113 protein-coding genes and 1 tRNA gene (2 of these 114 only partly in view) are annotated in these 112,403 nt (G+C 69.0%); 47 read left to right on the top strand and 67 right to left on the bottom strand.

Annotated elements, in window-relative coordinates:
- On the top strand, positions 1-849 hold the 3' portion of the coding sequence (locus ACIO3S_RS15975; protein WP_400465382.1) for an AI-2E family transporter. Its footprint begins 306 nt before the window's first position; the window shows 849 of its 1,155 coding nt (coding positions 307-1,155); the start codon falls outside the window, past its left edge; the stop codon is at positions 847-849.
- Positions 850-904: 55 nt separating this feature from the next.
- On the opposite strand, the gene ACIO3S_RS15970 is transcribed toward ACIO3S_RS15975, so the two are convergent.
- Positions 905-1,867, bottom strand: a complete 963-nt coding sequence (locus ACIO3S_RS15970; RefSeq protein ID WP_400465379.1) for an EamA family transporter — start codon at positions 1,865-1,867, stop codon at positions 905-907.
- Positions 1,868-1,905: 38 nt separating this feature from the next.
- On the opposite strand from ACIO3S_RS15970, the gene ACIO3S_RS15965 reads away from it, so the two are divergent.
- Positions 1,906-2,457 (top strand): CGNR zinc finger domain-containing protein, encoded by a 552-nt coding sequence (locus ACIO3S_RS15965; protein ID WP_400465376.1) that lies wholly within the window; start codon positions 1,906-1,908, stop codon positions 2,455-2,457.
- Here the strand turns inward: ACIO3S_RS15965 and ACIO3S_RS15960 are convergent.
- On the bottom strand, positions 2,439-3,725 hold the full coding sequence (locus tag ACIO3S_RS15960) for an SLC13 family permease (protein WP_400465373.1): 1,287 nt from the start codon (positions 3,723-3,725) through the stop codon (positions 2,439-2,441). The two genes, ACIO3S_RS15965 and ACIO3S_RS15960, sit on opposite strands and share 19 nt — an antisense overlap.
- A 181-nt stretch (positions 3,726-3,906) precedes the next feature.
- Here ACIO3S_RS15960 and ACIO3S_RS15955 point away from each other — a divergent pair, with 181 nt between their 5' ends.
- Genes ACIO3S_RS15955 through ACIO3S_RS15945 form a run of 3 tightly spaced genes read left to right on the top strand, consistent with a single transcriptional unit; the run spans position 3,907 to position 6,909 of the window.
- Positions 3,907-4,854, top strand: coding sequence for a HAMP domain-containing sensor histidine kinase (locus ACIO3S_RS15955; RefSeq protein WP_400465370.1), 948 nt, complete (start codon positions 3,907-3,909; stop codon positions 4,852-4,854).
- Positions 4,851-5,513, top strand: coding sequence for a response regulator transcription factor (locus ACIO3S_RS15950; protein WP_091047850.1), 663 nt, complete (start codon positions 4,851-4,853; stop codon positions 5,511-5,513). The genes ACIO3S_RS15955 and ACIO3S_RS15950 overlap by 4 nt, the downstream gene beginning before the upstream one ends.
- Positions 5,514-5,532: 19 nt before the next feature.
- Positions 5,533-6,909, top strand: a complete 1,377-nt coding sequence (locus tag ACIO3S_RS15945) for a pyridoxal phosphate-dependent decarboxylase family protein (protein WP_400465367.1) — start codon at positions 5,533-5,535, stop codon at positions 6,907-6,909.
- Positions 6,910-6,961: 52 nt separating this feature from the next.
- On the opposite strand, the gene ACIO3S_RS15940 is transcribed toward ACIO3S_RS15945, so the two are convergent.
- The 4 genes from ACIO3S_RS15940 to ACIO3S_RS15925 form a co-directional block, all read right to left on the bottom strand.
- Positions 6,962-8,653 (bottom strand): FAD-dependent oxidoreductase, encoded by a 1,692-nt coding sequence (locus ACIO3S_RS15940; RefSeq protein ID WP_400465365.1) that lies wholly within the window; start codon positions 8,651-8,653, stop codon positions 6,962-6,964.
- Positions 8,654-8,704: 51 nt separating this feature from the next.
- On the bottom strand, positions 8,705-9,484 hold the full coding sequence (locus ACIO3S_RS15935; RefSeq protein WP_400465362.1) for an alpha/beta fold hydrolase: 780 nt from the start codon (positions 9,482-9,484) through the stop codon (positions 8,705-8,707).
- A gap of 19 nt (positions 9,485-9,503) precedes the next feature.
- Positions 9,504-10,292, bottom strand: coding sequence for a hypothetical protein (locus ACIO3S_RS15930; protein ID WP_400465359.1), 789 nt, complete (start codon positions 10,290-10,292; stop codon positions 9,504-9,506).
- Positions 10,293-10,369: 77 nt separating this feature from the next.
- Entirely contained in the window at positions 10,370-12,148 is a 1,779-nt protein-coding gene (locus ACIO3S_RS15925; protein WP_350713151.1) for a 3-hydroxybutyryl-CoA dehydrogenase, read from the bottom strand.
- Between the two features lie 61 nt (positions 12,149-12,209).
- Between ACIO3S_RS15925 and ACIO3S_RS15920 the strand changes: the two genes are divergently transcribed.
- Positions 12,210-12,716: a polyketide cyclase gene (locus tag ACIO3S_RS15920; RefSeq protein WP_400465355.1), complete on the top strand. Its 507-nt coding sequence runs from the start codon at positions 12,210-12,212 to the stop codon at positions 12,714-12,716.
- A 123-nt stretch (positions 12,717-12,839) separates the two neighbouring features.
- On the opposite strand, the gene ACIO3S_RS15915 is transcribed toward ACIO3S_RS15920, so the two are convergent.
- On the bottom strand, positions 12,840-14,006 hold the full coding sequence (locus ACIO3S_RS15915) for a 3-hydroxyacyl-CoA dehydrogenase NAD-binding domain-containing protein (RefSeq protein WP_400465353.1): 1,167 nt from the start codon (positions 14,004-14,006) through the stop codon (positions 12,840-12,842).
- Between the two features lie 88 nt (positions 14,007-14,094).
- Here ACIO3S_RS15915 and nucS point away from each other — a divergent pair, with 88 nt between their 5' ends.
- Positions 14,095-14,769, top strand: coding sequence for an endonuclease NucS (gene nucS / locus ACIO3S_RS15910; RefSeq protein WP_201451249.1), 675 nt, complete (start codon positions 14,095-14,097; stop codon positions 14,767-14,769).
- A gap of 134 nt (positions 14,770-14,903) precedes the next feature.
- Entirely contained in the window at positions 14,904-15,107 is a 204-nt protein-coding gene (locus tag ACIO3S_RS15905) for a hypothetical protein (RefSeq protein ID WP_378834731.1), read from the top strand.
- A 135-nt stretch (positions 15,108-15,242) separates the two neighbouring features.
- Here ACIO3S_RS15905 and ACIO3S_RS15900 read toward each other — a convergent pair whose 3' ends face one another.
- The 6 genes from ACIO3S_RS15900 to ACIO3S_RS15875 form a co-directional block, all read right to left on the bottom strand.
- Positions 15,243-17,066 carry a bifunctional metallophosphatase/5'-nucleotidase gene (locus ACIO3S_RS15900; protein ID WP_400465349.1) on the bottom strand — a complete coding sequence of 608 codons (1,824 nt, stop codon included), beginning with the start codon at positions 17,064-17,066 and terminating at the stop codon, positions 15,243-15,245.
- 80 nt (positions 17,067-17,146) lie between these two features.
- Complete coding sequence (locus tag ACIO3S_RS15895; RefSeq protein ID WP_008362162.1) at positions 17,147-17,323, bottom strand: hypothetical protein; 177 nt, start codon at positions 17,321-17,323, stop codon at positions 17,147-17,149.
- 21 nt (positions 17,324-17,344) lie between these two features.
- A complete protein-coding gene (locus ACIO3S_RS15890; RefSeq protein WP_400465346.1) occupies positions 17,345-18,238 on the bottom strand; it encodes an NAD(P)/FAD-dependent oxidoreductase in 894 nt (297 codons plus the stop codon).
- A 56-nt stretch (positions 18,239-18,294) separates the two neighbouring features.
- A complete protein-coding gene (locus ACIO3S_RS15885; protein ID WP_400465343.1) occupies positions 18,295-18,723 on the bottom strand; it encodes a DUF6069 family protein in 429 nt (142 codons plus the stop codon).
- Between the two features lie 122 nt (positions 18,724-18,845).
- A complete protein-coding gene (locus ACIO3S_RS15880; protein ID WP_400465340.1) occupies positions 18,846-20,873 on the bottom strand; it encodes a protein meaA in 2,028 nt (675 codons plus the stop codon).
- 92 nt (positions 20,874-20,965) lie between these two features.
- Entirely contained in the window at positions 20,966-21,274 is a 309-nt protein-coding gene (locus ACIO3S_RS15875; RefSeq protein ID WP_357338650.1) for an STAS domain-containing protein, read from the bottom strand.
- 196 nt (positions 21,275-21,470) lie between these two features.
- Here ACIO3S_RS15875 and ACIO3S_RS15870 point away from each other — a divergent pair, with 196 nt between their 5' ends.
- Entirely contained in the window at positions 21,471-22,043 is a 573-nt protein-coding gene (locus tag ACIO3S_RS15870; RefSeq protein WP_350837908.1) for a cob(I)yrinic acid a,c-diamide adenosyltransferase, read from the top strand.
- On the opposite strand, the gene ACIO3S_RS15865 is transcribed toward ACIO3S_RS15870, so the two are convergent.
- Positions 22,040-23,020 carry a helix-turn-helix domain-containing protein gene (locus tag ACIO3S_RS15865; RefSeq protein ID WP_160027763.1) on the bottom strand — a complete coding sequence of 327 codons (981 nt, stop codon included), beginning with the start codon at positions 23,018-23,020 and terminating at the stop codon, positions 22,040-22,042. The genes ACIO3S_RS15870 and ACIO3S_RS15865 overlap by 4 nt on opposite strands.
- A gap of 73 nt (positions 23,021-23,093) precedes the next feature.
- Here ACIO3S_RS15865 and ACIO3S_RS15860 point away from each other — a divergent pair, with 73 nt between their 5' ends.
- Both ACIO3S_RS15860 and ACIO3S_RS15855 read left to right on the top strand, forming a co-directional pair.
- Complete coding sequence (locus ACIO3S_RS15860) at positions 23,094-23,309, top strand: hypothetical protein (protein ID WP_400465335.1); 216 nt, start codon at positions 23,094-23,096, stop codon at positions 23,307-23,309.
- Between the two features lie 88 nt (positions 23,310-23,397).
- A complete protein-coding gene (locus ACIO3S_RS15855; RefSeq protein ID WP_400465332.1) occupies positions 23,398-26,568 on the top strand; it encodes an SNF2-related protein in 3,171 nt (1,056 codons plus the stop codon).
- Between the two features lie 76 nt (positions 26,569-26,644).
- Here the strand turns inward: ACIO3S_RS15855 and ACIO3S_RS15850 are convergent, their stop codons facing one another.
- The 15 genes from ACIO3S_RS15850 to prmC form a co-directional block, all read right to left on the bottom strand.
- On the bottom strand, positions 26,645-27,802 hold the full coding sequence (locus ACIO3S_RS15850; RefSeq protein ID WP_400465329.1) for an MFS transporter: 1,158 nt from the start codon (positions 27,800-27,802) through the stop codon (positions 26,645-26,647).
- A gap of 45 nt (positions 27,803-27,847) precedes the next feature.
- On the bottom strand, positions 27,848-28,453 hold the full coding sequence (locus ACIO3S_RS15845) for a DUF1707 domain-containing protein (protein ID WP_400465326.1): 606 nt from the start codon (positions 28,451-28,453) through the stop codon (positions 27,848-27,850).
- A 102-nt stretch (positions 28,454-28,555) separates the two neighbouring features.
- Positions 28,556-28,972, bottom strand: coding sequence for a DUF2550 domain-containing protein (locus ACIO3S_RS15840; RefSeq protein ID WP_350713203.1), 417 nt, complete (start codon positions 28,970-28,972; stop codon positions 28,556-28,558).
- A gap of 51 nt (positions 28,973-29,023) precedes the next feature.
- The gene (locus ACIO3S_RS15835) at positions 29,024-29,416 is read right to left on the bottom strand and encodes a F0F1 ATP synthase subunit epsilon (protein WP_045547377.1); all 393 of its coding nucleotides are present in this window, start codon (positions 29,414-29,416) and stop codon (positions 29,024-29,026) included.
- Complete coding sequence (atpD, locus tag ACIO3S_RS15830; RefSeq protein WP_350659687.1) at positions 29,416-30,852, bottom strand: F0F1 ATP synthase subunit beta; 1,437 nt, start codon at positions 30,850-30,852, stop codon at positions 29,416-29,418. The genes ACIO3S_RS15835 and atpD overlap by 1 nt, the downstream gene beginning before the upstream one ends.
- 26 nt (positions 30,853-30,878) lie before the next feature.
- Entirely contained in the window at positions 30,879-31,805 is a 927-nt protein-coding gene (locus ACIO3S_RS15825) for a F0F1 ATP synthase subunit gamma (RefSeq protein WP_400465323.1), read from the bottom strand.
- 3 nt (positions 31,806-31,808) lie between these two features.
- Complete coding sequence (atpA, locus tag ACIO3S_RS15820) at positions 31,809-33,449, bottom strand: F0F1 ATP synthase subunit alpha (RefSeq protein ID WP_400465320.1); 1,641 nt, start codon at positions 33,447-33,449, stop codon at positions 31,809-31,811.
- A gap of 84 nt (positions 33,450-33,533) precedes the next feature.
- Positions 33,534-34,346: a F0F1 ATP synthase subunit delta gene (locus ACIO3S_RS15815; protein ID WP_400465318.1), complete on the bottom strand. Its 813-nt coding sequence runs from the start codon at positions 34,344-34,346 to the stop codon at positions 33,534-33,536.
- On the bottom strand, positions 34,346-34,882 hold the full coding sequence (locus tag ACIO3S_RS15810; RefSeq protein ID WP_350713169.1) for a F0F1 ATP synthase subunit B: 537 nt from the start codon (positions 34,880-34,882) through the stop codon (positions 34,346-34,348). Before ACIO3S_RS15810 ends, ACIO3S_RS15815 begins: the two co-directional genes overlap by 1 nt.
- A 26-nt stretch (positions 34,883-34,908) precedes the next feature.
- On the bottom strand, positions 34,909-35,115 hold the full coding sequence (locus tag ACIO3S_RS15805; protein WP_091047785.1) for an ATP synthase F0 subunit C: 207 nt from the start codon (positions 35,113-35,115) through the stop codon (positions 34,909-34,911).
- A gap of 78 nt (positions 35,116-35,193) precedes the next feature.
- Positions 35,194-36,000, bottom strand: a complete 807-nt coding sequence (atpB, locus tag ACIO3S_RS15800) for a F0F1 ATP synthase subunit A (RefSeq protein ID WP_201451248.1) — start codon at positions 35,998-36,000, stop codon at positions 35,194-35,196.
- 113 nt (positions 36,001-36,113) lie between these two features.
- Positions 36,114-36,482 carry a hypothetical protein gene (locus ACIO3S_RS15795; RefSeq protein WP_350713171.1) on the bottom strand — a complete coding sequence of 123 codons (369 nt, stop codon included), beginning with the start codon at positions 36,480-36,482 and terminating at the stop codon, positions 36,114-36,116.
- Between the two features lie 162 nt (positions 36,483-36,644).
- A complete protein-coding gene (locus ACIO3S_RS15790; RefSeq protein WP_400465313.1) occupies positions 36,645-37,820 on the bottom strand; it encodes a glycosyltransferase family 4 protein in 1,176 nt (391 codons plus the stop codon).
- A complete protein-coding gene (locus ACIO3S_RS15785; RefSeq protein ID WP_400465310.1) occupies positions 37,820-38,548 on the bottom strand; it encodes an L-threonylcarbamoyladenylate synthase in 729 nt (242 codons plus the stop codon). The genes ACIO3S_RS15790 and ACIO3S_RS15785 overlap by 1 nt, the downstream gene beginning before the upstream one ends.
- Positions 38,545-39,402: a peptide chain release factor N(5)-glutamine methyltransferase gene (gene prmC, locus ACIO3S_RS15780; protein WP_400465307.1), complete on the bottom strand. Its 858-nt coding sequence runs from the start codon at positions 39,400-39,402 to the stop codon at positions 38,545-38,547. Before prmC ends, ACIO3S_RS15785 begins: the two co-directional genes overlap by 4 nt.
- A 176-nt stretch (positions 39,403-39,578) precedes the next feature.
- On the opposite strand from prmC, the gene ACIO3S_RS15775 reads away from it, so the two are divergent.
- Positions 39,579-40,214: a hypothetical protein gene (locus ACIO3S_RS15775; protein WP_400465304.1), complete on the top strand. Its 636-nt coding sequence runs from the start codon at positions 39,579-39,581 to the stop codon at positions 40,212-40,214.
- A gap of 67 nt (positions 40,215-40,281) precedes the next feature.
- On the opposite strand, the gene prfA is transcribed toward ACIO3S_RS15775, so the two are convergent.
- The 8 genes from prfA to ACIO3S_RS15735 form a co-directional block, all read right to left on the bottom strand.
- Positions 40,282-41,361 carry a peptide chain release factor 1 gene (prfA, locus tag ACIO3S_RS15770; protein ID WP_400465301.1) on the bottom strand — a complete coding sequence of 360 codons (1,080 nt, stop codon included), beginning with the start codon at positions 41,359-41,361 and terminating at the stop codon, positions 40,282-40,284.
- A gap of 87 nt (positions 41,362-41,448) precedes the next feature.
- Entirely contained in the window at positions 41,449-41,661 is a 213-nt protein-coding gene (gene rpmE, locus ACIO3S_RS15765; RefSeq protein ID WP_008362128.1) for a 50S ribosomal protein L31, read from the bottom strand.
- Between the two features lie 132 nt (positions 41,662-41,793).
- A complete protein-coding gene (gene rho / locus ACIO3S_RS15760; RefSeq protein ID WP_400465298.1) occupies positions 41,794-43,569 on the bottom strand; it encodes a transcription termination factor Rho in 1,776 nt (591 codons plus the stop codon).
- A gap of 213 nt (positions 43,570-43,782) precedes the next feature.
- A complete protein-coding gene (gene thrB, locus ACIO3S_RS15755; protein ID WP_350837892.1) occupies positions 43,783-44,688 on the bottom strand; it encodes a homoserine kinase in 906 nt (301 codons plus the stop codon).
- A gap of 5 nt (positions 44,689-44,693) precedes the next feature.
- A complete protein-coding gene (gene thrC / locus ACIO3S_RS15750; protein ID WP_350837890.1) occupies positions 44,694-45,761 on the bottom strand; it encodes a threonine synthase in 1,068 nt (355 codons plus the stop codon).
- On the bottom strand, positions 45,761-47,074 hold the full coding sequence (locus ACIO3S_RS15745) for a homoserine dehydrogenase (protein ID WP_400465294.1): 1,314 nt from the start codon (positions 47,072-47,074) through the stop codon (positions 45,761-45,763). The genes thrC and ACIO3S_RS15745 overlap by 1 nt, the downstream gene beginning before the upstream one ends.
- 62 nt (positions 47,075-47,136) lie before the next feature.
- Entirely contained in the window at positions 47,137-48,081 is a 945-nt protein-coding gene (locus ACIO3S_RS15740; protein ID WP_400465291.1) for an alcohol dehydrogenase catalytic domain-containing protein, read from the bottom strand.
- 53 nt (positions 48,082-48,134) lie between these two features.
- Positions 48,135-48,701 (bottom strand): hypothetical protein, encoded by a 567-nt coding sequence (locus ACIO3S_RS15735; protein WP_400465288.1) that lies wholly within the window; start codon positions 48,699-48,701, stop codon positions 48,135-48,137.
- 177 nt (positions 48,702-48,878) lie between these two features.
- Here ACIO3S_RS15735 and ACIO3S_RS15730 point away from each other — a divergent pair, with 177 nt between their 5' ends.
- A complete protein-coding gene (locus ACIO3S_RS15730) occupies positions 48,879-49,451 on the top strand; it encodes a hypothetical protein (RefSeq protein ID WP_400465285.1) in 573 nt (190 codons plus the stop codon).
- A gap of 100 nt (positions 49,452-49,551) precedes the next feature.
- On the opposite strand, the gene lysA is transcribed toward ACIO3S_RS15730, so the two are convergent.
- Both lysA and argS read right to left on the bottom strand, forming a co-directional pair.
- On the bottom strand, positions 49,552-50,937 hold the full coding sequence (lysA, locus tag ACIO3S_RS15725; protein ID WP_400465282.1) for a diaminopimelate decarboxylase: 1,386 nt from the start codon (positions 50,935-50,937) through the stop codon (positions 49,552-49,554).
- Entirely contained in the window at positions 50,937-52,601 is a 1,665-nt protein-coding gene (gene argS / locus ACIO3S_RS15720; RefSeq protein ID WP_400465279.1) for an arginine--tRNA ligase, read from the bottom strand. The genes lysA and argS overlap by 1 nt, the downstream gene beginning before the upstream one ends.
- Positions 52,602-52,687: 86 nt before the next feature.
- Between argS and ACIO3S_RS15715 the strand changes: the two genes are divergently transcribed.
- Positions 52,688-52,760, top strand: a tRNA-Arg gene (locus ACIO3S_RS15715).
- A 101-nt stretch (positions 52,761-52,861) separates the two neighbouring features.
- Positions 52,862-53,149 carry a hypothetical protein gene (locus ACIO3S_RS15710; protein ID WP_400465276.1) on the top strand — a complete coding sequence of 96 codons (288 nt, stop codon included), beginning with the start codon at positions 52,862-52,864 and terminating at the stop codon, positions 53,147-53,149.
- A gap of 127 nt (positions 53,150-53,276) precedes the next feature.
- On the opposite strand, the gene ACIO3S_RS15705 is transcribed toward ACIO3S_RS15710, so the two are convergent.
- Positions 53,277-54,119 carry a methyltransferase domain-containing protein gene (locus ACIO3S_RS15705; RefSeq protein ID WP_400465273.1) on the bottom strand — a complete coding sequence of 281 codons (843 nt, stop codon included), beginning with the start codon at positions 54,117-54,119 and terminating at the stop codon, positions 53,277-53,279.
- A gap of 36 nt (positions 54,120-54,155) precedes the next feature.
- On the bottom strand, positions 54,156-54,362 hold the full coding sequence (locus tag ACIO3S_RS15700; protein WP_400465270.1) for a DUF4287 domain-containing protein: 207 nt from the start codon (positions 54,360-54,362) through the stop codon (positions 54,156-54,158).
- Between the two features lie 106 nt (positions 54,363-54,468).
- Here ACIO3S_RS15700 and ACIO3S_RS15695 point away from each other — a divergent pair, with 106 nt between their 5' ends.
- Genes ACIO3S_RS15695 through ACIO3S_RS15685 form a run of 3 tightly spaced genes read left to right on the top strand, consistent with a single transcriptional unit; the run spans position 54,469 to position 55,858 of the window.
- Positions 54,469-55,074: an acetoacetate decarboxylase family protein gene (locus tag ACIO3S_RS15695; protein WP_400465267.1), complete on the top strand. Its 606-nt coding sequence runs from the start codon at positions 54,469-54,471 to the stop codon at positions 55,072-55,074.
- 49 nt (positions 55,075-55,123) lie between these two features.
- Positions 55,124-55,471: a VOC family protein gene (locus ACIO3S_RS15690; protein ID WP_400465264.1), complete on the top strand. Its 348-nt coding sequence runs from the start codon at positions 55,124-55,126 to the stop codon at positions 55,469-55,471.
- A 54-nt stretch (positions 55,472-55,525) separates the two neighbouring features.
- Complete coding sequence (locus ACIO3S_RS15685; protein WP_160027705.1) at positions 55,526-55,858, top strand: MazG-like family protein; 333 nt, start codon at positions 55,526-55,528, stop codon at positions 55,856-55,858.
- Between the two features lie 2 nt (positions 55,859-55,860).
- On the opposite strand, the gene ACIO3S_RS15680 is transcribed toward ACIO3S_RS15685, so the two are convergent.
- Entirely contained in the window at positions 55,861-56,622 is a 762-nt protein-coding gene (locus ACIO3S_RS15680) for a lysophospholipid acyltransferase family protein (protein ID WP_400465260.1), read from the bottom strand.
- A gap of 133 nt (positions 56,623-56,755) precedes the next feature.
- Here ACIO3S_RS15680 and ACIO3S_RS15675 point away from each other — a divergent pair, with 133 nt between their 5' ends.
- Positions 56,756-57,604, top strand: coding sequence for an alpha/beta fold hydrolase (locus ACIO3S_RS15675; protein WP_400465257.1), 849 nt, complete (start codon positions 56,756-56,758; stop codon positions 57,602-57,604).
- Between the two features lie 13 nt (positions 57,605-57,617).
- Here the strand turns inward: ACIO3S_RS15675 and ACIO3S_RS15670 are convergent, their stop codons facing one another.
- Both ACIO3S_RS15670 and ACIO3S_RS15665 read right to left on the bottom strand, forming a co-directional pair.
- Positions 57,618-58,565 carry an LCP family protein gene (locus tag ACIO3S_RS15670; protein ID WP_160027699.1) on the bottom strand — a complete coding sequence of 316 codons (948 nt, stop codon included), beginning with the start codon at positions 58,563-58,565 and terminating at the stop codon, positions 57,618-57,620.
- Positions 58,562-59,215, bottom strand: a complete 654-nt coding sequence (locus tag ACIO3S_RS15665; RefSeq protein WP_400465253.1) for a hypothetical protein — start codon at positions 59,213-59,215, stop codon at positions 58,562-58,564. The genes ACIO3S_RS15670 and ACIO3S_RS15665 overlap by 4 nt, the downstream gene beginning before the upstream one ends.
- A gap of 220 nt (positions 59,216-59,435) precedes the next feature.
- Here ACIO3S_RS15665 and ACIO3S_RS15660 point away from each other — a divergent pair, with 220 nt between their 5' ends.
- Positions 59,436-63,182, top strand: coding sequence for a multifunctional oxoglutarate decarboxylase/oxoglutarate dehydrogenase thiamine pyrophosphate-binding subunit/dihydrolipoyllysine-residue succinyltransferase subunit (locus ACIO3S_RS15660; RefSeq protein ID WP_350837862.1), 3,747 nt, complete (start codon positions 59,436-59,438; stop codon positions 63,180-63,182).
- Positions 63,183-63,243: 61 nt separating this feature from the next.
- On the opposite strand, the gene ACIO3S_RS15655 is transcribed toward ACIO3S_RS15660, so the two are convergent.
- The gene (locus tag ACIO3S_RS15655; RefSeq protein ID WP_400465250.1) at positions 63,244-65,415 is read right to left on the bottom strand and encodes an MMPL family transporter; all 2,172 of its coding nucleotides are present in this window, start codon (positions 65,413-65,415) and stop codon (positions 63,244-63,246) included.
- Positions 65,416-65,501: 86 nt separating this feature from the next.
- Here ACIO3S_RS15655 and ACIO3S_RS15650 point away from each other — a divergent pair, with 86 nt between their 5' ends.
- Together ACIO3S_RS15650 and ACIO3S_RS15645 are read left to right on the top strand one after the other, a co-directional pair.
- A complete protein-coding gene (locus ACIO3S_RS15650; RefSeq protein WP_400465247.1) occupies positions 65,502-66,188 on the top strand; it encodes a TetR/AcrR family transcriptional regulator in 687 nt (228 codons plus the stop codon).
- Between the two features lie 27 nt (positions 66,189-66,215).
- The gene (locus ACIO3S_RS15645) at positions 66,216-66,392 is read left to right on the top strand and encodes a DUF6104 family protein (protein WP_183543693.1); all 177 of its coding nucleotides are present in this window, start codon (positions 66,216-66,218) and stop codon (positions 66,390-66,392) included.
- A 99-nt stretch (positions 66,393-66,491) separates the two neighbouring features.
- Here the strand turns inward: ACIO3S_RS15645 and ACIO3S_RS15640 are convergent, their stop codons facing one another.
- The 3 genes from ACIO3S_RS15640 to ACIO3S_RS15630 are packed head-to-tail and all read right to left on the bottom strand — an operon-like array spanning position 66,492 to position 68,965.
- Positions 66,492-66,725 carry a hypothetical protein gene (locus ACIO3S_RS15640; protein ID WP_400465244.1) on the bottom strand — a complete coding sequence of 78 codons (234 nt, stop codon included), beginning with the start codon at positions 66,723-66,725 and terminating at the stop codon, positions 66,492-66,494.
- On the bottom strand, positions 66,722-67,846 hold the full coding sequence (locus ACIO3S_RS15635) for a fatty acid desaturase family protein (RefSeq protein ID WP_400465241.1): 1,125 nt from the start codon (positions 67,844-67,846) through the stop codon (positions 66,722-66,724). Before ACIO3S_RS15635 ends, ACIO3S_RS15640 begins: the two co-directional genes overlap by 4 nt.
- Positions 67,847-67,870: 24 nt before the next feature.
- A complete protein-coding gene (locus tag ACIO3S_RS15630) occupies positions 67,871-68,965 on the bottom strand; it encodes an iron-sulfur cluster-binding domain-containing protein (RefSeq protein ID WP_160027685.1) in 1,095 nt (364 codons plus the stop codon).
- A 146-nt stretch (positions 68,966-69,111) separates the two neighbouring features.
- Here ACIO3S_RS15630 and ACIO3S_RS15625 point away from each other — a divergent pair, with 146 nt between their 5' ends.
- Complete coding sequence (locus tag ACIO3S_RS15625) at positions 69,112-69,747, top strand: TetR family transcriptional regulator (protein WP_160027683.1); 636 nt, start codon at positions 69,112-69,114, stop codon at positions 69,745-69,747.
- 4 nt (positions 69,748-69,751) lie between these two features.
- Here the strand turns inward: ACIO3S_RS15625 and ACIO3S_RS15620 are convergent, their stop codons facing one another.
- From ACIO3S_RS15620 to ACIO3S_RS15605, 4 genes are all read right to left on the bottom strand, one after another.
- On the bottom strand, positions 69,752-71,305 hold the full coding sequence (locus tag ACIO3S_RS15620) for an MDR family MFS transporter (RefSeq protein ID WP_400465238.1): 1,554 nt from the start codon (positions 71,303-71,305) through the stop codon (positions 69,752-69,754).
- A 199-nt stretch (positions 71,306-71,504) separates the two neighbouring features.
- Positions 71,505-72,473, bottom strand: a complete 969-nt coding sequence (locus ACIO3S_RS15615; RefSeq protein WP_400465236.1) for a zinc-binding dehydrogenase — start codon at positions 72,471-72,473, stop codon at positions 71,505-71,507.
- 94 nt (positions 72,474-72,567) lie between these two features.
- Complete coding sequence (locus ACIO3S_RS15610) at positions 72,568-73,761, bottom strand: NADP-dependent malic enzyme (protein WP_400465233.1); 1,194 nt, start codon at positions 73,759-73,761, stop codon at positions 72,568-72,570.
- 163 nt (positions 73,762-73,924) lie between these two features.
- Positions 73,925-74,299, bottom strand: coding sequence for a S24/S26 family peptidase (locus ACIO3S_RS15605; RefSeq protein ID WP_400465230.1), 375 nt, complete (start codon positions 74,297-74,299; stop codon positions 73,925-73,927).
- 54 nt (positions 74,300-74,353) lie between these two features.
- Between ACIO3S_RS15605 and sodN the strand changes: the two genes are divergently transcribed.
- From sodN to ACIO3S_RS15590, 3 genes are all read left to right on the top strand, one after another.
- Positions 74,354-74,755: a superoxide dismutase, Ni gene (gene sodN, locus ACIO3S_RS15600; RefSeq protein ID WP_160027673.1), complete on the top strand. Its 402-nt coding sequence runs from the start codon at positions 74,354-74,356 to the stop codon at positions 74,753-74,755.
- A gap of 195 nt (positions 74,756-74,950) precedes the next feature.
- A complete protein-coding gene (locus ACIO3S_RS15595; protein WP_160027671.1) occupies positions 74,951-75,331 on the top strand; it encodes an anti-sigma factor in 381 nt (126 codons plus the stop codon).
- Positions 75,332-75,380: 49 nt separating this feature from the next.
- Positions 75,381-76,130 (top strand): SigB/SigF/SigG family RNA polymerase sigma factor, encoded by a 750-nt coding sequence (locus ACIO3S_RS15590; protein WP_350844350.1) that lies wholly within the window; start codon positions 75,381-75,383, stop codon positions 76,128-76,130.
- Between the two features lies 1 nt (position 76,131).
- Here the strand turns inward: ACIO3S_RS15590 and ACIO3S_RS15585 are convergent, their stop codons facing one another.
- The gene (locus ACIO3S_RS15585) at positions 76,132-76,503 is read right to left on the bottom strand and encodes a hypothetical protein (RefSeq protein ID WP_400465226.1); all 372 of its coding nucleotides are present in this window, start codon (positions 76,501-76,503) and stop codon (positions 76,132-76,134) included.
- A gap of 293 nt (positions 76,504-76,796) precedes the next feature.
- Between ACIO3S_RS15585 and ACIO3S_RS15580 the strand changes: the two genes are divergently transcribed.
- A complete protein-coding gene (locus ACIO3S_RS15580) occupies positions 76,797-77,051 on the top strand; it encodes a WhiB family transcriptional regulator (protein WP_008362075.1) in 255 nt (84 codons plus the stop codon).
- A gap of 36 nt (positions 77,052-77,087) precedes the next feature.
- On the opposite strand, the gene ACIO3S_RS15575 is transcribed toward ACIO3S_RS15580, so the two are convergent.
- Complete coding sequence (locus ACIO3S_RS15575; protein ID WP_160027665.1) at positions 77,088-78,578, bottom strand: PAS domain-containing sensor histidine kinase; 1,491 nt, start codon at positions 78,576-78,578, stop codon at positions 77,088-77,090.
- Positions 78,579-78,661: 83 nt separating this feature from the next.
- On the opposite strand from ACIO3S_RS15575, the gene ACIO3S_RS15570 reads away from it, so the two are divergent.
- Positions 78,662-79,501: a DUF2785 domain-containing protein gene (locus ACIO3S_RS15570; RefSeq protein WP_160027663.1), complete on the top strand. Its 840-nt coding sequence runs from the start codon at positions 78,662-78,664 to the stop codon at positions 79,499-79,501.
- Between the two features lie 91 nt (positions 79,502-79,592).
- Positions 79,593-79,667, top strand: a complete 75-nt coding sequence (locus tag ACIO3S_RS15565; protein WP_370249596.1) for a 50S ribosomal protein bL37 — start codon at positions 79,593-79,595, stop codon at positions 79,665-79,667.
- A gap of 80 nt (positions 79,668-79,747) precedes the next feature.
- On the opposite strand, the gene rsrA is transcribed toward ACIO3S_RS15565, so the two are convergent.
- The 6 genes from rsrA to ACIO3S_RS15535 all read right to left on the bottom strand — a co-directional run bounded on the left by rsrA (position 79,748) and on the right by ACIO3S_RS15535 (position 85,470).
- Positions 79,748-80,011 (bottom strand): mycothiol system anti-sigma-R factor, encoded by a 264-nt coding sequence (gene rsrA / locus ACIO3S_RS15560; RefSeq protein ID WP_160027661.1) that lies wholly within the window; start codon positions 80,009-80,011, stop codon positions 79,748-79,750.
- Positions 80,008-80,655 carry a sigma-70 family RNA polymerase sigma factor gene (locus ACIO3S_RS15555; RefSeq protein WP_350659898.1) on the bottom strand — a complete coding sequence of 216 codons (648 nt, stop codon included), beginning with the start codon at positions 80,653-80,655 and terminating at the stop codon, positions 80,008-80,010. Before ACIO3S_RS15555 ends, rsrA begins: the two co-directional genes overlap by 4 nt.
- A gap of 120 nt (positions 80,656-80,775) precedes the next feature.
- Positions 80,776-82,284 (bottom strand): alpha-N-arabinofuranosidase, encoded by a 1,509-nt coding sequence (locus ACIO3S_RS15550; RefSeq protein ID WP_400465219.1) that lies wholly within the window; start codon positions 82,282-82,284, stop codon positions 80,776-80,778.
- Between the two features lie 38 nt (positions 82,285-82,322).
- Complete coding sequence (locus ACIO3S_RS15545) at positions 82,323-83,651, bottom strand: ABC transporter substrate-binding protein (protein ID WP_400465215.1); 1,329 nt, start codon at positions 83,649-83,651, stop codon at positions 82,323-82,325.
- Between the two features lie 32 nt (positions 83,652-83,683).
- Positions 83,684-84,565 carry a carbohydrate ABC transporter permease gene (locus ACIO3S_RS15540; protein ID WP_378679814.1) on the bottom strand — a complete coding sequence of 294 codons (882 nt, stop codon included), beginning with the start codon at positions 84,563-84,565 and terminating at the stop codon, positions 83,684-83,686.
- On the bottom strand, positions 84,562-85,470 hold the full coding sequence (locus tag ACIO3S_RS15535; protein WP_400465213.1) for a carbohydrate ABC transporter permease: 909 nt from the start codon (positions 85,468-85,470) through the stop codon (positions 84,562-84,564). Before ACIO3S_RS15535 ends, ACIO3S_RS15540 begins: the two co-directional genes overlap by 4 nt.
- Before the next feature lie 252 nt (positions 85,471-85,722).
- Here ACIO3S_RS15535 and ACIO3S_RS15530 point away from each other — a divergent pair, with 252 nt between their 5' ends.
- Positions 85,723-86,811 carry a LacI family DNA-binding transcriptional regulator gene (locus ACIO3S_RS15530; protein ID WP_400465210.1) on the top strand — a complete coding sequence of 363 codons (1,089 nt, stop codon included), beginning with the start codon at positions 85,723-85,725 and terminating at the stop codon, positions 86,809-86,811.
- On the opposite strand, the gene ACIO3S_RS15525 is transcribed toward ACIO3S_RS15530, so the two are convergent.
- Genes ACIO3S_RS15525 through ACIO3S_RS15505 form a run of 5 tightly spaced genes read right to left on the bottom strand, consistent with a single transcriptional unit; the run spans position 86,801 to position 91,663 of the window.
- Positions 86,801-87,670 carry a fumarylacetoacetate hydrolase family protein gene (locus tag ACIO3S_RS15525; RefSeq protein WP_400465207.1) on the bottom strand — a complete coding sequence of 290 codons (870 nt, stop codon included), beginning with the start codon at positions 87,668-87,670 and terminating at the stop codon, positions 86,801-86,803. The genes ACIO3S_RS15530 and ACIO3S_RS15525 overlap by 11 nt on opposite strands.
- A 10-nt stretch (positions 87,671-87,680) precedes the next feature.
- The gene (locus tag ACIO3S_RS15520; protein WP_400465204.1) at positions 87,681-89,462 is read right to left on the bottom strand and encodes an IlvD/Edd family dehydratase; all 1,782 of its coding nucleotides are present in this window, start codon (positions 89,460-89,462) and stop codon (positions 87,681-87,683) included.
- Positions 89,463-89,509: 47 nt separating this feature from the next.
- A complete protein-coding gene (locus tag ACIO3S_RS15515) occupies positions 89,510-90,148 on the bottom strand; it encodes an alpha/beta family hydrolase (RefSeq protein ID WP_400465202.1) in 639 nt (212 codons plus the stop codon).
- A gap of 1 nt (position 90,149) precedes the next feature.
- Entirely contained in the window at positions 90,150-90,896 is a 747-nt protein-coding gene (locus tag ACIO3S_RS15510; protein ID WP_400465199.1) for an SOS response-associated peptidase, read from the bottom strand.
- Positions 90,897-90,940: 44 nt separating this feature from the next.
- Positions 90,941-91,663, bottom strand: coding sequence for a hypothetical protein (locus ACIO3S_RS15505; RefSeq protein ID WP_400465196.1), 723 nt, complete (start codon positions 91,661-91,663; stop codon positions 90,941-90,943).
- 292 nt (positions 91,664-91,955) lie between these two features.
- Between ACIO3S_RS15505 and ACIO3S_RS15500 the strand changes: the two genes are divergently transcribed.
- The 8 genes from ACIO3S_RS15500 (at position 91,956) to ACIO3S_RS15465 (ending at position 102,141) form a co-directional block, all read left to right on the top strand.
- On the top strand, positions 91,956-94,532 hold the full coding sequence (locus ACIO3S_RS15500; protein ID WP_400465193.1) for a sigma-70 family RNA polymerase sigma factor: 2,577 nt from the start codon (positions 91,956-91,958) through the stop codon (positions 94,530-94,532).
- 57 nt (positions 94,533-94,589) lie between these two features.
- Positions 94,590-95,885: a 3-phosphoshikimate 1-carboxyvinyltransferase gene (gene aroA, locus ACIO3S_RS15495; protein WP_400465190.1), complete on the top strand. Its 1,296-nt coding sequence runs from the start codon at positions 94,590-94,592 to the stop codon at positions 95,883-95,885.
- Between the two features lie 7 nt (positions 95,886-95,892).
- A complete protein-coding gene (gene rsgA, locus ACIO3S_RS15490) occupies positions 95,893-96,903 on the top strand; it encodes a ribosome small subunit-dependent GTPase A (protein ID WP_400465187.1) in 1,011 nt (336 codons plus the stop codon).
- Positions 96,904-97,000: 97 nt separating this feature from the next.
- Entirely contained in the window at positions 97,001-97,873 is an 873-nt protein-coding gene (locus ACIO3S_RS15485; protein ID WP_160027635.1) for an inositol monophosphatase family protein, read from the top strand.
- A 56-nt stretch (positions 97,874-97,929) separates the two neighbouring features.
- The gene (locus tag ACIO3S_RS15480; protein WP_400465184.1) at positions 97,930-98,364 is read left to right on the top strand and encodes a CBS domain-containing protein; all 435 of its coding nucleotides are present in this window, start codon (positions 97,930-97,932) and stop codon (positions 98,362-98,364) included.
- 81 nt (positions 98,365-98,445) lie between these two features.
- On the top strand, positions 98,446-99,147 hold the full coding sequence (locus ACIO3S_RS15475; protein ID WP_400465182.1) for a response regulator: 702 nt from the start codon (positions 98,446-98,448) through the stop codon (positions 99,145-99,147).
- Positions 99,144-101,762, top strand: coding sequence for a DUF4153 domain-containing protein (locus tag ACIO3S_RS15470; protein WP_400465180.1), 2,619 nt, complete (start codon positions 99,144-99,146; stop codon positions 101,760-101,762). Before ACIO3S_RS15475 ends, ACIO3S_RS15470 begins: the two co-directional genes overlap by 4 nt.
- Positions 101,763-101,766: 4 nt before the next feature.
- Positions 101,767-102,141: an FKBP-type peptidyl-prolyl cis-trans isomerase gene (locus tag ACIO3S_RS15465; protein WP_141795436.1), complete on the top strand. Its 375-nt coding sequence runs from the start codon at positions 101,767-101,769 to the stop codon at positions 102,139-102,141.
- Between the two features lie 65 nt (positions 102,142-102,206).
- On the opposite strand, the gene ACIO3S_RS15460 is transcribed toward ACIO3S_RS15465, so the two are convergent.
- On the bottom strand, positions 102,207-102,458 hold the full coding sequence (locus ACIO3S_RS15460; RefSeq protein ID WP_160027629.1) for an RNA-binding S4 domain-containing protein: 252 nt from the start codon (positions 102,456-102,458) through the stop codon (positions 102,207-102,209).
- A gap of 126 nt (positions 102,459-102,584) precedes the next feature.
- A complete protein-coding gene (locus ACIO3S_RS15455; protein ID WP_400465176.1) occupies positions 102,585-103,862 on the bottom strand; it encodes a DUF445 domain-containing protein in 1,278 nt (425 codons plus the stop codon).
- 250 nt (positions 103,863-104,112) lie between these two features.
- Here ACIO3S_RS15455 and ACIO3S_RS15450 point away from each other — a divergent pair, with 250 nt between their 5' ends.
- From ACIO3S_RS15450 to ACIO3S_RS15410, 9 genes are all read left to right on the top strand, one after another.
- Complete coding sequence (locus ACIO3S_RS15450) at positions 104,113-104,412, top strand: hypothetical protein (RefSeq protein ID WP_400465173.1); 300 nt, start codon at positions 104,113-104,115, stop codon at positions 104,410-104,412.
- Positions 104,413-104,575: 163 nt separating this feature from the next.
- Positions 104,576-105,424, top strand: a complete 849-nt coding sequence (locus tag ACIO3S_RS15445) for a nitrilase-related carbon-nitrogen hydrolase (protein WP_400465170.1) — start codon at positions 104,576-104,578, stop codon at positions 105,422-105,424.
- 10 nt (positions 105,425-105,434) lie between these two features.
- On the top strand, positions 105,435-106,868 hold the full coding sequence (gene hydA / locus ACIO3S_RS15440; protein WP_400465167.1) for a dihydropyrimidinase: 1,434 nt from the start codon (positions 105,435-105,437) through the stop codon (positions 106,866-106,868).
- A gap of 4 nt (positions 106,869-106,872) precedes the next feature.
- The gene (locus ACIO3S_RS15435; RefSeq protein WP_400465164.1) at positions 106,873-107,898 is read left to right on the top strand and encodes a TIGR03842 family LLM class F420-dependent oxidoreductase; all 1,026 of its coding nucleotides are present in this window, start codon (positions 106,873-106,875) and stop codon (positions 107,896-107,898) included.
- Between the two features lie 3 nt (positions 107,899-107,901).
- Positions 107,902-108,780 carry an ABC transporter permease gene (locus ACIO3S_RS15430; protein ID WP_400465161.1) on the top strand — a complete coding sequence of 293 codons (879 nt, stop codon included), beginning with the start codon at positions 107,902-107,904 and terminating at the stop codon, positions 108,778-108,780.
- Positions 108,777-109,646 carry an ABC transporter ATP-binding protein gene (locus ACIO3S_RS15425; protein ID WP_400465158.1) on the top strand — a complete coding sequence of 290 codons (870 nt, stop codon included), beginning with the start codon at positions 108,777-108,779 and terminating at the stop codon, positions 109,644-109,646. Before ACIO3S_RS15430 ends, ACIO3S_RS15425 begins: the two co-directional genes overlap by 4 nt.
- A complete protein-coding gene (locus tag ACIO3S_RS15420; protein ID WP_400465155.1) occupies positions 109,643-110,410 on the top strand; it encodes an ABC transporter permease in 768 nt (255 codons plus the stop codon). The genes ACIO3S_RS15425 and ACIO3S_RS15420 overlap by 4 nt, the downstream gene beginning before the upstream one ends.
- Before the next feature lie 67 nt (positions 110,411-110,477).
- On the top strand, positions 110,478-111,611 hold the full coding sequence (locus tag ACIO3S_RS15415; RefSeq protein WP_400465152.1) for an ABC transporter substrate-binding protein: 1,134 nt from the start codon (positions 110,478-110,480) through the stop codon (positions 111,609-111,611).
- A gap of 231 nt (positions 111,612-111,842) precedes the next feature.
- A protein-coding gene (locus ACIO3S_RS15410; protein ID WP_400465149.1) for an aspartate aminotransferase family protein crosses the window boundary here: on the top strand, positions 111,843-112,403 show its 5' end (the start). It continues 741 nt past the right edge of the window; only the first 561 of its 1,302 coding nucleotides appear in the window; it begins with the start codon at positions 111,843-111,845; the stop codon falls past the right edge of the window.

The following is a 112,403-nucleotide window of genomic DNA, read 5'->3' as shown; positions in this document are numbered from 1 at the left end:
CCGTGGGCGGTGCTGAGTGTCATCCTCGGGGTGCTGGGCGCCCTCGTGCTCTTCTTCGTGGCGCTCGTGCCGGTGATCAGCGACCAGGTCGCCAAGATCTCGGCCAACGTCCCGGACTGGATCGAGGAGCTCCAGCGCAACCAGCGCGTCCAGCAGCTCAACGAGGAATACCAGATCCTCGACAAGGTGCAGGACTACGTCGCCAGCGGCGACTTCGTCAGCAGTGCCTTCGGCGGAGCGCTCGGGGTGGGCCTGGCGGTGATCAACGTGCTCGTCACGGGCTTCATCGTCATCGTCCTGACGCTCTACTTCATCGCCGCCTACGACCAGACGAAGAACGCCATCTACCGTCTCGCCCCGGCCTCGCGCCGCGAGCGGGTCAGCAAGCTCGGTGACCGGGTCTTCGAAGGCATCGGGGGCTATGTCTCCGGGGCGTTCGTCGTCGCGCTCTGCGCCGGTCTGTCCACCCTGGTGCTGCTCTTCGTCATCGGGATGGGCGAGTACGCCGTCGCTCTGGCCTTCGTCGTCATGATCACCGACGTGATCCCGATGATCGGGGCCACCATCGGCGCGGTCATCGTCTGCGCGATCACCTTCGCGACGACCGACCTGAAGACCGGTCTCATCGCGGTGATCTTCTACATCGCCTACCAGCAGTTCGAGAACTACGTCGTCTATCCGCGGGTCATGTCCCGCTCGGTCGACATCCCCGGCGTCATCACGGTGATCGCGGCCCTCATCGGTGCCTCGCTCCTCGGTGTCGTCGGCGCCCTGCTGGCGATCCCGACGGCGGCCGCCATCCTGATGCTGGTCCGCGAGGTCTACGTCAGGGCCCAGGACGAGCGCTAGCTCCACCCACCTGTGAAGCGCCGCACGCAGCCGATGCGTGCGGCGCTTCGCGTTGTCAGGAGGCGGTCGTCGACTGCTCTCCCTGCTGGACCGCGATGATGCCGACCAGCACGACCAGCCCGCCGACGAGCTGAATGAGGCCGGGCGCCTCGCCGAGCAGCAGCCAGGCGACGACGACGGCCGAGACGACCTCGAGAAGCCCCACGAAGGACGAGAGGCGCGACCCGAGGGTGCGGGTGGCGGCGATGCCGGCGGCGTACGCGACCGAGCAGGTCAGCACGCCGAGGCCGATCAGCGGCGCCCACCACGGCATCTCCAGGCCCGCCAGGACCACGGGCGTGGTCTCCATCGCGAACGGGATGGCTCCGACCAGGCAGAGCAGCGCGAGCAGGACCGTCGCGCCGGTCAGACCGAGCCAGGCCAGCGCGAGCGGCGGCAGCGTGGTGCTGGAGTGGGCATTGAGCACGTAGTAGCCGGCCAGGCCGACGGCGGCCGCGGAGCCCCACAGGATGCCGAACGGGTGCACGTTCGCGCCGCTGACCAGGTCGAGGACGAGCACGAGCCCGGCGATCGCGACCAGCGCGCCGACCATCGTCAGCCGCGAGGGCCGCTCGCCGTGCCGCAGCCACATCCAGGCGACGACGAGCACCACCCCCATGTACTCCAGCAGCAGCGCCGGACCGACTGCCATCCACTGCACCGCCGAGAAGAAGGCGAACTGGGGTACCACGATGGCCAGCAGGGCGTACGCCACCACGACCCGCCAGCTCGCAGCGACACCCCGCCACCGGCCGGCGAGCGCGCGCAGCGCGAAGGGGGCCAGCACCACCGCGCCGATGCCGACGCGGAAGACCAGCACGCCGCCCGTCGACCAGCCGGTGTCGAAGAGACCACGCCCCAGCGGGCCCGAGAGGCTGAACGTGACCGCCGACACGAGCGCCATGAGCAGCCCGGCCGCCACCAGCGGCGTCTTCTGCGTGCTCTGCGGCACCGCCTCGTCATTGGTCAAAGTCGTCATGACACATGACGATCCCAGCGACGCGGTAATGTGTCAACATGGTTTTCACCCATGACACCGACGTAGGCCTCCAGGCAGCCGCGGCACTGGCGAACACCCTCGCCCTCTCCCCCGGCTCGGTCGACGAGCTGGAGACCGTGGCGGCCCTCGACGAGTTCTTCGTGACGTACGACTACACGGGGCGGCACGACCGCGACCGCGCCGAGCTCGACGAGGTCCGGGTCCTCCGCGTCCGGCTCCGTGATCTGCTCACCGCGGAGCGCGACGAGGCCGTGCGGCTGACCAACGAGATGCTCGCCGAGCACCGCGCGACTCCTCAGCTGGTCCGCCACACGAACTACGACTGGCACATCCACGCCACCGAGCCCGACGCCCCGCTGGCCACGCGGATCGCGGTCGAGACGGCGATGGCCATGGTCGACGTCATCCGCGCCGGCGAGCTGTCCCGCCTCTCGATCTGCGCCGACGACAACTGTGCCGGCGTGGTCGTCGACCTCTCCCGCAACCGCTCCAAGCGCTACTGCTCACCGACCTGCACCAACCGCAACGCCGTCGCCGCCTATCGGGAGCGTCAGGCGAGCACGAAGTAGCGGAGGGCGACGTAGACCCAGGCGACGGCGAGGGTCACGATGGTGACCACGATGCCGTACCTGGTGAACTTCCAGAAGCTGATGGGGTGGCCGGCCTTGGCGGCGAGGCCGAGCACCACCACGTTGGCGCCGGCGGCGACCGCAGTCGTGTTGCCACCGAGGTCGGCACCGAAGACGAGGGCCCACCACAGCGGGCTGTCGGCGCCCGAGGACGGAGTCGCGGCGACCATCTCCTCCACGATCGGCACCATCGCCGCCGTGTAGGGGATGTTGTCGACGAACCCGCCCACGATCGCCGAGCCGATCATCAGCCCGGTCACCCCGGCGAGCTCGTTGTCGCCCATCAGATCGGCGGCGTACGTCCCGAGGGATCCGATCACACCGACCTCGACGAGCCCGCCGACCAGCACGAACAGCGCCATGAAGAAGGCCAGGGTCGACCACTCGACCTCCTCCAGGAACGCCTCCGTCTGCGTCTGGGAGACGACCACCATCGCGCCGGCACCGAGCATGGCGACCAGCGACGGGTCCAGGTGGAGCTCGGTGTGCAGCCCGAAGGCGAGCATCACCAGGGCGAGGACGGCCAGGCAGCGGTAGAGCAGCCCGCGGTCCGGGATCGCCGAGGCGGGTGGCTCGATCAGACCGTCCAGGTCGACGCGGCCACGGAAGTCACGCCGGAAGAGCACCCGGACCAGGCCGATCAGCACGACCAGGAGGATCAGGCACAGCGGCAGGGAGTGGATCAGGAAGTCGTCGAAGGTCAGGTTGGCCCTGCTGGCCACGATGATGTTGGGCGGATCGGCGATCAGGGTCGAGGTGCCGCCGACGTTGGCGGCCAGGATGAGCGAGATCAGGTAGGGCATCGGGCGCAGGCCCAGCCGCTCGCAGACCGACAGCGTCACCGGCGTGACGAGCAGCACGGTGGTCACGTTGTCGAGGATCGGCGAGAGCGCCGCGGTGACCAGGATCAGCAGCGTCGCCAGGCGCGCCGGGCGACCGCCGGAGTGCTTGACCGCCCACAGCGCGAGGAACTCGAACAGGCCCGTCTGTTTGAGGACGCCGACGATCACCATCATCCCGAAGAGCAGGAAGATGACGTCCCAGTCGACCCCGGTCTCATGGCTGAAGAAGGCCGACTCGGCGTTGATGATCCCGAGCACGACCATCGCGGCGACACCACCCAGGGCGGCGGCGACGCGGTGGACACGCTCGGTGGCGATGAGGCCGTAGGTGACGATGAAGACGGCCACCGCTGCGTACACGATCATGCGTTGAGCTCCATGCCATCGACCCTCCGTTACCGGAGACTCGATCCGAATGGGTGCTGCCACCCATAAGGCCAGGCCAGCGAGCATGTCAGGGTTGGGGCATGAGCGAGCGCCAGCGAGTGACCATAGGCCTCAGGCCGCCGCCTCCGTACGATTGCGCTTGCGCCACGGAGGCGGCGGCATGAGCCATCTACCCCTCTACTGGCGGGTCTGCCTGACCAACTGGGCCGTGTTCTGCGTCGGCACCCTGGTCCTGGCGCTGTCGCCGGCCCGGGTCTCCGAGCGCGTCCTGGCCTCGGAGGCGGTGGTGCTGGCGGTCGGCCTGGTGGTGATGGCGACGCTCAACGCGCTCCTGCTGCTGCGCAGCCTGGCGCCGATCGACCGGGTGATCCGCACCATGGACTCGGTCGACCACCTCTCCCCCGACCAGCGCCTGCCGACCCCGGGCAAGGGCGCCGGCGCGCGGCTGGTGGCCAGCTACAACGCGATGCTCGAGCGGCTGGAGACCGAGCGGAGCACCAGCAACGCCAAGGCGCTCGCCGCGCAGGAGGCGGAGCGACACCGGATCGCCCAGGAGCTCCACGACGAGGTGGGACAGTCGCTCACCGTCGTACTCCTGGGGCTGAAGGGTCTGGAGCGACAGGTGCCGGAGGAAGTACGCCCCGAGCTCGCCGCCGTCCGCGAGTCCGCGCGCACCGGCATCGACGACGTACGCCGTGTGGCCCGCCAGCTGCGGCCGGGCGTGCTCGAGGATCTCGGCCTGCACGCCGCCCTGGCCTCGCTGGCCACCGACGTCGGCGCCCTGGGCCGCACGACCGTACGCCGCACCATCGGCCGCGGGCTTCCCGAGCTGCCCCAGGACCGCGAGCTGGTGATCTACCGGGTCGCCCAGGAGGCGCTCACCAACGTCGTACGCCACGCCCACGCCACGACCGCCGAGCTCTCCCTGTGCAAGGTCGGCGACAAGGTCGTCCTCACTGTCTCCGACGACGGCCGCGGCAGCGCCGCCCTCGTGGCCGGCGCCGGGATCAGCGGTATGCGGGAGCGGGCACTGCTCGTCGGTGCCGACCTGAGCGTGACGAGCACCCCCGGCCGCGGCACCACCGTCCGCCTGGAGGTGCCGCTGTGACTCCCACGCCCGCGAAGATCCGGATCCTGCTGGCCGACGACCACACCCTCGTACGCCGCGGGGTCCGCCTCATCCTCGACGCCGAGCCGGACCTCGAGGTGGTCGCCGAGGCCGCCGACGGGGCCGAGGCCGTCGCGGCGCTGCGCGACGTCGAGGTCGACCTGGTGATCCTCGACGTCGCCATGCCGCGCATGACCGGGCTGCAGGCCGCGCGCACGATCGCCCGGATGCGTACGCCTCCGAAGATGCTGATGCTCTCGATGCACGACAACGAGCAGTACTTCTTCGAGGCGCTCAAGGTCGGCGCCAGCGGGTACGTCCTCAAGTCGGTCGCCGACGAGGACCTGGTCAAGGCCTGCCGCACCGCCATGAGCGGCCAGGCCTTCGTCTACCCCGGCGCGATGAGTGCGCTGGTCCGCGACTATCTGGACCGGCTCAACCGTGGCGAGAGCCTGCCGCGCACGGTGCTGACCGAGCGCGAGGACGAGGTGCTCAAGCTCATCGCCGAGGGCCACTCGACCCGGGAGATCGCCCGCGAGCTGACGATCTCCTACAAGACCGTCGAGCGGCACCGCGAGAACATCCTCGCCAAGCTGGGCCTCCGCGACCGCACCCAAGTCACGCGATATGCCATCAGAGCGGGTCTCATCGAGCCCTGAGAAGGCCTACCGTCGAAGGATGGACCCACGGCTCGACGCAGACCTCGCCGGGATGACCGATCTCCTCGGCGCGATCCAGGACTACGCACAAGAGATCATCGCCGGACTCGACGGCAGACCGGTGACGTCTCCGTTCCGGCCACCGTCCGCCGAGCGGCTACCGGCACGGGGCGCCGGCGGCCAGGCCGCTCTGCGTCACTTCGAGACCCGCTGGGCGCCGGGCCTCTCGGCGAGCGCCGGCCCCCGCTACCTGGGCTTCGTCACCGGCGGGGCGACCCCGGCCGCGGTCGCCGGCGACTGGCTGACCCCGGTCTTCGACCAGAACACCATCACGGTCCAGGACTCCGCCGCCAGCGACCTGGAGCGCGAGACGGTGCGCTGGGTCCTCGACCTGCTGGACCTTCCTGGTGACTTCAGCGGAGCGTTCGTCACCGGCGCGACCATGTCCAACCTCACCGGGCTGGCGCTGGCGCGCGAGTGGCTCGGCGACCGGCTCGGAGTGTCGGTCTCGGCCGAGGGCGTCGCGGCGCTCGGTCCGGTCGTCGTGCTGTCGGGCGCTGCCCACTCCACCGTCTCCAAGGCGCTCTCCGTGCTCGGCCTGGGCCGCGACAGCCTCCAGCCGGTCGCTCTCCTCTCCGACCGCGACGCGGTCGACGTCGACGCGTTGCGGACCGCGCTGCGTGAGCAGGACGGCCGGCCCGTGATCGTCGTCGCCAACGCCGGCACCGTGAACACCGGCGACTTCGACGACCTGGCCGCCATCGCCGACCTGCGCGACGAGTTCCCGTTCTGGCTGCACGTCGACGGCGCCTTCGGAGCCTTTGCTGCCCTCTCCCCCGCGCATGCCCACCTCGTCGCAGGCCTCTCTCGCGCCGACTCGATCTGCGTCGACCTGCACAAGTGGCTCAACGTCCCCTACGACTCCGCGATCCAGCTCAGCCGCCACCAGGACCTCCAGGCCCGGGTCTTCAGCAACGCCTCGGCCTACATCGGCCACCCCGGCTCCTCCCCCGACTTCGTGCATCTGACCCCGGAGAGCTCCCGGCGCCTGCGCGCCCTGCCCGCCTGGTTCACCCTGTACGCCTACGGCCGCGAAGGCCACCGCGAGATCGTCGAGCGCACCATCGCCCTGGCTCACCGCACCGCGCGGCTGCTCGCCGAGATCGACGGCGTCGAGCTGCTCGCCCCGGTCCGGCTCAACATCGTGTGCCTGAAGGTCCCCGGCGATCCCGCCGAGCTCGCCCGCCGTGTCGCCGATACCGGCGTCACCTTCGTGACCCCCACGGTCCACCACGGCATCCCCGCCCTGCGGCTGGCGTTCAGCAACTGGCGTACGTCGGAGGCGGATGCGGATCGGATCGTCGAGGTGTTCCGGCGGCTCTTGTCGGACAGCTAGGCCAGGAGGCAGCCGCGAGCCGGAACGTCGCGCCGCCCACCGTCCCAGGGGCTCAGGCGCCGAACTCCCGGGCGCGCAGCTTCGCCAGGTGGGCGTGCACCAGCGGAAGCACCGACGCACCCTCGCCGCTCGCGGAGGCGACCCGCTTCATCGACCCGGCACGCACGTCACCGACGGCGAACACACCCGGCACCGTCGTCTCCAGACTCGCGGGCGGGCTCCCGTCGACCCACCCCTCGCGGGGTACGTCGCGTCCGGTCAGCACGAACCCGTGCTCGTCGAGCGCGACCCCGTCCGCCAGCCACAAGCAGTCAGGTTCCGCTCCGAGCAGGCAGAAGAGGCCGTCGGCGGACGTCTTGGTTTCCTCACCGGTGTCCAGGTTCTCCAATCCCAGCCACTCCAGCCGACCGTCGCCACCGCCGTCGCCGACGACCGTGCGTGCCCGGACCTGGATGTTCGACGTCGCGTCGATCTCACGTACGAGATAGGCCGACATGGTCTCCGCGAGGTCGTTTCGCCGAACCAGGATCGTCACTGTGCTCGCGAACTTGGCGAGGTGGATGGCTGCCTGTCCGGCCGAGTTGCCCCCACCGACCACGAAGACGTCCCGGCCCTGCATCTCGCGCGCCATCGACGTCGCGGCGCCGTAGTACACGCCAGCGCCCACCAGGTCGTCCACCGCGGGCACCCCGAGCCGGCGATAGGTCACGCCCATCGCGAGCACGACCGTACGGGCGCAGAACTGCGCGCCACGCACGTGCACGTGCTGGTGCTCGGGCTCGTCGACCGGACCGGGCTCGATCCCGGTCACCGGACGCCCGGTGAAGAATCGCGCGCCGAACCTGCTGGCCTGGATGCGGGATCGCTGGGCGAGGCGCATGCCCGAGATGCCACGTGGGAAGCCGAGGTAGTTGCGGATCATCGAGCTCGACCCTGCCTGGCCGCCGATCGCGTCGCGCTCCACGACGACGGTCGCCAAGCCCTCCGACGCGGCGTAGACGGCCGCCGCGAGGCCCGCCGGCCCGCCACCCACGATGGCGACGTCGGCGATCACTCCCTCAGGGATCTCGTCGAACCCGCCGTAGATGGCCTCGGCGGCCGTCGCCGCCGTCGCGCCGGAGACCACGCGACCCGTGAAGGTGCGGACCAGAGGCAGCCGTGCGCCCGGGCCGGCGGCCTCGATGAGCTCCTGAGCCTCGTCGTCGTCCGGCCCGAGCAGGCGATGCGGGAAACCCATGCGTTCGAGCAGGTCGCGGATCGCCGCCGCGTCACGGTCGCCCGGATCGGCCACGACGTCGGTCACGGTCACCAGCGGCTTGCCCACCGACCATCCCCACTCCGAGAGCAGCTCGATCAGCGCGGTGTGGAACTCCTCGTCCCGCGGACCGCGCGGGATGAGCACGAAGGTGTCCATCTCGCGCTGGAGAGCCGCGGCCCGCAGGTCGTCGAGAGCACCGGCGAAGTCGTCCCACGAGACGAGCGCGACCCGGCGAGCCGTCGCCACGATCCCCGGTAGGTGGTGCAGGAACTCGATCGAGGTGCCTCCGTCGAGCACGTGCTCGACAGCGACCATCGCGATCTGCGCACCCTCGCCCACGAGCCCGCGGGTCCGGTCGAGGCCCGCGGCGAAACCCACCACCGGCTCGATCCGGTAGTCACGGTCGTACCGCGCCCGGAACTCCCGCTCGATGACGTCGGCATGCTCGCCGCCGACCAGCACGATGACGGGTCTGTCACGCTCCATGTCGCACAGCGTAGACGCCACCCGGCACAGATGCCGGTCAGTCGCCGAGGCTCAGTCGCCGAGGAACTGACGCAGGGCCGCGAGGAAGGTGTCCGGCTTCTCGGAGTGGACCCAGTGTCCGGCGCCCTTGATCGTCACCTTGCGGTAGCGCGGGAACCACTCCTTCATCGCCGGCGCGTACTCGTCGGTGACGTAGTTGGACAGCTCGCCGGCCACCCACATCACCGGCCCGTCGTACGGCTCATAGGCTTTCAGCTCCTCGGCCGGCCAGTCGCCGATGCGGTCCAGGTCGCGGCCGAGGACGGGGAGGTTCATGGACCAGCGCCAGCTGTCGCCGTCGCGGCGCAGGTTCTGCAGCAGGAAGCCGCGGACGGTCGCGTCGGGGACCGCCTCCTGCATCCCGGCGTCGGCCTCCTCACGGCGGGTGATGCGGTCCAGGTCGAGGCTCCGCATGGCGTCGACGTACGTCTTGAAGCCGCCGACGCGGTCGTAGACGACCGGCGACATGTCGGCCACGACGAGCTTCGCGACCAGCTCGGGGCGGGTGATCGCGAGCAGCATCGCCACCTTGCCGCCCATCGAGTGGCCGACCACGGTCGCGGGGTCGTCTGCCGAGAGCAGCTCGGCGACGGCCGCGGTCACCTCGAGGTAGTCGAAGGTGTCAGGCTGCGGGGAGCGGCCGTGATGCGGCAGGTCGACGAGCGTGACCCGATGCTTGTCGGCCAGCTGCTTGCCGAGGGTGTTCCAGTTGCGTCCCTGGCCGAAGAGTCCGTGCAGGAAGACGACACGACTTCCGGCGTCGCCGAGCTCGAGCGTATGAAGTGGTGGCACCGGGGAAGCGTACGTCGCTCTAGAAGTCGAAGCCGTCGAACATGTCGCCGATGCCGTCGCCGATCCCGCCGAACATGTCGCCCATGCCCTCACCGATGCCACCGATCGCGTCGCCCATGCCCTCGCCGATCTCACCGAAGGCGTCGAAGCCGCCGAAGGCGCTGAACATCAGCCCGGCGAACATCCAGTCCATCGGTGAGAAGGCGCCGAAGTAGCCGGCGGCGTAGGGCCGGTAGGCCGGGCCACCCTGCCAGTAGGGAACGCGCTCGTTGCCGACCATCACCTTGCGGGTGTCGGGCTCCGCGCCGACCTTGACGCGCTCGGCGTCGAGCGCGCAGGCGGGTACGTCACGGGTGGTGCCGCCCGGCGGCGCCCAGGCCACGTCCTCGACCGAGAGCCCGTGGCGGGGGTCGAAGAAGCACGGCGGGCGACGCTTCGGCAACGGCTCGCCGGCGACCCGCGCCTCGACGCAGGCGATGGCATAGCGGCCGTCCTCGACGATCGTCGTGATCTTCTTGACGTCGTCGGGCTCGGTCATCTTGTCGACGGTGCGCTTGGCCGTCTCGTACTCGTCCAGCGCGCGCTGGTAGTCGGCGTTGGCGCCCTCGTCGAGCTCCTTGCCGGCCATGTCCAGGTCGAGCCTCTGCAGCTCTTCACCGAACGCGGTCACGTCCTCGAAGGCGAGCTGCTTGACCGGCTCGAGGTCAGCGCGCTGCTTTTCCAGCGCTCGCGCCTGCGAACGCTTGCTGGTCACTACCACGGTCCCGATCACCGCGACGACGATGAGAAGTGCGATCAGAAGTCCCACGTCTTTCAGCGTACTGCCACGGTGGTCGGGCCGGGCGGGACCTCTTCTCAGCTGTGCATATTGCTTCGGGCTTCGCTTCAGCTGTAGTCGCGGAAGCCCTTGCCGGTCTTGCGGCCGAGGTAACCGGCGGTGACCAGGTGCTCCAGCAGCGGCGCGGGCGCGAAGCCCGGCTCGCGGAACTCCAGGTAGAGCTCGCGCTCGATGGCCAGCGAGACGTCATTGCCGACCACGTCGAGCAGCTCGAACGGACCCATCGGCAGCGCACAGCCGAGCTTCATCGCGGTGTCGATGTCGTCGGCGGTCGCGTAGTGGCCCTCGAGCATCTTGACCGCGTCGTTGAGGTAGGGGAAGAGCAGCGCGTTGACGATGAAGCCGGCCCGGTCCCCGCACGAGACCGGCGACTTGCCGACCTTCGAGCACAGCGCGCGCACGGTCTCGGCGACCTCCTCGGCGGTGGTGACGGTGGAGACGACCTCGACCAGCTTCATCACCGGCGCCGGGTTGAAGAAGTGCATCCCGACGACGTCGGACGGCCGCTTGGTCACCTTCGCCAGCTCGATGACCGGCAGGCTCGAGGTCGTGGTCGCCAGGATCGCGCCCGGCTTGCAGATGTCATCGAGGTTCTCGAAGAGCGTGGTCTTGATGGCCAGGTCCTCGGCGATCGCCTCCACGACGATGTCGACGTCGGCCAGGTCATCCAGCGAGGTCGTACCGGTGAGCCGGCCGAGGATCTCCGGCTTCGCCGACTCCTCCAGCTTGCCGCGTCCGATCGCCTTGTCGAGGCTCTTGGTGATCCGCGCGGCGACACCGTCGACCTTGTCGGCGCTGCGTCCGACGTACGTCACGTCGTAGCCGCCCTTGGCGAAGACCTCGACGATCCCTGAGGCCATCGTGCCGGTGCCGACGACGCCGATCTTCGCGATCGTGCGGCGCAGCTCGTGGGTGGCGTCGGCGCTCGGGGTCAGCGCGTCCGGGACGACGACGGGCGAGTCGGCGGCCTCGTAGGTGTAGAAGCCGCGGCCCGACTTCCGCCCGAGCATCCCGGCGGTGACCATCTGCTTGAGGATCGGCGCGGGGGCGTGCAGCCGGTCGCGACCCTGGCGGTACATCGTGTCGAGGATCTCGTAGGAGGTGTCCAGGCCGATCAGGTCCAGCAGCGCCAGCGGGCCCATCGGGTAGCCGCAGCCCAGTCGCATCGCGGTGTCGATGTCCTCGCGGGTGGCGTAGTGGCCCTCGAACATCGAGACCGCGTGGTTCAGGTAGCCGAAGAGCAGCGCGTTGGCGATGAACCCGGCCCGGTCACCGCAGACCACCGGCGACTTGCCGACCTTGCCGACGACCTCGCGCACATCCTCGAGCACGTCCGGCTCGGTCACCACAGTGCGTACGATCTCGACGAACTTCTGCACCGGGGCAGGGTTGAAGAAGTGAACGCCGACGACGCGCCCGGGGTGGTTCGAGGCGGTCGAGATCTCGGTCACCGACAGCGACGAGGTGTTGGTCGCCAGGATCGTCTCGGGAGCCACGATCTCGTCGAGGGTGGCGAGGATCGACTTCTTCAGCTCCAGCGACTCCACGACCGCCTCGACGACCATGTCGACGTCCTTGAGCGCCGTCGGGTCGGTGGCGAAGGAGATCCGGCCGAGCAGCGCCTCCTGCTCCTCCTCGCTGAGCTTGCCGCGCTTGACCGCGCGGCCCGTCGAGTGCGCCAGGTGGGCCTTGCCGCGCTCGAGGCCCTCCTCGTCACGCTCCACCCCGACCACGGTGAACCCGTTACGGGCGAACACCTCCGCGATCCCGGCACCCATGGTGCCCAGGCCGACGACTCCGACTGTCTCGATCGTGCGCTCACTCATGCCCCGCATCCTGCCACGGTGTGATGCCCGGCACGCCGGGACGCCGCTAGATTCGGGCACTGTGACCGACCAGACGCAGACCGCCGAGCGCATCGAGGCCGAACGCATCGACGCCGAGCGGATCATCCCCGCCTCCCCCACCGACATCTTCGCCGTCCTCATCGACCCCGACGGCCATGTGGCCATCGACGCCGCCGGCATGCTCCAGTCCGCGGAGGGATCGCCGGTGGGCGCGGTCGGCGACCGGTTCGTCGTCCACATGGACCGCGAGGCCCTCGGCGACTACCCACTCGGCAAGTACGACGTCACCGTGATCATCACCGGGTTCGAACCCGACCGGGCCATCGAGTGGACCATCGAAGGCACCGTCAAGCCACCCATCGGCCACCGCTTCGGCTACGAGCTGGAGCAGCTCGACTCGGGCGACACCCGCGTCACCTCGTACTGCGACTGGTCCACCGCCCTCCCCGAGTGGAAGGCGATCTTCCCGGTGATCGACCAGAAGTCGATCCGGGCCACCCTCGGAATCCTGGAACGTGCCGTACGCCGCGGCTACCCCAAGCCCTGACCGAAGCGTCACCCCCGTCGGCCGAGGCGTCACTCGCGCGAATCGAGCCGGCACCGAAGTGCCGACTCGATTCGCGTAGGTGATGCCTCGGCCGACGTACGTGACTTCTCGGCGAGGCCGGGATCAGTAGGTGTGGAAGCCCTCACCGGTCTTGCGGCCGAGCTTGCCTTCCTGGACCTTCTGGACCAGGAGGGCGGCGGGGTCGAAGCCGGGCTCGCCGAACTCGTTGCGGAGCTCGGTCTGGATGGCCAGGGAGACGTCGTTGCCGACCACGTCGAGGAGCTCGAAGGGGCCCATCGGGAAGCCCGCGGTCTCCTTGATCGCGGCGTCGATCTCGGCGATGGCGACGCCGGACTCGTGCAGCTTGACCGCGTCGTTGAGGTAGGGGAACAGCAGCGCGTTGACGATGAAGCCGGAGCGGTCGCCACAGGAGACCGGGACCTTCTTGACCGCGGTGGACAGTGCGCGCACGGTCTCGTCGACCTCGGGCGAGGTGAGGTCGGTGGTGACCACCTCGACCAGCTTCATCACCGGCGCGGGGTTGAAGAAGTGCATGCCGATGACGTCACCGGGGCGTGCGGTGACCTTGGCGAGCTCGGTGATCGGCATCGAGCTGGTGGTGGTGGCCAGGATGGCACCGGGCTTGGCGATCCGGTCGAGATCCTTGAAGAGCGCGGTCTTGACCTCGAGGTCCTCGGCGATGCCCTCGACGATCAGGTCGGCCTCGCCGAGATCCTCGCGCGACGTGCTGCCGGTGAGGCGGCCGAGCACCGCGGCCTTGGTCTCCTCGTCCGAGCGGCCCTTCGCGATGGCCTTGTCGAGCGACTTGGTGATGCCGGCGGCGACCCCGTCGAGCTTCTCCTGGGAGCGGCCGACGAAGACGACGTCGTACCCGGCCTGGGCGAAGACCTGGACGATGCCCGAGGCCATCGTGCCGGTGCCGACCACGCCGATCTTCTCGATCGTGTGGCGCAGCTCCGGAGCCTTGGCGTGGTCCCCGGCCACCGCGGCGAACGTCCCGGCCTGGCCGGCGACCTTGGTGAGCAGGTCGGCGGGCTTGTGCAGGTTGTCGCCGGTCTCCTCGAAGCGGGCGAGCAGCGCGGCGCGTACGGCGGCAGCGCCGATCTCGTCGGCCGTGGCCAGCGGCCCCTGGGGGTAGCCGCAGCCGAAGCACATGGCGTTGTCGATGTCGGTGGCGGTGGCGTAGCCCGACTCGAGCATGCGAATGGCGTGGTTGAGATAGGGCAGCACGAGCACGTCGTGGATGGAACCCTGGGTCGAAACCGTCATGCGACGGAAGACTGCCAAATTTATTACCCATGAGTAACCCCTGGTGGCGTGACGCTGCTCACATGGGGCCATGCGATACGTTCTCCCGGTGAGACTCGTCGTTGCCACCTGCCAGGTCGACTACGCGGGGCGGCTCACCGCCCACCTACCGATGGCCACGAGGGTGTTGATGCTCAAGGCCGACGGATCGGTGCTGGTCCACTCCGACGGGGGCTCCTACAAGCCCCTCAACTGGATGTCGCCGCCCTGCACCCTCTCGGAGGGCAAGTCCGACGACGGCCGCATCGAATGGACCGTCACCTCCAAGACGGACGACACCCTGCGCATCCTGATCGACGAGATCCACCACGAGACGTCCCACGACCTGGGCATCGACCCCGGCCTGCAGAAGGACGGCGTCGAGAAGCATCTCCAGGAGCTCCTCGCCGACCACCCGGCGACGCTGGGCGAGGGCCTGACCCTCGTACGCCGCGAGTACCCGACCGCGATCGGGCCCGTCGATCTGATGTGCCGCGACGCCGACGGGAAGTCGGTCGCGGTCGAGATCAAGCGACGCGGCGAGATCGACGGCGTCGAGCAGCTGACCCGCTATCTCGAGCTGCTCAACCGCGACCCGCTGCTTGCCCCGGTACGCGGCATCTTCGCTGCTCAGGCGATCAAGCCCCAGGCCCGCGTACTGGCCGAAGATCGCGGTATCACCTGCGCAATCGTGGACTACGACGCGCTCCGCGGCCTCGACGATCCGACCGAGAGACTCTTCTGACCAACAGTTGGTGCACGGTCAGGCAAGTTCACGTCGGGGAAACACCATTCCTTACCTTTGAGTAGGAACTGCGTGACAAGATTCACGCCATGTCCATGAACTACTCGGGGCATGGCGTTGGGGGCCGCCTGTCCGTGAGCGACGTCGAGGCGATCATGATCGATCTACTCACGATGCAGCAGATGCACACGGCGGAGTTCCATGCGATCAAGAACCGGATGGAGCGCACCGACGCTGCGATCGACAGCGTCAACGCGCGCCTGGACAGCGTGGAGCGGCGGCTGGACGACCTGCTGATCTCGATGAGCCAGCTGCTCAACTGGGCAAACCCCCGCTGAGACCACCCCCGTCGGTCGAGCCGGGCGAGCGCCAGCGAGTCCGTGTCGAGACCAACACATCCCGTCTTCCGCGACAGCAGACCGTGTTGGTCTCGACACGCCTCCGCCTAGCGGCTCCGGCGGCTCGACCAGCGGTTACTGCACAGTGATCGGCTCGCCGCCGGAGACGAGGCGCCAGTCGACCGAGGCGAACGCGGCCGGGTCGATGACCTGGTGGGCGGTGACCCAGTCGATGAGCAGCTGGCGGATCTCGACCTGCTGGTTGTAGACCACGGTGGCGTCGGTGACGTGCGGGAAGCCGCCGCCACCGGACTGGCGGTAGTTGTTGACCGCGAGCACGAACTCCTGCGCGTCGGTCACCGCGACGCCGTCGTAGGCGAGGTTGGTGATCCGCGAGCCGACCGCGACCGAGATGTCGATGTCGTAGGTCAGCGCCGCGTCCAGGCCCGCGATGGTGTCGAAGTTGTAGTCGGGCGTGCCGTTGGGCGCGGTGTCGGTCGGCGCGTTGGTCACGGCGTCGATCGGGAACGGGCCGGTGCCGCTGACCTGCTTGAAGTAGCGGGCGCTGAACTCGAGGTAGTCCTTGAGCTGGGCGCCGGTGATGCGCACCGCCATCAGGGTGTTGTCGTAGATGTAGAGGCCGGCCACGTCGCGTACGGTCACCTCGCCCGCGGGGAAGGCCGCGGCGCGGCTGAACGGCGCCGCGATCGAGATGACCGGCAGGTCAGCGTCGGAGCCGGTCAACGCCGCCTTGACCGCGTCGGCCTGGACGTAGTTGACGAAGTCGATGATGGGTACATCCTCGACGACCGCCCGCGCGGCCAGCATCTCCACCGCCGACGTGCCGACGACGGAGTTCACGTAGGAGACCACGACGTCGTGCTGCTCCTGCACGGCGGCCGAGACCTCCGGGTCGGGGTCGACGGTGTTGGAGTTGAGCGTCTGCGAGGTCGCCGACTGCAGGACCCAGCGGGGCCGGCCATGGCGCTTCTCGCGGCGTACGACCAGGTCCATCACGGAGACGCGCATGCCCCAGTAGAGCGGCTCGGTCAGCAGCACCTGCTTGCCGGTCTCGGTGTTGGTGACGTAGCGCTGGGTGATCTCGCGGTGAGCGTGGCCGACGAGGATCGCGTCGACGTCCGCCACCTGCTCGGCCACCAGGGTCGAGGCGTTCTCCGGGGGCAGCTCGTCGCCGTAGGAGCTGGAGGTGTCGGCGCCTGAGTGGGCGCTGATGATGACCAGGTCGCAGCCGGCCTTCTTGAGCTCGGGCACGAAGATCTTGGCCTGCTCGACCAGCCCCGGGAACTCCATCTTCCCCTCGACGTTGGCCTTGTCCCAGATCGCGATGCCGGGGTTGGTCAGCCCGAGCACACCGACGCGGAGGCGGCGGCCGCGGCCCAGGCCGTAGTCCTTGATGATGTAGGGCGGGAAGACCGGCAGCTTGGTCGACGGGTCGACCGCGTTGGCGCCGAGCATCGGGAAGTTCACCTGCTCCTCGAACTTCCGGATCGTGTCGATGCCGTAGTTGAACTCGTGGTTGCCGAGCGCGGCGGCGTCGTAGCCGACCAGGTTCATCGCCCGCGCCATCGGGTGGATCGCACCCTCGGTGATCGGGTCGATCCGGGCGTAGTAGTAGGCCAGCGGGGTGCCCTGGATCGTGTCACCGGCGTCGATGGTGAGGATCGGCTCGCCTCGACGATCCTCGCGGACGGCGTCGATCAAGGTCTTGACCTTGGCGACGCCGATCTCGTTGCCTGCGCTGTTCGAGAACTCGGCGTTCTTGTAGTAGTCCCAGTTGAAGACGTTGCCGTGCAGGTCGGTCGTACCGAGCACGGTCAGCCGGACCGTGTCGGGCTTGCCCGCGTGCGCAGGGGCAGCGGTGTAACCGGCAGCACTCAGCGCCGCGGCGCCCGTGACAGCAGCACCGGACAGGACAGAGCGGCGGGTGGCGTGAGGCATCGGTAACGTCCTTGCGCGAGTAGGTAATCGAATGCAAGGCAATTCCTACCACCTCGGACGCAACTTGGCGGCGCCTTCCGTCAAGCAGCCAGATGCTTCTTCTTGACGGGCTTGCCGTCGAGGGTGACCAGACGGCGCTTCTTGACCGTCATCCCCTCAGGCAGGGTGCCCTCCTTGAGCATGCGGATCGGACACCGCTTGCAGCGCGACTTCGACACGCAGCACTCCGTCTTGGGAGGCTTCCTCTTCTTGCCCACGCTCGAAGGGTAACAGCAGGGTTAGGCATGCCTTACTTCCACGAGTGCCGCCACCTCGGAGGCGCACCCCCAGCTCAGCGTCACCCCGGCGCCGCCGTGGCCGTAGCAGTGCACCACCCGCCCCTCGCGCTCCAGCCGAACCGAGGGCCGAGCTGGCCGGAGGCCGACCAGATGGGCCCTGACCTCGGCGTTCGCGATCCCCGGCACGGCTGCGGTGGCGTCGGCCAGGATCCGCTCGGCCGTACGCGGATCCGGGCTCTGGTCCCAGGCGTGCGGCACCGACGTACCTCCGACCACGGTGTCGCCACCGCGCGGGAAGACGTAGGAGGGGGCGTCGCCCTCGGCCTCCAGCCACTCCTCGGTGGCACCCGGCTCGAGGACGACGATCTGGCCCTGGACCGGGTAGAGGCTGGCGTCGCCGGCCAGCTCGCGCGAGCCGAGCCCGGTCGCGTTGACCACGACGTCGGCGTCCAGACTCGCCAGGTCGTCGACGGTCCCGGTCGTGATGCTCCCGCCCGCCTCGGTGATCCGCCGCTCGAGCCACGGCAGGTAGACCGGCATCTCGGCGATCGGGACGGTGAACTCGGCACGGCCCTCGGTCACGGTCAAGTCGGTGAGCGGCTCGGCCCACCACAGGTCCGCCTCGGGGTTGTGCTGAGTGCCGTGCACCATGCGTACGCCTGCCTCCGGCTCCTCCTCGGCCAGCCGGGCGAGCTCTCGGAAGGTCTCGGCCGCCCAGGCCGTCACCCGGTCGCGAGGCTCGGCGAGGTAGGGGAACCAGAACCCGCCGGCCACCGCCGAGGTGGTCCCGCTCGTCCGCTCCCGGCCGATCACGGTGACCTCGTGACCGGCCTCCAGCAGCCGCACCGCGCACGAGAGCCCGATGACTCCGGCTCCGACCACCGTTACTCGCATACGCGGCAGGCTACCGCGCGCCGCTGTAACACGTTTCGGCGCGTCGTAGGGCGACCTCAGTGCTCCTCGGCCAGGCGACGAGCCAGCACCGGGATGACGATGGCGGCGGCGACGACGTGCAGCAGCATCAGGACGACCGCACTGGCGGCGTCGAAGCCGAAGGTGACGTCGGGGACGAGCGAGAGGACGGTCAGCACGACGGTGGTGACCACGAACGTACGTCGCGGGCGGCGGGCCACGCGGGCCATCACCGCCGCCATCGCGACCCCGATGAGCGAGAAGAGGGCGGTCAGTTGGGCGTAGCCGGCGAGCGGGATCGTGCCGCTGGCGGTCTCGAAGCTCACCCCGACCGCCGAGGCGGCCGCGGCGAGGACGGTGACGACCGCGCTGGCTACGACCGTGGCGCCGAGGCCATGGAGCCAGACATGCTTGCGGGCGGCGCGGGTCGAGCGGGTGGTCTGCTGGGCGGTGGTGATCGTGGACATCTCGTACTCCCGTGAAGTGGCGGGAGGCGCTGTCCGCCTCCCTCTGCCCCTTTCACGAATGGCCACGACACAGGATCGACACGGATCCCGAAGTTTTTTCGGGAGCCGTGTCGAACTACTGCTCAGGAGAGGTCGTTGGCCTTCCGGATGACCTCGACGATGTCGGCCATGATCTCGGTGAGACTGAAGTCCTTGGGCGTGTAGACCGCCGCGACCCCCGACTCGATCAGCGTCCTGGCGTCGGACTCGGGCACGATGCCACCCACGATGACGGGAACGTCACCCAGACCCGCCTCGCGCAGCCCCTCGACCACCGACGGCACCAGCGACATGTGCGAGCCGGAGAGGATGGAGAGCCCGACGACGTGTACGTCCTCGGCGACCGCCGCGGCGACGATCTGCTCCGGGGTGAGCCGGATGCCCTGGTAGATGACCTCGAAGCCGGCGTCGCGGGCTCGGACCGCGACCTGCTCGGCACCGTTTGAGTGACCGTCCAGACCCGGCTTGCCGACGAGCATGCGCAGCTTGACGCCGAGCTCCTCGCCCGTGGCCTTGACTCGGTCGCGTACGGCCGACAGCTCGGCGCCGGCCTCCGCGGCACCGACGGCACCGGAGACGCCGGTGGGCGCCCGGAACTCGCCGAAGACCTCGCGCAGGGTGCCGGCCCACTCCCCCGTGGTCGCGCCCGCACGAGCGGCGGCCAGGGTGGCCTCCATCAGGTTGGCATCGGTCTTCGCGGCAGCGGCCAGAGCGGCCAGCGCCTCGGAGACGGCCGCCTCGTCACGCTCGGCCTTCCAGGCCTCGAGGGAGGCCTTGGCGGCCTCCTCGGCGCGGGGGTCGGCGACCATGATCGCGGCGTCCAGGTCCGCGGTCAGCGGGCTCGGCTCGGTGGTGGTGAACTTGTTGACGCCGACGATGATCTCCTCGCCGGACTCGATGGCGGCGCGACGGCGCGCGTGCGAGGAGACCAGCTCGGACTTCATGTAGCCGGTGTCGACCGCGGCGATCGCCCCGCCCATGGCCTGGACCCGGTCGATCTCCTCCTTGGCGCCCGCGACGAGCTCGGCCACCTTGGCCTCGACGACCGGGGAGCCGTCGAAGAGGTCGCCGTACTCCAGCAGATCGGACTCGTAGGCGAGCACCTGCTGCAGGCGCAGCGACCACTGCTGGTCCCACGGACGCGGCAGACCGAGCGCCTCGTTCCAGGCGGGCAGCTGCACCGCGCGCGCCCGAGCGTTCTTGGACAGCGTCACCGCGAGCATCTCCAGCACGATGCGCTGGACGTTGTTCTCCGGCTGCGCCTCGGTCAGGCCGAGGGAGTTGACCTGCACGCCGTAGCGGAACCGGCGCATCTTCGGGTCCTCGACGCCGTAGCGCTCCCGGGTGATCTCGTCCCAGAGCTCGACGAAGGCGCGCATCTTGCACATCTCCTCGACGAACCGCACGCCCGCGTTGACGAAGAACGAGATCCGGCCGACGACCTTGCCGAAGTCCTCCTCGGACACCTGACCGGAGGCCTTGACCTGGTCGAGCACCGCGATGGCGGTGCACATCGCGTACGCGATCTCCTGCACCGGCGTGGCCCCGGCCTCCTGCAGGTGGTAGCTGCAGATGTTGATCGGGTTCCACTTGGGGATCTGGTGGACCGTGTAGGCGATCATGTCGCTGATCAGCCGCAGGGAGTGCTCCGGCGGGAAGACGTACGTCCCCCGGGAGAGGTACTCCTTGATGATGTCGTTCTGGGTAGTACCGGCCAGCTTCGCGGCCACCTCAGCAGGGTCCATCCCGGGGTTCTGCTCCTCGGCGGCGACCTGATACATCGCGAGCAGCCACATGGCGGTCGCGTTGATCGTCATCGAGGTGTTCATCTCGGTGAGCGGGATCTGGTCGAAGAGCTTGCGCATCTCCCCCATGTGCATGATCGGCACGCCCACCTTGCCGACCTCGCCGCGGGCGAGGACGCTGTCGGGGTCGTAGCCGGTCTGCGTGGGCAGGTCGAAGGCGACCGAGAGACCGGTCTGGCCCTTGGCGAGGTTGGTGCGGTAGAGCTCGTTGGACGCCTCGGCGGTCGAGTGGCCGGCGTACGTGCGCATCAGCCAGGAGCGATCCTTCGCCGGGCGGCTCTGCTCGGAAGGCGTGGTGTCCGTCATAAGAGGCATGCTAGCCCCTCGGTTACCGCTCAGTAACCGGCTCCGGTGTGGAAGATGTCACTCACCGGGCCACTCCTTTACCCACCGCGCCGCTAGGCGATGAGCGGTGAGTTCTCCACCTCGAGAACACGATAGAGCCTGGAGAGGTGGAGCATCCGGCGCACCGCGGGGGTGCAGCCCTGCAGAGTGAGGCGGCGCCCCTCCGCATGGGCCTGCCTGGTCGCGACGGCGAGCAGCTTCAGCGCCGTCACATCAGCACTGCTCACGCCGGAGACGTCGAGCACGACGTCACCCTCCACCGAGTCGAGATGGTCGTAGATCACGCTGCGTGCCATCCAGGTGCTGCGTACGTCGAAATCTCCGTTCAGCACCAGCGTCGGCCCGTCGATCAAGATCTCCATGCCCTGCCTCCATCCCCCAGGAACTGGATTGCCCTACACAGAAGCTCTACGCCTACATGACGCTCCCTCTCGCCCACTATGACGCGCGGCTGCTCCGATTGGTTGCACCTCACCAGCCTCATTCGTCACTCTTGTCCCAATTTTCTGTCAATTGACCACGTTCGCCGAAAGTAGGCCCTCCGCATAGGCTCAGCGCATGGTCAACCTGACGCGCATCTACACCCGCACCGGCGACGCCGGTGAGACCCGGCTCGGCGACATGAGCCTGACCGCCAAGACCGATCTGCGGCTGGAGGCGTACGCGACGACCGACGAGGCCGGGGCGGCGATCGGTGTCGCACTGGCTCACGGCGGCATCGACGAGGACGTCGTGAAAGTGCTGACGACCGTCCAGAACGACCTCTTCGACGTGGGCGCCGACCTGTCGACCCCGGTCGTCGAGGACCCCGAGTATCCGCCGCTCCGCGTCGAGCAGGCCTACATCGACCGGCTCGAGGCCTGGTGCGACGACTACAACGAGCCGCTGGAGAAGCTGCGCTCGTTCATCCTCTCCGGCGGCACCGTGGCCGCGGCCCACCTGCACGTGGCCCGCACCGTCGTGCGCCGCGCGGAGCGGGCGGCCTGGGCTGCGTACGAGGTCCACGGCGAGACCATGAACAAGCTCGCCCTGACCTACCTCAACCGCCTCAGCGACCTGCTCTTCATCCTCGCCCGGCACGCCAACCGCGAGCAGGGCGACGTCCTGTGGGTGCCGGGCGGCGAACGCTAGAGCCAGCCGCGACGACCCGCCTCGTAGCCGAGCTGGAGGCGGGTGTCGACCTGCGCGCGGTCCATCATCTGGCGCACCCGCCGCTGGACCGTACGCAGCGACAGCCCGAGCTGCGCCCCGATGGAGGCGTCGGTCAGGCCGGCGAGCAGCAGCGAGAGCACCTTGGTGTCCAGGGGCTCGAGGCGATCGGCGGCCGTCTCGACCGTGCCCTCCGGCGTCGCGACGAGCTTGGGGGCCGAGGTCCAGATCAGGTCGAAGAGGGCGATGATCGCGTCGAGGAGGCCGCTGGGGTGGAGCAGCAGAGCGTCTTGGACCGTGTTGTGCTCACCGTTCATGAGCGGGATCAGGGCGATCTCCCGGTCGACGATGAAGGCGCGCAGCGGCACCGTCGGCACGACCCGCAGCTCGATCCCGATCTCGAGACCGGAGTCGATGGTCTCGTAGATGCCGGGGGTGTCGAAGACGGAGCGCTCCAGGACGATGTCGTGCCGGACGCCACGTTCGATCGCGGCCCGCTCGGCCTCGTCGGCGTCCTCCCGGGTGACGACCGCCGCCTGCGGCTTCTGCAGCGCCTGGATGCACTTCTTCGCCGAGTACTGCAGCTGAGCGAACCGCTGGGCGATGGCCTCGGTGCCGTGCACGACGTCGACGACGTCGGCCACGTCGCGGCGAGCGACCGAGCCCCGATAGAGCCCGGCGAGCTCGGTCATCTCGACCTGCGCTCGGCGCAGCTCGTCCTGGCGCTGGACGAGCAGCGCCCCGAGCGCCACCGCCGGCGGGGAGGCGACGTAGCGATCCTGACCGGCCGAGGCGCGGGCGACGAGGCCCTTTCCCTCCAGCGCGGACAGCACCGCCGAGACCGCGTAAGTGTCCAGGTCGGCCGCTTCGGCCAGCTCTTCGAGGTTGGCCGACGGCGCGGCGACCAGCTGGCGGTAGACCGTCTCCTCGAGATTGTCGAGACCGAGCGCATCGAGCATCCGAGATGCCTTTCCGTGGCGGGGAACGAACGACGGTCATCATGGCAGATATACGACACGTCACATTCCCGCCATGGCGGTTCGACTTGCATTCACCGGCAACTTGGCCGAAAGTATTCATCGCCACCTCGGTCCGGATCCCCCCGCTCGGATCGAGGTGGCTTTCTTTTTGCGCGACAAAGTTGTCGCGATCGGTTCGGATCCGGTTGTCCGCGACGCGATGTCGGGCGTGCGTCTATGCATGCCGATGAATGCACCGAGACTCCGTGGTGACGCACTGCTGGTCTAGACCACTGCCACCGCATCGAACGAGACGCTGCTCACCACGAGCGTCCACGAAGTCGCAGAACCCGCCTCATGCTGGAAGAATAGATCGGGTGCCCTTGCTCGAAGCTCTCACGAACGACCTGCTCCGCGAGACCTTCGACCCCCAGACCATCGAGCGTGGCGAGGCCTACGCGGCCCAGGGCCGGGTCGGTGAGCCCCGGGTCACCGAGATCGGCAGCAGTGCGCTGCGAGCGGCGGCCGAGGTCAGAGGCACCAGCCCGGCTCCCTACCGCGTGACCCTCAACCTGGACTCCAGGAACGGCGTCGTCAGAGCGACCAGCTCGTGCAGCTGCCCGGTGCACAACAACTGCAAGCACGGTGCTGCGCTCGGCCTGGTGCTCGCCGGCACGCGCGCCGCGGCGACGCCGATGGGCCCGTCGTGGGAGACGGAGCTGCGTACGCTCCTGGGCCAGCTCGCCGAGGACAACAAGCCCGAGGACGACCTGCCCGCGCTGGCGCTCGAGATCGACGTACACAGCCCACGGTCGGCCGTGGCGGGCTCCCCCACCGTCGAGCTGCGCCCGATGCGCATGGGCAATCGCGAGCGCTGGGCGAAGACCGGCGCCGACTGGGCCAACATCCCCAACGCGGTGCCCGGCAAGGACTTCCCCCGCAGCCAGCTGCTCCCCCTGCAGGAGCTGGCCCGCCAACTGCGGTCCGACCGGCTGCTCTACGCCCGAGGCTCCTCGCTCAGCCTCGCCGACTTCGGCGAGCACGCGGTCAGCCTGCTCCGCGACGCGATCCGCGGCGGTGTGACCGTCCTGCCCGGTGAGAACGTACGCGGCGTGGTGATCTTCGAGGAGCCGCTCTCGCTCGCCGGCGAGCTGCGCCGCGAGGACGGCGAGGCCGTCCTCCGCTTCGGACTGGCCCACGGTGACCGGGTCTACGCCGGCCCGACGGTGCTCCCGATCGGTCGCCCGACCCGCTCGGTGGGCGTGCTCGATGCCGGGGTGCTCCATCTCGCTGACCTGTCCGGACCGCTCTCGACCCACGCACAGCGGTTGGTGACCGCCCGGGACCCGCTGACCGTCCCCGAGGCCGAGATCGGCACGCTGAGCGCCCTGCTGGGCCCGCTGGCCCGGCTGGTGCCGCTGCGCTCGGCCGACGACTCCCTCGACATCCCGGAGCCTCCCGCGCCGCGCCTGACCCTGACGGTCACCTGGCGCAGCTCGACGCATGCCACGCTCGGCTGGACCTGGGCCTACGGCGTACGTCACTACCCGGTGGACTCCCGCGAAGACCTCGGCCTCGTCCGCAACCCGGCCGAGGAGGCCGCGCTGCGCGCGAAGGTCTCCACCGAGCTGCTCCGCAAGCAGGAGGTACGCGACGGGGACGCGCTCGCGCTCGCCATCCACGACCTGCCGGCGCTGCGTGAGATCGAGGGCGTCGAGGTCACCGAGGTCGAGCGGCCCGACTTCCGCGAGACCGACGAGGACCCCGAGATCTCCTTCGAGATCACCTCGCCCGACGGTGCCGCCGTGGCCGGGCAGGACTGGCTCGACCTGCAGGTCGTGATCCGGATCGGCGCCGAGGCCGTGCCGCTTCCCGACGTGCTCGGAGCGCTGACCCGCGGCGATGACCACCTGATCCTCCCCAGCGGCACCTACATCACCACCGACCGCCCCGAGCTCGACCGACTGCGCAACGTCGTCGAGGCCGCCGGACAGCTCCACGAGCGCACCGGCGACGGGATCGCGGTCGGCAAGCACGACCTCGGCGTCTGGGCCGAGCTCGCCGAGCTCGGCGTGGTCGACCAGCAGGCCGCCGAATGGGTCCAGCGCGCCCAGGCGCTGCGCGACCTGCGCGAGATCCCCCGGCCGGAGCCAACCGGGCTGGCGACCGAGCTTCGCCATTACCAGCTCGACGGCTTCCACTGGCTGGCGTTTCTGCACGAGCAGGGTCTCGGCGGGATCCTCGCCGACGACATGGGTCTGGGCAAGACGCTCCAGGTGCTGGCCACGATCTCCCACGCCGTGCACACCCAGCCGGAGACGCGCGTCCCCTATCTCGTGGTGGCGCCCACCAGCGTCGTACCGGCCTGGGTGCAGGAGGCCCGCCGCCACACCCCCGGCCTCCGGGTGAGCACGGTGAGCAAGCGCATCGACTCCGTCGCCGAGGCCCGCGAGGGCGCCGACGTCGTGGTCACGACGTACGCCATCCTCCGGCTCGAGCAGGACGCCTTCGCCGGGCGGCCCTGGGCCGGTCTCGTCCTCGACGAGGCCCAGCAGGTCAAGAACCACCAGTCCAAGACGTACGCAGCGGCCCGCCGCATCGATGCCCGCTGGCGTCTCGCGGTGACGGGCACGCCGTTCGAGAACCGGCTGATGGAGCTGTGGGCGCTGCTCTCGATCACCGCGCCGGGGCTCTACCCCAGCCCCCGGCTGTTCCGCGACACGGTGGTCTCTCCCGTCGAGAAGTCGGGTGACGACGCGGCGCTGCGCCGGTTCCGGACCCGGCTGCGCCCGTTCCTGCTGCGGCGTACGAAGGAGCTCGTCGCCGACGACCTGCCGCCCAAGCAGGAGCAGGTCCTCGGCGTGGACCTGAACCCGGCGCACCGCAAGATCTACGACGCCCACCTGGCCAAGGAGCGGCAGCGGATCCTGCACCTGCTCGACGACTTCAACGACAACCGGGTCGCGATCCTCAGTGCGCTGACCAGGCTGCGACAGCTCTCCCTCGACCCCGGCCTCGTCGACCCCGATGACGACGACGTCGGCTCCGCCAAGCTCGACACGCTGGTCGACCACATCGAGGAGCTCGCGGCCGAGGGCCACAAGGCGCTGGTCTTCAGCCAGTTCACCTCGTTCCTCGGCCGGGCGCGCACCCGGCTCAAGGAGGCGGGCATCGACGCCGCCTACCTCGACGGCGCCACCCGAGACCGCGGCGCGGTCATCGAGAGCTTCCGCGACGGCGACGCCCCGGTCTTCCTGATCTCCCTGAAGGCCGGTGGCGTCGGTCTGACCCTGACCGAGGCCGACTACGTCTTCGTCCTCGACCCGTGGTGGAACCCCGCCGCCGAGGCCCAGGCCGTCGACCGCGCCCACCGCATCGGCCAGACCCAGCACGTCATGGTCTACCGGCTGGTCTCGACCGACACGATCGAGGAGAAGGTCATGGAGCTCAAGGAGCGCAAGGCCGAGCTCTTCGCGAAGGTCGTCGACGGCGAAGGTGCCATGGGCTCCACCATCGGCGCCGACGACATCCGCGCCCTCTTCGAGTAGCCGAGTCGGCGCATCTGCACGCCTTGGAGCGAAGCGAAGCGAGCGAGGCGTGCGGATGCGCCGACTCGGCTCGAAATCACCTACGCCGCCTTGCGACCGTCGCCGCCAACGCCGCCGCAGGAACCATCAGGACGGCGACGACCAGGAGCGCCCTCAGGGTGCCGATCTGATCGCCCACGGCGCCCAGGATGGGCGGGAAGCCGAGGAAGGCCCCGTAGGCCAGCGTGGAGACGACCGAGACGCGAGCAGCGGCCCGGGTCTCGTCGTCGGCGGCGATACTGATCCCCAGGGGGAAGCCGAGGGCCGCGCCGAAGCCCCACAGGACGATCCCGGCCAGCGCGAGCCCGAACGAGCCGGCGAACACCGTCAGCACGATCCCGATGCCCGCCAGCGCCGCCGAGGTGATCAGGACCGGCTGCCGGCCGACCCGGTCGATCACCTTCGCGCCGGCGAAGCGGGCGAGGCTCATGCAGAAGACGAACGCCGCGTAGCACGCCACCCCGACCCGGTGGCTCACGTCGTAGCCGTCGATCATCGCCAGCGAGACCCAGTCGTTGGCGCTCCCCTCGGCGGCGGCGAAGGCGAGCACCATGAGCCCCAGCAGCAGCGTCTGGGGTGAGCGCCAGGCGGCGATCAGCTCACGCCGCGGCGAGTGCCCTTCCGGGGGCGCCTCGGCCGGGAGGAACCCCAGGGTCCCCCACCAGCAGACCGCAAGCGCGATCGCCGCGACCCCGGCGATGTGCCACACCGTCGGCAGCGTGCCCACCAGGGCGATGCCCAGCAGTCCGCCGAGCACGGTGCCGACGCTCCACATCGCGTGCAGCTGCGGCATCAGCGTCTTGCCGCCGAGCCGCTCGACCGCAGCCCCTTCGACGTTCATGGCGACGTCCCAGACCCCGTAGCCGACCCCGTACGTCACCAGGAACAGCGCCACCAGCCACGCCTGTTCCAGCCAGCTGCCGGAGATCGCCACCAGGGTCAGGGAGGCGACGCAGAGCACCGCGCAGCGGCGTACGACCCGGGCAGCGCCCCAACGCACCACCAGTCCCCCGGCGAGCGGCAGCGCGGCGACGGAGCCGATGCCCATCGCCAGCAGCATCAGGCCGACGGCCGAGTTGTTCAGGCCAAGGCTCTCGCGGAGCGCGGGGATGCGGGAGATGAAGGTCGCGGACAGCAGACCGTTGGTGGCGAACGCCACCACCGATCCGGCCTGGGCACGGCGGAGAGGCGTCACAAGTAAAGGCTAGTGCGGCCCCGGGCCGCGTCCAGGTGCGGGGGATCAGTCCCGCTTCTTCTCGTACGGCCCGCCGCGGCCGAAGATCGGCAGCACCCACGGCTGGCGCAGCGGGGCGCCGGCGAGTGCGACGACCGCGAAGGCAGCCGCGAGCACCCAGGCGATCCCGTAGAGCGCGCCGCCGAGGCCGAAGGTCACGATCGTGACTGCGAGCAGGGTGAGCTGCAGGTTGAGCGCACCGGCGGCGTGGTGCTTCACGAACTCGGAACGCTTGCCGACGGTGTAGTAGAGGATCGCCGGGCCGACGACGATCGGCACCAAGGTCGTGGCCTGGGCGAGGGCGCCCAGAAGCCGCTCCTCGGTGGTCGGCGGCGGCAGCAGGTCGCGGGCGGGCTTCGCCGGAGATGGGGCCGGCTGCGCGACCAGGTCGCGGGTGATCGGCTCCAGGGCGGCGTACGTCTTCGACTTCATGGTCAGGTCGAACCGGAGGTCGAACTCGGCCTGGTCGAGCCGGCCGTCGGCGTAGGCGGACTTGAGGACGTCGATCACGCGGTCGCGATCGGCGTCGGTGCAGCGCAGCTCGTCGCCGGGGACCTGAGTCGGCGGGGTGGGTGGGGTGGGCGGGGTCGGGATCGGGGCAGTTGAGGACATACCTCTACGATCCGCCGCGAACGCCTTCCGGACAATCAGGGAAGCCCCCGAAAGCAAACCGACCGACCCCGGTGTTGTGCCGGAGACGGTCGGAGGAAGACGTCAGAAGACGGTCCAGGTGGACCGCATGGGGCGAGACTCCAGCCAGGCCTGGAAGCCGATGAGGGTCTGCTGGTCCATGGCCAGGTCGATGTGCTCGCCCTTGACGTCGCAGGTCACGATCAGGCTCTCGGGGTAGAGGACGAGCTCCTCGATCCCCTCGGGAGAGCGGCTGGAGACATAGACGATCTCGACCCGGCGCCAGACCCGTTTGGGTTTGGGCGAGAGCGAGAAGATCCGGAACCACTCCAGCTGAGCATCACCGGAGTAGCGGCCGATGCCGATGACCCAACCGCGCCCGGGACTGGTGTCCCGGACGCGGTGGCTCAGTTCGAAGACGCCGCCGTTGCGAGCGAGCAGACGGCGGCGTACGGCGATCCCGACGCCATAGGCGAGGACAAGCAGAAGCAATGCGGCCACAACGGCCAAGAGCAGCTCCCACCATGCCATCCGGGTATCGCCCCTCTTTCCCTAGGAGGCCTTCTCGACAGCGCGGATGCGTGCCTCGGCACGACGGATGCGCTTCTCGGCGTCGTTGTTGGTGCCGAGCAGGCGACGGGCCTCCTCGAGCTCGACCTCAGCCTGGCTGAGGTCGATCTCGTGGGCCAGCAGCACGTGCTCGGACAGGATCGAGACGCGGTCGTTGGCCACCGAGAGGAAGCCACCGTCGACGGTCGCGATGACCTCGGTGCCCTCCTCCGGAGTGATCTCCACGACCGCCTCGGTGAGAGCCGACAGCACCGGCGCGTGACCGCGCAGGACGCCGACATCACCGTCGACCGTTCGGGCGATGACCATGGTGGCCCCGCCGCTCCAGACCACGCGGTCTGCAGCGACGAGTTCCACCTGAAGTGCGTCCGTCATCAGAGGCTCTTCTGGATCTCGGCCCACTTCGCCTCGACGTCGTCGAGGCCACCGCACATGAAGAACGCCTGCTCGGCGACGTGGTCGTACTCACCCTCGGCGATCTTGTTGAACGCCTCGATGGTGTCCTTGACCGGAACCGTCGAACCCTCGATGCCGGTGAACTGCTTGGCAACGTAGGTGTTCTGCGACAGGAACCGCTGGATCCGGCGAGCGCGGGAGACGATGATCTTGTCTTCCTCGGAGAGCTCGTCGACACCCAGGATCGCGATGATGTCCTGCAGCTCCTTGTTGCGCTGGAGGATCTGCTTCACGCGGACGGCGCAGTCGTAGTGGTCCTGACCGATGTACTGCGGGTCCAGGATTCGCGACGTCGAGGTCAGCGGGTCCACGGCCGGGTAGATACCCAGCGACGCGATCTCGCGGGAGAGCTCGGTGGTGGCGTCCAGGTGGGCGAACGTGGTCGCCGGAGCCGGGTCGGTGTAGTCGTCGGCCGGCACGTAGATCGCCTGCATCGAGGTGATCGAGTGACCACGCGTCGAGGTGATCCGCTCCTGGAGCTGACCCATCTCATCAGCCAGGTTGGGCTGGTAACCCACGGCCGAAGGCATCCGGCCCAGCAGGGTCGAGACCTCGGAGCCCGCCTGGGTGAAGCGGAAGATGTTGTCGATGAACAGCAGCACGTCCTGGCCCTGGACGTCGCGGAAGTACTCCGCCATCGTCAGCGCCGAGAGGGCCACGCGAAGACGCGTGCCCGGCGGCTCGTCCATCTGGCCGAAGGTCAGGGCGACCTTGTCGTAGACGCCGGCCTCCTGCATCTCGTGGATGAGGTCGTTGCCCTCACGGGTGCGCTCGCCGACACCGGCGAACACGGAGACACCACCGTGGTTCTTGGCGACTCGGGCGATCATCTCCTGGATGAGGACGGTCTTGCCGACGCCCGCACCACCGAAGAGGCCGATCTTTCCACCGGTCACATAGGGGGTGAGGAGGTCGATGACCTTGATGCCCGTCTCGAACATCTGGGTCTTGGACTCCAGCTGGTCGAAGGCCGGAGCCTTGCGGTGGATGCCCCAGCGCTCGTTGACCTCGACCGTGGCCGGGTCGACGTCGAGGATGTCACCGGTCGCGTTGAACACGTGGCCGAGGGTGACGTCACCCACGGGAACCGTGATCGGGCCGCCGGTGTCACGCACCGAAGAGCCGCGGACGACGCCGTCGGTCGGCTTCAGCGAGATCGCGCGGACCATGCCGTCACCGATGTGCTGGGCAACCTCGAGCGGCAGGGTCGTCGTCTCACCGCTGATGGTGACCTCGACCTCGAGCTTGTTGTAGATGTCCGGCATGGCGTCGACGGGGAACTCCACGTCGACGACCGGGCCGATCACGCGGGCGATACGGCCCGTCGTGGTCTTCTCGTCAACCTGTGCGGTCATTTTCTAGTCAGTCCTTCTGTGGGTTCTCAGTCGTTCGCAGCCTGGGCGTCGGCGAGCGCGTTCACGCCGCCGACGATCTCGCTGATCTCCTGGGTGATGCCTGCCTGGCGAGCCTGGTTGGCAACCCGGGTGAACTTCTTGATGAGCTCATCGGCATTGTCGGTGGCCGACTTCATCGCCTTCTGGCGCTGGGCCAGCTCGGAGGCGGCGGCCTGCAGCAGCGCGAACCAGATCCGGCTCACGACGTACTGCGGGAGCAGCGAGTCGAGCACGGCCTCGGCCGACGGCTCGAACTCGTAGAGCGGGAGGACATCGCCCTCGGCCGGAGCCTCGGTGCCCTCGACGACCTCCAGAGGCAGGAGACGTACGGCGGTGGGCTTCTGCGTCATCATGGTGATGAACCGCGTGTAGACCACGTGGACCTCGTCGACGCCGGGAGCGGCGGCCTTCTCGGCCTCGGTGCCCTCGACGAAGACCTCGATCAGCTTCTCGCCGATCTCCTTGGCCGCGTCGAAGTCCGGGCGGTCGGAGAAGCCGGTCCAGGCCTGCGCCACGGAACGACCGCGGAACTTGTAGAAGGCCTCCGCCTTGCGTCCGGTGACGTAGAGGTCGACCTCCTTGCCCTCGGCCTTGAGCTTCTCGACCAGGCCCTCGGCCTCCTTGAGCACGCTCGAGGAGTAGGAGCCCGCCAGACCACGGTCGCTGGTGACCACCAGCACGGCGGCGCGGGTGGGCGCCTCCGGCTCGGTGGTCAGCGGGTGGTCCACGTTGGAGTAGGTCGCCACCGCCGAGACGGCGCGGGTGAGCTCACGGGCGTACGGCGCGGCCGCATTGGCCCGCTGCTGCGCCTTGATGATCCGGGACGCAGCGATGAGCTCCATGGCACGCGTGATCTTCTTCATCGACTCCGTCGACTTGATCCGCGCGCGGAGTTCACGCACTGACACGGCCATGGGTCAGCCCCGCTTCTGCTTGACGATCTGCTCCTGCTCGACGTCCTCGTCAGCCAGGGCCTGCTCCTTGGCGGAACCCGGCTTGATCGAGTGGCCCTCCGAGGTCTCGAACTGGTCGAGGAACGAGTCGTAAGCCTTCTTCAGCTCGGACTCGGTGGAGTCCTCGAACTTCAGCGACTCACGGATGCCGGCGAGGATGCCGTCGTGGGAGCGACGCAGGAAGTCGAGGAACTCCCGCTCGAACTTGAGCACGTCCTCGACCGGGACGATGTCCAGGCTGCCGGAGGTGCCCAGCCACAGCGAGACGGTCATCTCGTCGATCGGGTAGGGCGAGTAGGCCGGCTGCTTGAGCAGCGCCATCAGCCGCTGACCGCGGGCGAGCTGCTGCTTCGAGGCCGCGTCCAGGTCGGAGGCGAACATCGCGAAGGCCTCCATCGCGCGGTACTGCGCGAGCTCGACCTTGAGCGAGCCGGTGACGCCCTTGAGGGCCTTGGTCATCGCGGCGCTACCGACACGGGAGACCGAGACGCCGACGTCGATCGCCGGGCGCTGGTTGGCCGCGAACAGGTCGGACTGCAGGAAGATCTGACCGTCTGTGATGGAGATGACGTTGGTCGGGATGAACGCCGAGACGTCGTTGGCCTTGGTCTCGATGATCGGCAGACCGGTCATCGAGCCCGCGCCCATCTCGTCGGAGAGCTTCGCGCAGCGCTCCAGCAGCCGGGAGTGCAGGTAGAAGACGTCACCCGGGTAGGCCTCACGGCCGGGCGGGCGGCGCAGCAGCAGCGACACGGCGCGGTAGGCCTCGGCCTGCTTGGTCAGATCGTCGAAGACGATCAGGACGTGCTTGCCCTCGTACATCCAGTGCTGGCCGATGGCCGAGCCGGTGTAGGGGGCGAGGTACTTGAAGCCGGCGGAGTCGGAGGCCGGAGCCGCGACGATCGTGGTGTACTCCAGCGCACCGGACTCCTCGAGGGCGCCACGCACGGAGGCGATGGTCGAGCCCTTCTGGCCGATGGCTACGTAGATGCAGCGAACCTGCTTGTCGGGGTCGCCCGACTCCCAGTTCTGCTTCTGGTTGATGATCGTGTCGATCGCGACCGTGGTCTTACCGGTCGAGCGGTCACCGATGATCAGCTGACGCTGGCCACGGCCGATCGGGGTCATCGCGTCGATCGCCTTGATGCCGGTGGCGAGCGGCTCGTGCACCGACTTGCGGGCCATCACGCCGGGAGCCTGGAGCTCCAGAGCGCGGCGCCCGACCGTCTCGATGTCGCCGAGGCCGTCGATCGCGTTGCCGAGCGGGTCCACGACGCGGCCGAGGTAGCCGTCACCGACGGGGACCGAGAGAACCTCGCCCGTACGTCGGACCGACTGGCCCTCCTCGATCTTGTCGAAGTCGCCCAGGACGACGACACCGATCTCGCGGGTGTCCAGGTTCAGGGCGAGACCAAGGGTGCCGTCCTCGAACTCGAGGAGCTCGTTGGTCATGGCCGAGGGCAGACCCGACACGCGGGCGATGCCGTCCGCGGTCGAAGCGACGGTGCCGACCTCCTCGGTCTTCGCCGCCTCCGGCTTGTAGTCCGCGACGTACTTTGCCAGTGCGTCCCGGATCTCGTCGGGACGGATGGAGAGCTCCGTCATCTGTGCCTTCTCTCTCAGTTCTTACAAGTCAGTCTGTGTCACACAGGGGTCGTACGGCCAGTTGAGGTCGGCCGCGGTGCCGGATCAGCCGGCCAGGGCTCGCTGCGCCCCTTCGAGGCGACTCGAGACGGTGCCGTCGATGACGTCGTCACCGATCGATACCTTGATGCCACCGACGACAGCCGGATCGACGACCACGTTGAGGTGGACCTCACGGCCGTACTTCCTCGCCAGTGCTGCCGCCAGACGGGTGGTCTCGGCCTCCGAGAGCGGGGCCGCAACGCGGATGACCGCGGTGCCCTCGTCTGCGACGGATGCCGCGACCTTCTGGTATTCACCGAGAGCGGCCGATGCGGTGCGGTAGGTGCCCGCCAGCGCCTGCTTCGTCAGGGTCACGGTCGCCGGAAGCGCCTTGCCCCCGAGCAGCGTGTCGACCAGCGCGGCCTTGTCCTCGGTCGTACGGGCCGGGTCGGAGAGCGCGTCGCGCAGCTCCGGCGTCTCCTGCACGGCCTGCTGGACCGCGAACAGCTCGTCGGCGAGGCGCTTGGCCTCGCCGCCGGCGCTGCGGACCGCGGCGATCTCGCTCAGTCGCTCGACCGCATCGCTCAGGTCACCGGCGTGCGTCCAGCGGTGCTTGACCGCCGACTCGACCACGCCGAGGCCCGTCGCGTCGACCTTCCCGCCGAACAGCTCGGCGACGAGGCCGGTCTTGGCCTCCTGCGGCACCGAGGCGTCGGTGACGAAGCGGCGCAGAGCTGCCTCGGCACGGAGGGTCTGGGAGACCTCGAAGAGGGTGTCGGCCGCCTTCGCCGCCGCCTCAGGAGAGGCGGAGACGGCGGTCTTCAGCTCCTCGGTCAGGGCGGCAACTGCGTCGGCCGACGCTCCACGGAAGTCCATCAGTGAACCCCTGCCTCGAGGTCAGCGAGGAACCGCTCGACCACACGGCTGGAACGCTCGTCGTCGTCCAGCGACTCGCCGACGATACGACCGGCGAGACCGGTGGCCAGCGAGCCGACCTCGGTCTTCAGCGACGTAGCAGCCGCCTGGCGCTCGGCCTCGATCTGCGCCTTGCCGGCGGTGATGATGCGCTCGGCCTCGGCCTGTGCCTCGGCACGAAGCTCGGCCTTGATCGCGGCGCCCTCCTCGCGAGCCTGCTCGCGGATGCGGGCAGCCTCGTGGCGGGCGTCGGCCAGCTGGGCCTCCAGCTGGGCGAGCTTGGCATCTGCCTCGGCCTGCTTGGCGTTGGCGTTCTCGATGCCACCTTCGATCGCCGCGGTTCGATCGGCGTACGCCTTCTCGAAGTTCGGAACGATGAACTTCGCAACTCCCACGAAGAGGAGGGCGATGACGATGAAACCGAGGATGATCTCCGGGACGTGCGGGACCAACGGGTTGATCTCGGTCTCCGCAGCGGTTACCTGGGTAAGGATCATGTCGGAACCTTCAGTAGTTCCCTACGTCAGCGAAGGACGAAGGCGAGAGCCAGGGAGATGATGAAGAACTGCTCACAGAGTGCGAAGCCGAGAATCGCGATCGCCTGCAGGCGGCTCTGGGCCTCCGGCTGACGGGCAACACCGGCGACGTACGCGGCGAAGATCAGACCGACACCGACACCCGGGCCGATGGCGGAGAGGCCGAGGCCGATGATTCCGAGCTGTCCCTCCATGGGGATATTCCTTTCGGTTGTGACGCGATCTGCGTCAGTTGTTGTGCGTCGACTTGGGTTGGCTGTTTAGACGAGGCGTCAGTGCTCGTCGGCGACTGCACCGGCGATGTACATCGCCGAGAGCAGGGTGAAGACATAGGCCTGCAGGAACATGATCAGCATGTCCAGGAAGGACACGAAGATGCCGAGCAGGAACGCGAAGACGCCGGCGGCGACGCCCTGCCACGCGGGAGCGTAGTCCAGGATCAGCCAGGCGCCACCGATGGAGAAGAGCGCCACCAGCAGGTGACCGGCGAACATGGTCGCGAAGAGACGGATCGCCAGCGTGAACGGGCGGACCACGATGTTGGAGAGGAACTCCAACGGGACCATCATGAGAAGGATCGGGCCGCTCACGCCGCTGGGCACGGTCTGGAGCTTGAGGTAGCCGACGAAACCGTGCTTCGCGATGCCGACGATGTTGTAGATCAGCCAGGTGATGACCGCCAGGGCCGCCGTGTAGCCGATGTGCGACATCGTGGGGAACTGGACGAACGGGATGATCCCGTAGAAGTTGTTGATGATGATGAAGATGAAGACCGTGAAGAGGTACGGCACGAACCTCATGTAGTCCTTCGACCCGATGATGTCGCGGGCGATGGAGTTGCGGACCATCCCGTAGACGTACTCACCGGCGAACTGCAGACGGCTCGGAACCACGGCGGCCTTGCGGGAGGCGGCGTAGAAGAAGCCGAAGCCGATCACGACGGACAGCAGGACCAGGAGACTCACCTTGGTCAGGGCCCAGTCGCCGGACCCGACGATCGGCGGAAGGAAGAAGTCCGCGGGCCCCGGGATATGAGGCCCCGACTCCGACGCCATAACGGTGGCGGCAAGCGACTTCACGCTGTCTCCTGTTTGTTCGAACTTACGATTCTGGGTGGCGAGCCTCTGAGGCTCGGGCATCATCCCGGCGGCCGCCCCCGACGGCCCGGACGATATCAGGCGCTACTGACGGGTCACGAGTCTGCCCCGGGCAGGTCGAAGAGCGGGATTCGCTCGCGTCGCACCAGGAACGCGAACGTGGTCGTCCAAGCGATGGTGAGCGCCATGACAGAGAAGGCTGCCGGACGTACGACAGCGTCTCCCCCGGTCTGCGAAACGACCAGCAGGACAACGAAGAGAACCATGCCTGACAGCGTGAAAACACCGACGGCGGCGGGCAACGACAGCGCGGGCGACTTCGCCGCGATCCAGAACATCGCCCAGGAACCGACCGCAAGCACGACAACGGTGGCGATCGATCCGATCGCAGCACCGGTCAGACCATCAGTCCCGGCAAGAACAAAGGCCACCGCGAGGGCCGCGAGCACAGCAACTGCGGACACTGCGGCAGAACCTCGCAGCACCTTGGACTTGCTGGTTGCGGTCGTCATCGTCGGCGGCCGTTCTCTCTGGGGGCATTTCACGTGTTCAGGAGCGTATCCCGAACGCTCGTGAAAACTATCACAAGCGTCTTTGGGCGCCCTAATTGATCGATCAAGGCACTGCTACCGGGGCTGATTCTCCAGCGGGGTGAGGTCCTCGGGGACCTCGAGGAGCTTGTCGGTGCGCTCGCCGCGGATCTTCGGGAGGACGAAGGTGAGGAGCACGATGAGGGCGGTGGCGATGATGACGCCGACGATGACGACCGGGCCGCGGTAGAGGGTCACGAAGACCGATCCGAAGGACATCAGGCCGGCCCAGAGCCACATGATCAGCACGGCACGGCGCTGGGAGTGGCCGATCTCCAGAAGGCGGTGGTGGAGGTGCTTCTTGTCCGCGGCGAAGGGTGACCGGCCGGCGCGGGTGCGGCGTACGACGGCCAGCACGAGGTCGACGAGGGGAACCACCAGGATCGTCAGGGGTAGCAGCAACGGCAGGAAGGTCACCAGGAGCGCGGTGGAGGCGTCGAAGGCGTTCACGTTCAGCCCGCCGGCGTTGTAGGAGCCCGAGAGGGTGACCGCGCTGGCGGCGAGGATCAGACCGATCAGCATCGAGCCGCTGTCCCCCATGAACAGCCGGGCGGGATGCCAGTTGTGGATGAGGAAGCCGACGCAGGCTCCGGCGAGGGCGACAGTCAGGAGAGCCGCGGTCGAGGCGCGGCCGATGTCGTTGATCCGGGTGAACTGGTAGCAGAACAGGAAGAGCGCCAGGGCGCCGATACCGACGACCCCCGCGGCCAGACCGTCGAGTCCGTCGATGAAGTTGACGGCGTTAACCACGGTGATCACGACGAGCCCGGTGAGCAGCGCGCCCTGGGCGGGGTCGATCGAGAACTGGGTGCCGTCGGGGAAGGTGATCAGGCTGTACTGCAGGTTGAAGCCCACCAGGATCGCCGTCGCCAGCACCTGACCGCCCAGCTTGGTGAGCGCGTCGAGCTCGAAGATGTCGTCGACGACGCCGACGATGCAGATCAGCGCGCCGGCGAGGATCACCACGCCGGTGTCCTGGAGCACGAAGTCCGGCGCATCGGCCAGGAACGGCAGCTCGCGGGCGACCAGGTAGGCGGCCACGAGGCCACCCAGCATCGCCACGCCACCCATGTAGGGGATCGGAACGGCGTGTACGTCGCGGTCGCGGACCTTCGCGACGGCCCCCGTACGCATCGCGAACTCGCGGGCGACGACGGTGAGCAGGTAGGTCACCACGGCGGCGACCAGGAAGAGGAGGACGTAGGCGCGCATCAGGCTTCTGTGTCGGCGTCCGTGGCGGGCAGGTCGGTGTCGGTCACGGACGGGTCCGGATCACCCGGTCGGCGGATGGCGACATCGTGCGGGGCGAGGATCTCGTTGATCCGATCGATGCTGATCGCGCCCTCCCGGAGGACCTTCGGCTCGTCACCCGTGGCGGAGATGATCGTGGACGCCTCGCCGACCGGCGACTCGCCGCCGTCGATGATGGCCTTGACCATCTTGCCGAGCATCTCGTCGGCCTGGTCGGCGTTGGTGGCCGCAGGCTTCGTGGTGCGGTTGGCCGAGCTGGTCGCGAGCGGACCGACCCGGTCGATGATGCGGCGCAGGATGTCGGAGTCGGGGATGCGTACGGCCACGGTCTGGCGGGCCTCGCCCAGGTCCCACTGCAGCGACGGCTGCTGGTGGAACACGACCGTCAGCGCACCGGGCCACAGCTCCTCGACGAGGCTGCGCGCCCAGGCGGGGATCCGTGTCGCGAGGGCGTCGAGGGTGGCGACGTTGGAGATCAGCACCGGCGGCGGCATCGAGCGGCCTCGGCCCTTGGCGGCGAGCAGACCGGCCACGGCGCCCTTGTCGAACGCGTCGGCGGCGATGCCGTAGACCGTGTCGGTCGGTACGACCACGAGCTCGCCGGCCTGAAGGGCAGCCGCAGCAGCATCGATCGCCTCGGTCTGCTCGTCCTCGGTCGCGATCGGGTAGCGCTCAGTCACAGTGCTCATGTTGCCAGTTGTGCGGTCGTGAAGCGCGGACGGCCTGCCAGATCGACATGATCGCGTACGTCGCTCCATCTCCCCGTGCTGCTGAAGACCGCCGGGGCGCCACCGTTCTGACCGCCCGGTCCCTGCTCGTCGGCGTGCTCGAAGCCGACCACTCCCCCGGGCTTGAGCAGCTCGGCGGCCCGCCGTTCCAGGACGCGGATCGCGTCCAGCCCGTCCTGCCCGGAGAAGAGCGCGAGGTCCGGGTCGTGGTCGCGCGCCTCGGCGGCGACCGACTCCCAGGCTTCGAGGGGGATGTACGGCGGGTTGCAGACGAGCACGTCGACGCTGCCGTCCAGGTCGGCGAACGCCTCGGCCATGTCGCCCTGCCGGAGGTCCACCCCGGTGCCGGTCAGGTTGCGTACGGCCCAGGGGTAGGCGTCCTCGGAGAGCTCGACCGCGTGCACCTCGGCGCCCGGGACCTCGTCGGCGATGCTCTTCGCGATCGCGCCCGACCCGGTGCAGAGATCGACGACGACGGGCTGGTCGATGGTCGCTGCCCGGTCGATCGCCCAGCCCGCGAGCAGCTCGGTCTCGGGCCGGGGCACGAAGACGCCGGGACCGACGGCGAGCTCGACGTGCCGGAAGTACGCCACCCCGGTCAGGTGCTGCAACGGCTCGCGCTCCGCGCGGCGGGCGAGCAGGTCCGTGTAGGCCTTCTCGTGGGGCTCTGCCACGTCGTCGACGAGGAAGAGGCGGTTGCGGTCGGTGTCGAGGACATGGGCCAACAAGATGGCCGCATCGGCGTCCGGGCTCGCGACTCCGGCCTCTGCGAGCTGCTTTCGGGCACTTGCCAGAAGTGTGCGCGGGGCGGTCATGGGCAACTGCTCCTGAATGTGTTAGTCATGCTTTACCCGGCTGAGGGTAACGTTCGGGCGCCTCGACGGTTCTTCCGGTCATATCGGGGGACGCGGGACTGGCCGCCACACCTCGTCGGGCGCTGTGCTGCCCCACCATCACACCCGAGATCTCCCCCGGAAGGAAACATCACCCCATGAAGTGGCCCTTGCTGCTTGCACTCATCCTCGTCCTCGCCCTCCTGATCTGGTTCTTCTTCGGACGGCCAGTCCGCAAGGACGCCAAGGCCGCACACCGAGCGGACGAGACCCCGGCAGCCGAGGCCACCACTACGCCCGTCGCCGCTGCCACCGTCCCCGCCGAGGCCTCCGTGGCTGAGGCTCCCGCAGCTGAGGAGCCCGCAGCCGAAGAGCCCACCGAGGCTCCTGTCGAGGCCGAGGTCGCCGAGACGGCCACGGACGACGTGACCGAAGCGGACACCGCTGCTGTCGTCGCGGAGGCCGAGAGCGTCACCGCCGCTGCCGCCGCTGAGCCCGACACCGCCGAGGCTCCGGCTGCGGAGGCTGCCGTGGCGGCCGAGCCGGAGGCAGCCACGGCCGCCGAGGCGCCCGCCGCGACCAACGGCGCTCCCTACGCCGGCGCCGTGCTGCCGGCCGCTGACGGAAGCAGCTCGGACGCTGCGTACGACATCAAGGGCAGCAGCGGGAAGAAGTACCACACGACGGCGAGCCCCTACTACGGCCGCACCAAGGCAGCCGTCTACTTCGACTCCGAGGAGTCGGCCAAGGCGGCCGGCTTCGTCGTGGGCTTCAAGAAGAAGGCCAACGCCTGACCTGCACAGACAGACGTCGAAGGTCGCAGTCACTCGGTGACTGCGACCTTCGACGTTGTGGACGTCCTCAGGAGTCGAGGGAGGCCAGGCGGGCCGCCAGGTCGGCGTCCACGGCGCTGCCGATCACCGGCTCCAGGTCGCCGTCGAGGACCTGGTCGAGGTTGTAGGACTTGTAGCCGGTGCGGTGGTCGGAGATGCGGTTCTCCGGGAAGTTGTAGGTGCGGATCCGCTCGGAGCGGTCGACGGTGCGCACCTGGGAGCGTCGGGCGTCGGATGCTTCCGCGTCGGCAGCGTCCTGGGCCGCCTGGAGCAGGCGCGAGCGGAGCACGCGCATGGCCTGCTCCTTGTTCTGCAGCTGCGACTTCTCGTTCTGCATCGAGACGACGATGCCGGTGGGGATGTGGGTGATCCGGACCGCCGAGTCGGTGGTGTTGACCGACTGGCCACCGGGACCCGAGGAGCGGTAGACGTCGATGCGGAGGTCGTTGTCGTTGATCTCGACATCGATGGGCTCAGCCTCGGGAACCACCAGGACACCGGCGGCAGAGGTGTGCACGCGGCCCTGCGACTCGGTGACCGGCACCCGCTGGACGCGGTGTACGCCGCCCTCGAACTTGAGCAGTGCATAGGGCGCCCGGCCGGGCTCGGAGGTCCCCTTCGCCTTCACCGCGACAGTGACCGACTTGTAGCCGCCGAGATCGGACTCGTTGGCGTCGAGGAGCTCGAGCTTCCAGCCCTGGCGCTCGGCGTAGCGGGTGTACATCCGCAGCAGGTCACCGGCGAACAGCGCCGACTCCTCGCCGCCCTCCCCCGACTTCACCTCGAGGATGGCGTCCTTGTCGTCGGTCGGGTCACGAGGCACGAGCAGGCGGCGCAGCCGCTCTTCGGCCTCCTCGCGCTGGGGCACCAGCGCGTCGGCCTCCTCGGCGAACGCGGGGTCCTCCCCCGCCAGCTCGCGGGCGGCCTCGATGTCGTCACCGAGCTGCTGCCAGGAGTGGTAGGCGTCGATGATCGAGCTCAGCTCGGCGTACCGCTGGTTGAGCTTCTTCGCCAGGCGCGCGTCGGCGTGGGTCTCGGGCTCGGCGAGCCGCTTCTCCAGCCCCTGGTGCTCCTCGATCAGCCCTTCGACTGCTTCAAACTGTGACATCTCCGCCTCGCTTCGTACGCCTGTGAAACCCTCCAAACACGCCAGCGCCGGCCACCCGCGGATGCGGGGGCCGGCGCTGAGAAGCAGCTACTTGTTGCGCTTGCCGAAGCGAGCCTCGAAGCGAGCCACGCGGCCGCCGGTGTCGAGGATCTTCTGCTTGCCCGTGTAGAACGGGTGGCAGTTGGAGCACACGTCGGCGCGGATGGCGCCCTCGGCCACCGTGCTGCGGGTGGTGAACGAGTTGCCGCAGGTGCAGGTGACCTGGGTCTCGACGTAAGTCGGGTGGATGTCGGACTTCATGAGGTTCCTCTCAAGACATGGGGTTCCGGGTCGCCACCGCAGGTTGCGGGACGTGAACCGGCACCGAGGATTCAGTGTATGTGAACGCCTGGGGCCGCCAATAATTCCCGGCGGCCCCAGGACGCACAGCACTCAGCTCTTGGCGACCTCGTTGAGCAGCACCATGTTGGTGGCGGAGCCGGCGACCTTCTCGACCAGGACCGAGGCGGCCTTGGCACCGTCGAGCGTGGCCAGCGAGGCGCGCAGCTTGCGCACCGCGTCGCCCTCGCCACCGGCGAACAGCAGGTCGTCGCGGCGGGTGCCGGAGGCGTTGACGTCGACGGCGGGGAAGATCCCGGCCTCGGCGTACTCCTCGCTCAGGCGCAGCTCGGAGTTGGCGGTGTCCTTGAACGCATCGAAGATGATCTCGTCGGTCTTGGACCCGGTCTCGACCGCGGCCGTGGCCAGGATGGTCAGCGAGCCGCCGTCCTCGACGTTGCGGGCCGCACCGAAGAACCGCTTGGTCGGGTAGAGCGCCGCGGAGTCGACGCCGCCACCGAGGATCCGGCCCGATGCCGGGACGGAGAGGTTGTACGCCTTGCCCAGGCGGGTCAGCCCGTCGAGCAGGACGACCACGTCGTGGCCGAGCTCGACCAGGCGCTTGGCCCGCTCGATGGCCAGCTCGGCGACCACGGTGTGGTCGGCGGGCTGACGGTCGAAGGTGGAGGCGATGACCTCGCCCTTGACGCTGCGCTCGAAGTCGGTGACCTCCTCCGGGCGCTCGTCGACGAGCACCACCATCAGGTGGCACTCGGGGTTGTTGGCGGTGATCGCTCCGGCGATCGCCTGCAGGACGGTCGTCTTGCCCGCCTTCGACGGCGAGGCGATCAGGCCGCGCTGGCCCTTGCCGATCGGCGAGATCAGGTCGATGACCCGCCCGGTGACCGGGTCGGAGCCGCCCTCGAGGCGGAGCCGCTGGTCGGGGTGGACCGGGGCGAGCTTGTCGAACTCGACGCGGTGCCTGGCGACCTCGGGGTCGGCACCGTTGACCGAGTCGATGCGCACCATCGGGTTGTACTTCTCCTTGCGCTCGCCCTCACGGGGCTGGCGCACCTGGCCGACGATCGCGTCGCCACGGCGCAGGCCGAGGCGCTTGACCAGCGACAGGGAGAGGTAGACGTCGTCGGGCCCGGGCAGGTAGCCCGAGGTGCGGACGAAGGCGTAGTTGTCGAGTACGTCCAGGATGCCTGCCGCGGGCACGAGCACGTCGTCCTCGAGGACGGTCGTGTCCGGCTCGCCGCGGCCCGGGCGGTTGCGGTCGCGGTCGCGGCCACGGCGGCGGCGGTTGCGGCGGCTGCCACCCTCGCCGTCGTCATCGCCCGCGTCGTCGGCCGAGTCGGCCGGCCGCTCCTTCTGGGCGTCCTCGTTCTTCTTCTCGGCGGCAGGCTGGCCGGCCTTGGCCGGACCCTTGCTCTGGCCACCACCGGCGGGCTGGCCGGACTGACCGCCCTGGCCACCCTGGCCACCCTGGCCCTGGCCGCCGCTCTTGTTCTGGTTCTGGTTGCGCTGGCGACGCGGGCGCTGGGTGCCCTCGTTGCCGGCGTCAGCAGCCTCGGCGGACTTCTCCGCGGGCTTCTCGGCCTTCTCGGCCGGCTTCTCTGCGGACTTCTCCGCAGGCTTCTCAGCGGCAGGCTTCTCGGCAGCAGGCTTCTCGGCGGCGGCAGGCTTCTCGGCCCTCTCCGCCGGCGCCGACTGCGCCCGGCTGCTCTGCGCAGCCTTGATCGCGTCGATCAGCTGGGCCTTCTTCATCGAGTTAGCCCCGGTGATACCCATACCGTTCGCCATCGCCTTGAGGTCGGCGAGGAGCATTCCGCCAAGGCCACCGCGCTTCTTCGGGGCTGCGTTCGGCTCCGGCGCAGTGGATTCCATGGTTTCAGTCACGTGAGTCCTTTCCCACGTATCGCCGATCGGCGTACGACGCCGACGGCTCGTTTGTCAGAACCCCTGACGCGCCGATGCGCGCCAAACGAAGTGGCACGGCGCGAAAGGGGGATAGCACATTCGCAGGCCTGAACGGCCCAACGGATGTATGCCCAGGCTAACACGCATGGCACCCCTCACAGGAGGGGCCCGGAACGCGGGTCAGAGGATGCGTACGCCGTCCATGTCGACGCTCAGCGCATGGCACGTCCAGCCCTCGGGACAGCGGGCGGTGAGCTTGCTCGTCTCGGCGGACTCGACCCCGCTGCTGAACGCCAGGACCGTGGGCCCGGCGCCGGAGACGATCGCCGCGACACCGTCGGCGCGCAGCTCGTCGACCAGGGCGAGCGACTCCGGCATGGCGGGCCGGCGGTACTCCTGGTGCAGGAAGTCGCGGGTGGCGCGGTGCAGGTGCTCGGGGGCATCGCTCAGCGCCGCGACCAGGAGGGCCGTACGTCCGGCATCGGCCGCCGCATCGGAGTGCGGGACGGTGTCGGGCAGCAGCCCGCGGGCGGCCTTGGTCTCGACGCCGGTCGCGGGGACGAAGACCACGACGCTGACCCTCGGGTCGACGGCGGTGCGGACGGCGAAGAAGCCATCATCGTCACCCGCGATCGTGAAGCCGCCGTGGAAGGCGGGGGCCACGTTGTCGGGGTGGCCCTCGATCTCGGCGGCCTTCTGGAAGAGGGTGTCGTCGTCGAGGATCAGCTCTCCCCCGGCGACCAGCGCGCGGGCCAGCACGAGGCCGCCGATGATCGCGGCCGAGGACGAGCCCAGGCCACGCGCGTGCGGGATCCGGTTGCGACAGTGCAGCCGCAGACCGGCCGGCTGCTTGCCGATGATGTCGAACGCGGCCCGCATGGAGCGTACGACGAGGTGGGACTCGTCGAGCGGGACCGTGCCCTCGCCCGCGCCCTCGACGGTGACCTCCAAGTCCCCGCCGGGCACGACCTCGCCGGTGAGCTCGTCACGCAGGTCGAGCGCCAGCCCCAGCGAGTCGTAGCCGGGGCCCAGGTTGGCGGAGGTGGCCGGGACGGTGACGGTCACCGGGCCTTCTACGAACGTCATGGGTGTTACGCGAGTCCTGCTGCTGCCGCCGCGGCCTCGAGGTCGGCGTCGATGATGATCTCGGGCAGCTCACCGAAGAACTCCAGCGCGGTGGCGGTGTCCTTGAGCCCGTGGCCGGTGACGGTGATGACCGTGGTGGCTCCGGCGTAGGTCTCCCCCGCCTCGAGGTCGGCGAGGAGCCCGGCGACACCGGCCGCCGAGGCAGGCTCGACGAAGACGCCGTCGTTGCGGGCGAGCAGCGACTGGGCGGTGAGGATCTGCTCGTCGGAGAGCGCGCGGAAGCGGCCGCCGGACTTGGCTGCCGCGGCCTCGGCGAGCTGCCACGAGGCCGGGTTGCCGATGCGGATCGCGGTCGCCTTGGTCTCGGGGTGCTCGACGGGGTGACCGAGCACGAGCGGCGCCGCACCCTCGGCCTGGAAGGCCCGCATGACCGGGGTCTTGGTGGCGTGGCCGGCCGCGGCGTACTGCTCGTAGCCGAGCCAGTAGGCCGACAGGTTGCCGGCGTTGCCGATGGGCATGAGGTGGTAGTCGGGGGCGTCGCCCAGGCGGTCGACGACCTCGAAGGCCGCCGTCTTCTGGCCCTCGAGCCGGACCGGGTTGACCGAGTTGACCAGCGCGACCGGGTAGCTGTCCGCGAGGGCGCGGGAGAGCTTGAGGCAGTCGTCGAAGTTGCCGCGTACCTTGACCACCTCGGCGCCGTGAACCAGCGCCTGGGCCATCTTGGCGGCACTGATCTTGCCGTTGGGAACGAGCACGACCGGGGTGATCCCGGCCTTGGCGGCGTACGCGGCCATCGAGGCCGACGTGTTGCCGGTCGAGGCGCAGACCACGGCCTTGGCGCCCTCATGGACGGCGACGGAGATGGCCGCGGTCATGCCGCGGTCCTTGAACGAGCCGGTCGGGTTCTGGCCCTCGACCTTCAGCCACACCTCACCCTTGGCGGCGGCGGAGAGCCACTCGGAGTGCACCAGCGGAGTGCCGCCCTCGCCGAGCGTGACCGCCTTGGTGTCCTGGGGAATGTCGAGGAGCGTGCGATACTCCTCGATCACACCGCGCCACTGGCCGTTGGTCATCAGACTGCTCCTTCTACGCGCATCACCGAGGCGACGTCGCGGACGAACTCCATCTCGCGCAGGTGCTGCACGGTCGCCGCGAGCGCGGCATCGGGGGCCTCGTGGGAGACGACGACGAGCTGGGCGTCCTCTCCCCTGCCTTCTTGGCGTACGGCCTTGATCGAGACGCCGTGCTCGGAGAAGGCGGTAGCGACGGCGGCGAGCACGCCGGCCTTGTCGGCCACGTCGAGGCTGACGTGGTAGCGGGTGACGGTCTCGCCCATCGGGCGGACCGCGCGGTCGGCGTAGGCGGACTCGCCGAAGCCACGGGTGCCGAGGACCTTGTTGCGGGCGATCGTGACCAGGTCGCCCAGGACGGCGCTCGCGGTGGGATCGCCGCCCGCGCCCTGGCCGTAGAACATCAGGTCGCCGGCCGAGGCGGACTCGACGAAGACGGCGTTGTAGGCGCCGCGTACGGTCGCCAGCGCGTGGGTGCGCGGGATCATCACCGGGTGGACCCGCACCGAGACGTCGTCGTCCTCGAGCTCGGCGATCGCGAGCAGCTTGACGACACTGCCCATGGCCTTGGCCGAGGCGACGTCACCGGCGGTCACCTCGGTGATGCCCTCGCGGTAGACGTCGCTGGCGGTCACCCGGGTGTGGAAGGCGAGGCTCGCCAGGATGGCGGCCTTGGCGGCGGCGTCGAAGCCCTCGACGTCGGCGGTCGGGTCGGCCTCCGCGTAGCCCAGCTCCTGGGCCTCGGCGAGGGCCTCCTCGAAGCCGGCACCGTAGGTGTCCATCTTGTCGAGAATGTAGTTGGTGGTCCCGTTGACGATGCCCATCACCTTGGTGACGTGGTCGCCGACGAGCGAGTCGCGCAGGGGGCGCAGGATCGGGATCGCACCCGCGACCGCGGCCTCGTAGTAGAGGTCGGTGCCGGCCTTCTCGGCGGCCTCGTAGAGCGTCGGGCCGTCCTCGGCGAGCAGCGCCTTGTTGGCGGTGACGACGCTGGCGCCGCTCTCCAGCGCCTTGAGGATGAGACTGCGGGCCGGCTCGATGCCGCCGATCACCTCGACCACGAGGTCGACGTCGTCGCGGGCGACCAGGCCCTGGGCATCCGTGGTGAGCAGCTCTGCGGGCACCTCGACGTCGCGCGGGGCGTCGAGGCGGCGTACGGCCACGCCCCTGATCTCCAGCGGCGCACCCACTCTGGCGGCGAGATCCGCATCGCCCTCGAGCAGGAGCCGGACCACCTGGGACCCCACCACACCGCAGCCGAGGACGGCGACGCCCAACGGATCGACGGCGTGCGCGGTCGTCTTGTTGCTGCTCACGCGCCCAAGGGTATCCGGGACAGGCTCCAGGGTCCGACTTCCGCTCTAGGCGCGGACACCTCTCACGTCAGGAGCACGACCTTGCCGGTGGTCTCCCGGGCCTCGAGCGCACGATGGGCGGCCGCGGCGTCGGCGAGCGGAAAGGCGGAGCCGACGTACGGCGTGCGGGAGCCGTCCGCGGCGGCCTCGAGCGAGGCCTGCTCGAACTCCTTGATCCGGCCCTGGACCCAGGGGCCGAGGATGTCGATGATCTTCGCGGCGCCCTTGTAGCCGTCCTGGTCGCCGGAGAAGCGGACCATCCTCCCCTCCGGCTCGAGGTGGGCGTAGACCTGCCTGGGTACGTCACCACCGAGCCCGTCGAGGAGGACCGTGATCCGGGGCTCCTCGGCGCGAAGCCTCTCCAGCCAGCCGTCCGTGCGGTAGTCGATGGCCGTCTGCGCGCCGAAGCCGCGGGCGATCTCGAGCTTGGGGTCGGAGCCCGCGAGCCCGACCGCGCGGGCGCCCGCGTTGCGGATGCCCTGGAGCAGGATCGCGCCCATGCCGCCGGCCGCCGAGGTGACCACGACGACGTCGTCGGAACCGATCTGGGCGGCCTCGAGCACCGCGGCCGAGGTGCGTCCGGTGCCGATCGCAGCCACGGCCTCGGCCGACTCCAGCCCGTCGGGACGCCGGTAGAGCTGTGTCTCGTCGGCGACCGCGAGCTCGGCGTACCCGCCGCTGCTTCCCGGACCGAGATGCGCGACGACCTTGGCGCCGCGCCAGGCCTCGTCGACGCCCTCACCGAGCTCGTCGACCACGCCGGCGACCTCGCGGCCGGGAGTCATCGGAAGCTCCGGACGCGGCATCGTCGGCGGCAGGTCGCCCGCTCGGATCGACGTGTCGAGACGGTGGATGCCCGCGGCCTCCACCCTGATGCGTACCTGGCCAGGACCTGGTGTCGGTTCGGGCACCTCCTCGAGTCGCAGGACCTCCGGGCCGCCGAACTCGTGCTGTCTGATCGCTCGCATGCGGCAAGTCAACCTGCTCAAGTTGACTTGAGGTCAAGGGCTTTCTGGAACCCTCAGGCAAGCTCCGGGATCGGCCGGAGCACCGCGGCGACGTCACGCGCCAGACGTACGCGACGGAGCAGCTCCTCCGCGTCCGGCTCCACGTCGGTGGTGACCGTGATGGCGTCGTCGCGGGCCACCACCCACAGCCGCTCGTCGACGACATGGCTGGCGAACCGGGACAGCGAGCGCGCATGCTCCTCGTCGGCGGCGATGACGGCACCGTCGGGGGTGGTCACGTTGGTCTTGGCGCGGAACTCCGGAGGGAAGAAGATCGGGGTCGGCACCCGTCCGGTGCGGGTGTTGCCCGAGCCCGGCGAGAGCCCGATCATCGCGGCCGTCTTCGGCAGGTGGGCGGGGACCCGCACCACCACCCAGCGCGCCGGCCGCCAGGGACCCTTCCCGGGGGACGCCTTGCCGTGCCAGTACTCGACGAGGATCCCGTCGCAGGTGCCGTCGACGACGAGGTCGCAGCGTTCGGCGCGTACGTCCGGCCCCAGCACCTCCCACCGCACCGGCCGCTGCGCGGCGGCCTTGCCGGTCACCACCGTCCAGCCGAACGTGTGTGCCGCTGAGGACACGCTGTCCCGCCGCTCCTTCGTCAGCCGGGCGACAGACGCTCGCGGCGCCTGGGACGGCGCCGCGAGCGTCCGTTCTGAGTAGACCCCCCGCGGCATGCGCCCCATCGTAGGACCCCGGACCCCAGGATTTCGGGAAGGCGAAACCGAATTTCGTGTGCCACGCGGTTTGATGGGTGCGTGCTGTTCCCCAACGCCGACCTCGAACGCATCCGCACCGGCGAGGTCGACCTCGCCTTCCGCCGCTGGAAACGTCCGATGCATGTCGCCGGCGGCCGCCAGCGCACCCGGATGGGCGTGGTCGAGTTCGTCTCCGTCTCGCCGGTGTCATGCGACACCCTGACCGACGAGGACGCCCGCCGCGCGGGCACGACCCTGGAAGACCTGTTCGCCTTCCTGTCCCGCAAGGACGGCGATGTCTACCGGATCGAGATGCGCTACGCCGGCGAGGACGAGCGGGTCGCGCTGCGCACCAAGCGCCCCGGAAAGATCGAGACCGCCACGCTGGTCGCGAAGCTGGCCGACATGGACCGGCGCAGCCGCCGCGGCCCGTGGACGCGGGACCACCTGGAGCTCATCGAGGCTCGGCCCGGTGAGCTGGCCGAGACCATCGCGGCCTCGATCGGGCGGGAGAAGAAGCCGTTCAAGGCCGACATCCGCCGGCTCAAGGAACTCGGCCTCACCGAGTCCCTCCCGGTCGGCTACCGCCTCTCACCGCGTGGGCGGGCTGTCCTTCGGGCGCTGCGGTCGTGACCCTCCATCAAGGTATGCAGGAAAAGGACCACATCCCCAGCGGAGCTCCGCCGGGGATGTGTGCCTTCGTCTGCATACCTTGATGGAGGAACGCGCCCGCTCAGCCCATGTCGGTGGCGAACAGATCGTCCTCAGTCTCGCGGCGCAGGATCACCCGGGACTCACCGTCACGGACGGCGACGACCGGCGGCCGCAGGGCGTGGTTGTAGTTGGAGGCCATCGAGCGCCCGTAGGCACCTGTGCCCGGGACCGCGATCAGATCACCGGGAGCGATGTCGGCGGGCAGGAACTCGTGCTTGACCACGATGTCGCCGGCCTCGCAGTGCTTGCCGACGACGCGGCCGAGCACGGGCCCGGCAGACGAGGACCGGCCGGCGAGGGTGGCCGAGTAGTCGGCGTCGTAGAGAGCCGTACGGATGTTGTCGCTCATCCCGCCGTCGACGCTCACATAGGTGCGGGTGACGCCGCCGTCGAGGGCGACCTCCTTGACCGTGCCGACCGTGTAGACGGTGCACATCGAGGGGCCCACGATGGCGCGGCCCGGCTCGATCGAGAGGTGCGGCACCGCGAGACCGAAGCCACGGCACTCGTGCTCGACGATCGCGGTGAGCTCCTCGGCCAGGGCCTTGGGCGTCGCGGGGTCGTCCTGGGTGGTGTAGGCGATGCCGAAGCCACCACCGAGGTCCATCTCGGGAAGCTCGGTGCCGAGCTCGTCCCGGATCCGCGCCTGCAGCGCCAGCACCCGCCGGGTGGCGACCTCGAAGCCGGAGGAGTCGAAGATCTGGGAACCGATGTGGGAGTGGAGCCCGCGCATCTCGACGTTCGGGGCCTCCAGCAGCCGGCGTACGGCCTCGAAGGCGTCGCCGGAGGAGATCGAGAAGCCGAACTTCTGGTCCTCGTGGGCGGTGGCGATGTATTCGTGGGTGTGGGCCTCGACGCCGGCGGTCACCCGCACCATCACCCGGGCGGTGATGCCGGTCTCGGCGGCGATCGCGGCGACCCGCTCGACCTCGTGGAAGGAGTCGACGATGATCCGTCCGACACCCGCAACGATCGCCCGGCGCAGCTCCATCGGGGTCTTGTTGTTGCCGTGGTAGCCGATCTTCGCCGGGTCGACCTCGGCGCGCAGCGCGACCGAGAGCTCGCCGTTGGAGCAGACGTCGAGGCAGAGCCCCTCCTGCGCCACCCAGCGCGCCACCTCGGTGCACAGGAACGCCTTGCCGGCGTAGTAGACGTCGTAGCCGGTGAACGCGTCACGGAACGCGCGAGCGCGCTCCCGGAAGTCGGCCTCGTCCAGGACGTACGCAGGGGTGTTGACGTTCGCGACCAGGTCGGGCACCGCGACGCCCCCGACGGTGAGGACACCGTCGGTCTTCTCGGCCGTCGCCGACCACAGCGCCGGCACGAGGGCGTTGACGTCGTCAGGGGTCTTCAGCCATACCGGGGAGGTGCCGGTGAACGAGCCGGGAGAGGTGTGGCCGGCCATCACATGCGCTCCGGCGCGGAGACGCCGAGCAGCCCGAGGCCGTTGGCGAAGACGGTGCGGGCCGCGGACACGAGCGCCAGCCGGGCCAGGTTGACGGGCGCCACCGGCTCGTCGCCCTTGGGCAGCATGCGGCAGTCGTCATCGTCGTACCAGCGGTGGAAGATCCCGGCGGTGTCCTCCAAGTAGCGCGCGACCCGGTGCGGCTCGCGCAGCTCGGCGGCGGTCGCGACCACGCGAGGCAGCTCGGCCAGCGCGCGGAGCAGCTCGCCCTCGCGCTCGTGGGTGAGCAGGGACGGGTCGAAGGTGTCGAGGTCGATCTGCATACCCAGGTCGGCCGCGTTGGCCATCATCCGGCAGGTGCGCGCGTGGACGTACTGCACGTAGTAGACCGGGTTGGCGCTGTCGGCCTTGGCCCACAGGTCGAGGTCGATGTCGATGTTGGAGTCGCTGGAGTAGCGCGCCAGCGCGTAGCGGGCCGCGTCCACCCCGATCGCCTCGACGATGTCGTCGATGGTGACCACGGTGCCGGCACGCTTCGACATCCGCATCGGCTGGCCGTCCCTGAGGAGGTTGACCATCTGGCCGATCAGGATCTCGAGGTTCTCGTGGGGGGTGTCGCCGAAGGCGGCGCACATCGCCATCATCCGGCCGACGTATCCGTGGTGGTCGGCGCCCAGCATGATGAAGCAGCGGTCGAAGCCGCGCTCGCGCTTGTCGAGGTAGTAGGCGAGGTCACCGGAGAAGTAGGCACCGTTGCCGTCGGCCTTGATGACGACGCGGTCCTTGTCGTCACCGAACTTCTCGGTCGCCAGCCAGATCGCGCCGTCCTTCTCGTAGACGTTGCCGAGCTCGCGGAGCTTCTCGATGGCGCGCTCCACGGCTCCCGACTTGTGGAGGTTGTCCTCGTGGAAGTAGACGTCGAAGTCGACGTTGAAGTCGTGCAGGCTCTGCTTGATCTCGGCGAACATCAGCTCCACGCCGATCGACCGGAAGACCTCCTGCGGGTCTTCGCTCTCGAGCGCGTTCGGCTCCTTGGCGAGGACCTGCTTGGCGATCTCCTCGATGTACGCCCCGCCGTAGCCGTCCTCCGGGACCGGCTGGCCCTGGGCCCAGGCCAGGAGCGAGCGCGCGAAGCGGTCGATCTGGCCGCCGTGGTCGTTGAAGTAGTACTCCCGGGTGACCTCGGCGCCGGACGCCTCCAGGACACGACCGAGCGCGTCCCCGACCGCGGCCCAGCGGACACCACCGAGGTGCAGCGGGCCGGTCGGGTTGGCGGAGACGAACTCCAGATTGATGTTGTGGCCCTTGAAGGAGTCGTTGTTGCCGTACGCAGCTCCGGCGGCGACGATCTCGCCCGCCAGCTTGCCCTGGGCACCGGCCTCGACGGAGATGTTCAGGAAGCCCGGACCGGCGATCTCGACATCCGCGATCCCGTCGGTCGCCTTCAGCATGGTAGCGACCTGCTCCCCCAGCACCCGCGGGTTCATCCCCGCCTTCTTGGCCAGCTGCAGCGCCACGTTGGTGGCGTAGTCGCCGTGGCCCTTCTGCCGGGGTCGCTCCACCGTGACAGTGCTCGGAACGCCGTCGGGAAGGGTGATCGCACCCTCATCGACGAGCGCGGTGAGGACATCGACGACCGCGGTGGAAAGCTGCTCAGGAGTCACGGGGTCCAGCGTATAAGCGCCAGTCGGTTTCACCGTTATCCGTCCCAGCCTGTAGGGTTCCATCTGCACTGCTCGAGCAGTGCATCGCCTCCGTAGCTCAGGGGATAGAGCGCCGGTTTCCGGTACCGTAGGCCGCAGGTTCGATTCCTGCCGGGGGCACAGATGAGACCGCTGGGTGACCAGCGGTTTCTCTCATTTTCGCGCGGTGGTCGAGGATCGGCTCCACGACGAGCACCGCGACGACGGCGAGGGTCGCGGCGATGGCCACACTCACCTCCCCGACGCGGGCGACCACGACGATTGCTGCGGCCGTCACGACGTACGGGCGCAGGAAGGTGCACGGGCCCAGAATGATCGCGGAGGCGAGGTATCTCAGCTCCCAGCGCAGGATCCCGTACGCCGCGAGCGCGAGCAGCACGACGGCCGCGAACGGGGCGATGACCAGCATGAACAGGTCGGCGGCGGAGACGTACGCCTGGATCACCTGCCCACGGAACAAGTCGATCGCGAGGACGGCAGCGGCCGGAAACGACAGCAAGGGGAACTGACGAATCCCGCGGAGCATGCCCACGCGGTCCTCATGAGCGTGGTCGATCAGTCCGCTGCGTCCCTGCGCGGAGCGGAACCCGCTGAAGGCGGCGTCGAGGAGGCCGAGCAGCACGAGGACGACCAGGCTCATCGGCGCACCCCCACGAGCGGACGGAGTACGTCGAGCGCCTTCGGATGCCAGCGCGAACCCTCGCGCACCTCGATGGCGTAGTCGGGCGCACCACGGCCTGCGGCCGCCAGCAGCGTCTCGGCCGGATGGGCCCGGCGTGCCGACATCACGCCGTCGTGGCGTGAGACGGCCTCGCGCATCCGCGCCTGGTGGAAGATCCAGGCGCCCACCGTCGACCACAGGCACGGCGCGATGTCCCAGTGCACGAACGCCGCGACTCCCAGCCGCGCCTGGGCGGCGAAGAAACCGTCCAGGTCCTCCGGCGCGAGGTGATGCATGAGACCGCTGGATACGACCACGGTCCGCGCTCCGTCCTCGACGACGACGCCCGGCTCGAACGCGTCGCCCGAGACGAACCGGCAGTCCAGCCCTTCGATCGTGGCGAGTCGCGAGGCCTCGGTGACGAGCGTGGCGTTGAGGTCGACCCCGACCAGCTCGACATGCTCAGGGAACTCCCTACGAGCCGCGATCGACCGCAGCACGTGCCCGAGCCCGCAGCCGACGTCGACCACCCGCAAGGGCGCGGAACCGGCCGGAAGCAACGTACGCACCACCGACGCCACCCGCCGCCCCAGCTGCAGCTCCTCCCCCAGCCGCTGGAGCTCACGATGGATCCGTAGCCCGAGCGCGTCGGTCGCGTCCCCATCGAGAAGACCGTCTCGCTCAGGCAGCAGGGAGACCGTCCGCGCCGCCCGGGACTGCCCACGCGATCGCAGCAGCGCGACCGCCTCCGCCCGAACCACCGGCTCACCCGAGTCCGACCAGAGCAGGTCGGTGATCTCCAACGGTCCCTCGCGCATGGCAGAAGTGAACCCCATGCCGGTCCCTGGCGCAGGTCAGATGCCCTCGGCGAGTGTATGGGCGACGAGGGCGTTGGCGTGGCCGTGCCCGAGGCCGTACTCGGTCTTCAGGTGCGTCACGAGCTCCATGTGCTTGGTGATCCCGCTGTCGCGGATGATCTGCTGCCACTCCGAGATCGGGCGACCGTACTTCTTCTCGATGGACGGGAAGTAGGCGGCGGGGCCCTTCACCTGGTCGGTCATCTCTGGTCTCCTTGGGTAAAGCGTGGCGACGATCGCCACACGCCTACGCGTCGAACCGAGCATGACCGCTTCGACACGGACCACAACAGAAATTCGGGAGACCCACGTGACCAGCTATCCCCCAGCCCCTTGGCACATGCACGGATCGATGTGGCTCTCGGTCTACCGGCTCGCCCACGACGTCGACGAGCAGCACCCGAAGGGCATCTACGCCGTCGCACTGGTCGACTACACCGACCCGAGCCCGCTGACCTACCACGAGCTCCTCTCCGCCCGGGTGATCACCGCCTCCAACGGGAAGACGGCGGTGAGCGTCGTCGACATCTGGGTGGACTCCCCCGACTCCGTGGCCGGCGGGCGTACGTTGTGGGCGATCCCTAAGGGGCTGGCCAAGTTCAGCGGAGGTTCGTCCACCAAGGGGCCGCTGGCCACCCACACCTGGGAGGCGAGCTCCGACGACGGTCCGATCGCGACGGCGAAGTTCAACGACGTCACCCAACTCGCCCCGCGCGTGCCGATGCAGGGCAACGTGGAGCAGCCGGGCATCGAGGAGCACCCCGACACCGCCTGGCTCACCATGAAGGGCCGCGCCAAGCTCCTGCCCGCGCGCGGCAGCTGGAACTTCGACCCCGACGGCCCGCTCGCCTACCTCCGCGACGCCACCAAGCTCGGCTCCTTCCGCGGCAAGGGCTTCGAGGTCGACTTCGGCTGAGCCTTCGACCGCGCGAGAGTGTCGGTGGTCGCGGGTAGCGTCGACGCGCATGAATGCACTCCACATCGACTACCTCGAGCTCGCGGTCACCGACCTCCCGAGCTCCCGCGCCTTCTACGAGTCCGCCTTCGGCTGGTCCTTCAACGACTACGGCGGGATGTACGCCGGGATCGTCGGGCCCGACGGCAAGGACGAGAACGGCGGGATGTACGCCTCCGAGACCCCCGTCGCCCCGCTTCCGCTGATCCGCACGGCCGATCTGGAGGCCGCGGTCGCGGCCGTCGAGAAGGCCGGCGGCACGATCACCGAGGCGCCCTACGACTACCCCGGCGGGCGTCGATTCATCTTCACCGACCCGTCCGGAAACCGGCTCGGGGTCTATCAGCCTGCTGAGTAGCCGCTAAACCTAAGGCTCGACCGAATTACCGGGACCACCCTAGACTCCGACCGCATGACCGACGCTACGCCGGCTCTGCTCGCGTATCTGTCCCGGTGGCTCGATGAGTCACAGGGCGATCGCGACGCGGAAGCCGTTCTCTGGGGGAGAGTCGCGAAGGTGAGCGAAGAGGCAGGCGAGGCAATCGCAGCACTCATCGGCGCCACCGGGCAGAATCCCCGCAAGGGCATTACACACAGCTACGACGACGTCGTCGAAGAGCTCCTCGATGTTGCGATCACCGCGATGACCGCGGTCGAGCACATGACCGGCAACGACGCACGCTCGCTCGGCCTCTTCCACGAGAAGGTCGGCGCCGTCGCCGAGCGCGCCGGCGCCCCGACCTAGGGCTAGGACTTCCGCTTCGCGGCCTTCCGCTGAGCGCGCAGCCTGCGCTCCTCGGCGTACATCGCCTCGGCCTCCTCGAGCGTGGGGGCAGAGCCGCCGTACGCCTTCGGCAGCCACCACGAGCCCGGGGGCTGTTCCTCGGCGGGGTGCGCCTTGATCAGCCGGTCGAGCATGCCCTCCATCTGCGACTTGAGCGCAGCGGTCTCGGCGGCCGGGTCCTCACCTGTCACCGGCAGCGGCGGGCCGATCTCGATCCCGATCGTCTTGTGACGCGACAGGTCGACCTTCTGACCCTTGGTCATGATCCGCTGGGTGCCCCACAGCACGACGGGGATCAGCGGGACCCCGGCGTCGGCGGCGATGCGTACGGTGCCGGTCTTGAGGTCCTTGATCAGGAACGAGCGGGAGATGGTGGCCTCGGGGAAGATGCCGACGACCTCACCGTTCTGGAGGTACTCGACGGCCTTCTTCATCCCGGCCGCGCCGTAGCTGCGGTCGATCGGGATGTGGTGGAACGAGCGCATCACCGGGCCGCCGACGGGGTGGTCGAAGACCTCCTTCTTGGCGATGAACCGGGTCAGCCGGCCGCGCTCCGCCCCGGGGAACCCGGCCATGACGTAGTCGACGAAGGAGAGGTGGTTGATCGCCAGCAGGGCACCACCCTTCTCGGGGATGTGCTCCGCGCCGGTCATGTTGATCTTGATGTCGCCGAGCTTGAACCAGGTGCGAGCCGCGGCGATCGTGACCGGATAGCTGATGTCCATGGGCGAATCGTGTCACGTCGGTCTTAACTCCGCCGGACTAGCCTCGCCCTGTGAGCGAGCGCCAGCGAGTGAACCAGGCAATCAACACGCGACCGCGTCCGTATCCTGGCGCTCGCGCTACGGGCGTGGTCGTGTGAGCACCCTTTACGTGACGACCACCGACGGACTCCGGCTGGCCGTCACCGACTTCGGGTCTCCCGGCGACACCCGCCCGACGCTGGTCTGCGTCCACGGCTACCCCGACAACGCCAGCGTGTGGCTCCCGTTGGTGAGGATCCTCGGCAGCGAGCTGCGGATCGTGACCTACGACGTACGCGGCCACGGCAGCTCGCAGGCACCGGCCACGCGCGAGGGCTATCTGATCGAGCAGCTCAACGCGGATCTGCAGTCCGTCATCGACGCGGTCAACCCGTCGGCGCCGGTGCATCTGCTCGCCCACGACTGGGGCTCGACCCAGACCTGGGAGGCGGTCGCCGGCAACGTGCCGTCCGAGCGGATCGCGTCGTTCACCTCGATCTCGGGACCGAGCCTCGACCAGACCGGCGCCTGGCTGCGTACGCCGGCACGGACCGCCCGCGGCGTCCTCGAGCGCCTCAAGCAGGGTGCCGAGTCGACCTACATCGGGTTCTTCCAGGCGCCGCTGCTCCCCGAGCTCGCCTGGCGCTCCGGGTTCCTCGACCGGATCATCGGCGGCTCGGCCGTGGACCGCACCCAGGCCGACCGGATCAACGGCCTCGAGCTCTACCGCGCCAACGCGATCGCCCGGATGGGACACCCGCAGCCACGGCCGGTCACCGTCCCGGTACAGGTCATCGCCCCGACCGGTGACGTCTACGTCAGCCGGGCGCTGGCCACCGAGGCCCCGCAGCCGTACGTCGCGGACCTGAGGATCCGCGAGGTCGCCGGCTCACACTGGGTGGTCGCCGATCATCCCGAGCGGATCGCTCCGCTGGTGCGCGACTTCGTGGCCGCGCACCAGTGACTCAGCCGATCACTCAGCCGCGGCAGCCGCGGTTGAGCCGGCCGTCGTTGCGCGCGTCGTTGCCCATCGCCCGGGCCGCCCCGACGTTCGGGAAGACGACGCTGGCGGCGCCGGCGTTGCCGATCCCTCCGGGAACGACGCAGGTGCGGATCTTGCCCGGGTTGATCGCGGCGACGGCGTTGGCGAGCTGGTAGAGGTCGCGACCGGAGAGGCCGGTGGTGTGCATCTTCTTCATCACCAGCGAGACGCCCTTGGCCTTGAAGCCGATGTCGTACTGCCGGGCGACGATCTTGCGGTGGATGCCGCGGATGACCCGAGACTGGTTGGCCGAGCGGTCGAAGTCGCCGCCGGGCAGCGTCTTGCGGGCCCGCGCGAAGTCGACCGAGTGCGGGCCGCTGATGTGGATCCGGCCCTTCTTGAAGCCGTAGCGCGCGACGTACGGATCGCTGAAGGCACGCGGGTTGTCGACGTCGACGCCACCGATCCCGATCACCATGTCGCTCATGCCGGAGAACGAGGTGACGAAGACGTACTGCGGCTGCACACCGACCAGGTTGCCCACGGCGCGGCCCATCAGCCGCGGGCCGCCGTAGAGCAGCGCCGAGTTGATCTTGTCGCGCCCGTGGCCGGGGATGTTGACGTAGGAGTCGCGCGGGATGCTGATGTCGGTCGCATAGCCCGACGACGGGTTGAAGCCGATCAGGTGCAGCGCGTCGCCGCGGCTGCGGGTGACCTTCTGGCCCGGGCGGGCGTCCGAACCGACGGCGAGGACCCAGATCGTGCCGCCCTTGCGGGTGAACTTGGCGACGTCGAGACCCTTGGCCCACTTGGTCGCGATCAACTCCGCGCGCGGCTCGGCGACCTCGGCGTCAGGCACCAGGACCGCGGTCAGCGCGAGCACCACGCCCAGCGCGAGCGTGGTCAGGAGGCGGCGGCGTACGAGCGTCGTCATGCGGTTCATGACTTGTCTCCCGAGGGGCTCGGCGAGGCGGACGGCGCCGTGGCCAACTTCTCCTCGCGGGTGATGTTGAAGCCGAAGACGGCCCAGGAGGTCTTCGTCGGCACCATGTCGAGGGTGCCGCGGACGGTCTGGCGTGAGGCCCGGTCCCCCGTGGTGTCGTAGACCAGCCGCACCCGGGCGACCGCGCCGACCGGGTAGTTGTTGTTGGCCAGCAGGTCGACGTGGACGTCGCTGGCGACCACCTCGACCCCGTCGATGTGAGGGGCGATCGTGGCGTTGCTCATCTGCGTCATCTGCTTGCCGGCCTGGGCGATCGCGCCCTTGGAGAAGCCCGGGAAGGACTTCGCCGTGAAGGTCGAGGTCTCGCGGGGGTAGTCACCCCCGACGTACGCCGCCTGCAGCCACCGGTCGACGACCTTGGCCACGTTGGTGGAGACCGCTTGGTGCCGGCTCTTGGGGAACTTGCCCTGCACGTGGACGAGCTTCGCGGCCGACTTCACCGTGGCCGCCGGGGTCGGCGACGGGGACGGCGAAGAGGCTGGCTCGTCGGGCTCACCACCGCATCCGGTGAGTGCCAAGGTGCTGCTCAGGGCCGCCGCCGTGAGTGCCGTTGCGACGCGCGGAAGGCGCCTCGTACTGCTGCTCGTCATGTGGGGAATCCGCCTCATAGACCTGCTCCGGGACCGGGCCACTGTACGCATACCGACCCGGGTTGCACGTACACCCGGTCGGTAACGCAAGATGTGGGACGGATTACATCCTGTCCACAGGGAGAACCTGCATCGGGCATTTGCGTGTTCGTGGGGATAGCCTTGCCCGTGGGCAACCCATTTCTTACAGTGCGAAAATTCGGAAGAGGCGAATCAAGCCGTGTCCTCAGGCACCCCGTCCCCCAACACTGCCGACATCCCAGCGGAATTCGGCGCCAACGAGTGGCTGGTCGAGGAGATGTACGACCAGTACACGAAGGATCCCAGCAGTGTTGACCCCGTGTGGGTGAAGTTCTTCGAGACCAACGGACAGCCTGGCGCGTCGCCGAACGGCGCGGCGGCCCCGGCGAAGCCCGCTGCCAAGTCTCCGGTCCCCACCGCACCGGCCGGCGCGCCGGCCAACGCACCCGCGCCGACCACCCCCGCCTCCGCCGAGGCGCCGGCCGCCAAGGCGGCTCCGGCCCCCAAGGCGAAGCCGCGCCCGGCCGCGCAGGCCGCCGAGCCGGCCACGGGCACCGCGACGCCCACCCCCAAGGACGCCCCGAAGCCGACCGCCGTCGCCGTCACCGACGAGCCGACCTACACCACGCTGCGCGGCATCCCCGCCGCCACGGCCAAGAACATGGACGTGTCGCTCTCGGTGCCGACCGCGACCTCCGTGCGCAACATGCCGGTCAAGCTGCTGTGGGACAACCGCACGGTCATCAACAACCACCTCAAGCGCGCTCGCGGTGGCAAGGTCTCCTTCACCCACCTCATCGGCTACGCCATCATCAAGGCGATCAAGGCGATGCCGGCGATGAACAACACCTACGCCGAGATCGACGGCAAGCCGACCCAGGTGACCCCGCCACACATCAACCTCGGTCTGGCCATCGACCAGCAGAAGAAGGACGGCACCCGCCAGCTCGTCGCGCCCTCCATCAAGGGCTGCGAGCTGATGGACTTCGCCGGCTTCTGGACCGCGTACGAGGACATCGTCCGCAAGGCCAAGGACAACAAGCTGTCCATGGCCGACTACTCCGGCACCACGGTCAGCCTGACCAACGTCGGCGGCATCGGCACCAACAACTCGGTGCCGCGGCTCATGCAGGGCCAGGCCGCGATCATCGGCGTCGGCTCGATGGACTACCCGCCCGAGTTCCAGGGCGCCTCCCCCTCGAAGCTCGCCCAGAACGCGGTCTCGCGGATCATGACGATGACCTCGACGTACGACCACCGGGTCATCCAGGGCGCCCAGTCCGGCGAGTTCCTGGCCACCGTCCACCGGCTCCTGCTCGGTGAGAACGACTTCTACGACGAGATCTTCGCGTCGCTGCGGATCCCCTACGAGCCGATCCGCTGGAACCAGGACATCGACACCACCCACGACGACCAGATCTCCAAGCAGGTCAAGGTCGGCGAGATCATCCACGCCCACCGCGTGCGTGGTCACATGATGGCCGACACCGACCCGCTGGAGTACAAGCAGCGTTCGCACCCCGACCTGCAGATCGAGTCGCACGGGCTGACCCTGTGGGACCTCGACCGCGAGTTCCCGGTCGGCTCCTTCGCCGGCGGCCGCAAGCCGTTCATGAAGCTGCGCGAGATCCTCGGTGTCCTGCGTGACTCCTACGTCCGCACCACCGGCATCGAGTACATGCACATCCAGGACCCCGAGCAGCGCCGGTGGATACAGGACCGCGTCGAGCGGCCCTACGACAAGACCCCGCGCCAGGAGCAGCTCCGGATCCTGTCGAAGCTCAACGAGGCCGAGGCCTTCGAGACCTTCCTGCAGACCAAGTTCGTCGGCCAGAAGCGGTTCTCCCTCGAGGGGGGCGAGACCGCGATCCCGGTCATCGACGAGGTCTGCGAGGCCGCCGCCGAGGCCGGTCTGGACGAGGTCACGATCGGTATGGCCCACCGCGGCCGCCTCAACGTGCTCGCCAACATCGTCGGCAAGTCCTACAACCAGATCTTCCGCGAGTTCGAGGGCAACATCGACCCGCGCACGGTCCAGGGCTCCGGCGACGTGAAGTACCACCTCGGTGCCGAGGGCGAGTTCCTCTCCGACCTGGGCGACACGATCAAGGTCTCCGTCGCCGCCAACCCGTCCCACCTCGAGACCGTCGACCCGGTCCTGGAGGGCATCGCCCGCGCCAAGCAGGACGTGCTCGACCAGGGCGCGGTCTTCCCGGTCCTGCCGCTCCTGGTCCACGGTGACGCCGCCTTCGCCGGCCAGGGTGTGGTCGCGGAGACGCTCAACCTGTCCCAGCTGCGTGGCTACCGCACCGGTGGCACCGTCCACCTGGTCATCAACAACCAGGTCGGGTTCACCACCTCGCCGGGCTCCTCCCGCTCCTCGCTCTACGCCACCGACGTCGCGCGGATGGTCCAGGCGCCGATCTTCCACGTGAACGGCGACGACCCGGAGGCCTGCGTGCGCGTCGCGCGGCTCGCCTTCGAGTACCGCCAGGCGTTCAACAAGGACGTCGTCATCGACCTCATCTGCTACCGCCGCCGCGGTCACAACGAGGGCGACGACCCGTCGTTCACCCAGCCGATGATGTACGACCTGATCGAGCAGAAGCGCTCGGTCCGCAAGCTCTACACCGAGTCGCTGATCGGTCGTGGTGACATCACGATCGAGGAGGCGGAGCAGGTGCTGGCCGCCTACCAGGCTCGCCTGGAGCAGGTCTTCACCGAGGTGCGCGAGGCCGACAAGATGCCGCAGGCCTGGGAGACCGTCCCGGACTACCCCGAGAAGCCTGCCGGCGAGACCGTCACCGCGATCACCAACGATGTGCTGAAGCGGATCGCGGATGCTTACGTCACCCCGCCGGAGGGCTTCACGGTCCACCCGAAGGTGATGCCGCAGCTGCAGCGTCGCGCGACCCAGATCACCGACGGCGGCATCGACTGGGGCACCGGCGAGACGCTGGCGTTCGGGTCGCTCCTGATGGACGGGCGCCCGGTGCGTCTGGCCGGTCAGGACTCGCGTCGCGGCACCTTCGTGCAGCGCTTCGCGACCATGATCGACCGCAAGAACGCCGACGAGTGGACGCCGCTCAACAACCTCACCGAGGACCAGGCGAAGTTCTACGTCTATGACTCCCTGCTCTCCGAGTACGCAGCCCTCGGCTTCGAGTACGGCTACTCGGTCGCACGGCCGGACGCGCTGGTCCTGTGGGAGGCGCAGTTCGGTGACTTCGTCAACGGCGCCCAGTCGGTGATCGACGAGTACATCTCCGCAGGCAAGACCAAGTGGGGCCAGGACTCCGGTGTCGTGCTGCTGCTGCCGCACGGCTACGAGGGCCAGGGTGCCGACCACTCCTCGGCGCGCATCGAGCGGTTCCTCACGCTGTGTGCCGACGACGCCATGGTCGTGGCACAGCCGTCCTCGCCGGCCTCCTACTTCCACCTGCTGCGTACGCACACCCTCGGCGCCGAGCACCGGCCGCTGATCGTCTTCACCCCGAAGTCGATGCTGCGCCGCAAGGAGGCCGCCTCCCAGCCGGCCGACTTCACCTCCGGTTCGTTCCAGCCGGTCATCGCCGACACCGAGGCGGACGCCGCGAAGGTCAGCACCGTCCTGCTGGTCTCCGGCCGCCTCACCTGGGACCTCACGGTCGAGCGTAAGAAGCGGGGCCGCGACGACGTCGCGATCGTCCGCGTCGAGCAGCTCTACCCGTGGCCGACCGCGGAGCTCGCCACCGAGCTCGCGAAGTACCCCAACGCCAAGGTCAAGTGGGTCCAGGACGAGCCCTTCAACCAGGGCCCGTGGCCGAGCTACTACCTCAACGTGGTTCCCGAGCTGGGCCGCGAGGTCGAGCCGATCACCCGCCCGGCCTCCTCCACCACCGCCGTCGGCACCATCAAGCGGCACACGGTCGAGCAGAAGGAGCTCATCGAGCGCGCCTTCGCCTGATCCCGCACCAACCAAACGCCGAGTCGGCGCGTTCTAACGCGCCGACTCGGCGTGGTTTTCGTCAGACCGGTACCGGGACCGGCTCCTCGCTCAGGCCGACCTTCTTGTGGAGACGTCGCAGCGGGCCGGGAGCCCACCAGGCGGCCTCCCCGAGCATCCGCATGGCTGCCGGGAGGAGGATGCCGCGAATCAGGACCGCGTCGATGAGGATCGCCAGGCCGACCCCGAGGCCGAAGAACTTCATGAAGCTGATGTCGCTGACCATGAACGCGAAGAAGCTGGTCGCGATCAGGGCGGCGGCCGTGGTGACGATCCGGCCGGTGTGAGCCAGCCCCTGGACGACCGCCTCGACGTTGCCGAGACCGCGCCGGCGCATCTCGGTGATCCGGCCGAGCACGAATACCTCGTAGTCCATCGACAGCCCGAACGCGATCACCAGCAGCAGGACCACCATCGAGACGTTCAGCGGCATCGCGGTGAAGCCGAGCAGATCGGCACCGAGTCCCTCCTGGAAGATCAAGACGGTCGTCCCGACCGTCGCGCCGAGACCGATGACGTTGAGCACCAGCGCCCGAAGCGGCTGCACCAGGCTGCCGGTGAACAGGAACAGGATCACCACCATCGCGATCGCGAGCCCGCCGACGGCGTACGGGAGCTTGGCGCCGATCGCGTCGAGGGAGTCCAGCAGCTCCGCGGCGCCACCGCCGACGAGCGCCTCGGTCCCCGCCGGCGACGGGACGGCGCGTACGTCACGGACCAGGTCACGCGCCTCCTCGGACTGACGGTCGAGCTGGTTGACGACGGCGAGCTCGTCCGCGCCGTCCCCGGGCGGGAGGGCCGGTGTCTTCGAGGCGAGAGTGCCGTCGACGTACGTCCCGACGCGGGTGTCGACGCGATCGACGTCGTCGACCCGGGAGAGGTCGGCGGCGTACGTCGCCAGGCTCTCGTCGTCGATGGTCGAGGTGGTCACGACGCGGATGGGGCTGGTGCCGTCGCCGTCGAACTCCTCGCGCAGCAGATCGCCGGCCTGGCGGCTCCCCGCCGATGCCGGGAGAACGCGGTCGTCGGGAGTGCCGAACGCGATGCCGGCCAGCGGCGCGGCCATCGCGAGCAGAACCGCCACGACAGGGAGCGCGACCCACGGCCGCCTGGTGACGAAGCCGGCCAGCCGGGTCCAGAACGGGGCGGCGCCACCGCGGAGGCCGCGGACCCCGGGGACGCGGAGAGCGTCGATCCGGTCACCCAGGAGGGTGATCGTGGCGGGGAGCAGTACCACTGCGACCACCGCGGTGATCACCATGACCCCGATGCCGGCGTACGCCGAGGAGCGCAGGAAGTAGAGCGGGAAGACGAGCAGCGAGGCCAGTGAGACCGCGACCGTGGTGGCGCTGAAGACGATCGTCCGGCCGGCGGTCTCCACGGCGCGCACGACGGCGTCGGCGTGCTCCGCTCCAGCGGCTCGCTCCTCGCGGACTCTCGCCACCATCAGCAGGCCGTAGTCCACGGCGAGGCCGAGCCCGAGGCCGGTCGTCAGGTTGAGGGCGTAGATGGAGACGTCGGTGAAGTTGCCGAGGACCGAGAGCTCGGCGAAGGTGCCGGCGATGGCGAACCCTCCGACTCCGATCGTGACGACGGCGGCGACGACGTTGCCGAAGGCGAGGACCAGCAGCGCGATCATCAGCGGGATCGCGATCGCCTCGGCAAGGGCGAGGTCGGCGCCGATCTGGCTGCCGACCTCCTCGAAGGTCGCGAGCTGGCCGCCGACGTGGACCGTCGTGGCGCCGTCGGCCGCGGTCTCGTCGGTGTAGCGGTCGATCACCGCGGCGGCGTCGACCGTGTCCGGGTTCTTCGCGCCGACGGAGATCAGGCCGTGGGTGCCGTCGTCCGAGATCATGCCGGGACCGGGGGCATCGAGGTAGGAGACGATGTCGGTCAGGTCGTCGTCGGCTCGAAGGCGGTCGACGAGCGCCTGAGCGTCCTTCTCCGCCGTGCCCTCGGTCACCGCGCCGTCGGCTGCGCTGACGGTCAGGAGGAAGCCGGCCCCGTTGCCGAAGCCCTTTTCCAGCGCGGTGGCAGCGCGGCTGCTCTCCGAGGCGGGGTCGTCGAAGCCGGCGTCGTCGAGCTTGCCGAAGGCCGAGGTGGCCAGATAGATCGCGCCGAGGAGGGCGACCAGGCCGATCACCAGGACCCGGCGCGGATTTCGCACCACGAGGGTGCCGAGTCGGTGGAACACGATTCCTCCAGAATGAATGTGGGCAGGCGTAAACTTTGCAGGTGTTAACTTTCCCTTTGATGTGGGCAGGTGTCAACATGAATTCCGTGAAACCCTCAGAGAGCTCGGACGAGGGCGCCCGGCCCTACCACCACGGCGACCTCCGGAACGCACTGGTCGATGCGGCCGCGACGCTTGCCGAGGAGGGCGGCCCGGACGCGGTGACCATCCGAGCCGCAGCCCGCGCCGTCGGCGTGACCCCGACCGCGACCTACCGCCACTTCGCCAACCAGGCCGACCTGCTCGTCGCCGCCAAGCACGAGGCCATGGACCGGCTGGCCGCGACGATCCTCGATCTCCTGGCCGCCGAGAAGCCGGCACCGCATCCGGCCGAGGCCGCGGTACAGCGCCTCGCGGCGGCCGGGCGCGGCTACATCCGCTTCGCGCTCGCTCAGCCCGGCCTGTTCCGCACCGCCTTCCTCCGCCCGCACGACGGAGACCCACACCCACCCGGGGAGATGTCCGCGATCCTCGCCGAAGCCCCGCCGTACGCCTTCCTGACCACGGCCCTCGACGACCTCGTCGCGGCCGGCTGGCTGGCCCCAGAGCTTCGCCCCGACGCCGAGACGGCGGCCTGGTCCACCGTCCACGGCCTCGCGGTCCTGCTCGTCGACGGGCCCTACCGCACCTGCCCCGACTCCGAGCGTGATCGGCTCATCAACGCCACCCTCGGCATGGTCGTACGCGGCCTCTCCGGAGGCCCGGCCTCCGACGCACCACTGGCTGGCAACTGATCAACCGGAGAATGAAAGACTGACGCCATGTACTTCACCGACCGCGGCATCGAGGAGCTCGTCACCCGTCGGGGCGACGAGGAGGTCACCCTCGCCTGGCTGGCCGAGCAGCTCCAGGCCTTCGTCGACGTACACCCCGAGCACGAGACCCCCATCGAGCGCCTCGCCACCTGGCTGGCCCGCCTCGACGACCCCGAGGACTGACCAGCCGAATCCTCAGTTCTGGCGAGCCGAGAAATCAGTTGTGGGCGACGAAACGATGGTTTCGTCGCCCACAACTGCGGATTCGGCCGCCAGAACTACCTATTCGCCGAGGTCTTTCTCGGCACGCTTGGCGGCGGCACGGAGCTCGAAGAGCTCGGTGGCGAGGCCACCGATGGCACCGGCCACATCGCGTACGGCACCGGTGATGATCATGGTGACCTGGCCGACGGTGGTCGCGGTGACCTCGACGGCGCTCTGCGCGACATCCTTGCGGATCTCGTTCTTGCTCAGCTCGGGCTCCATGACAACCCATTGTGGCTGCTCAGGCGTCATGCCGCGACTCCCTGGAGAGCGGGAGCGGTCTCGGCATCATCAGCGGCGGGGCGCTTGCGGTCGGGGAGGGCGTACTTGCAGATCTTCTTGAAGACGCCCCACAGCTGCTGGTGCAGCGGGCCGGTGTTGTAGGAGAGGCCGTAGCGCTCGCAGATCTCGCGGACCTCCTCGGCGATCTCCGGGTAGCGGCGCGCCGGGAGGTCGGGGAAGAGGTGGTGCTCGATCTGGTGGGACAGGTTGCCGGACATGATGTGGAAGGTCCGGCTGCCGGTGATGTTGGCGGAGCCGAGCAGCTGGCGGTAGTACCAGTGACCCTGGGTCTCGTTCTCGCACTCCTCCTGCGAGAACGACGCCACGCCGGCCGGGAAGTGGCCGCAGAAGATGATGTTGAAGGTCCACAGGTTGCGGATGATGTTGGCGGTGAAGTTGCCCGCGAAGGTGAGCGGCGCGAGCGGACCGGTGAGCAGCGGGAAGAGGACGTAGTCCTTCAGCGTCTGCTTCTTCACCTTGCGCCAGATCCGGGCGCCGATCTCCTTGTTCTCGGCCCATGTGCGACGACCGGCGACGAGTTCGTCGACCTCGAGGTCGTGCATCGCCACGCCCCACTCGAAGAACGTCATCAGCAGGAACGCGTACAGCGGGTTGCCGAGGTAGTACGGGTGCCACTTCTGGTCCTCGTCCATCCGGAGGATGCCGTAGCCCACGTCGCGGTCCTTGCCCACGATGTTCGTGAACGTGTGGTGCATGTAGTTGTGGCCGTACTTCCAGTTCTCGGCCGGCGCCATCGTGTCCCAGTCGAACATGCGCGAGTTGAGGTCGGGGTCGCCCATCCAGTCGTACTGGCCGTGCATGACGTTGTGCCCGATCTCCATGTTGTCGAGGATCTTGGAGATCGACAGACAGGCGACGGCCGGGACCCAACCGATCACGGGCAGGTAGAAGAGCGCGCGGCCGGCGAGCTCGAAGGCGCGCTGCTTCTTGACGATGTCGTAGATGTACGTCGAGTCCTTCTCGCCCAGGTCGGCGACGATCCGCTGGCGGATGGCCTCCATCTCGGCGCCGAACGCCTCCAGCTCCTGGGGGCTCAGTCGGCGGTTTCCGGTCTTCTCAACAGTGGTCATGGGGGTGTCTCCTTGAAGGAATCGTCAGAGGTCCACGGAGCAGTCGCCCTCGGGCGTGCTCACGCAGATCCGGATCTGCTCGTCGGGGAGCTCGGAGGTCTCGCCGGTCAGGACGTTGCGGACCCGCCCGGAGCTCTTGTTGGTCGTGCAGGAGAAGCAGATCCCCATCCGGCAGCCGGACTCGGGGGTAAGCCCCGCGGCCTCGGCCTGGTCGAGGATCGTGGCGCCGTCGTTGGCGACGGTCTTGCCGGTGCGCGCGAACTCCATCTCGCCGCCGGCCACGCCGGCGTTCTTGGGCGGCTTGAAGTACTCCACCCGGAGCGACTCCGTACCCTCGTACGCAGCCTGGGCCGCCTCGATGAGCGAAGCCGGTCCGCAGGCCCAGGTCGGCAGGTCCCGATATCCCGGGACCAGCTTCGAGAGCAGCGCCGGGGAGAGGTAGGGCGCCCCGTCGGCGGTGTGGAGGATGTGCAGGTCGACGCCGTGGCCCTGGTGCCGGATCTCCTCGAGCTCGTCGGCGAAGATCTGGCGGTCGGCGCTGGGCGCCCAGTGCAGGAAGGTGACCTTGCCCCGGTGCGTACGCCGCTGCAGGGAGCGGAGCATGGACATCACCGGAGTGATGCCGGAACCGCCCGAGATCAGCACGATGTGCTCGGGCACGCGGTCGGGGAGGACGAAGTCGCCCTCGGCCTGAGACAGGTGGACCAGGGTGCCGACTGTGGCTCGCTCGGTCAGGTACTTGGAGATGCTGTAGGGGGTCGCGTGCTCGTCGTCGTGGGCACGCACCGTGATGGTGAGCGGCTCACCCGGCTTCCCCTCGGTGTTGGAGACGGTGAAGACGCGGGTGGTGCGCCGCCCCTCCCCCGTGTCGATGCCGACACTGACGTGCTGGCCAGCGCGGTGGCCGCGCCAGGTCGAGGTGGGCTGGAGCGTCACGGTCGCCACCCGGGGCGCGCCGGGCGCGCTCACCTCCGGGTGGATGTCGGTGATGCGGGCGCGCACCTCGTGCGCGGCCAGCATCGGGTTGATCTGGGTCAGGTAGCGGTCGATGCCGTGCGGTGAGGCGAGCGCCGCAACCGTGCGGGAGCGGAGGATCCGGCCGCCGAGGTCGAGTGCCATGTGTATCGCCTTTCAGTGAACATCTGTACACCGACAACCATGGCGGGTGATCGCAGCACGCGTCAAGACGCCACGGACGTGGTCCAGATCACGGTGTACAGGTGTGCACCTGACGGTCCACCGGCCACTGCCCCTAGGATGGTCTGGTGATCGATACGGGTGCGGAGCCGGAGAGCCGTGCGGAGCGCAAGCTTCGGACCCGGCGAGCGATCCTGGACGCGACGCTGGAGCTGTGCACCGACAGCTCGCTGACGGCGCTCTCGCTACGCCAGGTCGCCAAGCAGGTCGGCATCGTGCCGACCGCGTTCTACCGCCACTTCGACTCCATCGAGTCGCTCGGGCTGGCGCTGGTCGAGGAGTCCTTCGACTCGCTGCGCGACCTCTTCCGCGACGTACGCCGCAACGCCCAGGCCGACCAAGACATCGTCGACGGCTCGATCGATGCCCTGGTCGACCACGTCCACCGCCGCCGCGATCACTTCGGCTTCATCGCCCGCGAGCGGGTCGCCGGGCCGCGTTCGGTGCGCGACGCCATCCGGCGCGAGATCGAGCTCTGCGAGCGCGAGCTCGCCACCGATCTGGCGCTGATGACCGGCACCGACACCTGGACGGCCAAGGACCTGCACGTGCTCTCGTCGCTGTTCGTGACCGTCCTGGTCGCGACCGCCGAGCAGATCCTCTCCACCACCCGCCCCGAGCAGGAGGAGCAGATCGTCGCCACCGTGCGCACCCAGCTGAGGATGCTGCTGATCGGCGTCTATCAGTGGCGCTCGGAGCCGTAGCCGACTAGCAGCCGCACACCGCGGTCTTGCGGCCGTGCTCGCACAGCTCGGCGAGCTCGGCATCGATATCGGCACCCGGCTCCCCCGCCGAGTCCTCAGCAGAGTCATCAGCAGGCGCCTCGTCAGACTCGCCGTAGCCCTCGGCACGAGCCGGCAGCAGGACAGCCATCACGACCACGATCAGAGCCAGCGCGGCACTGACCATGAATGCGGCCTGCAGGCCGCTCACCTGGGCCGCGACGGCACCGACCTCGTCGATGACCTGGTCGCTGCGTACGGACATCACGGTGACCGCCAGGGCGGTGCCGAACGCCGCCGCGACCTGCTGGAGCGTGCCCAGGATCGAGGAGCCGTGGGAGTAGAGGTGGGACGGCAGCGACCCGAGACCCAGCGTGAAGACCGGGGTGAAGGCAGCCGCCAGGCTGACCATCAGGACCAGGTGGAGCACCAGCACGAGCAAGTAGGGCGTGGTCAGCGAGATCTGAGCGAGCCCGGCGAGAGCGACCACGATGCCGACGGAGCCAGGGATGACGAGCACCCGGCCACCGTAGGTGTCGAAGATCCGCCCCACGGTCGGCCCGAGCAGACCCATGGCCAAGCCACCGGGCATGACCAGCAGACCGGTCATCAGCGGGGACAGACCGCGCACCGTCTGCAGGTAGAGCGGCAGCAGGATCATCGAGCCCATCATCGCCAGGAACGCGATCGCCATCAGGACCAGCGACTTGGTGAAGGTGGGGTGCAGGAACGCGCGCAGGTCCAGCAGCGGCGATCCGACCCGCTGCAGCCGGAGCTGACGGAGCACGAACGCGAGGATCAGCAGGGCACCGAAGGCGGCGATGACGACCGGACGCCCGACCTCACCCTCGGCGAACCGGCTCAGCCCGTAGACGAGCGAGCCGAACCCGAGCGCGGCGATCACCACGGAGGCCCAGTCCACGCTCGACTCCGCGGGCTCGTTGACGTTCTCCAGCCGGCGCAGCCCGGACCAGGCGACGCCGACGGCGATCGGCAGGACCAGCAGGAAGAGCAGTCGCCACGAGCCGAAGCCGAGGATCAGCCCGGAGATCGTCGGGCCCAGCGCCGGCGCGACCGAGATCGCCATGGTGACGTTGCCCATCACCCGACCCCGGTCGTTCTCGTCGACCACCGTCATCAGCGTGGTCATCAGCAGCGGCATCATCACCGCGGTGCCGGCGGCCTGGATGACCCGGCCGGCGAGCAGGATCCCGAAGACCGGCGCGATCGCCGAGATCAGGGTGCCGGCGATGAAGACACCCATCGCCGTGGCGTACGCGGTCCTGGTCGTCACCCGCTGCAGGAACCAGCCGGTCACCGGGATCACCGACGCCATGGTCAGCATGAACGCGGTCGAGACCCACTGAGCGGCATGCTCGGTGACCCCGAAGCTGTTCATCAGGTTCGGGATCGCGTTGAGCATGATCGTCTCGTTGAGGATCACCACGAAGGTGGCCAGCACGAGCAGGGTGATGACGGCAGGCGTACGCCGCTTCTCACCGTCGAGTGGACGGTGCGATGTTGTGACGGCAGCAGTCATGACGAGTTCCTCGGGTCGTACGCAGGGGCCCGGTGCCGCCCGCTCTATACATAGATCGAACGGGCGAGGCCGATTTCGACATCACGCCACGAGAAACTTTTCGAGCCCCCCGGCAGTGACACTCAATGGTCCCTTGTTGAACCGGGGAGAGTCGAACGATATTCCGTACGTCACAAGTCCGTACGTCACACCGCCGGCGTCACAGAGTGAAGATGACCTTCCCGAAGAGATCACCGGCGTGCATCGCCTCGAAGCCGGCCTTGGCCTCGGTCAGCGCCATGGTGCGGTCGATCAGCGGGCGGGTGCCGGTGGCCTCGAGCAGCGAGACCAGGCTGGCCAGCTCGTTGCGGGTGCCCATCGTCGAGCCGATCACCTTCAACTGCAGGAAGAAGATGTTGGTCAGCATCGCGTCGTCGAGGTTCGCCCCGGACGTGGTGCCGCTGATGATGATCGCCCCACCCGGACGCAGCGAGCGCACCGAGTGCTTCCAGGTCGCCCGGCCGACGGTCTCGATCACCGCGTCGACCTTGACCGGCAGCCTCTCCCCCGACGGCAGGGCCTCGTGGGCACCGAGCTCGAGGGCGCGCTTCTGCTTCGCCTCGTCACGCGAGGTCGCGTAGACCTTGAGGCCGGCCGCCCGCGCGAGCGTGATCGCCGCGGTCGCCACTCCCCCGCCGGCGCCCTGCACCAGGACCGAGTCGCCGGCCTTGAGCCCGCCCTGGGTGAACAGCATCCGGTAGGCCGTCAGCCATGCCGTCGGCAGACAGGCGGCCTCCTCGAACGACATCCCGGCGGGCTTCGGCACGACGTTGCGCCGCGGCACGATGACCTTCTCGGCGAAGGTGCCCTGGTGACGCTCGGAGAGCAGCGACCGCTTCGGGTCGAGGGTCTCGTCGCCGGTCCAGTCGGGCGAGGAGATCACCGAGTGCACCACGACCTCGTTGCCGTCCTCGTCGAGGCCGGCCGCGTCGCAGCCCAGGATCATCGGCAGCGCCTCGGCCTTGAGCCCGACCCCCTGCAGCGACCACAGGTCGTGGTGGTTGAGCGAGGCCGCCTTGACGGTGACCGTCGTCCACCCGTCCGGAGCGACAGGGTCGGGCCGCTCCCCCAGCACGAGGCCGGAGATCGGATCGTCGGATGAGAACTTCTCGGCGTACGCAGCGAACATGCGCCCGACCCTACCGACCACGCCCCGCCGAGTCGGCCCGTCTTGACAGTCAGACCCTCCGAGTCGGCGCGTTAGAACGCGCCGACTCGGCATGTCAGGCGCGGGCGACCCCGTCAGCCCTCGCTGCCTCGGCGACCGCAGCGGAGACGGCGGGGCCGACGCGGGGGTCGAACGGCTCGGGGATGATCTTGTCCGCGGAGAGCTCGTCACCGACCAGAGCGGCCAGCGCCTGCGCGGCGGCGAGCTTCATCCCCTCGGTGATCGAGGAGGCGTGCACGTCGATCGCACCCCGGAAGATGCCGGGGAAGGCGAGGACGTTGTTGATCTGGTTGGGGAAGTCCGAGCGGCCGGTCGCGACGATGCTGGCGTACTTGTGCGCCACGTCGGGGTGGATCTCCGGGTTCGGGTTGGCCATCGCGAAGACGATGGCCTGCGGGGCCATGGTCGCGACGAGCTCCTCGGGGACGGTGCCGCCGGAGACACCGACGTAGACGTCGGCGCCGGACAGCGCGTCGGCCAGCGAGCCCGAGCGGCCGGTGACGTCCGCGGTCACCTCGGCGATCGCCTTCTTCGACGCGGTCAGGTCCGAGCGGGTGGAGGAGATGACGCCCTTGCGGTCGAGCAGGGCGAGGTCCTTGATGCCGAACTCGAGCAGGATCTTGGCGACCGCGACCCCGGCGGCGCCGGCACCGGAGATGACCACGCGGGTCGACTCCGGGTTGCGGCCGGTCAGCTTCAGCGCGTTCATCAGCGCGGCCAGCGTGACCACGGCGGTGCCGTGCTGGTCGTCGTGGAAGACCGGGATGTCGAGCGCCTCCTTGAGGCGGTCCTCGATCTCGAAGCAGCGCGGTGCGGAGATGTCCTCGAGGTTGATCCCGCCGAAGCTCGGCGCCATCCGGATGACGGTCTCGACGATCTCGTCCACGTCGGTGGTGTCCAGGCAGATCGGGATCGAGTCGACGCCGCCGAACTCCTTGAACAGGACCGCCTTGCCCTCCATCACCGGCATCGCGGCGGCCGGGCCGATGTCACCGAGACCGAGCACCGCGGTGCCGTCGGTGACGACCGCGACGGTGTTGGGCACCCAGGTGTAGGTGTGGGCCAGCTCCGGGTTCTCGGCGATCGCGGTGCAGACCCGGGCGACACCGGGGGTGTAGGCCATCGACAGCGATGCCTTGTCGGAGACCGATGCGGTCGCCGCGATCGCCATCTTGCCGCCGCGGTGAAGCTCGAACACCGGGTCGCCGTCATAGGCGGTGCTCTCGGTGGACAGGGTGGACTCGGTCATAGGGGGCCTCCAGAAAACTACGGACTCGGACGTCGGGCGGTCGAACGCGAGCCGAAGGGTGGAGCCGCGCAAGGCGCCATCTACAGGGATGTGATGCCCGGATGGCAGTTTCCCACAGGCTACCGGAGGAAGCGGTTGATGTTTCCTACAGGTGACGAAGCCCTCATCTGGAGCCCTCATCCAGAGACTCACCCAGGAAACGTGGGCGTGGCCAGAGTCGGGCCACGACGACGCCGAGCACGTCGGAGTCCGCGACGGGCCCCCGGTGACGGGAGTCGATCACCCCGGGAGCGGCCGGGTTGTCCGAGAGCAACCACCACCCCGGGCGCCCGGAGACGGTCGTACGCCGCTCCACCGCCCGCTTCACCACGACCGCCCCGTCGGCGAGCCGAGCGACGACCACGGACCCGGGCTTCGGCGTACGTCCGTAGGAGACCCACAACCGGTCTCCCGCTCGCAGCGTCGGCTCCATCGAGACCCCTACGACCTTCGCCATCCCCCAGCTGTGTCGGGGTGCCCTGGCCGCGATGTCTTCCATGCGGAGTAGTGTCGCAATCCGTAGGACACATGAACACTCTTTGAGAGGACCCGCATGTTCGCGCGACTTTTCGCTCCCACCATCGAGGTCTCGGCCCACTGCGACCTGCCCTGCGGCGTCTACGACCCCGCCCAGGCCCGCATCGAGGCCGAGTCCGTCAAGGCCGTCATCGCCAAGGCCCTGGACAGCGACGACCCCGACTTCCGCACCCGCGCGGTGATCATCAAGGAGCAGCGCTCCGAGCTGGTCAAGCACCACCTCTGGGTGCTGTGGACCGACTACTTCAAGCCCCCGCACTTCGAGGCCTACCCCCAGCTCCACACCCTCGTCAACGAGGCCACCAAGCTCGCCGGCGCCTCCGGCACCAAGGGCACCCTCGACCTCGAGGTCGCCGACAAGCTCCTCGCCAAGATCGACGAGATCGCCGAGATCTTCTGGGCCACCAAGAAGGCCTGAGGAACGAAGGCCGACTTGCGAGAAGCCAGATCACGGCGTCAGCCGGGATCTGAAGACAAGAAGGCCTGAGCCTCGACTCAGCCCGTACGCCACAGCCGCTCCGTTCACGGAGCGGCTGTGGTGCGTTAACGGCGCGGCGAGGCCGGTCTCGTTGCATAATCGTCGGGACTCCCACAGAAGGACTGATAAACCCAGATGCCCCAGGTCGAGCTGCGCCTTCCCGCAGAAGGCGCTTACGTCTCCGTGCTGCGTACGACCACCGCCGCGCTCGCCGCGCGCCTCGACTTCACGCTCGAGGACATCGAGGACCTGCGGATGGCGGTCAGCGAGGCGGCGGCGATCTGCCTGGAGTGCGCCGCGGACGCCGCTGACCTGGACGTCGTCTTCGACCTGGGCGAGGACACCATCGGAGTCACCGTGACCACGACCTGCGACGCCGAGGCGGAGATCGACGAGGAGAGCTTCGCCTGGCAGGTACTCACCACGCTGGCCAGGGAGGTCACCGCCACCCCCGACGGTGATCAGCTCAGGATTTCCCTGGTCGCGGGAGCGACCCCGCTTGGAGCCGCGCGCTGACATGGCGCAGGAGACGATTCGGTCGTCGAGGTCCAGGAGCACCAGCGAGGTGGATGACGCCCGCGCCCGCTCCCGGGAGCTCTTCAGGGCCCTCGCCGGGCCGGACCTGCCCGACGCGGAACGGACCGCCGCTCGCGACGAGCTGGTCCACCTCAACATGGCGCTGGTCGAATACTGCGCCTCCCAGTTCTACGGCCGCGGCGAGCCGCACGAGGACCTCGTCCAGGTCGGGGTCGTGGGCCTCCTCAACGCCGTCGACCGCTATGACCTCTCCCGTGACGTGGAGTTCTCGACGTACGCGGTACCCACGATCCTCGGCGAGATCAAGCGCTACTTCCGCGACAGCCGGTGGGCCGTCAGCGTGCCGCGCCGTCTTCGGGACCTGCAGCAGAACCTCCGCGACGCCACCGCGGAGCTCTCCCAGGAGCTCGGCCGCTCCCCCACGGCCCGCGACCTCGCCACCCGGCTCGGGGTCAGCCTGGAGACCGTCGTCGAGGGCCTGGAGTCCAGCAATGCGTACGCAGCGCTGTCCCTCGACTCCGAGAGCGACGAGACCGCGCCGATGCTCGACTCGCTGACCGCCCACGACCTGCGCCTGGACGACGTCGAGGTGCGGGAGTCGATCAAGCCGGTGCTCGACAGCCTCTCCGCCCACGAGAAGCAGGTGCTGATGCTGAAGTTCTTCCGCAACAAGACCCAGACCGAGATCGCCGCCGAGCTCGGGGTCTCCCAGATGCAGGTCTCCCGGCTGCTCAACCGCTCGCTCGCCCAGCTCCGCAAGGCGCTGGAGGAGGACTAGATCAGCGCTCCTCGAGCGCGGCGATGCTCGGCGGTGCGAAGATGCCGACGAGGGCGACGACCGCGACCAGCGCCAGCCCGCCCGCGATCGTGAGATCGTCGCGGAGGTTCCAGGCCAGACCGAGCACGATCAGCTGGACGAGCACCAGCGGCGCCCGCGCCCACGACTCCAGTCGCCAGAACATGGCGGCACACCAGCCGATGCCGGCGGCGCAGAGCAGGAAGAACAGCCCGCCCGCGATCGCGGTCGTGAGCGAGGCGGCGTCGGGGATGCGTACGAACTCCAGCGCTCCCCACACCAGCATCGCCGCGGTCTCGACGCCTGCGGCGATCACGGTCAGCAGGAGGGTCCAGGGGCGATGCGGCGCGGTCACCTCAGCAGCCTAGAACCCTCGCCAAGCCTCAGAAAATCCGCAGTAGCATACACCACGGGATTTGCGGGTAACTCACCGCGTTACCGAATTGTCTAGCCCCAGGAAGACTGAGTGTTACGGTCCGGTGACGAACCAGACACTGGTTAGGGGTTGTTTCGGCGTCCATTTCTTGGAACTCTAGAGACCAGCACGCACGTGAAGACATTCACACATCCCCGCCACGTGCCGACTCGCAGGGTCTCGAACCACCAGGGCCTTGCCCATCCTACGTCAGAAAGAGGGTCTACCCAGCCATGGATTGGCGCCACCGTTCGGCTTGTCTCGATGAAGACCCGGAACTGTTCTTCCCCATCGGAAACACCGGTCCGGCCATCCTCCAGATCGAGGAAGCCAAGCAGGTCTGCCGGCGTTGCGACGTCCGGGAGCAGTGTCTTCAGTGGGCTCTTGAGGCCGGTCAGGACCACGGCGTGTGGGGTGGACTGAGCGAGGACGAGCGTCGTGCGCTGAAGCGCCGCAACGCTCGCTCCCGTGTCCGCACCGCCGTCTGACCAAGCCCTAGAGGCCATCAACCCCTAGCGTTCCACCTAGAGCTCCAACGGCAGCTCGACCGCAGCTCTCGCCCCATGGCCATCAGGCCGGGGCCCCAACGAGAGCCGGCCCCCGAGCTCGCCTTCGACGAGAGTCTTCACGATCGACAACCCCAAGTTTGTCGATGTGTCGAGACTGAACCCGTCGGGTAGTCCATGACCGTCATCCTCGATGGTCACCTGGAGATGCCCGGCGGGTTGCTGTCGTACGGACATCACGATCTTGCCGGTCTCGGGATCGCCCGGACCGTTGCCGCGGTAGCCGTGCTCGACTGCGTTCTGCAGCAGCTCGGTGACGACCATCGCCATCGGCGTGGCCACCTCCGAGGGCAGCGACCCGAAGGATCCCTCCCGGCGCACCCGCACCGCGACGCCGACCGAGGTGACCTCTCCGACCATGGAGGCGAGCCGGTCGGCGATCTCGTCGAACTCGACGGTCTCCTCGACGGCCTGCTGGGAGAGGATCTCGTGGACCAGTGCGATGGATCCGACACGCCGTACGGCCTCGTTCAGCGCATCTTGTGCGACACCGGAGTCGACCCGGCGAGACTGCATCCGGAGCAGCGCGGCCACGGTTTGTAGGTTGTTCTTCACCCGATGGTGGATCTCGCGGATCGTCGCATCCTTGGTGACGAGCTCACGATCGCGTCGGCGCAGGTCGGTGACGTCGCGCAGCAGCACCAGCGCACCGATCGCCTCGCCACGTGGCCGCAGCGGGATCGAGCGCATGATGATCGCCATCACCCCGGTGTCGATCTCGGTGTCCCGGTGCGCCCGACCGCCGAGGACGGCGCTCAGCGTCTCCTCGTCGGGGCGCTTGCGCGGCGGCACCAGGGCGCGGGTCATCCCGGCCAGGGACTGGCCGGCGAGGTCGCCGGAGAGTCCCAGCCGGCGGAAGACCGAGAGCGCGTTGGGGCTGGCGTAGTCGACGACGCCGTCGGCGTCCACCCGCACGAACCCGTCCCCCACCCGAGGGGTGTCGGTGTGGTCGCTGCGCTGGCCCACCGCAGGGAAGTAGCCGTTGGCCACCATCTGGGTCAGGTCGGCAGCGGTCTGCAGGTAGGAGAGCTCGAGCTTCGAGGGCGTGCGTACGCCGAGGAGGTTGGTGTTGCGGCTCAGCACCGCGATGATCCGGCCGGCGCGTCGTACGGGGATGGTCTCGACCCGCACCGGGAGGTCGTCGCGCCACTCCGGGTCACCCTCACGGACGAGCCTGCCGGCGTCGACGGCGTCGTCCAGGGTGGCGTGGCGCCCCTTCGGCACGAACATGCCGACGATGTCGTCCACATAGGCCGTGGGACCGGTCGTGGGACGCATCTGACCCGCCGCCCAGAAGCCGTTCCCGGACTTGTCCGGAAGCCACAGCACCAGGTCGGCGAAGGAGAGGTCGGCCAGGATCTGCCAGTCGGCCATGAGCAGCTGAAGCCACTCGACATCGTCGCTGTCGAGTTCGGTGTGGCTCTGGGCGAGCTCACTCAGGGTGGGCACGCGGACAGCGTAGATGTAGACCTTGGTAGGGCATTGCGCGGGTCGGTGGTCGGCGCGTGGCCGGGTTTGGCAGGATGTTCCCCATGTCGGAGGCGTACTGGCGGGAGGTCCATTCAACCGGTCTCGCCGTACCCACCGACCGGCCGCTGGGTGACCTCACCATCGAGCTCACCCGGATGCTCGGCGACCCGGATCCGGACGTACGCAGCGGGCTGGCCGTGCCGGCCCTGTCGACGTGGATCCAGCGCGGCGTCTACGACGACCTGCTCGGGGGTCTGGGCGACGGCATGGCGGCCGGCCTTGTGGTCGGTCTCGGCGACTCCGGCAACAACGGCGTCTTCCGCCGAGCCTCCTCGGTCGAGGCCCTGGCCCAGTGCATCGCCCGCGACAACGCCCGCTCGCTGGTGCGCGCGGAGAAGGTGCTGGAGTGGGGCGACCGGATCGCCACCTGGCTGCTGCGCGAGCGCGACCTGCGTGCCTTCGTTCCCGAGCGTGGCTGGGCGCACGCGGTAGCCCGCGGTGCCGACGCGCTCGGCACCCTGGCCGCCTCCGAGCACCTCGGCAAGCCCGAGCTGACGGTGATCCTCGACGTGGTCGCCGACCGGGTGCTCGCCCGGGGGGACACCATCTACGCTCACGGCGAGCCCGACCGGCTGGCGGCGGCCACGATGTCCGTGCTGCGCCGCAACCTGGTCCCGCTCAACATCATGGAGCCATGGATCAACCGGATCGTCACCGTCGCCACCGCCACCCCGGAGACGCCCGACCGTGACCCGTTCCTGCTCACCGGCAACGCCGAGGCGTTCCTGCGGGCCCTCTACATCCAGCTCGCGCTCAGCAACGACATCCCGCAGATCCGCGGCGACCTGCTGCTGGTCGTCGTCGCCGCGCTGAAGAAGTCGAACGCCACCTACCTGACGTGACTGAGGGTCGAGATTCGCCCTCCCGCACCTGGGTTTGAGAGACTGTGCCGAGGCCCCTCGGGGTCTACGTACCCCAATGGAGGAGATCATCATGGGCAAGACTGGCCGCAAGCGCCGCGCGCGCCGCAAGAAGGGCGCGAACCACGGCAAGCGCCCCAACAGCTGACCACAGCTGTAAAAGACGTGAGAGCCCCAGCCGATTCGGCTGGGGCTCTCGTCGCATCTATGGCCCAATGATGCGGGCCGTCAGGACCTGGTGCGGAGCTCCTGGATCTGGACCATGATCTTCGCGCGCAGGTCGCCCGGGGCGACCTCGGTGCACGAACGCGCCACGACTGCCTTGACGATGCGCTGCTGGTCGTACGTCTCCAGGCACGGGTTGCAGGTCTGCAGGTGGTGCTTGACCTGGTCGGCGTCCGCCGCGGTCAGCTCGTTGTCGATCAGGAAGACGATCTGCTCGAGGAAGTCCGCGCAGTCGGTCGGTGACGCGTCATGTTTGTGGGCACTCATGACGCACCTCCACGAGCGCCGGTGAGGTCGTTGGTGCGGACGTAGTCCGAGAGAAGATCGCGCAGCTGGCGCCGACCGCGGTGAAGCCGCGACATCACGGTGCCGATCGGGGTTTCCATGATCTCGGCGATCTCCTTGTAGGCGAATCCCTCGACATCGGCGAGGTAGACAGCGAGCCGGAACTCCTCCGGGAGGCGCTGCAGCGCGTCCTTCACCTGAGAGTCGGGCAGGTGCTCGAGCGCCTCCATCTCCGCGGACTTCAGACCGGTCGAGCTGTGCGACTCGGCCCGCGCCAGCTGCCAGTCCTCGACGTCCTCGGACATCGACTGCTGCGGCTGGCGCTGCTTCTTGCGGTAGGTGTTGATGAAGGTGTTCGTGAGGATGCGGTAGAGCCAGGCCTTCAGGTTGGTGCCGGGCTTGAACTGATGGAAGGAGGAGTAGGCCTTGGCGAACGTCTCCTGCACCAGGTCTTCCGCATCGGACGGGTTGCGGGTCATCCGCATCGCCGCCGAGTAGAGCTGGTCGAGGAAGGGCAGCGCGTCCCGCTCGAAGCGCAGCGCGCGCTCCTCGGGTGTCTCGGTGGCCAGGTCGACGACCTCGTCGTTGTTGTCGCTCATCACGTCCCAGGGTACGCGCGCGACCATCGGGGCGCTCATCGGCGACATATTCGCCACCGGGCGTTCGAGCAGAATGGTCATGTTGCGTGAACGCCGCGACGGCCGCCAAACATTCCCTGCTGTCCGCGGACCCGGCCGACCGCTGCCTCAGGACGTCTGCAGGACGAACATGCTCCATGAGGCCGGAGGCAACTCGGCCTCGAGCGCGCTACCCACGACCTTCGCCGAGTCGTACGCCTTCGGCACCACCCGGTCGGGATCCTCCATGCTGTTCACCGCGAACAGGTCCTCGCCACCCAGGACCGTCGCCTCGACCAGCTCCACGTGGCCGAAGTAGCGCACGTCGGTGGAGAAGGCCACGGCCTCCGACGGGTGCCGGTTGACGACGAACACCGCCACACGGCCGTTCTCCGGATCGTGGGTCGCCACGGCGTCGAGGACCGAGACGTCGCCGTGCTTGGCGGTCGCCATCGTCGGAGCGACCACCCGCGGCTCGAGGACCTCACCCTGCGCGAACCGGGCAGTCAGCGAGAACGGGTGGAAGATCGACTGCCGCCACGCCGGCCCGCCGGGCTCGCACCTGATCGAGCCGATGGTGTTGACCAGCTGGGCCTGGCAGGCGGCGGTCACCCGGTCGCTGTGCTTGAGCAGCGTGATGAGCAGAGAGCCGACGACGACGGCGTCGAGCGCCGTGTACGCGTCCTCGCTGAGCCGAGGCGCGAAGGTCCACTCCTTCGGCATGCCCTCCTGCTGGAACTTCTTCAGGTACCAGACGTTCCACTCGTCGAAGGAGATGTTGATCCGCTTCGGCGAGGAGAGCTTCGCCCCGATGTGGTCGGCGGTCGCGACGACCTCCCGGATGAAGAGGTCCATGTCGACCGACGAGGCGAGGAAGCTTGCGACGTCGTCGCCCTCGAGCTCGTAGTAGGCGTGCGCCGAGACGAAGTCCACCACGTCGTAGGCGTGCTCGAGCACCGTCGCCTCCCACGCGCCGAAGGTCGGCATCGACCGACCTGAGCTGCCGCAGGCGACCAGCTCGAGGTCGGCGTCGTACTGACGCATGCCGCTGGCCACCTCCTTGGCCAGGCGGCCGTACTCCTCGGCCGTCTTGTGGCCCAGCTGCCAGGGGCCGTCCATCTCGTTGCCAAGACACCACATCCGGATGCCGTACGGCTCGATGGCACCGTGCGCGATACGACGCTCGGACAGCTCGGTTCCGCTGGGGTGGTTGGCGTACTCGAGCAGCTCGAGCGCCTCCGGCAGGCCGCGCGTCCCCAGGTTCACCGCCATGATGGGCTCGATAGCGGCCTTCCTCGCCCAGGCCATGAACTCGTCGAGACCGAACGCGTTGGTCTCGATGGTCCGCCACGCCGGGTCAAGGCGGGTCGGCCGCTGGTCGCGCGGCCCCACTCCGTCCTCCCACTTGTAGCCGGAGACGAAGTTGCCCCCGGGGTAGCGAACAACGGTCACCCCGAGCTCGCGTACGAGATCCAGTACGTCACCTCGCAGGCCGTCGCCGTCCGCCGTCGGATGCCCCGGCTCGAAGATGCCGCCGTAGACACATCGACCCATGTGCTCTACGAACGACCCGAAGATCCTCCTGTTGACGGGGGCGACGGTGAACGCGGGATCGATCGCGAGCTTGCCGTTCTCCATGGGTTCCTCTCTCTGGTCCGGGGCAGCGGCAGCTGCAGCTACTCGAGCTCGTTCTCCAGATCGGCCTGCGCCTGCTCCAGCGCCTCCTTGGCCGGGACACCGTCCCCGAAGATCTGGTTGTACGTGCTGGTCGTGAACACCTCGTCGACCTTGGGCAGGTTCGGGTCCGCGAAGGACTCGTAGTGGCCGATGTCGCCCTTGACCTGGTTGAGCACGTCGAAGAGGTTGGTCCGGAAGTACTTGTTGTACTTGTTCTCCGGGTTGTGGGTGACCTCCTTGTCCTCCCACACCGACATGTTCACCGGGTCGAAGCCGAGCTCCTCCCAGACGGCGACGTTGGCCTCGGGCGACAGCTTCGCGAAGGCGAGCCACTCCATCGCGAACTCCTTGTTCGGGGAGCTGTCGATCACCGCCGTGCCGGTGCCACCGCCACCGATCGTCGCGACCTCACCGCCCTCGATGACCGGCGCCGGCGCGATCGCGACGTCGCCGGCCAGGTCGGGCATGTAGTCGACGAACCGGGAGGTGTACCAGGCCGGGTAGACGACGGCCGCGTACTCGCCGTCGTTGATGGGACCGTAGGCCTCCTCGATGTCCGGGCTGCCACCCGGGATGGTCGAGAGCGCGCCGGCCTTCTGCATCTCCTGCAGCAGCTCGACCGCCTCCACGACCTTCGGGCTGTTCACGGTGACATTGCCGTCCTCGTCGAACAGGTTGCCACCGAGCTGCGCCATGACCAGCGGCTGCATGATGTTGGTGTCGGTGGTGGCGATGCCGAACGCCTTGCCGGTCGCCTTGTTGTACTTGGCGCCGGCCGCCTTGAAGTCGTCCCAGGTCTCGATGGTCGTGTAGTCGACCCCGGCCTTCTCCAGCAACGGGACGTTGTAGAAGGCCACCTGGGCCCCGACGTGGGTCGGGAAGCCGAGCTGCTTCCCCTCCCGGTTGTACAGGTCCATCCGGGCCTGCACGATGTCGTCCTCGTACGGCTCGGCGGCCTCGGACAGCTCCGCCAGCGGCGTACGCCCGTCCTCGGTGACGAAGTTGGAGAACTTGTTCACCTCGATGTCCACGACGTCCGGGAGCCCCTTGCCGGAGTTCACCGCCAGCTGGAGCTTGTTGTGCATCTCGTCGTACGGGAAGACCGTGACGTCGAGCTTGATCTCCTTGTCGGGGTTCTTCTCGTTCCACTCCTCGGCCATCGCCTCGTAATAGGTGCCGTGCAGCTCGGCGAACACCCACATGTCGATGCTGGTGCGGCCATCGGCGTCAGGTCCGCCTTCGTCCTCGGAGCCGCCGCAGGCGCTCAGCGCGAGCGTCGCGGCGAGTCCTGCGGCGAGGAGGGAGGTGATTCTCCGCGTTGTCGTCATGGTTCTCTCCATCTGTGAGGTTGTGCAAGGGGTCACCCCTTGAGCGCCCCGGCCGTCATCCCAGCGACGAAGAACCGCTGGAACAGCAGGAACAGCACCAGGACGGGAAGGAGCGAGAACAAAGATCCGATGATGAGAAGCTCGTAGTTGTTCTCATGCGGGGTGAGCAGGGTGTTGAGCCCGATCGGAAGGGTGAACTTCGACTCCGACCGCAGCACCAGCAGCGGCCAGAGGAAGTTGTTCCAGATGATCATCCCGTTGAGGATGGCCATCGCCGCGAACGCCGGTTTCGCCACCGGCACCACGATCTTGAAGAAGATGCCGAACTCCGTGGCGCCGTCCATGCGGCCCGCTTCGAGCAGATCCTTCGGGATGCCGAGGAAGTACTGCCGGAAGTAGAAGATCGTCACCGACGCGGCCAGGAACGGCAGCACGATCACCGAGTAGGAGTCGGCCAGGCCGACGTCGTTCACCAGCACGTACAGCGGCAGCATCATGATCTCGAACGGCACGGCCATGAGCAGCAGCACGGCGATGAACAGCGCGGTCTTGCCCTTGAAGTCGTAGACCGCGAAGCCGTACGCCACGAACGAGCTGACCAACAGCGTCCCGGCCACCTGCACGACGGTGAGCAGGATCGAGTTGGCGAACCAGCGGAAGTACGGCCCGGAGTCGGTGAAGAGCATCACGTAGTTGTCCAGCGACAGCGAACCGAGGTCGATGTCGAAGGAGAGTCCCCGCCGGATGACGTCGTTGCCGTCCTGGAACGTCGCCACGAACATGATCAGCAGCGGAGCGAGCACGACAAGGGTCAGCACCAGCAGGAAGATCGTCATCAGGAGCGCGGTCTGGACCGAGCCGTGGAGCCAGTACGGCAGCTGGACCTTCGTACGGGGAGTCGGCTCGGCGCTCATCGCGCGCTCTCCTTCTTGAAGGTTCCGCTGAACGTGAGGAACGTCAGGTTGATGGTCATGATGACCACGAGCAGCACGACACCGACCGCGGAGGCGAAGCCGGGGTCGTTCTGCTCTATCCCCCGCCGGTAGAGGTAGCCGATCACCGTGAGCCCCTGGTCGTTGGGCGAGGCGTTGCCGCGGTAGAGCATGAAGCTCTCCAAGAACATCGCCAGACCGCCGTAGACGCTGATGGTGGTGACGTAGACGATGGTCGGCTTCAGGTTGGGCAGGGTGATGTGGAAGAACTGCTGCAGCCTGCTGGCCCCGTCGATGGTGGCGGCCTCGTAGTACTCCTCCGGGATGGCCTGCATGCCGGCGAGGAAGTAGAGGATGTTGACGCCGGTCCAGCGCCACATCGCCAGCGCCAGCAGGGCGATCAGCCCGCCGGTGTCGATGCGCAGCCACCGGACCGGCTCGAGGCCGAACACCCCGACGATCTGGTTCATCAGTCCGGTGCCGGTCTCGGCGAACATCAGCCGGAAGATGATCCCGGCGACGACGACGGAGGTCAGCGCCGGCACGAACATCGAGGCCTTGAAGACCGCCTTGACGCGCTCGCTGCCGATCTTGGAGTTGATGAGCGCGGCCAGCACCAGCGGGATCGGGATCAGGAGCGCGATGGTCAGCACCATGTAGCGGGCGCTGTTGAACATCGCCTTCCAGAAGAGCCGGTCCTCCCAGAGCCGCTGGTAGTTGTCCAGACCGATGAAGGCGGCCTGCCCGAACACCACCTCCTGGGTGCTCAGCAGGAACGTGCGCGCGAGCGGGAGCAGCCAGAAGGCGAGCAGCGTGATCACGAACGGCGCGATGAAGAGGTAGGGCGCCGCTCTCTGCGAGTACAGCAGCCGCCGGAGAACGACCATCTGAAGGCTCCTCTTCGCTGAGGTATCCCGCCGCGTCGGCGCACCGAACCGCCGATTTACGACGATGCACGCCTCTCACCAGCGGGTTTACCACGTGGTAATCAGCGCATATCCTTGTCCTGCACTCAGACGCTGTCAAGACCCGAACGTGACATTCGCCACACGGAGCGTCCGAAAGGGCAGGCGGCGTCGAGCGAAAACAGCGATGTAGGCTGCCCCTGAACCGGGGGCACGAGGGAACACGAGGCGACGATGGCTGTGACGATGCGCGAAGTCGCGGCCATTGCCCGTGTCTCGCCCAAGACCGTGTCCAATGTGGTGAACGACCATCCGAACGTGCACCCGGACACGCGCGCCCGCGTGCAGAAAGCGATCGCCGAGCTGGGCTATCGGCCGAACCATTCCGCGCGCGGCCTGCGCTCCGGCCGCACCGGCGTCATCGGGCTGGCGGTCCCGGAGCTGAGGCAGGCCTACTTCGCCGAGCTGGCCGATGCGGTGATCGCGGCGGCGGCCAAGCGCGGACTGAGCGTCATCGTCGGACAGCTCGGAGGCGACCGCGAGCACGAGATCGAGCTCCTCACCCACGGGCTCCCCCAGACCGACGGCCTGCTCTTCAGCCCCGAGCGACTCGGCACCGAGGACCGCGACCTGTTGGCGTACGTCGACTTCCCGCTGGTCATGCTGGGAGAGTGGATCTTCGGCGGACCCACCGACCACGTGACGATGCACAACGTCAGCGCGGCCCGCGCAGCCGTCGAGCACCTGATCGCTCTGGGACGCCGGCGGATCGCCGTCATCGGCGCCCATCCCGACGACGAGACCCGGGTGATGGGGCCCTCGAACCTTCGGATCCAGGGCTACCGAGAGGCTCTGGCGGCTGCCGGGATCAAGCACGACCCCCGACTCGAGCGCGTCGTCGCGCCCTGGCATCCGGAGGACGGCGCCGACGCGGCGCGACAGCTGATCGAGTCAGGGCTGGAGTTCGACGCCATCTTCACCCTGACCGACTCGCTCGGGCTGGGCGCGCTCCGAGCTCTCGGTGAGGCGGGGCGCGTCGTGCCCGACGATGTGGCCGTGATCGGCTTCGACAACATCACCATCAGCCACCTCACCGTCCCCTCCCTCTCCAGCATCGACCCCGGCCGTGCGGAGATCGCGGAGACAGCGGTCAGCATGCTCGTCGAGCGCATCGAGTGGGGTGCAGGGTCATCGCGGCCGGCACGGCTGCACAAGGCTGCCTACGACGTCATCGTGCGGGAGTCGTCGGGCGGGACCGCCTCCGGGGCAACCAAGGCCACGTCGAGGCAGCCCGGCGCGACCCCTCAGAGACTCAACGGTTGAGCCACGCGAAGGGCTCCTTCCCGACCTCCACCCGGTTGATGAGCCTTCCGACCTCAGCGACCTCGATCTCCACCATGTCGCCGGGCTGAAGACTGAAGCCCATGTCGGGGACGATCCCGGTGCCCGTGGCCAGCGCCGCACCGTCGGGAAAGTCGTTGGCCGCGAACAGGTGGTCGACGAGCTGCTGAATCGGACGTACGAGCCGGCTGGACGATGTCTCCGCCGCGACGACCTCGTGATCACCCCGGCGGACCACCAAGGTGATGGCGAGGCCGGTGGCGTCAGGGACCTCCCACACGGGCCTGATGCCGGCCGCGAGCGCTGCTGCGCCTGCGTACACCTTGGCCTGGGGCAGGTAGAGCGGGTTCTCACCCTCGATCGAGCGGGAGCTCATGTCGTTGCAGACCGTGTAGCCGATGATCTCGCCGTGGGCGTTGATCACGACGGCCAACTCCGGCTCGGGTACGTCGTGGCCGGAGTCGGCCCGGATGCCGACCGGCTCGCCATCGGTGACCAGGCGCCAGGCCGGCGCCTTCGGGAACAGCTCGGGCCGCTGCGCGGAGTAGACCTTGTCGTAGACCGACTGCTCGGCGCTCTCCTCCATCCGGGCACTGCGCGAGCGGGCATAGGTGACGCCCGCGCACCACAGCTCGGTCCTCCCGTCCAGGGGAGCGAGCAGACGTACGGACGCGACCGGGACCGGCGCAGCGGAGGCCGACTCCACGGTGGCCCGCAGCTCGTCGTGCGGCATCGCGAGGAGATCCGCCATGGATCCGACACCGCTCACCGGGGTGATCGAGTCGTCCCTGCGTACGCCGACCCGCGGACCGTTCCCGCCGTCGTATCGGACAAGGTGCATCGGCTGCTCCTCAGTGGTTGTCGCGTGGGGTGCCCTTGGTCTGCGCCACGCGCTGATACGTCACCGCAGGCTCCAGGACCATGCCGTCGGCGAGCTGGCCGACCATGGACCGCTGGATCTCCTGCCACGGGGTCTGCGACTCCGGTACCGCGAACTCACCGACCGCCTCGCGCCGCGCGGCCAGCCCCTCGTCCGAGACCAGCATGTCCGCTCGTCCGGTGTCGAGATCGATCCGGACACGATCGCCGGTACGCAGCAGCGCCAGGCCTCCTCCGGCGGCGGCCTCGGGCGAGGCGTTGAGGATCGAGGGCGACCCTGACGTGCCGGACTGGCGACCGTCGCCCACGCACGGCAGCGAGTGCACGCCCCGCTCGATGAGTGCGGCGGGAGGCTGCATGTTGACGACCTCGGCCGAGCCGGGATAGCCGATCGGGCCGACACCCCGGATGAACAGGATGCACCCCTCGTCGATCTCGAGCGAGGGGTCGTCGATGCGGGCGTGGTAGTCCTCGGGCCCTTCGAAGACGATCGCGCGGCCCTCGAACATGTTCGGGTGCTCGGGGTCCGAGAGGTAGCGCTCCCGGAACTCGTCCGAGATCACGCTGGTCTTCATGATCGCGCTGTCGAACAGGTTCCCCGTCATCACGATGAAGCCGGCCCGCTCCACGAGCGGGTTGTCGAAGCCGCGGATCACCTCGGCGTCCTCGCTCCCCGTGTCGCGGCAGTTCTCGCCGATGGTCCGCCCGTTGACCGTGAGCGCATCCTCGTGGATCAGCCCGTGACGCATCAGCTCGTGGACGACGGCCGGCACCCCGCCCGCGCGGTGGAACTCCTCGCCCAGGAACCTGCCGGCCGGCTGCATGTCGACCAGGAGCGGGATCCGATGCCCGACCGTCTCCCACTCCTCGATGCCGAGGGCGACCCCGATGTGCCTGGCGATCGCGTTGATGTGGATCGGAGCGTTGGTGGAGCCTCCGATCGCCGAGTTCACGACGATCGCGTTCTCGAACGCATCCCTCGTCAGGACGTCAGAGGGCTTCAGGTCCTCGTGCACCATCTCGACGATGCGCCTGCCCGTCAGGTAGGCCACCCGACCGCGGTCACGGTGCGGAGCCGGGATGGCGGCTGAGCCGGGCAGGCTCATCCCGAGGGTCTCGGCGAGGCTGTTCATCGTGGCGGCGGTGCCCATGGTGTTGCAGTGGCCGGGCGAGGGCGCAGAGGATGCGATCAGCTCGGTGAACTCAGCCTCGTCGATCTCCCCCGCCGCGAGCATCTCGCGCGCCTTCCAGATGATCGTGCCCGAGCCGATGCGCTCGCCCTTGAGCCAGCCGTTGAGCATCGGCCCGCCCGAGAGCACGATCGCCGGGATGTTCACCGTGGCCGCCGCCATCACGCACGCCGGCGTGGTCTTGTCGCACCCCGTCGTCAGCACCACCCCGTCGAGGGGATATCCGTAGAGGATCTCCACCAGACCGAGGTAGGCGAGGTTGCGGTCCAGCGCCGCCGTCGGTCGCTTCCCCATCTCGTGGATCGGATGCACCGGAAACTCGAACGCGATCCCACCCATCTCCCGGATCCCGTCGCGTACGCGCTGCGCCAGACCGAGGTGGTGCCGGTTGCAGGGCGACAGGTCCGAGCCGGTCTGCGCGATGCCGATCACCGGCTTGCCCGACTGGAGCTCCTCGCGCGTCACGCCCCAGTTCATGTAGCGCTCGATGTAGAGCGCCGTCATCGCGGGATTGTCCGGGTTGTCGAACCAGTCTCGGCTGCGCAGGTGCGGGGCGTTTACCACGTTGTAAACCCTAGCGCCGCCACGCACGGCCTGCCATGGAGATCTGTCTAGGTGATGACCTCGCGGACCAGCCACTCCAGGGTGGACTCGATCAGGATCGCGTCGGCGTCGGCCTGCGTGATCGGGCCACGCTTGCCGACGACGAGGGAATGGTCGGCACCCGGGATCGGGGTGACCTCGATCCCCTCCGGGAACTCCTCCGGCCTACCGAACCTGTCCCGGGTGCCTTGCAGCACCAGCGTCGGCACCCTGGATTCCAGCAGCTCGTAGGCACGCGAGATGCCCGGCTTGGCGATCGGGTGCAGCGGGAAGGCCAGGCAGAGCGCGCCCGCGGCGCCGAACCCGCGCGCCGTACGGACCGCCGAGCGGGCCCCGGCGGAGCGGCCTCCGACCACCAGGGGTGTGCGCACCCGCATCCAGTTGGCGGCCAGGGTCAGCGCCGCGTCGAGGGACTTGGGCGGGGTGGCCACCGGCTTCCCCTTGACCCGCCAGGGCTGCTCGAAGCGGACCACGGTGATGCCCTGGGCCGGCAGCGCGTCGTTGAGCGCCATCAGGTCGTGGGTGTCGATGCCGTTGCCGGCGCCGTGGGAGAGCAGCAGGGTCGCCTGTGGTCGCCGCGCCCGGCGGGTGTAGAGCCGCCCCTGTCCGTAGGGCGTGTCGATCATCTGCGTCGTGGTTCCACCCATGTCATCCCCAGGCTTCCTCGATCGGCAGCGGCTCGACGAGCTCGCGGCCGTTGTTGCGTACGTTGCTCACCAGCGTCGAGACCGGGTAGGCCTCCAGCCGGCCGGGCGCCGCCGGGGTCAGCAGGTCCAGATCGCCCGGACGGGTCGGGTCGAGCCACTGGTCCCAGCGCTCACGTTCGACCATGAGCGGCATCCTGTCGTGGATCCGCCCCAGGGAGTCCTCGGCCTCGGTGGTGATCACCGTGCAGCTCCACAGCCACCGGCCGGGGTCGTCCTCGGCCTTGGCGGGGTCGGGCCACAGCTCGTAGAGCCCGGCCATCGCCAGCACTCCCCCGTCCTTGGGGGTGATGAAGTAGGGCTGCTTGCGGGGCTTGCCCTTCGCGTCCTTGGCCTCGGTGGCGTACCACTCGAAGTAGCCATCGGCCGGCAGCAGGCAGCGGCGCTTGGCGAACGCCCGGCGATAGGCGGGCTTCTCGCCCACCGTCTCCATCCGGGCGTTGATCATCCGGTTGCCGATCTTGACGTCCTTGGCCCAGGACGGGACCAGGCCCCAACGTACGGAACGGAGCTGGCGCTCGCTGGACGCGTCCCCGTCGTCACGCGGCGGGCGCTCGAGGACGGCATAGACATCGTCGGTCGGGGCTACGTTGTAGCTCTCGGTGAGCGGCTCCTGAAGGCGCAACTCATCGATCTCGAACTCCTCGGCCAGCTCGTCGGGTTGGCGGCTGGACGCGTAACGACCGCACATACGTTCACCTTAGCGCCGGGTGCCGGTGGTGTTCGGAGGTATTTCTAGGCTCCGCGGGCGAGCTCGTCGAGCAGGTAGCCCGCTGACCTGTCGTTGTCCGGGAGTCCCTCGATCCAGATCCGGTCGGCGCTGTGCTCGACCATCCGCTTGAGGAGCCCGAGCCGTTTGACCAGCGTCTCGTCACGCGGGGCGACCACGACCATCCGGCTGTGGCCGACCTGTCCGACGGCGGCCGCGGTCGCGAAGACGGTGCGGGCGGTCTGGCCGAGCAGCGACATCCGGCGGGCGGTGGCGATGCTGTCGGTCTTCCCGCCGGGGGCGCCCGGGAGGTGGGCGTCGGTGACGACCAGCGCGTGGCTGCGCGCCGTGGCCTCCCGGTAGAGGTCCGAGATGCGCTCCCGCAGGTGCGCGAGGGTGGCGAGGCCGGTGAGCGGGTCAGCGCAGGAGATGGTGTGCAGGTAGCCCAGCGTCGCCTCGCTCCAGGCGACGGACAGCGCGTGCACCTCGACGAAGGCCGGGTCGCGATCCTCCATGGCCTGGGTGGTCATCCGAAGGTCCTCGAGGCACTCCCCGAGGGATACACCTGACTCGGCGAGGTCGTGGCCGGCGACCCAACAGGCCTCGGCGACGTAGTTGCTGCGCTCGACGAGCGCCTCCGCGACGGCCTCGAACCGCGGCGGGAGCGCCGCGCGCTGCTCGTCGGAGAGCTCTGTGATCTCAGGCGAGGTGGATGCAGGCGCACGCCGACCTCGGGAGAACAGCCGCACAACTCACCTCTTTCCTCGTGCTTCCTGGCGTTGGTGTCGTTCCTTGTCCGAAGTTGCTGGGTCATGGATACAGTGGTGCGCGCGCTGATCTACCGCGTGCCCACATGGACTTGACGTACGAAATCGGCAACCATGACGCGGTAGCGACCCACATTTTCTGGGTTTCGCGAAACTTGTTGTCAGATCCGGGGAGGGGGCGTGACGTGCGGGCTTCAGCAGTCGTTAGCACAACGCATGTCTCCCGTCGGCGCAACCCGCGTCATACCTCCGTCCTTCTAACGTCTCTGGTGCTGTGAGCGAATCGACCCCCACCTCTCTACCTACCCTCGACGCCCCTGGCGACGCCGAGCTGATCACCGCTGTCCGCGGCGGTGACCTGGATGCGTACGGGACGCTGTTCGAGCGCCATGTCGAGGCCGCCCGCCGCCTGGCCCGTCAGCTGGTGTCGCCCGGCGACGCCGACGACCTCGTCTCCGAGGCGTTCGCCAAGGTGCTCAACGTGCTGCAGAGGGGCGGCGGCCCGGACCTGGCGTTCCGCGCCTACCTGCTGACGTCGCTGCGCCGTCTCCACGTGGACAAGATCCGTGCCGCCTCGAAGCTGACCACCACCGACGACCTGACCCCGTTCGACCCGGGCGTGCCGTTCGAGGACACCGCCGTGTCGGGCTTCGACAACCAGGCCGCCGCGAAGGCGTTCCAGCAGCTTCCGGAGCGCTGGCAGCAGGTGCTGTGGCACACCGAGGTCGAGGGCCAGAAGCCGGCCGAGATCGCGCCGATGCTCGGCATGTCGGCCAACTCGGTCTCGGCGCTCGCCTACCGGGCTCGGGAGGGCCTGAAGCAGGCGTTCATCTCGATGCACGCTCAAGACGCCGGCGAGGAGGCCTGCGCCACCACACGCGCCAACCTGGGTGCCTACATCCGCAACGGTCTGTCCAAGCGTGACTCGACGAAGGTCGACGACCACCTGCAGGACTGCCGCCCGTGCACCGCGATCTATCTCGAGCTCACCGAGGTCAACTCCGGGATGGGCGCTTGGCTCGCTCCGGCTCTGCTCGGCGCCGCGGGCGCGGGCTACCTCGCCGTCGGAAGCGGCGTCGCCGCCAAGGGTGGCGTGGTGCTCTTCTTCGGGCGGGTCAGGGACTGGGTGCTGGGCGATCCCGTGGGACGTACGGTCGGTGCGGGTGCCGGTGTCGCGGCTGCCGCAGCCGTGGCCGCGGGGCTCGCGCTCACCGGCGGTGACCCGGCCCCGAAGGTGCCGGCCGCCGACGAGCCTGCCGCCGAGGCGCCGGCCGATCCAGCACCTGCCGACCCGGCCGACCCGGCCGCGCCTCCCGCTGACAATCCCGCGGCGCCGCCGGCCGCGGCACCTCCCGCCGACCAGCCGGCCGACCAGCCCGCTGACACCGCTCCCGCCCAGACGCAGCAGGCACCGGTCATCACCACGCCGCTCTCCACCGTGAGCGGGCAGCCCGGCGGCAAGACCGTCATCGACCTGACCCGGGGAGCCACCGACGCCAACGGCGACCCGCTCTCCGTCAAGGAGGCGACCGTCGCCTCCCCCGCCCACGGCACCGTCACCATCGGCGGCGCGTCGACCTCCGGCGGTAAGGGCGGCAGCGTCAGTGGCGCGATCTTCGGCGGTCTGCGGATGGCCGGCGAGCCCGTCACCACGGTGACCTACCAGGCCGACATCGGCTGGCGGGGCACCGACACCATCGAGTACGTCCTCACCGACGGCAACGGCGGCGAGGTCGCCGGCACCGTCGACATCGCCACCCCCAACGCCGACCCGAGGGCCGCCAACGACGCGGCCACCGCGACGGTGACCGGCGGCAACGGCAACGGCCAGGGCAACAACGGGACCGGCAACGGCAACCCGCCGAGCTCGGCCAAGACCACCATCGACGTGCTCGCCAACGACGCCGACGACAACGACGACACCCTCGAGCTGGTCGAGATCGTCGAGAAGCCCGCGCACGGCACGGCCGAGATCGTCGACGGCAAGGTCGTCTACACGATGACCACCGGCTACGACGGGGCCGGCGACACCTTCACCTATCGAATCTCGGATGGCCACGGCGGCAAGGACGTCGGTGCTGTGGAGGTGACCTTCGAGCAAGCTCCGAAGAACGACCCAAAAGTCGGGGTTAGCCACCGTCACGAATCGGGCGTGGGCGGGGTCTTCATCATTCCGGGCGTCTCCGACCTGCACGCGTACGAGGACGTCGTGGTCTCCGTCGACGGCCTCCCCGAGGCTGCCGAGGGCCAGTCGACGACGCTCCGGATCGCCATGACCGGCGTGGCGTCTCCCTACTTCGGACCTGGTTTCGCCTGGTCGGCCTGCGGCGCTCCCGCCACCACGATGCCGGTGAACGGCACGGTCACCCACGAGTGCACGCTCTCCGGCGACGGCGAGGCGGCACACTTCGCCTTCATCCCGCAGTCGGGCGCGACGTGGACCTTCGAGGCGAGCATCGAGCCCACCGGCTACGAGGACGGCGACACCACCAACAACACCGCCTCGACCAGCGGCACCGCCGCCCCGGAGCCGACGCCGACGCCCACGCCGACACCCACCCCGACGCCGACTCCGAGCGAGACGCCGGACGTACCGCAGGTGCCCACGCCGCCCACGACTCCCGACGTACCGCAGGTGCCCACGCCGCCCACGACTCCGGACGTGCCGCAGGTGCCGACGCCGTCCTCGGACCTTCCCAGCGACCCGGGCAGTCCCAGTGGCAGCCCCTCGCTGCCCGAGGCTCCTGACGTACCCAGCGCCGACCCGGACGAGGAGCCCGAGGTCGAGCGCGGCGCCGCGACCGGCGGTCTGACCTGGGAAGGTTTCCTGAAGGCGCTCGGGATCGAGTGATTTCATCCCCGGTGACCGACGGCCGCCTCTGCTCGCGGAACCTCTAAAGTTGGACCTGTGACTACCACGACCGACCGTGCCGCTGACCCTGCCAACGGGCCGGCCGACCCGTGGCCGGCTCCCCGGGCACAGGGTCCGGTGACGGCGACGGTGTCGCTGCCCGGGAGCAAGTCGCTCACCAACCGGGCGCTGCTGCTCGCCGCGATCGCGGACGGGCCGAGTGTCGTACGTCGTGCACTGCGGTCGCGCGACACGCTGCTGATGGCGGCAGCGCTGACGTCGTTGGGGTCTCACGTGGACACCTCGGCAGACGACTGGGTCGTGACGCCTGGGGCGTTCGGCGCCGACGCCGAGGTCGACTGCGGGCTGGCGGGGACGGTGATGCGGTTCGTACCTCCGGTGGCCGCTCTCTCCACCGGCACGGTCGCCTTCGACGGCGACCCGCACATGCGCAAGCGGCCGGTCGGCGAGGTGCTGCGTGCGCTTCGTGATCTCGGCGTGGACATCGAGGGCGACGGTCTGCCGTTCACGATCCAGGGGCAGGGCGTCGTGCCCGGCGGGACCGTGGTGGTCGACGCCTCGGCCTCGAGCCAGTTCATCAGCGCGCTGCTGCTCGCGGGCGCGCGGTACGAGCAGGGTGTGGACGTACGCCACGACGGCAAGCCTGTGCCGTCGCTCCCCCACATCGACATGACGGTCGCGATGCTGCGCGAGCACGGCGTAGCGGTCGACGACTCGGACGCCAACCGATGGACCGTGGCACCAGGACCGATCAAGGCGCTGGATCGCACCATCGAGCCGGACCTGTCCAACGCGGCGCCGTTCCTGGCCCTGGCCGCGGTCGCGGGTGGGACCATGACCGTGCGCGACTGGCCAGAGGCGACCGACCAGCCGGGCGACCAGCTGCGCGAGGTGCTCTCGCTGATGGGCTGCGAGGTGCGGGTCACCGACGACGGGCTGACCGTCACCGGGCCGGAGCGGCTCACCGGGATCGACCTGGACATGCACGACATCGGCGAGCTCACCCCCGCCGTCGCGGCGCTGTGCGCGCTCGCCTCGACGCCTTCGCACCTGACCGGCATCGGCCACATCCGTGGCCACGAGACCGACCGGCTCGCCGCCCTCGCGCGCGAGCTGGGTGCGCTCGGGGCGGACGTCACCGAGCATCCCGACGGGCTGACGATCCGGCCGGCGGCGCTGCACGGCGGGGTGTTCCACACCTACGCCGACCACCGGATGGCCCACGCCGGCGTGATCATCGGGGCAGCCGTCGAGGACGTCCTGGTCGAGAACATCACCACCACCAGCAAGACCTTCACCGACTTCGCGCCCTTCTGGGCCGGCTTGTTCTGACGACGACATGGCGAAGGCACAGCGGCGCTACGGGACCGAGGACGTCGAGCACTACGACCGTCCCCGGCGCCGCACCCGGCCGCGGACGAAGGACCGGCCCAGCTACGACGACGCCGACCTCGGGCGAGTGATCACCGTCGACCGTGGGCGGTTCACGCTGGTCATGGACGAGGCCCCCGACGTCGAGGTGTGGGCGGTCAAGGCCCGCCCGCTCGGCCGTAAGGGCGTGGTCGTGGGCGACCGGGTGAAGGTCGTCGGCGACACCTCGGGCGCGGAGGGGGCACTGGCGCGGATCGTCGAGCTCGAGCCCCGGGAGACCGTGCTGCGGCGTACGGCCGACGACGACGATCCTGTCGAGCGGGTCGTGGTCGCCAACGCCGACCAGCTGGTGATCGTCACCGCGATCGCCGACCCCGAGCCGCGTACGGGGTTCATCGACCGTGCGCTGGTGGCTGCCCTGGAGGCGGGCATCGACCCGCTGCTGTGCATCACCAAGGCCGACCTGGCCGACCCGGAGTCGCTCGTCTCGATCTACCGGTCGCTGGGGGTGCCGTGGGTGGTGACCCAGCGGGGCGGCGACATGAGCGCGCTGCAGGAGAAGCTCGACGGACGTACGTCGGTCCTCCTCGGCCACAGCGGGGTGGGCAAGTCGACCCTGGTCAACGCGATCGTTCCCGACGCCGGCCGCGAGGTCGGGCGCGTCAACGCGGTCACCGGCCGGGGGCGCCACACCTCCACGTCGGCGTTGATGCTGCGACTCCCGGGGGTCGGGTGGATCATCGACACCCCGGGGATCCGTACGTTCGGGCTGGCCCACGTCGAGCCGGAACGTCTCATCGTCTCCTTCCCCGATCTGCAGGAGGCGACGGCCGAGTGCCCGCGCGGCTGCTCGCACGCCGCCGATGCGCCGGAGTGCGGGTTGGACATCGCCGTGGAGGACGGCAGGCTCGATCCGGAACGGGTCGTCTCGTTCCGTCGTCTGCTCGAGGCGCGGTCGGTGCCGACGTACGCCCTCTGACAGGTCGAGCTCTCGATGCCCCGACCGGCGTTTTCGTGGGGAACCGGTTACCAGGGGAGGGTTCGCACGGGGAGCGGAGCCACTAGAGTGGATCCTCGTGGCGAGCACTCCTGACTACAACGACGACCTGCGGCTGGCGCACCTGCTGGCCGATGACGCCGACTCGCTGTCGACGTCGCGGTTCAAGGCGCTCGACCTGCATGTCATGACCAAGCCCGACCTGACCCCCGTCTCGGACGCGGACAAGGCCGTGGAGGAGTCGATCCGGCGTACGCTCTCCCGCGCGCGTACGCGGGACGCGATCACCGGCGAGGAGTCGGGATCCTCCGGCTCGTCCAGCCGCCGTTGGATCGTCGACCCGATCGACGGCACGAAGAACTTCGTGCGCGGCGTGCCGGTCTGGGCCACCCTGATCGCGCTCGCGGTCGACAACGAGGTCGTGATGTCGGTCGTCTCCGCGCCCCAGCTCGGGCGGCGCTGGTGGGCGGCGAAGGGCCAGGGCGCCCACACCGGCAAGTCGCTGATGAAGTCGACCCGCTGCCAGGTCTCGGACGTACGCCGCCTGGAGGACGCCTCGATGTCCTACTCCTCGCTGCACGGCTGGGAGGAGCGCGATCGGCTCGAGGACTTCCTGGCGCTGATGCGCAGCTGCTGGCGCACCCGTGCCTACTCCGACTTCTGGTCCTACATGCTCGTCGCCGAGGGCGCGGTCGACATCGCGGTCGAGCCGGAGCTCGAGCTCTACGACATGGCCGCGCTGGACATCATCGTGCGCGAGGCCGGCGGCCAGTTCACCTCGCTGGCCGGCGACCCGGGGCCGTGGGGCGGCAACGCGCTGGCCACCAACGGGCACCTGCACGACGCCGTGCTCTCCTTCCTCGGCGGGCTGCCCGACGGCAACAACGACGCCGACTGGCCGGCCGCGCAGCCGGGATCGGTCACCGCGTTCCGCCGCCCGGCATCCGAGTAGCCGCGTTCCGGAACAGACCCTGGCGTGACGCACGTCACGGCCGCTACCGTTGGTGCATGAAGATCGCGGACGTACTCACTCGCAAGGCGATCGCAGAAGTCGTCACGATCGCATCAACCGCCACCGTGCGTGACCTGCTCGGGGTGCTCTCCGAGCACGGCATCGGGGCCTGTGTCGTCAGCGGCGACGGGGCCGCCGTCGCTGGGATCGTCTCCGAGCGCGACGTGGTCCGGCGCCTCCACGAGAACGACGCGCTGCTCGCCGCCGAGGTCTCCTCGATCATGACCGCCGAGGTCGAGACCTGTGCCCCCGAGGCCACCATCGACGAGATCCTGGGCATCATGACCAAGCGCCGGATCCGGCACATGCCGGTCGTCTCCCCCGACGGCAGCCTGGTCGGCATCGTCAGCATCGGCGACCTGGTCAAGCACCGCATCGACCAGCTGGCCTTCGAGCGCGACCAGCTCGAGGCGTACGTCCACCAGACCTGAGATCCTGTCCGGATCCGACCTTCACAGGACCTGCACAACTTCTGCAGCCTTTCCGGCGACTCGGGCTTCTAGCCTGAGCATGTGCCAGAACATCTGACCGTCAGCCGCCGGGTCCTCGTCGTCGAGGACGAGCCGGTCATCAACCAGGCCGTCTCGGACCGGCTCGAGGCGGAGGGATACGACGTCGTCCGGGCGTGGGACGGCCCCGGGGCGGTCTCCTGCTTCGAGGAGACCTCGCCCGATCTGGTCGTCCTCGACGTGATGCTGCCCGGCTACGACGGCCTCGAGGTGTGCCGCCGGATCCAGGCCGTACGCCCCGTGCCGGTGCTGATGCTGACCGCGCGTGCCGACGAGGCCGATGTGCTCGTCGGGCTCGGTGTCGGTGCAGACGACTACCTGACCAAGCCGTTCCGGGCCCGCGAGCTGGTGGCCCGGGTCAACGCGCTCCTGCGGCGGGTGGAGCGGGCCGCCGAGCTGGCCGGGTCGCCGCGGCGTACGGCTGAGATCGGGGGGCTCCGGATGGATCCGGCGGCCCGACGGGTGTGGGTCGACGGCGACGAGGTCAGGCTCACCCCGACCGAGTTCGACCTGCTCGTCTGCCTGGCCGCCGACCCGGGCGCCGTGGTCACCCGCGAGCGGCTGCTCGCCGAGGTCTGGGGCTGGAACGACGCCTCCGGAACCCGCACGGTCGACAGCCACGTGAAGGGGCTGCGCGCCAAGATCGGGTCCGAGCGGGTCCGGACCGTGCACGGCGTCGGCTATGCCCTGGAGGCCGGCGAATGACTCCGCTGGAACGAGTCTCCTCGATCAAGGTCAAGCTCGGGCTCCTGGTCGCCGCGAGCGCGCTGGTGGCGGCGGTCGTCGCCTCCGTCGGGCGGATCACCGGCGTCTCCCCGTGGATCTCGATCCCGGTCACGATCGGGATAGCGCTCGCGGTCACCCAGCTGCTGGCGGCCGGGATGACGTCCCCGCTACGGCAGATGACCGTCGCGGCCAGGCGGATGGCCCGGGGCGACTACTCGGTCTCCGTGCCCGCCGTCGGTGCCGACGAGGTCGGTCAGCTGGGACGTGCGTTCAACACGATGGCCAGCGATCTCGGCGCCGTCGACCGCCAGCGTCGCGACCTGGTCGCCAACGTCTCCCACGAGCTGCGTACGCCGCTGGCGGCTCTCACGGTCGTGCTGGAGAACCTCGTGGACGGCGTCGGATCCGACCCGGCCGCGCTCCAGACCGCGCTCGGCCAGGCCGAGCGGCTGAGCCGGCTGGTCGAGGACCTGCTCGACCTGGCGCGCGTCGACGCAGGCAAGGCGCCGCTGAGCACCGCCTCGGTCGAGCTCGGCCCGCTGCTGGAGGCTTGCGTCGCGGAGACGCGGGCCAACGGGCGGCCGGTCACGTACGAGATCGACGCACCGGCCGACCTGGTCGTCGACGCCGACCCCGATCGCCTCAGCCAGCTCGTCGTCAACCTGCTCGACAACGCCTCCCGGCACAGTCCCCGCGGCGGCGTGGTCACCGTGCGCGCCGGGATCGACGGCGAGCGCTACCACCTCGAGGTCCTCGACTCCGGGCCCGGCATCCCCGTCGCCGACCGCGGACGCGTCTTCGAGCCCTTCGGCACGCTCAGCTCCTCCGGTGAGGGCGGCGGGACCGGGCTCGGGCTCGCCATCGCCCGGTGGGTCACCGACCTGCACGGCGGCTCCATCGCCTTCCTCGACCCGCTCCCCGGCGCCGCCGGGGCCCGGGTGCGCGTCGACCTTCCGCTGCGCCCACCCGTACGTCCCGGCCCCCATCAGCTCAGTCCCAGTCATCTCACCCCCACTCATGAGGAGAGCCAGATGCCCACCACTCCCCCGGCGGCCGAGCCCGCCGAACCGGCCCAGCCGGTCGACAACCCCAACACGGACCCTCAGGCCGCCTATGCCACCCCGTCGGTCCTCGACGACATCTTCGGCACCTACTGGCCCGATTCAGGTGTCGCGGGCAGGTTCGGGCTCTTCATCGGTGCCGTGGTCGCCGGCCTGCTCGGCGGCCTGCTGATCCCCGACCGCAACGCCGGGCTCGGGACGGTCATCGTGCTGCTGGCCGCCGGCGGGGTCGTGATGATGGCGAGCGAGAAACGTCGCAACTGGTTCCCGATCGTCTGCTACGTCCTGTTCGCGCTGCTCTCCTCGGTCGCGGTGTTCCGCGACGCCGAGTGGCTCGTCGTACTGTGCCTGCTCACGGCGATCGCGGTGATCCTGTGTGCCTCCACCCAGGCGAAGACGCTGCTCGGGATCGTGCTGACCGGGATCTCCTGGCCGCTGGCCGGGCTGCGCGGGATCCCGTGGCTGGGACGCACGCTGACCAGCGTCTCCGGCAGGGGTCACGGGGCGGCGGTCGCCCGCACCACGGTGCTCTCGCTGCTCGGTCTGGTGATCTTCGGGCTCCTGTTCACCACCGCCGACGCGGTTCTGGGCAGCTGGGTCGACCAGTTCGTGCCGGACGTACGCCCTGACACCTTCGCGGCTCGGATCTTCATGACCGTCTTCGTCTTCGGGGTCGTGATGGGCGCTGCGTACCTGGCCGTGAACCCGCCCCGGATCGACCGCAGCGAGCGTACGTCCCAGCCCGTCGCCAACCGCTACGAGTGGCTGGCTCCGGTCGGTGTCGTGGTCGCCGTCTTCGCCGCGTTCCTGATCGCGCAGGCGACCGCTGTCTTCGGCGGCGAGGACTACCTGCGCGAGACGACGGGGCTGACGTACGCCGAGTACGTCCACCAGGGGTTCGGCCAGCTCACCGTCGCGACCGCACTGACCCTGCTGGTGATCTGGGCGGCGGCGCGCAAGGCGCCGGTGGAGACCGTCGCCGACCGGCTGTGGCTGCGGATCGCCCTCGGTCTGCTCGCCGCGGAGGCGCTGGTCGTCGTCGGGTCCGCGCTGTACCGGATGCACCTCTACCAGGAGGCGTACGGCTTCACCCAGCTCCGCCTGCTCGTCGACGTCTTCGAGGCCTGGCTGGGCGTGCTGGTGATCGCCGGGCTGGTCGCCGCGGTGACCGGCACGGCGATCGGCGGCGGGCTCTGGCTCGGCCGGTTCGCGCTGGTCAGCGGCGCTGTCGCGCTGCTCGGGATCGCCGCGATCAACCCGGACGCGTGGATCGCCGAGCACAACGTCTCGCGCTATGAGGAGACCGGGAAGATCGACACCGACTTCCTCGCCGAGCTCAGCGACGATGCGGTGCCCGCCCTGAAGAAGCTCCCCGAGGACCTGCGCAGCTGTGTGCTCGGGCCCAACGATCGCGAGGGCGACTGGCTGGAGTGGAACCTCGGCCGGGAGCGGGCCGACGGCCTGACCACGATCTACCCCGGGACGGCCGATGCGACGGTGGTGTGCCCCAGCGAGTCTCGATACGTAGACTGATTTCATGAGCCAGAAGCCTGAGATCGACTTCGTCGACCCCACCCCTCCGACCGACCTCGTCATCAAGGACATCACCATCGGTGACGGCGAGGAGGCCACCGAGCGCGACCGCGTATCGGTCCACTACGTCGGCGTTGCGCTGTCCACCGGTGAGGAGTTCGACGCGTCCTACAACCGCGGCGAGCCGCTCGACTTCCGCGTCGGCATCGGCCAGGTCATCCAGGGCTGGGACCAGGGCATCCTCGGCATGAAGGTCGGCGGCCGCCGCCAGCTCGTCATCCCGCCCCACCTGGGCTACGGCGACCGCGGCGCCGGCGGCGCGATCAAGCCCGGCGAGACCCTGATCTTCGTCTGCGACCTGGTCAAGGTCGAGAAGTAAGCAGTTCGTACGCAGCGAGGCGGTGACCCTTCGGGGTCACCGCCTCGCTCCAATTTCCGCCAGGACTACCAGGGGACGTCGAAGTCGGCCTCGTCTGAGACCCGGGCCGCCTGGCCGGCGTACTCGACGACGTCGCCGACGCGGAGCTGGCGACCGCGGCGGAGCTCGATCTCACCGTTGACCTTCACCTCGCCGGCGGTGATCGCCGGGCGGGCCTCGGAGCCGGCCTCGACCAGGTTGGCCAGCTTCAGGAACTGACCGAGGCGGATGACCTCGTCGGAGATGGGTACGTCGAAGGGTTCACTCACACCGCTCATCCTCCCCCGCGCCGAGGCGTCAGGTAAATCGATCGAGGCGCCACCCGCGTCGGCCGACACGTCACTGCGGTCGGCCGAGTCGGCACGCGGTGACGTCTCGGCCGACGTACGTGACGTCTCGGCGGGTCATTCCACCAGGACGGCGACGGTGTGGATGATCACGCCGACGAGACCACCGACGATGGTGCCGTTGATGCGGATGAACTGCAGGTCGCGGCCGACGAAGAGCTCGATGCGGCGGGCGGCCTGCTTGCCGTCCCAGCGCTGAATGGTGTGGGTGATGACGGTGGTCGCCTCGCGGCCGTAGCGCTTGACGACGTAGACGGCCACGTCGGAGGCTAGCGCGTCGTAGCGGCGCTGGAGGTCCTCGTCGAGGACGACCTTCTGGGCATAGCGGACGACCTCGTCCAGGGCGCGGCGGCGGACGACGCCGTCGGGGTCGCGCAGGGACGTGGTCAGCGCACGCCGCAGGGCGTCCCAGATCGAGATGGCGGTGTTGATGACGCCGGGGTGGTCGAGCACCCGCTCCTTGAGCCGCTCGGCGCGCTCCATGGTCGCCTCGTCGTGCTGAAGGTTGTCGGCGAGGTCGGCGAGCATCGTGTCGATCGCCTTGCGGGCGCGGTGCTCGGGGTCGTCGCGGATGTCGGCGATCCAGCGGACCAGCTCGACGTGGATGCGGGCGGTCACCGGCTCGCGCAGCACCTGGGGCGTCCACCACGGCGCCCGCTCGCCGAGCACCTCGGTGACGATCTCCTCGTTCTCCTCGAGCCAGCCGTGCAGCTCGACCAGCGCCAGGTCGACCAGACCGTGATGGACACCGTCGTCCAGCGCCGCCTGCAGGGTGCCGCCGAGCAGCGGCGCGATCTGCTCCTCGCGCAGGCGAGGTACGAACCCGTCCTGGATGATCTCGACAATGTGCCGGTTGCTGATCCGGGAGAGTCCGTCGGCGACCACGGTGGAGACCTCGTCGACGACCCGCTTGGCGTTGGGCTCCTCGGAGAGCCACAGCGCGAGCCGTAGCGACGGCATCGCGACACCGAGCCGCTCGCGGATCGTCTCCTCCTGCAGGAAGTTGTCCTGGACGAACTCCTCCAGGCTGGCGCCGAGCTCGTCCTTCCGCTTCGGGATCAGCGCGGTGTGCGGCACCGGCAGCCCGAGCGGGTGGCGGAACAGCGCGGTTACCGCGAACCAGTCGGCCATCGCACCGACCATGGACGCCTCGGCGCCGGCGTTCACGAACCCCCAGAACCCGTCCAGCCGAAGGGTCAGCAGATAGACGATGGCGGCCACGACCAGGAGCCCGGTGGCGACGATGCGCATGCGGCGCAGTGCCTGGCGGCGTACGACATCGGCCTCGGTCTCGACCATCAGGCCGCCGATGCCGGCGCCCCCAGGAGAACTCATGGACTCAATTGTGCCGGGTCGTCCCACGCGAGGCGATCTGCAACACCAGGACCAGCATTTCTATAGGTTACTCACGGGTCGGCCCACAGCTGGGTTACAAAGCACCCAAGGGCGTCACCGATCCCTTCCCCTGCTCGTTGGAGTGAGCGAGAGTGCCTCGGGGGAGGCACACGTCCCACCGAGGAGATACATGTCGTCGCACAACGCGGACGGTGTGGGGTCGCATCTGTTCGACTCGTCGAGGAGCGCTATGTCGTTGACCACCGCCGCCAAGGTGGAGGTACTGAGCGTCCTCGTCCGCGCCGGCCGGGAGGCCCGCGCCCCACTCACCCCGCACGACTGCAACACCGTGGTCGAGACCAGTGCCCATCTCGCCGAGATCGCGCCGACCCTTTCCGAGGGCACGCCCGGCGAGCGGGCCCGCGCGACCCGCTCCGCGATGGAGCTGTTCCTCTCCATCGACTGCCCTCAGCTCGCGCCCGAGCTCCGCGAGGAGCTCGCCAGGGCGGTCGAGCACGTTGTCGTACGTCATCCGGCCAGCGCCAGGTAGGCCAGAAAAGTTTCAGGCAAGAGATAGTTTCACCAAAATTGCCGTCGCGGCCCCACGGGCCTCGGCGGCATGTTTGTATTTAACGGGTAACCCGGAGGAAACGAATCCCAGGAACGATTGCGGGACTCGTAGCGCCGCGGGTTCACGACCGGGAGGTAATTGCATGACCATCGTCAAAGCCGCAATCAGCCAAACCACCTGGACCGGGGACAAGGCCTCCATGCTGGACAAGCACGAGGGCTTCGCGCGTGATGCCGCCGAGCAGGGCGCCCAGGTGATGTGCTTCCAGGAGCTCTTCTACGGGCCCTACTTCGGGATCACCCAGGACAAGAAGTACTACCGCTACGCCGAGCCTGCCGACGGGCCGATCGTGCAGCGCTTCGCCGCGCTGGCGAAGGAGCTCGGCATGGTGATGATCCTCCCGATCTACGAGGAGGAGCAGACCGGCGTCTACTACAACACCGCCGTCGTGGTCGACGCCGACGGCAGCATCCTCGGCAAGTACCGCAAGCACCACCTCCCGCACCTCGACAAGTTCTGGGAGAAGTTCTACTTCCGCCCCGGCAACCTCGGGTACCCCGTCTTCGACACCGCGGTGGGCAAGGTCGGCACCTACATCTGCTACGACCGCCACTTCCCCGAGGGCTGGCGCGAGCTGGGCCTCAACGGCGCGCACATCGTCTTCAACCCCAACGCCACCAAGCCCGGCCTCAGCAACCGGCTGTGGGAGGTCGAGGGCCCGTGCGCCGCGGTCGCCAACGGCTACTTCGTGCTGCAGCCCAACCGGGTCGGCCGCGAGGACAACGAGTACGGCGACGAGGCGGTCGACTTCTACGGCACCAGCCAGGTGATCGACCCGCGTGGCAACTTCGTCGGCGAGCGCGGCTCGTCGGAGAAGGAGGAGCTGCTCGTACGCGACCTGGACATGAGCATGGTCCAGGAGATGCGCGACGACTGGCAGTTCTACCGCGACCGGCGGCCCGATTCGTACACCGCCATCCCCCGACCCTGAGGAGGCCGGCATGACCATCACGCTCATCACGGGCGGCACGGTCGTCTCCGCGACCGGGCGCACCCAGGCCGACGTGCTCGTCGACGGCGAGAGGATCGTCGCGCTCATCTCCCCGGGGAGCACTCCGCTGGGGACGATCGCGGCCGACGTCACCATCGACGCGACCGGGAAGTACGTCATCCCCGGCGGCGTCGACGCCCACACCCACATGCAGCTGCCGTTCGGTGGCACCAACGCCAGCGACACCTTCGAGACCGGCACCCGGGCCGCGGCCTGGGGCGGCACCACGACGATCATCGACTTCGCGGTGCAACGCTACGGCGAACGCGTACAGGACGGGTTGGCGCACTGGCACGAGCTGGCCGCCGGCAACTGCGCGATCGACTACGGGTTCCACCAGATCATCGGCGGGGTCGACGACGACGCGCTCAAGGCGATGGACACGCTCGTGGACGAGGGGATCACCTCCTACAAGCTGTTCATGGCCTACCCGGGTGTCTTCTACTCCGACGACGCGCAGGTGCTGCGAGCGATGCAGAAGGCGACCGACCACGGGCTGCTGACCATGATGCACGCCGAGAACGGTCCGGCCATCGACGTGCTCGCCGCGCAGCTGGCCGAGTCCGGCAAGACGTCTCCCTACTACCACGGCATCGCGCGTGCCTGGCAGATGGAGGAGGAGGCCACCCACCGGGCGATCATGCTCGCCGACGTGACCGGGGCTCCGCTCTACGTGGTGCACGTCAGCGCCAAGCAGGCGGTCGCGCAGCTGGCCGCGGCCCGCGACCACGGGAAGAACGTGTTCGGCGAGACCTGCCCGCAGTATCTCTATCTCTCCCTCGAGGACCAGCTCGGCGCGAGGTCGGAGGAGTGGGGCGACTTCGAGGGCGCCAAGTGGGTCTGCTCGACGCCGCTGCGCTCGCGCGAGGAGGGCCACCAGGACGCGATGTGGCAGGCGCTGCGCACCAACGACCTGCAGATGGTCTCCACCGACCACTGCCCCTTCTGCATGAAGGAGCAGAAGGAGCTCGGCAAGGACGACTTCCGGGCCATCCCCAACGGGATCGGCTCGATCGAGCACCGCGTCGATCTGCTCTACCAGGGCGTGGTGACCGGGCAGATCACGCTCGAGCGGTGGGTCGAGCTGATCGCGACCACACCGGCGCGGATGTTCGGGCTCTACGGACGCAAGGGCGTCATCGCGCCGGGAGCGGACGCCGACATCGTTGTCTACGACCCCAACGGGCACACCTCCATCGGCATCGGGGAGGGCCGGACCCATCACATGAACATGGACCACTCCGCCTGGGAGGGCTACGAGATCGACGGGCATGTCGACGTGGTGCTCTCCCGCGGGTCCGTGGTCGTCGCCGACGGCGAGTTCAAGGGCACCAAGGGCCACGGCGGCTACCTCAAGCGCGACCTCTCCCAGTACCTGGTGTGACGTGATGGACTTCGGTGTCGTCCTCCAGACCAACCCGCCCGCCTGGCGGGTCGTCTCCCTGGCGAAGCAGGCCGAGGCGTACGGCTTCGACTACGTATGGACCTTCGACAGCCACCTGCTGTGGATGGAGCCGTACGTCATCTACAGCCAGATCCTCGCCGAGACCCGCACGATCAAGGTCGGCCCGTTCGTGACGAACCCGGCGACCCGCGACTGGACGGTGACCGCGTCGGTCTTCGCGACCCTGAACGAGATGTACGGCAACCGAACCGTCTGCGGGATGGGGCGCGGCGACTCGGCGGTGCGGGTGCTCAACGGGAAGCCGTCGACTCTCAAGGAGATGCGCGAGGCGACCCGGGTGATCCGCGAGCTCGCCAACCGGCGCCCGGTCGAGATCAACGGCACCACGCTGCAGTTCCCATGGGCCAAGCGCTCCGAGCTGGAGGTGTGGATCGCTGCCTACGGCCCGCTCGCCTTGAAGGCGGCCGGGGAGGTCGGCGACGGGTTCATCCTGCAGCTGGCCGACCCCGACATCACCGAGTGGATGATCGGAGCGGTCAAGAAGGCGGCCAGCGACGCCGGCCGCGACCCGGAGTCGCTGACGTTCTGCGTGGCCGCTCCTGCGTACGTCACCGACGGGTCGCCCGAGGCGCTGGACCATGCCCGCGAGCAGTGCCGGTGGTTCGGCGGGATGGTGGGCAACCACGTCGCCGACATCGTGTCGAAGTACGGCAGCGGTGCCGTCCCGCAGGCGCTCACCGACTACATCAAGAACCGCGAGGGCTACGACTACAACGAGCACGGGCGGGCCGGGAACACCCACACCCAGTTCGTGCCCGACGAGATCGTCGATCGGTTCTGCCTCCTCGGCTCGGTCGAGGAGCAGGTCGCCAGGCTCGAGCAGCTCAAGAGCCTCGGCGTCGACCAGTTCGCCGTCTACCTGCAGCACGACGCGATGGATCAGACCCTGGCGGCGTACGGCGATCTGGTGATCCCCCGGGTCAACCGGCCGGCGACGGCTAAGGCCTGAGGCGTGGGCCGCATCGTCACCGGCGGCGTCCGCGTGGTCGCCGGCGTGCTCGGCCTGGCCCTGGTGGTGGCGTTGTGGGAGGGCTACAAGCAGTTCGGGCCCGAGTCGGGATGGGGCATCGGCGAGGCACGGATCCTGCCACGGGCGACCGACCTGGCGATGCCGCACGTGTGGGAGATGGTCACCCGGCTCCTCGAGCCGGAGACCTCCGCCTCGACCTCGTCACCGCTGTGGCTGGTCATCCTCCAGGCGGCCCTGGTGTCACTGGGGATCGCATGTGTCGGGCTACTCGTCGGCACCGTCGTCGGACTTGCGTTGGCGCTGGCCATGGACCGGTTCCAGCTCGCCGAGCACGGCCTGCTGCCGTGGATCGTGCTGTCCCAGACGGTGCCGCTGATCGCGTTCGCACCGATGGTGAAGTCGTGGGGCTCGAACATCGCCATCGGCGCTTGGGAGTGGCCGGCCTGGATGTCGGTCGCCGTGATCGCCTCCTATCTCGCCTTCTTCCCGGTCGCCGTCGGAGCGCTGCGGGGACTCCAGTCACCGACCGTGGAGCAGCGTGAGCTCTTCAGGACGTACGACGCGGGCTACTGGCCGACGCTGCTCAAGGTCAAGCTGCCCGCGGCCGTGCCCTACCTGCTCTCCTCGCTACGTTTGGCAGCGGCCGCCGCGGTGGTCGGGACGGTGGTGGCCGAGGGATCGATCGCCTACCTCGACGGCATCGGACGCAAGCTGATCGGCTACGGCGGCCAGGCCTCCGGCGACCCGGCGAAGGCCTGGGCGCCGATCTTCGGCGCGGCCGTGCTGGGGCTGCTCGCCGCCGGGGTGGTCTGGCTCATCGGCGTCGCGCTGCGGCGCTACCGGCGGGGTGAGGCGACATGATCGACGACGGAAAGGCCACCGTGACCTCCGATTCCCCCTCGACGATGCCGACCTCCGAGACCGGCGACGGGTCGGACGTCCCCGCCGTCTCGCTGGCCGGGGTGACCAAGCGGTTCCCGAGCAAGCAGGGCCAGGTGCACGCGCTCGCCGACATCGACCTGAGCGTCGCACCGGGCGAGTTCGTCTCGCTCATCGGGCCCTCGGGCTGCGGAAAGTCGACGCTGATGCGGCTGGTGGCCGATCTGGAGACCCCCTCGGCGGGGACTGTGCAGGTGTTCGGCAAGACCGCGACACGCGCCCGCAAGGACCAGGACTACGGGATCGCCTTCCAGCAGTCGGGGCTGTTGGCGTGGCGTACGGTCGCCGACAACATCGCGGTGCCGCTGGAGCTGCACAAGGTCTCCAGACGCCGCCGCCAGGAACGGGTCGCCGAGCTGGCGGCCCTGGTCGGGCTGGAGGAGTTCACCGGGCACTACCCGGACCAGCTCTCCGGCGGCATGCAGCAGCGGGTGGCGATCGCCCGGGCTCTCGCCGAGCAGCCTCGGCTGCTGCTGATGGACGAGCCGTTCGGCGCGCTCGACGAGATGACCCGCGAGCGCCTCCAGACCGAGCTGTCCCGGCTGGTCCGCAAGACCGGTGCCGCGGTCGTGTTCGTCACTCACTCGATCCCGGAGGCGGTCTTCCTCTCCGAACGGGTCGTGGTGATGTCGCCGCGGCCGGGACGGATCACCCGGATCGTGCCGACCGGCCTCGGCCCCGACATCGTCCGCGACGAGGTGCTGCGCGAGTCGGAGCGCTTCTACGAGCTGGTCACCGAGGTCCGGGAGGCGCTGCACTCGCGGCCCGCGTCCGGAGCGAGCTCATGACGCTGTCGCCCTCGCGCCTGGTCGCCCCGCTCGTGGTCGGGCTCCTCGGCCTCGCCCTGTGGGCACTCCTCGTCGATGTGCTCGGCATCGGCACCTTCTTCCTCCCCGGTCCCGGTGAGGTCGTCACCGCGCTCAGGGAGAGCTGGGAGCCCATCCGCGCAGCCTTCTGGGTCACCGCGGTCAACGCGCTGTGGGGCCTGGCTGCGGGCGCGGTCCTCGGCGTCGCGCTCGCCGGCGTCGCCGCCACGACCCGGCTCTTCGACGGCATGCTCGGGCCCCTGGTCGCGATCCTCGCGGTCATCCCGATCGTTGCGATCGCGCCGCTGCTCTACACGATGCTCGGCACCGACCAGGAGACGCCACGGCGCATCATCGGCGGCATCGCCGCGTTCGTACCCGTCTTCATCAACACCCTCCGCGGCCTGCGGCAGACCACTCCCCTGCAGCGCGATCTGATGAGGACGTACGCCGCGGGGCCGGTGCAGCGCTTCCGCACCGTCACGCTTCCGGTCGCGGTCCCCTACACCCTCACCGGGCTGCGCGTGGCCGGCTCGCTGGCGGTCATCTCGGCACTGGTCGCGGAGTACTTCGGCGGGGTCAACAACGGTCTCGGCAGCGCCATCAAGAACGCCGCGACCTCCAACCATGCCCGGGCATTCGCGTACGTCGGGGGCGCGATCGTGCTCGGCCTGCTGGTCTTCGCGATCACGGCCGCACTGGAACGGCTGGCGCGCAGGGCCTATCCGTCAGGAGAGAGCCGCTAGGCGGCGTACCGCCTCCTTCTCGCAGTGTCGCGCGGAGGTCTCGACAAGCTTGACCACCGGAGGAGAAATGAACAGTTTCATACGACAAGGGCTCGCTGCCGCGACCGCCGTGGCACTGACCTTGGGGCTCGCCGCATGCGGCGGCTCCGACAGCGAGGGTGATGGCGACGGCGACCTCACCCAGGTCAAGCTGCAGCTGCAGTGGCTGCCGCAAGCACAGTTCGCCGGCTACTACGCTGCGATCGACCAGGGCTTCTTCGAGGACGAGGGGCTCGACGTCGAGATCATCCCCTCGGGTGGCGACATCGTGCCCCAGGACGCGCTGGCCAATGGCGACGTCGACTACGCGGTCGCCTGGGTGCCGAAGGTGCTGGGCTCCATCGAGGGCGGCGCCGACCTGACCAACATCGCCCAGATCTTCCAGCGCTCGGGCACGCTGCAGGTCTCCTGGGCAGACTCCGGCATCGAGTCGGTCGCGGACTTCGAGGGCAAGAAGATCGGTTCGTGGGGCTTCGGCAACGAGTGGGAGATCTTCGCCGCGATGGCCGCGGAGGGACTCGACTCCAAGTCTGTCTCGATCGTCACCCAGGACTTCAACATGAACGCGTTCCTGCAGGGCGACATCGACGCGGCGCAGGCGATGACCTACAACGAGTACGCCCAGCTGCTCGAGGCCGAGAACCCCAAGACCGGCGAGCTCTACCAGCCCACGGACTTCAACGTCATCTCGTACGAGGAGACCGAAGGCGCGATGCTCCAGGACGCGCTCTGGGCGGACACGGAGCGGCTCTCCTCGGACGCTGACTACGAGGAGACGACCGTCAAGTTCCTCAAGGCGGTCGTCAAGGGCTGGGCATACGCACGCGACAACGCCGAGGAGGTCGCCCCGACCATGGCCGAGCACGAGTCGACCTGGGGTCCCTCGCACGAGCTGTGGATGCTCAACGAGACCAACAAGCTCATCTGGCCGGCCGAGAACGGGGTCGGGGTCATCGACGAGGCCGCCTGGAAGCAGACCGTCGAAGGCGCGCTCGCGGCGACCAACGAGAAGGGCGAGAAGCTGATCACCAAGGCGCCGCCGGAGACGGCCTACTCCAACGAGTACATCGAGAAGGCGCTCGACGAGCTCGGTGATGAGGTCGACACCAAGGGCACCGACTTCATGCCCATCGAGGTGGAGGTGACGGCCGGAGGCGCGTGATTCAGTCGTCTGCAGCATAAGAATGTAACGAAAACGTAGCCGTCGACCTGATATACCGTCGTAATCGGTATTCTGGTTCGGCGGCTACGTTGCCGTTTGCGGCGTAGAGTGAGAGACGACCTGAGCGAGGTCGAGCGGCGAGCTTGCTCGTCCGCTCGCGCCGAGCGAGGGAGTAAGCGCGCGAAGCGCGCAAGCCAGATCCATGTCCATCCACGCACCCAGGGGACAGCCTTGACCAGCGCCAGCGACGCCCGTGCCTACGACCTCGACCGAGCCCATGTCTTCCACTCCTGGTCCGCGCAGGGGTCGCTGAAACCGCTCGTCATCGCCGGCGGGCAGGGCTCGCGGGTGTGGGACGACTCCGGGCACACGTACCTGGACTTCTCCTCCCAGCTGGTCAACACCAACATCGGCCACCAGCACCCCCGGGTGGTGGAGGCGATCAAGAAGCAGGCCGAGACGCTGACCACGATCGCCCCGACGACGGCCAACCTGACCCGCGGCGAGGCCGCCGAGCGGATCACCGACATCGCGCCGGTCGGCTTCAACAAGGTCTTCTTCACCAACGCCGGCGCCGACGCGGTCGAGAACGCGATCCGGATGGCCCGCATCCACACCGGCCGCGACAAGGTGCTCTCGACCTACCGCTCCTACCACGGCAACACCGGGGCGGCGATCGTCGCGACGGGCGACTGGCGGCGGATCCCGAACGAGTACGCCCGCGGCCACGTCCACTTCTTCGGCCCCTACCTCTACCGCTCGGAGTTCTGGGCGACCACGCCGGAGCAGGAG

Origin of the sequence: Nocardioides sp. NPDC087217 (assembly GCF_044744805.1) — a bacterium.
GTDB lineage: Bacteria > Actinomycetota > Actinomycetes > Propionibacteriales > Nocardioidaceae > Nocardioides.
This window is presented reverse-complemented; position numbering and strand designations above follow the sequence as displayed.

Bases quoted from the DNA above. Each gene is read 5' to 3' on its own strand.
- ACIO3S_RS15955 (WP_400465370.1), top strand. From the start codon at position 3,907: ATGAGCCATCTACCCCTCTACTGGCGGGTCTGCCTGACCAACTGGGCC.
- ACIO3S_RS15700 (WP_400465270.1), bottom strand. From the start codon at position 54,362: ATGACCGACCAGGTGAAGGGCCCCGCCGCCTACTTCCCGTCCATCGAG.
- ACIO3S_RS15445 (WP_400465170.1), top strand. From the start codon at position 104,576: ATGACCATCGTCAAAGCCGCAATCAGCCAAACCACCTGGACCGGGGAC.
- rho (WP_400465298.1), bottom strand. From the start codon at position 43,569: ATGGAATCCACTGCGCCGGAGCCGAACGCAGCCCCGAAGAAGCGCGGT.
- ACIO3S_RS15925 (WP_350713151.1), bottom strand. From the start codon at position 12,148: ATGAGTGAGCGCACGATCGAGACAGTCGGAGTCGTCGGCCTGGGCACC.
- ACIO3S_RS15570 (WP_160027663.1), top strand. From the start codon at position 78,662: ATGTCGGAGGCGTACTGGCGGGAGGTCCATTCAACCGGTCTCGCCGTA.
- ACIO3S_RS15580 (WP_008362075.1), top strand. From the start codon at position 76,797: ATGGATTGGCGCCACCGTTCGGCTTGTCTCGATGAAGACCCGGAACTG.
- ACIO3S_RS15645 (WP_183543693.1), top strand. From the start codon at position 66,216: ATGTACTTCACCGACCGCGGCATCGAGGAGCTCGTCACCCGTCGGGGC.
- thrC (WP_350837890.1), bottom strand. From the start codon at position 45,761: ATGACCAACGGCCAGTGGCGCGGTGTGATCGAGGAGTATCGCACGCTC.
- ACIO3S_RS15960 (WP_400465373.1), bottom strand. From the start codon at position 3,725: ATGATCGTGTACGCAGCGGTGGCCGTCTTCATCGTCACCTACGGCCTC.
- sodN (WP_160027673.1), top strand. From the start codon at position 74,354: ATGTTCGCGCGACTTTTCGCTCCCACCATCGAGGTCTCGGCCCACTGC.
- ACIO3S_RS15605 (WP_400465230.1), bottom strand. From the start codon at position 74,299: ATGGAAGACATCGCGGCCAGGGCACCCCGACACAGCTGGGGGATGGCG.
- ACIO3S_RS15845 (WP_400465326.1), bottom strand. From the start codon at position 28,453: ATGTCCTCAACTGCCCCGATCCCGACCCCGCCCACCCCACCCACCCCG.
- ACIO3S_RS15455 (WP_400465176.1), bottom strand. From the start codon at position 103,862: ATGAGTTCTCCTGGGGGCGCCGGCATCGGCGGCCTGATGGTCGAGACC.
- ACIO3S_RS15805 (WP_091047785.1), bottom strand. From the start codon at position 35,115: ATGGAGGGACAGCTCGGAATCATCGGCCTCGGCCTCTCCGCCATCGGC.
- ACIO3S_RS15775 (WP_400465304.1), top strand. From the start codon at position 39,579: ATGAAGTGGCCCTTGCTGCTTGCACTCATCCTCGTCCTCGCCCTCCTG.
- rpmE (WP_008362128.1), bottom strand. From the start codon at position 41,661: ATGAAGTCCGACATCCACCCGACTTACGTCGAGACCCAGGTCACCTGC.
- ACIO3S_RS15415 (WP_400465152.1), top strand. From the start codon at position 110,478: ATGAACAGTTTCATACGACAAGGGCTCGCTGCCGCGACCGCCGTGGCA.
- thrB (WP_350837892.1), bottom strand. From the start codon at position 44,688: ATGACGTTCGTAGAAGGCCCGGTGACCGTCACCGTCCCGGCCACCTCC.
- ACIO3S_RS15880 (WP_400465340.1), bottom strand. From the start codon at position 20,873: ATGACGGACACCACGCCTTCCGAGCAGAGCCGCCCGGCGAAGGATCGC.
- ACIO3S_RS15425 (WP_400465158.1), top strand. From the start codon at position 108,777: ATGATCGACGACGGAAAGGCCACCGTGACCTCCGATTCCCCCTCGACG.
- ACIO3S_RS15450 (WP_400465173.1), top strand. From the start codon at position 104,113: ATGTCGTTGACCACCGCCGCCAAGGTGGAGGTACTGAGCGTCCTCGTC.
- ACIO3S_RS15635 (WP_400465241.1), bottom strand. From the start codon at position 67,846: ATGACCACTGTTGAGAAGACCGGAAACCGCCGACTGAGCCCCCAGGAG.
- ACIO3S_RS15615 (WP_400465236.1), bottom strand. From the start codon at position 72,473: ATGTTCGCTGCGTACGCCGAGAAGTTCTCATCCGACGATCCGATCTCC.
- ACIO3S_RS15610 (WP_400465233.1), bottom strand. From the start codon at position 73,761: ATGACCGAGTCCACCCTGTCCACCGAGAGCACCGCCTATGACGGCGAC.
- ACIO3S_RS15875 (WP_357338650.1), bottom strand. From the start codon at position 21,274: ATGGAGATCTTGATCGACGGGCCGACGCTGGTGCTGAACGGAGATTTC.
- ACIO3S_RS15530 (WP_400465210.1), top strand. From the start codon at position 85,723: ATGGCTGTGACGATGCGCGAAGTCGCGGCCATTGCCCGTGTCTCGCCC.
- ACIO3S_RS15870 (WP_350837908.1), top strand. From the start codon at position 21,471: ATGGTCAACCTGACGCGCATCTACACCCGCACCGGCGACGCCGGTGAG.
- ACIO3S_RS15630 (WP_160027685.1), bottom strand. From the start codon at position 68,965: ATGGCACTCGACCTCGGCGGCCGGATCCTCCGCTCCCGCACGGTTGCG.
- ACIO3S_RS15835 (WP_045547377.1), bottom strand. From the start codon at position 29,416: ATGACGGACGCACTTCAGGTGGAACTCGTCGCTGCAGACCGCGTGGTC.
- ACIO3S_RS15710 (WP_400465276.1), top strand. From the start codon at position 52,862: ATGGCCACACTCACCTCCCCGACGCGGGCGACCACGACGATTGCTGCG.
- ACIO3S_RS15860 (WP_400465335.1), top strand. From the start codon at position 23,094: ATGGCGGTTCGACTTGCATTCACCGGCAACTTGGCCGAAAGTATTCAT.
- ACIO3S_RS15685 (WP_160027705.1), top strand. From the start codon at position 55,526: ATGACCGACGCTACGCCGGCTCTGCTCGCGTATCTGTCCCGGTGGCTC.
- ACIO3S_RS15945 (WP_400465367.1), top strand. From the start codon at position 5,533: ATGGACCCACGGCTCGACGCAGACCTCGCCGGGATGACCGATCTCCTC.
- ACIO3S_RS15535 (WP_400465213.1), bottom strand. From the start codon at position 85,470: ATGGTCGTTCTCCGGCGGCTGCTGTACTCGCAGAGAGCGGCGCCCTAC.
- atpD (WP_350659687.1), bottom strand. From the start codon at position 30,852: ATGACCGCACAGGTTGACGAGAAGACCACGACGGGCCGTATCGCCCGC.
- ACIO3S_RS15460 (WP_160027629.1), bottom strand. From the start codon at position 102,458: ATGAGCGGTGTGAGTGAACCCTTCGACGTACCCATCTCCGACGAGGTC.
- ACIO3S_RS15790 (WP_400465313.1), bottom strand. From the start codon at position 37,820: ATGCGCGCCTACGTCCTCCTCTTCCTGGTCGCCGCCGTGGTGACCTAC.
- rsrA (WP_160027661.1), bottom strand. From the start codon at position 80,011: ATGAGTGCCCACAAACATGACGCGTCACCGACCGACTGCGCGGACTTC.
- ACIO3S_RS15915 (WP_400465353.1), bottom strand. From the start codon at position 14,006: ATGACGGTTTCGACCCAGGGTTCCATCCACGACGTGCTCGTGCTGCCC.
- ACIO3S_RS15705 (WP_400465273.1), bottom strand. From the start codon at position 54,119: ATGCGCGAGGGACCGTTGGAGATCACCGACCTGCTCTGGTCGGACTCG.
- ACIO3S_RS15810 (WP_350713169.1), bottom strand. From the start codon at position 34,882: ATGATCCTTACCCAGGTAACCGCTGCGGAGACCGAGATCAACCCGTTG.
- ACIO3S_RS15740 (WP_400465291.1), bottom strand. From the start codon at position 48,081: ATGCGAGCGATCAGACAGCACGAGTTCGGCGGCCCGGAGGTCCTGCGA.
- ACIO3S_RS15900 (WP_400465349.1), bottom strand. From the start codon at position 17,066: ATGCCTCACGCCACCCGCCGCTCTGTCCTGTCCGGTGCTGCTGTCACG.
- ACIO3S_RS15420 (WP_400465155.1), top strand. From the start codon at position 109,643: ATGACGCTGTCGCCCTCGCGCCTGGTCGCCCCGCTCGTGGTCGGGCTC.
- ACIO3S_RS15550 (WP_400465219.1), bottom strand. From the start codon at position 82,284: ATGGAGAACGGCAAGCTCGCGATCGATCCCGCGTTCACCGTCGCCCCC.
- ACIO3S_RS15465 (WP_141795436.1), top strand. From the start codon at position 101,767: ATGAGCCAGAAGCCTGAGATCGACTTCGTCGACCCCACCCCTCCGACC.
- rsgA (WP_400465187.1), top strand. From the start codon at position 95,893: ATGGCGAAGGCACAGCGGCGCTACGGGACCGAGGACGTCGAGCACTAC.
- ACIO3S_RS15470 (WP_400465180.1), top strand. From the start codon at position 99,144: ATGACTCCGCTGGAACGAGTCTCCTCGATCAAGGTCAAGCTCGGGCTC.
- atpA (WP_400465320.1), bottom strand. From the start codon at position 33,449: ATGACGGAGCTCTCCATCCGTCCCGACGAGATCCGGGACGCACTGGCA.
- ACIO3S_RS15545 (WP_400465215.1), bottom strand. From the start codon at position 83,651: ATGACGACAACGCGGAGAATCACCTCCCTCCTCGCCGCAGGACTCGCC.
- ACIO3S_RS15665 (WP_400465253.1), bottom strand. From the start codon at position 59,215: ATGACGAGCAGCAGTACGAGGCGCCTTCCGCGCGTCGCAACGGCACTC.
- ACIO3S_RS15885 (WP_400465343.1), bottom strand. From the start codon at position 18,723: ATGTCCACGATCACCACCGCCCAGCAGACCACCCGCTCGACCCGCGCC.
- prmC (WP_400465307.1), bottom strand. From the start codon at position 39,402: ATGACCGCCCCGCGCACACTTCTGGCAAGTGCCCGAAAGCAGCTCGCA.
- ACIO3S_RS15640 (WP_400465244.1), bottom strand. From the start codon at position 66,725: ATGACGCCTGAGCAGCCACAATGGGTTGTCATGGAGCCCGAGCTGAGC.
- ACIO3S_RS15785 (WP_400465310.1), bottom strand. From the start codon at position 38,548: ATGAGCACTGTGACTGAGCGCTACCCGATCGCGACCGAGGACGAGCAG.
- ACIO3S_RS15620 (WP_400465238.1), bottom strand. From the start codon at position 71,305: ATGACTGCTGCCGTCACAACATCGCACCGTCCACTCGACGGTGAGAAG.
- ACIO3S_RS15970 (WP_400465379.1), bottom strand. From the start codon at position 1,867: ATGACGACTTTGACCAATGACGAGGCGGTGCCGCAGAGCACGCAGAAG.
- ACIO3S_RS15890 (WP_400465346.1), bottom strand. From the start codon at position 18,238: ATGCGAGTAACGGTGGTCGGAGCCGGAGTCATCGGGCTCTCGTGCGCG.
- ACIO3S_RS15940 (WP_400465365.1), bottom strand. From the start codon at position 8,653: ATGGAGCGTGACAGACCCGTCATCGTGCTGGTCGGCGGCGAGCATGCC.
- ACIO3S_RS15965 (WP_400465376.1), top strand. From the start codon at position 1,906: ATGGTTTTCACCCATGACACCGACGTAGGCCTCCAGGCAGCCGCGGCA.
- ACIO3S_RS15595 (WP_160027671.1), top strand. From the start codon at position 74,951: ATGCCCCAGGTCGAGCTGCGCCTTCCCGCAGAAGGCGCTTACGTCTCC.
- ACIO3S_RS15515 (WP_400465202.1), bottom strand. From the start codon at position 90,148: ATGGGTGGAACCACGACGCAGATGATCGACACGCCCTACGGACAGGGG.
- ACIO3S_RS15865 (WP_160027763.1), bottom strand. From the start codon at position 23,020: ATGCTCGATGCGCTCGGTCTCGACAATCTCGAGGAGACGGTCTACCGC.
- hydA (WP_400465167.1), top strand. From the start codon at position 105,435: ATGACCATCACGCTCATCACGGGCGGCACGGTCGTCTCCGCGACCGGG.
- ACIO3S_RS15435 (WP_400465164.1), top strand. From the start codon at position 106,873: ATGGACTTCGGTGTCGTCCTCCAGACCAACCCGCCCGCCTGGCGGGTC.
- ACIO3S_RS15680 (WP_400465260.1), bottom strand. From the start codon at position 56,622: ATGGACATCAGCTATCCGGTCACGATCGCCGCGGCTCGCACCTGGTTC.
- ACIO3S_RS15510 (WP_400465199.1), bottom strand. From the start codon at position 90,896: ATGTGCGGTCGTTACGCGTCCAGCCGCCAACCCGACGAGCTGGCCGAG.
- prfA (WP_400465301.1), bottom strand. From the start codon at position 41,361: ATGTCACAGTTTGAAGCAGTCGAAGGGCTGATCGAGGAGCACCAGGGG.
- ACIO3S_RS15815 (WP_400465318.1), bottom strand. From the start codon at position 34,346: ATGGACTTCCGTGGAGCGTCGGCCGACGCAGTTGCCGCCCTGACCGAG.
- ACIO3S_RS15480 (WP_400465184.1), top strand. From the start codon at position 97,930: ATGAAGATCGCGGACGTACTCACTCGCAAGGCGATCGCAGAAGTCGTC.
- lysA (WP_400465282.1), bottom strand. From the start codon at position 50,937: ATGGCCGGCCACACCTCTCCCGGCTCGTTCACCGGCACCTCCCCGGTA.
- ACIO3S_RS15555 (WP_350659898.1), bottom strand. From the start codon at position 80,655: ATGGTCGCGCGCGTACCCTGGGACGTGATGAGCGACAACAACGACGAG.
- ACIO3S_RS15525 (WP_400465207.1), bottom strand. From the start codon at position 87,670: ATGCACCTTGTCCGATACGACGGCGGGAACGGTCCGCGGGTCGGCGTA.
- ACIO3S_RS15690 (WP_400465264.1), top strand. From the start codon at position 55,124: ATGAATGCACTCCACATCGACTACCTCGAGCTCGCGGTCACCGACCTC.
- ACIO3S_RS15540 (WP_378679814.1), bottom strand. From the start codon at position 84,565: ATGAGCGCCGAGCCGACTCCCCGTACGAAGGTCCAGCTGCCGTACTGG.
- ACIO3S_RS15825 (WP_400465323.1), bottom strand. From the start codon at position 31,805: ATGGCCGTGTCAGTGCGTGAACTCCGCGCGCGGATCAAGTCGACGGAG.
- ACIO3S_RS15670 (WP_160027699.1), bottom strand. From the start codon at position 58,565: ATGAACCGCATGACGACGCTCGTACGCCGCCGCCTCCTGACCACGCTC.